Annotated in this window: 93 protein-coding genes and 1 tRNA gene (2 of these 94 cut by a window edge); 61 read left to right on the forward strand and 33 right to left on the reverse strand. The window is 62.8% G+C overall.

The genetic code is table 11. The features are described from left to right. From EB812_RS00245 to EB812_RS00275, 7 genes are all read right to left on the reverse strand, one after another. A protein-coding gene (locus EB812_RS00245; protein ID WP_130957691.1) for a chemotaxis protein CheA crosses the window boundary here: on the reverse strand, window positions 1-2,929 show its 5' portion. The gene continues 32 nt to the left of window position 1, outside the view; the window shows 2,929 of its 2,961 coding nt (coding positions 1-2,929); it begins with the start codon at window positions 2,927-2,929; its stop codon lies off the left edge, out of view. A gap of 63 nt (window positions 2,930-2,992) precedes the next feature. Next, the gene (locus EB812_RS00250) at window positions 2,993-3,361 is read right to left on the reverse strand and encodes a response regulator (protein ID WP_118229077.1); all 369 of its coding nucleotides are present in this window, start codon (window positions 3,359-3,361) and stop codon (window positions 2,993-2,995) included. Window positions 3,362-3,812: 451 nt separating this feature from the next. Further along, the gene (locus EB812_RS00255; protein WP_118229035.1) at window positions 3,813-4,532 is read right to left on the reverse strand and encodes a chemotaxis protein CheW; all 720 of its coding nucleotides are present in this window, start codon (window positions 4,530-4,532) and stop codon (window positions 3,813-3,815) included. Continuing rightward, complete coding sequence (locus EB812_RS00260; protein WP_118229034.1) at window positions 4,526-5,302, reverse strand: ParA family protein; 777 nt, start codon at window positions 5,300-5,302, stop codon at window positions 4,526-4,528. The genes EB812_RS00255 and EB812_RS00260 overlap by 7 nt, the downstream gene beginning before the upstream one ends. A 9-nt stretch (window positions 5,303-5,311) precedes the next feature. Beyond that, window positions 5,312-6,190 carry a CheR family methyltransferase gene (locus tag EB812_RS00265; RefSeq protein WP_242621151.1) on the reverse strand — a complete coding sequence of 293 codons (879 nt, stop codon included), beginning with the start codon at window positions 6,188-6,190 and terminating at the stop codon, window positions 5,312-5,314. A 683-nt stretch (window positions 6,191-6,873) separates the two neighbouring features. Then, window positions 6,874-8,814: a HEAT repeat domain-containing protein gene (locus tag EB812_RS00270; protein WP_118229032.1), complete on the reverse strand. Its 1,941-nt coding sequence runs from the start codon at window positions 8,812-8,814 to the stop codon at window positions 6,874-6,876. A 24-nt stretch (window positions 8,815-8,838) separates the two neighbouring features. Then, window positions 8,839-9,903, reverse strand: coding sequence for a protein-glutamate methylesterase/protein-glutamine glutaminase (locus tag EB812_RS00275; protein WP_118229031.1), 1,065 nt, complete (start codon window positions 9,901-9,903; stop codon window positions 8,839-8,841). Between the two features lie 130 nt (window positions 9,904-10,033). On the opposite strand from EB812_RS00275, the gene EB812_RS00280 reads away from it, so the two are divergent. After that, a tRNA-Pro gene (locus tag EB812_RS00280) sits at window positions 10,034-10,111 on the forward strand. A 278-nt stretch (window positions 10,112-10,389) separates the two neighbouring features. After that, window positions 10,390-11,136 carry a DUF4851 domain-containing protein gene (locus EB812_RS00285; RefSeq protein WP_130957692.1) on the forward strand — a complete coding sequence of 249 codons (747 nt, stop codon included), beginning with the start codon at window positions 10,390-10,392 and terminating at the stop codon, window positions 11,134-11,136. 584 nt (window positions 11,137-11,720) lie between these two features. Here the strand turns inward: EB812_RS00285 and EB812_RS00290 are convergent. The 4 genes from EB812_RS00290 to EB812_RS00305 are packed head-to-tail and all read right to left on the reverse strand — an operon-like array spanning window position 11,721 to window position 15,969. Beyond that, window positions 11,721-14,144, reverse strand: a complete 2,424-nt coding sequence (locus EB812_RS00290; protein ID WP_130957693.1) for a Lon protease family protein — start codon at window positions 14,142-14,144, stop codon at window positions 11,721-11,723. 14 nt (window positions 14,145-14,158) lie between these two features. Continuing rightward, the gene (hemC, locus tag EB812_RS00295) at window positions 14,159-15,088 is read right to left on the reverse strand and encodes a hydroxymethylbilane synthase (RefSeq protein WP_130957694.1); all 930 of its coding nucleotides are present in this window, start codon (window positions 15,086-15,088) and stop codon (window positions 14,159-14,161) included. A 9-nt stretch (window positions 15,089-15,097) separates the two neighbouring features. Next, window positions 15,098-15,334, reverse strand: coding sequence for an FmdB family zinc ribbon protein (locus tag EB812_RS00300; RefSeq protein ID WP_118229027.1), 237 nt, complete (start codon window positions 15,332-15,334; stop codon window positions 15,098-15,100). A gap of 2 nt (window positions 15,335-15,336) precedes the next feature. Beyond that, a complete protein-coding gene (locus tag EB812_RS00305; protein WP_118229026.1) occupies window positions 15,337-15,969 on the reverse strand; it encodes a D-sedoheptulose 7-phosphate isomerase in 633 nt (210 codons plus the stop codon). Window positions 15,970-16,086: 117 nt separating this feature from the next. Between EB812_RS00305 and EB812_RS00310 the strand changes: the two genes are divergently transcribed. The 3 genes from EB812_RS00310 to gatB all read left to right on the forward strand — a co-directional run bounded on the left by EB812_RS00310 (window position 16,087) and on the right by gatB (window position 20,214). After that, window positions 16,087-16,959, forward strand: a complete 873-nt coding sequence (locus EB812_RS00310; protein WP_118229025.1) for an NAD(+)/NADH kinase — start codon at window positions 16,087-16,089, stop codon at window positions 16,957-16,959. Beyond that, window positions 16,956-18,698, forward strand: coding sequence for an ARMT1-like domain-containing protein (locus EB812_RS00315; RefSeq protein WP_130957695.1), 1,743 nt, complete (start codon window positions 16,956-16,958; stop codon window positions 18,696-18,698). Before EB812_RS00310 ends, EB812_RS00315 begins: the two co-directional genes overlap by 4 nt. A gap of 79 nt (window positions 18,699-18,777) precedes the next feature. Next, window positions 18,778-20,214 (forward strand): Asp-tRNA(Asn)/Glu-tRNA(Gln) amidotransferase subunit GatB, encoded by a 1,437-nt coding sequence (gene gatB / locus EB812_RS00320; protein ID WP_118229023.1) that lies wholly within the window; start codon window positions 18,778-18,780, stop codon window positions 20,212-20,214. A 364-nt stretch (window positions 20,215-20,578) separates the two neighbouring features. Here the strand turns inward: gatB and EB812_RS00325 are convergent, their stop codons facing one another. Beyond that, window positions 20,579-21,529 (reverse strand): hypothetical protein, encoded by a 951-nt coding sequence (locus EB812_RS00325; RefSeq protein WP_130957696.1) that lies wholly within the window; start codon window positions 21,527-21,529, stop codon window positions 20,579-20,581. A 214-nt stretch (window positions 21,530-21,743) separates the two neighbouring features. On the opposite strand from EB812_RS00325, the gene EB812_RS00330 reads away from it, so the two are divergent. From EB812_RS00330 to ybeY, 3 genes are read left to right on the forward strand one after another with little or no spacing between them, the layout of a single operon-like run. After that, entirely contained in the window at window positions 21,744-22,772 is a 1,029-nt protein-coding gene (locus EB812_RS00330) for a PhoH family protein (protein WP_130957697.1), read from the forward strand. After that, window positions 22,738-25,239: an HD family phosphohydrolase gene (locus tag EB812_RS00335; RefSeq protein ID WP_242621140.1), complete on the forward strand. Its 2,502-nt coding sequence runs from the start codon at window positions 22,738-22,740 to the stop codon at window positions 25,237-25,239. Before EB812_RS00330 ends, EB812_RS00335 begins: the two co-directional genes overlap by 35 nt. Next, the gene (ybeY, locus tag EB812_RS00340) at window positions 25,236-25,715 is read left to right on the forward strand and encodes an rRNA maturation RNase YbeY (protein WP_118229020.1); all 480 of its coding nucleotides are present in this window, start codon (window positions 25,236-25,238) and stop codon (window positions 25,713-25,715) included. The genes EB812_RS00335 and ybeY overlap by 4 nt, the downstream gene beginning before the upstream one ends. Window positions 25,716-25,865: 150 nt before the next feature. Here ybeY and EB812_RS00345 read toward each other — a convergent pair whose 3' ends face one another. Then, window positions 25,866-26,978, reverse strand: a complete 1,113-nt coding sequence (locus tag EB812_RS00345; protein WP_242621141.1) for a tRNA nucleotidyltransferase/poly(A) polymerase-related protein — start codon at window positions 26,976-26,978, stop codon at window positions 25,866-25,868. Between EB812_RS00345 and EB812_RS11880 the strand changes: the two genes are divergently transcribed. The 3 genes from EB812_RS11880 to EB812_RS00360 all read left to right on the forward strand — a co-directional run bounded on the left by EB812_RS11880 (window position 26,977) and on the right by EB812_RS00360 (window position 35,393). Continuing rightward, the gene (locus tag EB812_RS11880; protein WP_118229019.1) at window positions 26,977-27,795 is read left to right on the forward strand and encodes a biotin--[acetyl-CoA-carboxylase] ligase; all 819 of its coding nucleotides are present in this window, start codon (window positions 26,977-26,979) and stop codon (window positions 27,793-27,795) included. The genes EB812_RS00345 and EB812_RS11880 overlap by 2 nt on opposite strands. 183 nt (window positions 27,796-27,978) lie before the next feature. Next, the gene (locus tag EB812_RS00355; protein ID WP_118229018.1) at window positions 27,979-31,680 is read left to right on the forward strand and encodes a pyruvate carboxylase; all 3,702 of its coding nucleotides are present in this window, start codon (window positions 27,979-27,981) and stop codon (window positions 31,678-31,680) included. Window positions 31,681-31,817: 137 nt separating this feature from the next. Beyond that, window positions 31,818-35,393 carry a PEP/pyruvate-binding domain-containing protein gene (locus tag EB812_RS00360; protein WP_118229017.1) on the forward strand — a complete coding sequence of 1,192 codons (3,576 nt, stop codon included), beginning with the start codon at window positions 31,818-31,820 and terminating at the stop codon, window positions 35,391-35,393. Between the two features lie 159 nt (window positions 35,394-35,552). Here EB812_RS00360 and EB812_RS00365 read toward each other — a convergent pair whose 3' ends face one another. Together EB812_RS00365 and pyk are read right to left on the reverse strand one after the other, a co-directional pair. Then, window positions 35,553-36,611 (reverse strand): HD-GYP domain-containing protein, encoded by a 1,059-nt coding sequence (locus EB812_RS00365; RefSeq protein ID WP_118229016.1) that lies wholly within the window; start codon window positions 36,609-36,611, stop codon window positions 35,553-35,555. A gap of 3 nt (window positions 36,612-36,614) precedes the next feature. Further along, a complete protein-coding gene (pyk, locus tag EB812_RS00370; protein WP_118229015.1) occupies window positions 36,615-38,033 on the reverse strand; it encodes a pyruvate kinase in 1,419 nt (472 codons plus the stop codon). Between the two features lie 327 nt (window positions 38,034-38,360). Between pyk and EB812_RS00375 the strand changes: the two genes are divergently transcribed. The 15 genes from EB812_RS00375 to ftsZ all read left to right on the forward strand — a co-directional run bounded on the left by EB812_RS00375 (window position 38,361) and on the right by ftsZ (window position 56,192). Beyond that, window positions 38,361-38,807: a division/cell wall cluster transcriptional repressor MraZ gene (locus EB812_RS00375; protein WP_118229014.1), complete on the forward strand. Its 447-nt coding sequence runs from the start codon at window positions 38,361-38,363 to the stop codon at window positions 38,805-38,807. A gap of 68 nt (window positions 38,808-38,875) precedes the next feature. Further along, the gene (rsmH, locus tag EB812_RS00380; RefSeq protein WP_130957698.1) at window positions 38,876-39,856 is read left to right on the forward strand and encodes a 16S rRNA (cytosine(1402)-N(4))-methyltransferase RsmH; all 981 of its coding nucleotides are present in this window, start codon (window positions 38,876-38,878) and stop codon (window positions 39,854-39,856) included. A gap of 74 nt (window positions 39,857-39,930) precedes the next feature. Continuing rightward, window positions 39,931-40,155, forward strand: a complete 225-nt coding sequence (locus EB812_RS00385) for a hypothetical protein (RefSeq protein ID WP_165450857.1) — start codon at window positions 39,931-39,933, stop codon at window positions 40,153-40,155. Window positions 40,156-40,225: 70 nt separating this feature from the next. Next, window positions 40,226-42,349 (forward strand): penicillin-binding transpeptidase domain-containing protein, encoded by a 2,124-nt coding sequence (locus EB812_RS00390; RefSeq protein ID WP_130957699.1) that lies wholly within the window; start codon window positions 40,226-40,228, stop codon window positions 42,347-42,349. 287 nt (window positions 42,350-42,636) lie between these two features. Next, a complete protein-coding gene (locus tag EB812_RS00395) occupies window positions 42,637-44,082 on the forward strand; it encodes a UDP-N-acetylmuramoyl-L-alanyl-D-glutamate--2,6-diaminopimelate ligase (RefSeq protein WP_118229010.1) in 1,446 nt (481 codons plus the stop codon). Further along, window positions 44,073-45,518 carry a UDP-N-acetylmuramoyl-tripeptide--D-alanyl-D-alanine ligase gene (locus EB812_RS00400; protein ID WP_242621142.1) on the forward strand — a complete coding sequence of 482 codons (1,446 nt, stop codon included), beginning with the start codon at window positions 44,073-44,075 and terminating at the stop codon, window positions 45,516-45,518. Before EB812_RS00395 ends, EB812_RS00400 begins: the two co-directional genes overlap by 10 nt. 93 nt (window positions 45,519-45,611) lie before the next feature. After that, window positions 45,612-46,688, forward strand: a complete 1,077-nt coding sequence (gene mraY / locus EB812_RS00405) for a phospho-N-acetylmuramoyl-pentapeptide-transferase (RefSeq protein ID WP_118229009.1) — start codon at window positions 45,612-45,614, stop codon at window positions 46,686-46,688. Between the two features lie 11 nt (window positions 46,689-46,699). Beyond that, a complete protein-coding gene (gene murD, locus EB812_RS00410; RefSeq protein ID WP_118229008.1) occupies window positions 46,700-48,004 on the forward strand; it encodes a UDP-N-acetylmuramoyl-L-alanine--D-glutamate ligase in 1,305 nt (434 codons plus the stop codon). Next, window positions 48,001-49,182, forward strand: a complete 1,182-nt coding sequence (ftsW, locus tag EB812_RS00415) for a putative lipid II flippase FtsW (RefSeq protein WP_118229007.1) — start codon at window positions 48,001-48,003, stop codon at window positions 49,180-49,182. Before murD ends, ftsW begins: the two co-directional genes overlap by 4 nt. After that, window positions 49,164-50,240 (forward strand): undecaprenyldiphospho-muramoylpentapeptide beta-N-acetylglucosaminyltransferase, encoded by a 1,077-nt coding sequence (gene murG, locus EB812_RS00420; protein WP_118229006.1) that lies wholly within the window; start codon window positions 49,164-49,166, stop codon window positions 50,238-50,240. The genes ftsW and murG overlap by 19 nt, the downstream gene beginning before the upstream one ends. An 80-nt stretch (window positions 50,241-50,320) precedes the next feature. Then, entirely contained in the window at window positions 50,321-51,694 is a 1,374-nt protein-coding gene (gene murC / locus EB812_RS00425; RefSeq protein ID WP_130957700.1) for a UDP-N-acetylmuramate--L-alanine ligase, read from the forward strand. Continuing rightward, window positions 51,687-52,577, forward strand: coding sequence for a UDP-N-acetylmuramate dehydrogenase (murB, locus tag EB812_RS00430; RefSeq protein WP_118229004.1), 891 nt, complete (start codon window positions 51,687-51,689; stop codon window positions 52,575-52,577). Before murC ends, murB begins: the two co-directional genes overlap by 8 nt. Further along, window positions 52,562-53,446 (forward strand): cell division protein FtsQ/DivIB, encoded by an 885-nt coding sequence (locus tag EB812_RS00435; RefSeq protein WP_118229003.1) that lies wholly within the window; start codon window positions 52,562-52,564, stop codon window positions 53,444-53,446. The genes murB and EB812_RS00435 overlap by 16 nt, the downstream gene beginning before the upstream one ends. A gap of 131 nt (window positions 53,447-53,577) precedes the next feature. After that, window positions 53,578-54,813 carry a cell division protein FtsA gene (gene ftsA / locus EB812_RS00440; protein ID WP_118229002.1) on the forward strand — a complete coding sequence of 412 codons (1,236 nt, stop codon included), beginning with the start codon at window positions 53,578-53,580 and terminating at the stop codon, window positions 54,811-54,813. Between the two features lie 50 nt (window positions 54,814-54,863). Then, entirely contained in the window at window positions 54,864-56,192 is a 1,329-nt protein-coding gene (ftsZ, locus tag EB812_RS00445; RefSeq protein ID WP_118229001.1) for a cell division protein FtsZ, read from the forward strand. Between the two features lie 609 nt (window positions 56,193-56,801). Here the strand turns inward: ftsZ and hypE are convergent. The 10 genes from hypE to nadC form a co-directional block, all read right to left on the reverse strand. Beyond that, window positions 56,802-57,806, reverse strand: a complete 1,005-nt coding sequence (hypE, locus tag EB812_RS00450; RefSeq protein WP_118229000.1) for a hydrogenase expression/formation protein HypE — start codon at window positions 57,804-57,806, stop codon at window positions 56,802-56,804. Beyond that, the gene (gene hypD, locus EB812_RS00455) at window positions 57,806-58,897 is read right to left on the reverse strand and encodes a hydrogenase formation protein HypD (RefSeq protein ID WP_118229074.1); all 1,092 of its coding nucleotides are present in this window, start codon (window positions 58,895-58,897) and stop codon (window positions 57,806-57,808) included. Before hypD ends, hypE begins: the two co-directional genes overlap by 1 nt. Window positions 58,898-59,166: 269 nt before the next feature. Next, entirely contained in the window at window positions 59,167-60,222 is a 1,056-nt protein-coding gene (gene argC / locus EB812_RS00460; RefSeq protein ID WP_118228999.1) for an N-acetyl-gamma-glutamyl-phosphate reductase, read from the reverse strand. 111 nt (window positions 60,223-60,333) lie between these two features. Continuing rightward, entirely contained in the window at window positions 60,334-60,633 is a 300-nt protein-coding gene (locus EB812_RS00465) for a DUF1844 domain-containing protein (protein ID WP_118228998.1), read from the reverse strand. A gap of 308 nt (window positions 60,634-60,941) precedes the next feature. Next, window positions 60,942-62,126 carry a pyridoxal-phosphate-dependent aminotransferase family protein gene (locus tag EB812_RS00470; protein WP_118228997.1) on the reverse strand — a complete coding sequence of 395 codons (1,185 nt, stop codon included), beginning with the start codon at window positions 62,124-62,126 and terminating at the stop codon, window positions 60,942-60,944. Window positions 62,127-62,142: 16 nt separating this feature from the next. Next, window positions 62,143-63,324 (reverse strand): class I SAM-dependent rRNA methyltransferase, encoded by a 1,182-nt coding sequence (locus EB812_RS00475; RefSeq protein WP_130957701.1) that lies wholly within the window; start codon window positions 63,322-63,324, stop codon window positions 62,143-62,145. A 1-nt stretch (window position 63,325) separates the two neighbouring features. Beyond that, window positions 63,326-64,858, reverse strand: coding sequence for a hypothetical protein (locus tag EB812_RS00480; protein WP_118228995.1), 1,533 nt, complete (start codon window positions 64,856-64,858; stop codon window positions 63,326-63,328). A 24-nt stretch (window positions 64,859-64,882) separates the two neighbouring features. Beyond that, on the reverse strand, window positions 64,883-66,484 hold the full coding sequence (gene nadB / locus EB812_RS00485) for an L-aspartate oxidase (protein ID WP_118228994.1): 1,602 nt from the start codon (window positions 66,482-66,484) through the stop codon (window positions 64,883-64,885). A 7-nt stretch (window positions 66,485-66,491) separates the two neighbouring features. Then, the gene (nadA, locus tag EB812_RS00490; protein WP_130957702.1) at window positions 66,492-67,538 is read right to left on the reverse strand and encodes a quinolinate synthase NadA; all 1,047 of its coding nucleotides are present in this window, start codon (window positions 67,536-67,538) and stop codon (window positions 66,492-66,494) included. Window positions 67,539-67,566: 28 nt separating this feature from the next. Continuing rightward, the gene (gene nadC / locus EB812_RS00495; protein ID WP_118228992.1) at window positions 67,567-68,439 is read right to left on the reverse strand and encodes a carboxylating nicotinate-nucleotide diphosphorylase; all 873 of its coding nucleotides are present in this window, start codon (window positions 68,437-68,439) and stop codon (window positions 67,567-67,569) included. A 234-nt stretch (window positions 68,440-68,673) separates the two neighbouring features. Here nadC and mgtE point away from each other — a divergent pair, with 234 nt between their 5' ends. The 9 genes from mgtE (at window position 68,674) to EB812_RS00540 (ending at window position 77,586) form a co-directional block, all read left to right on the forward strand. After that, complete coding sequence (mgtE, locus tag EB812_RS00500) at window positions 68,674-70,266, forward strand: magnesium transporter (protein ID WP_242621143.1); 1,593 nt, start codon at window positions 68,674-68,676, stop codon at window positions 70,264-70,266. 58 nt (window positions 70,267-70,324) lie between these two features. Next, entirely contained in the window at window positions 70,325-71,008 is a 684-nt protein-coding gene (locus EB812_RS00505) for a LuxR C-terminal-related transcriptional regulator (RefSeq protein ID WP_118228991.1), read from the forward strand. 207 nt (window positions 71,009-71,215) lie between these two features. Continuing rightward, complete coding sequence (locus tag EB812_RS00510) at window positions 71,216-72,325, forward strand: sulfite exporter TauE/SafE family protein (RefSeq protein ID WP_236031469.1); 1,110 nt, start codon at window positions 71,216-71,218, stop codon at window positions 72,323-72,325. A gap of 26 nt (window positions 72,326-72,351) precedes the next feature. After that, window positions 72,352-72,783, forward strand: coding sequence for a DUF1634 domain-containing protein (locus EB812_RS00515; protein ID WP_118228990.1), 432 nt, complete (start codon window positions 72,352-72,354; stop codon window positions 72,781-72,783). Window positions 72,784-72,926: 143 nt separating this feature from the next. Continuing rightward, window positions 72,927-74,684: a sensor histidine kinase gene (locus tag EB812_RS00520; RefSeq protein WP_118228989.1), complete on the forward strand. Its 1,758-nt coding sequence runs from the start codon at window positions 72,927-72,929 to the stop codon at window positions 74,682-74,684. Window position 74,685: 1 nt separating this feature from the next. Then, the gene (locus EB812_RS00525) at window positions 74,686-75,087 is read left to right on the forward strand and encodes a response regulator transcription factor (protein WP_118228988.1); all 402 of its coding nucleotides are present in this window, start codon (window positions 74,686-74,688) and stop codon (window positions 75,085-75,087) included. Then, window positions 75,084-75,749: a histidine kinase gene (locus EB812_RS00530; RefSeq protein ID WP_118228987.1), complete on the forward strand. Its 666-nt coding sequence runs from the start codon at window positions 75,084-75,086 to the stop codon at window positions 75,747-75,749. Before EB812_RS00525 ends, EB812_RS00530 begins: the two co-directional genes overlap by 4 nt. Window positions 75,750-75,787: 38 nt before the next feature. Next, window positions 75,788-76,261: a response regulator gene (locus EB812_RS00535; RefSeq protein ID WP_118228986.1), complete on the forward strand. Its 474-nt coding sequence runs from the start codon at window positions 75,788-75,790 to the stop codon at window positions 76,259-76,261. 170 nt (window positions 76,262-76,431) lie between these two features. Further along, window positions 76,432-77,586, forward strand: coding sequence for a hybrid sensor histidine kinase/response regulator (locus EB812_RS00540; RefSeq protein ID WP_118228985.1), 1,155 nt, complete (start codon window positions 76,432-76,434; stop codon window positions 77,584-77,586). A gap of 324 nt (window positions 77,587-77,910) precedes the next feature. Here the strand turns inward: EB812_RS00540 and EB812_RS00545 are convergent, their stop codons facing one another. The 3 genes from EB812_RS00545 to EB812_RS00555 form a co-directional block, all read right to left on the reverse strand. Next, window positions 77,911-78,306, reverse strand: coding sequence for a PaaI family thioesterase (locus EB812_RS00545; protein ID WP_118228984.1), 396 nt, complete (start codon window positions 78,304-78,306; stop codon window positions 77,911-77,913). A gap of 133 nt (window positions 78,307-78,439) precedes the next feature. Then, complete coding sequence (locus EB812_RS00550; RefSeq protein WP_118228983.1) at window positions 78,440-79,354, reverse strand: Tim44 domain-containing protein; 915 nt, start codon at window positions 79,352-79,354, stop codon at window positions 78,440-78,442. A 329-nt stretch (window positions 79,355-79,683) separates the two neighbouring features. Further along, window positions 79,684-82,272: an ABC transporter permease gene (locus EB812_RS00555; RefSeq protein WP_207287297.1), complete on the reverse strand. Its 2,589-nt coding sequence runs from the start codon at window positions 82,270-82,272 to the stop codon at window positions 79,684-79,686. 419 nt (window positions 82,273-82,691) lie between these two features. Between EB812_RS00555 and EB812_RS00560 the strand changes: the two genes are divergently transcribed. From EB812_RS00560 to EB812_RS00580, 5 genes are all read left to right on the forward strand, one after another. Then, window positions 82,692-83,600: a glutamate/aspartate ABC transporter substrate-binding protein gene (locus EB812_RS00560; RefSeq protein WP_130957703.1), complete on the forward strand. Its 909-nt coding sequence runs from the start codon at window positions 82,692-82,694 to the stop codon at window positions 83,598-83,600. 119 nt (window positions 83,601-83,719) lie between these two features. Further along, window positions 83,720-84,469 carry an amino acid ABC transporter permease gene (locus EB812_RS00565; protein ID WP_118228981.1) on the forward strand — a complete coding sequence of 250 codons (750 nt, stop codon included), beginning with the start codon at window positions 83,720-83,722 and terminating at the stop codon, window positions 84,467-84,469. Then, window positions 84,462-85,139: a glutamate/aspartate ABC transporter permease GltK gene (gltK, locus tag EB812_RS00570; RefSeq protein ID WP_118228980.1), complete on the forward strand. Its 678-nt coding sequence runs from the start codon at window positions 84,462-84,464 to the stop codon at window positions 85,137-85,139. The genes EB812_RS00565 and gltK overlap by 8 nt, the downstream gene beginning before the upstream one ends. Further along, window positions 85,136-85,888, forward strand: coding sequence for an amino acid ABC transporter ATP-binding protein (locus EB812_RS00575; RefSeq protein ID WP_270229082.1), 753 nt, complete (start codon window positions 85,136-85,138; stop codon window positions 85,886-85,888). Before gltK ends, EB812_RS00575 begins: the two co-directional genes overlap by 4 nt. A gap of 21 nt (window positions 85,889-85,909) precedes the next feature. Further along, entirely contained in the window at window positions 85,910-86,881 is a 972-nt protein-coding gene (locus tag EB812_RS00580) for a 2-hydroxyacid dehydrogenase (protein ID WP_118228979.1), read from the forward strand. Window positions 86,882-86,921: 40 nt separating this feature from the next. Here EB812_RS00580 and EB812_RS00585 read toward each other — a convergent pair whose 3' ends face one another. Next, window positions 86,922-87,602 (reverse strand): 4'-phosphopantetheinyl transferase superfamily protein, encoded by a 681-nt coding sequence (locus EB812_RS00585; protein ID WP_118228978.1) that lies wholly within the window; start codon window positions 87,600-87,602, stop codon window positions 86,922-86,924. Window positions 87,603-87,911: 309 nt separating this feature from the next. Continuing rightward, window positions 87,912-89,120 carry an iron-containing alcohol dehydrogenase gene (locus EB812_RS00590; RefSeq protein ID WP_118228977.1) on the reverse strand — a complete coding sequence of 403 codons (1,209 nt, stop codon included), beginning with the start codon at window positions 89,118-89,120 and terminating at the stop codon, window positions 87,912-87,914. Between the two features lie 364 nt (window positions 89,121-89,484). Between EB812_RS00590 and EB812_RS00595 the strand changes: the two genes are divergently transcribed. The 6 genes from EB812_RS00595 (at window position 89,485) to EB812_RS00620 (ending at window position 94,796) form a co-directional block, all read left to right on the forward strand. Then, a complete protein-coding gene (locus tag EB812_RS00595; protein WP_118228976.1) occupies window positions 89,485-90,282 on the forward strand; it encodes an HpcH/HpaI aldolase family protein in 798 nt (265 codons plus the stop codon). Further along, window positions 90,279-91,193, forward strand: coding sequence for an NAD-dependent epimerase/dehydratase family protein (locus tag EB812_RS00600; RefSeq protein ID WP_130957704.1), 915 nt, complete (start codon window positions 90,279-90,281; stop codon window positions 91,191-91,193). The genes EB812_RS00595 and EB812_RS00600 overlap by 4 nt, the downstream gene beginning before the upstream one ends. A gap of 318 nt (window positions 91,194-91,511) precedes the next feature. Further along, window positions 91,512-92,282 (forward strand): 3-deoxy-manno-octulosonate cytidylyltransferase, encoded by a 771-nt coding sequence (locus tag EB812_RS00605; RefSeq protein ID WP_130957705.1) that lies wholly within the window; start codon window positions 91,512-91,514, stop codon window positions 92,280-92,282. 192 nt (window positions 92,283-92,474) lie between these two features. Then, window positions 92,475-93,065 carry an acyltransferase gene (locus EB812_RS00610; RefSeq protein WP_236031472.1) on the forward strand — a complete coding sequence of 197 codons (591 nt, stop codon included), beginning with the start codon at window positions 92,475-92,477 and terminating at the stop codon, window positions 93,063-93,065. Between the two features lie 10 nt (window positions 93,066-93,075). Continuing rightward, window positions 93,076-93,711, forward strand: a complete 636-nt coding sequence (locus tag EB812_RS00615; protein ID WP_118228972.1) for an HAD family hydrolase — start codon at window positions 93,076-93,078, stop codon at window positions 93,709-93,711. Continuing rightward, a complete protein-coding gene (locus EB812_RS00620; RefSeq protein WP_118228971.1) occupies window positions 93,708-94,796 on the forward strand; it encodes a hypothetical protein in 1,089 nt (362 codons plus the stop codon). The genes EB812_RS00615 and EB812_RS00620 overlap by 4 nt, the downstream gene beginning before the upstream one ends. 39 nt (window positions 94,797-94,835) lie before the next feature. On the opposite strand, the gene EB812_RS00625 is transcribed toward EB812_RS00620, so the two are convergent. Further along, entirely contained in the window at window positions 94,836-99,230 is a 4,395-nt protein-coding gene (locus EB812_RS00625; RefSeq protein ID WP_118228970.1) for an acyl-CoA dehydratase activase, read from the reverse strand. A 307-nt stretch (window positions 99,231-99,537) separates the two neighbouring features. Then, window positions 99,538-100,863 carry a M23 family metallopeptidase gene (locus EB812_RS00630; protein WP_118228969.1) on the reverse strand — a complete coding sequence of 442 codons (1,326 nt, stop codon included), beginning with the start codon at window positions 100,861-100,863 and terminating at the stop codon, window positions 99,538-99,540. A 212-nt stretch (window positions 100,864-101,075) separates the two neighbouring features. On the opposite strand from EB812_RS00630, the gene EB812_RS00635 reads away from it, so the two are divergent. The 13 genes from EB812_RS00635 to EB812_RS00695 all read left to right on the forward strand — a co-directional run bounded on the left by EB812_RS00635 (window position 101,076) and on the right by EB812_RS00695 (window position 113,010). Then, a complete protein-coding gene (locus EB812_RS00635; protein ID WP_118228968.1) occupies window positions 101,076-101,687 on the forward strand; it encodes a protein-L-isoaspartate(D-aspartate) O-methyltransferase in 612 nt (203 codons plus the stop codon). A gap of 33 nt (window positions 101,688-101,720) precedes the next feature. Beyond that, the gene (locus EB812_RS00640; RefSeq protein WP_118228967.1) at window positions 101,721-102,608 is read left to right on the forward strand and encodes an Mrp/NBP35 family ATP-binding protein; all 888 of its coding nucleotides are present in this window, start codon (window positions 101,721-101,723) and stop codon (window positions 102,606-102,608) included. A gap of 180 nt (window positions 102,609-102,788) precedes the next feature. Continuing rightward, window positions 102,789-103,352: a CDP-diacylglycerol--glycerol-3-phosphate 3-phosphatidyltransferase gene (gene pgsA / locus EB812_RS00645; protein ID WP_118228966.1), complete on the forward strand. Its 564-nt coding sequence runs from the start codon at window positions 102,789-102,791 to the stop codon at window positions 103,350-103,352. Next, complete coding sequence (locus tag EB812_RS00650) at window positions 103,349-103,603, forward strand: hypothetical protein (protein ID WP_118228965.1); 255 nt, start codon at window positions 103,349-103,351, stop codon at window positions 103,601-103,603. The genes pgsA and EB812_RS00650 overlap by 4 nt, the downstream gene beginning before the upstream one ends. Beyond that, window positions 103,600-103,911: an FtsB family cell division protein gene (locus EB812_RS00655; RefSeq protein ID WP_118228964.1), complete on the forward strand. Its 312-nt coding sequence runs from the start codon at window positions 103,600-103,602 to the stop codon at window positions 103,909-103,911. Before EB812_RS00650 ends, EB812_RS00655 begins: the two co-directional genes overlap by 4 nt. Beyond that, entirely contained in the window at window positions 103,908-104,975 is a 1,068-nt protein-coding gene (locus EB812_RS00660) for a tetratricopeptide repeat protein (protein WP_130957706.1), read from the forward strand. Before EB812_RS00655 ends, EB812_RS00660 begins: the two co-directional genes overlap by 4 nt. Before the next feature lie 149 nt (window positions 104,976-105,124). After that, window positions 105,125-106,666, forward strand: a complete 1,542-nt coding sequence (locus tag EB812_RS00665; protein ID WP_118228962.1) for a hypothetical protein — start codon at window positions 105,125-105,127, stop codon at window positions 106,664-106,666. A 178-nt stretch (window positions 106,667-106,844) separates the two neighbouring features. Next, a complete protein-coding gene (gene fbp, locus EB812_RS00670; RefSeq protein ID WP_118228961.1) occupies window positions 106,845-107,852 on the forward strand; it encodes a class 1 fructose-bisphosphatase in 1,008 nt (335 codons plus the stop codon). Between the two features lie 277 nt (window positions 107,853-108,129). Continuing rightward, window positions 108,130-109,206, forward strand: a complete 1,077-nt coding sequence (tsaD, locus tag EB812_RS00675; RefSeq protein ID WP_130957707.1) for a tRNA (adenosine(37)-N6)-threonylcarbamoyltransferase complex transferase subunit TsaD — start codon at window positions 108,130-108,132, stop codon at window positions 109,204-109,206. A gap of 222 nt (window positions 109,207-109,428) precedes the next feature. Further along, the gene (gene trxA, locus EB812_RS00680) at window positions 109,429-109,752 is read left to right on the forward strand and encodes a thioredoxin (protein WP_118228959.1); all 324 of its coding nucleotides are present in this window, start codon (window positions 109,429-109,431) and stop codon (window positions 109,750-109,752) included. Continuing rightward, the gene (gene trxB, locus EB812_RS00685; protein WP_118228958.1) at window positions 109,749-110,675 is read left to right on the forward strand and encodes a thioredoxin-disulfide reductase; all 927 of its coding nucleotides are present in this window, start codon (window positions 109,749-109,751) and stop codon (window positions 110,673-110,675) included. Before trxA ends, trxB begins: the two co-directional genes overlap by 4 nt. After that, window positions 110,668-111,399, forward strand: coding sequence for an outer membrane protein assembly factor BamD (locus tag EB812_RS00690; protein WP_118228957.1), 732 nt, complete (start codon window positions 110,668-110,670; stop codon window positions 111,397-111,399). Before trxB ends, EB812_RS00690 begins: the two co-directional genes overlap by 8 nt. Window positions 111,400-111,543: 144 nt before the next feature. Beyond that, on the forward strand, window positions 111,544-113,010 hold the full coding sequence (locus tag EB812_RS00695) for a cation-efflux pump (RefSeq protein ID WP_118228956.1): 1,467 nt from the start codon (window positions 111,544-111,546) through the stop codon (window positions 113,008-113,010). 526 nt (window positions 113,011-113,536) lie between these two features. Here the strand turns inward: EB812_RS00695 and yihA are convergent. Next, a complete protein-coding gene (yihA, locus tag EB812_RS00700; protein ID WP_118228955.1) occupies window positions 113,537-114,169 on the reverse strand; it encodes a ribosome biogenesis GTP-binding protein YihA/YsxC in 633 nt (210 codons plus the stop codon). Window positions 114,170-114,406: 237 nt separating this feature from the next. Between yihA and efp the strand changes: the two genes are divergently transcribed. Then, a complete protein-coding gene (efp, locus tag EB812_RS00705) occupies window positions 114,407-114,964 on the forward strand; it encodes an elongation factor P (RefSeq protein ID WP_118228954.1) in 558 nt (185 codons plus the stop codon). A 65-nt stretch (window positions 114,965-115,029) separates the two neighbouring features. Then, window positions 115,030-115,343 carry the 5' end (the start) of a DNA translocase FtsK gene (locus EB812_RS00710; protein WP_242621152.1) on the forward strand. Its footprint extends 2,155 nt past the window's final position, so the window shows 314 of its 2,469 coding nt (coding positions 1-314); its start codon is at window positions 115,030-115,032; its stop codon lies beyond the right edge, outside the window.

Genomic DNA, 115,343 nt, shown 5'->3' on the forward strand with positions numbered 1-115,343 from the left:
CCGTCTCGGCGCCGCCCGGAGCTATGGACGCGGCTTTGGAGGTGGCCATGAGGTAGACCTCGTGCGGGTCCAGGATAAGGATGACGGAACCGTCGCCCATGATGGTGGCGCCGGAGATGCCCTTGAGATCGCCCAGGTAGGCGCCCAGGGGTTTGATGACGATTTCCTGACGTTCCAGAAGACGGTCCACCACCAGGCCCAGGCGGCGATCATTATCATGGATGACCACCACAGCAAGGACTTCGGGCAAGGGGTCTGTGCGTGGCAGGCCTAACATTTCGGCCAGTTCCACCACGCCCAGGACTTCACCGCGCAAGGTGACGGCCTTGCGCCCTTTGACGTCGGTCAGGCGCACGGCTTCAATCTTGGTGGTTTCTGAAACGGCGTCCAGGGGGATGGCGTACATCTGGCCGGACACGTTGACCATGAGCGCGTCGATAATGGCCAGGGTCAGGGGCAGGCTGAGGGTAAAGCGGGTGCCTTTGCCCACTTCGGAGTGGGTGCTCACACTGCCTTTGAGGTTTTTGATATTGGTGCGCACTACGTCCATGCCCACGCCGCGTCCGGAAATATCGGTGATTTTTTCGGCCGAGGAAAAACCAGGGGCAAAAATAAGCTCAATGGCTTCGCGGTCGTCCAGCTGGGCRGCCTCTTCAGCGGACATGAGGCCCTTGTGTACGGCCACTTCGCGCATCTTGGCCGGGTCAATGCCCTTGCCGTCGTCTTCAATTTCAATGGCCACGGAGTTGCCTTTGTGGAAGGCCCGCAAGGTCACTTTGCCGTGGGGCGGCTTGCCGGCGGCCACGCGTTCTTCTTCAGGCTCAATGCCATGGTCCACGGAATTGCGGATGAGGTGGACCAAGGGATCGCCGATGACTTCCACCACGCTTTTATCCAGTTCCGTTTCCTCGCCCTCCATAACCAGGTCCACTTCTTTGCCGCTTTTGCGGGAAAGGTCGCGCACCAGGCGCGGAAAGCGCGAAAAGACCGAAGAGACGGGCACCATGCGCACCTTCATGATGGTATCCTGCAAATCGTCGGAAATGCGCGCCATGGCATAGGTGGTTTCGGAAAGGCTCTGCGCCACCTGAGAAATGTCCACGTCGTGCCCGCTGTCTTCCAGAGAGCGGGCAATGAGCGTGTAGCGGTTGCGGTTGATAATGAGCTCACCGATGAGGTTCATCAGGTGGTCCAGGCGTTCGTGATCCACGCGGATGGTGGAAGAACTTTTGTGTTCCGGCACGCCGGGCGCGCCGGCCTTACCTGCAGGCGCGCCCGGCTTGGCGGCTGCGGGTTTGGGCGCAGGGGACGCCGCCGGCCTGGGCGCAACGGGTTTGGGGGCGGAAGGCGTGGGGTCGGCTGCCTGCGGAGCGGTCGCAGCCGCAGCGGGCTTGGCCGCAGCAGGGCTCACGGGGGGAGTCTCGGGTTCTTCCGGCGCATCCACATGCACGGCCTTGCCTTCGGCCAGGGCTTTATCCACCATATCATTAATGATGGCCACCTCTTGCGAAAGCAGGTCTACCATAAGGCCAAAATCGATGCCGCTGGTGCGGCCCTGGTCCACGATGCCGGCGGTGCGCTCGGCATAGACTTTGATGTCCGTGAGGCCCATGAAGCCGCAGGCGTTTTTGACGGCTACCAGGCAACGGTAGATGGCGTCGATGGAATCCTTGTGCGTGCCGTCTTTTTTCAGGGTTTCCAATGCGGCGTGGATGATTTCCATCTGCTGGCGCACGGTGACGCGAAAGGCCTCAGCGTCGTCACCCTCGGAGCCTACCGGGATGATGGTGGGCGACACCACTTCCACTGGGTGGTCGGCTTCCTGTGCTGCCGGTTCCGGCTCCTCAGCAGGGGGGGCCTCCGGGTCTGCCTGCCCGTTGCCCTGGGCTGTCAGCAGCTCATCGGGCAGGGCAACGGGCCCCCCGGCCAGGGCCGCCTGCAGCTGGCGCACCACGGGTTCGGTTTCAAAGGGGGTCACCTGCCCACTGCTCACGTCGATTTTCTGGACCAGGGCTTCCATCATGTCCACCACCAGCAGGAGCAGATCGATGAGCTCATGGCTGGGGGTGATTTTGCCTTGCCGCACGTTGTTGAGCAGCGTTTCGGCCTCGTGGGTCAGGGCATTGAGCTCGTTGTAGCCGATGATGCCGCTGTTGCCCTTCATATTGTGGAAGAAGCGGAAGAGGTCGTTGACCAGATCTGTTTTGCCGGTGGGGTTTTCTTCCAGTTCCAGAAGACCGTTATTCAGATTTTCAATAATTTCTGAAGATTCATCGATAAAATCTTTGAGGTGCCCCTCGCCAAAGGCTGTAAGCGCGTAAACGGGTTTGGCCGGCAGGGTGGCGACCCACTCCTTACCGCTCAGACCCTGGTTCCGGAGCTGTTCCCCGTGGTCGGCTGCGGCGCTTGTGGATGCAGCCTCTGCTGTGGGGGACGGCTCTGCGGGCGCCGCGGGAGCGGGGTCCGGCTGTGGCTCCTGGACAGCCTGCACAGACGGTTCCGGCGCCTGCGCGACGGGGGCGGTTTCGGGCGCGTCACCGGCCATTATGGCGTCGATCTGGGCCATGATGGGTTCAATGGCCACGTCGCCCTCGGCGTTGGAGGCCTCCAGATTGTCGATCATCTGGCGCAGGGCGTCGGTGGCGGCCAGAATGACATCCATGATTGCCGGAGTGACCACCATGCTGCCTTTGCGCAGAGCATCCAGAATATTTTCGGACTTGTGAGCCATCTGGTTGATGCGGTTGAGCCCGAGAAAGCCCGATGCGCCCTTGAGGGAGTGCATGGGCCTAAAAATTTCATTGAGCAACGCCAGATTGTCCGGGGATTTTTCAAGCTCCAGAAGATTGGGCTCGATGGTCTCCAGATGTTCTTTGGCTTCCGCAATAAAGTCGGCAAAAAGTTCCGGATCGAAAAAGTCCTGGCTCATACCCACACCCTTGTCTGCAACGCCACGGCGGCCGGGATGGTCACCTGTTGGTTTCCTTATCGGCTAACCCAACAGCATCTTTATGTTGCGGACCATTTTTTCGGGCTGGGCCGGTTTGACCATATACAGATTGGCGCCAAGGCTCATGCCGGTCTGGATATCTTTTTCCTGCCCCTCGGTGGAAAGGACAATGATGGGAATATCTTTGTAGGCGTCCTGGGCGCGGATCGTCTTAATAAAGGTAAAGCCGTCCATGCGCGGCATATTGACGTCTGAAACAATCAGGTCAACAGGGTCCAGGCCGTAGAGCTTTTCAATGGCATCCAGGCCGTCCTCGGCAGTGCTGACCCTGAAGCCCTCGCCTTTAAGCACAAAGGCCACCAGGTTGCGGATGGTTTTGGAGTCGTCAACGACCATGATGTGTTTTTTCATAATGTTGTTTCCCGTCATCGGTTGTTTGCCGGCGGTCGTCCGCAAGAGCCGTGGGAGCAACCTCCGCCGCCGCGCCCTTCTCAGGGGAGTTGCCGCCGCGCTTGCCGCTGCAATGTTCCGGCGGCCGTGCGGGCAAAGCCCGCAACAGGGGCCCAAGCGCAACGTGTCTGCGCTGTGGCGTCACGGCGGACATTCCGTAAACGCTGAGGACATCTCTGCGTAAGGGCAATCTGTTCCAGAGCGGTTGAATGTTGATGATGCGGATGCACAAAACCGGTATACTGCCCCACCCGACGCGTGCCGCGCCAGGAAGCTGCGCGCCTTTGTGGCGGGCACCTGCCCACGCAGTCGCCGAGCAAATTCAACGTGAAATTGCTCTAGAAAAAAACTAAAGAATGATAAAAGGTTTCCCTCCCGCTGGCAAGCCCGCAGGGCCGGACAGGCCGGAGCATCAGCCTTCCAGAACCTTTTTTACAATGCTTTCCGGGTCCACAATGCCGTGGAGGCGTTCGTCAATCTCCGCCATGCCGCATAAAAATTCCGCGCCGGCCCCCAAAAGGGCTTCGGCATTCCAGGTAACCTGTGCTTGCCGCAGGCTGTACATGCTGTGCACCTTGTCCACAATAAGCCCCAGCTGCATATCGTCCGCGCCGCAGACAATAATGCAGCTTTGCGGCGTGTAGCTGCCCTGGGCATTCAGGGTGAGCAGCGTATCCAGATGCAGCAGCGGCGTGACCCGCCCCCGCAGGTTGACCACACCGGCCACAAAGGCCGGTGCCAGGGGCAGCCGGGTCAGGGGCAAGTGCCGCAGTACCTCCACAATAATTGGTACGGGCAGCAGAAAAATTTGTTCCCGCACATAAAAGGAAACCATTTGCAGCTGTTCCGCAGCGGCCAGGCGCGTACGCAGAGAGGCTTTGGTCAAGGCTTCCGGCGTGCCCGGAGCTGCTGTGCCCGTCGGCTGTTTTGCCCGCGCTGTCGCAGTGGACCTGCCGCCCAGACCGGGCAGGGCGGTTTGTGGAGCCTGCACGGGCATGGCTTCCAGAAGTTCGCCCCCCAGATATTTTTGTACAAAGGCCCGTTCTGCAGCATTCAGGGGCGCTTCGGCGTCCTCCGGGGGCATATCCAGAGTCTGGGCGGCAAAATATTCTTCAGGCGTGGTGGTTACCATAGGGCGAGCACTTCTTCCGCCAGGGATTCGTAGGCGCGTGCCCCGCGGGAATGGGCGTCAACGCCGTAAATGGTGCAGCCGCGGGCGCTGGCCTCGCGAAAATGCGTGTCCACCCCGATGATGGTGGAAAACAGCGCTCCATCCATTTTGTTCCGCATAAGCTCCAGCACCTTGGTGCAGGCCTTGGCCCGCTTGTCGTACATGGTGGGCACGGCCCGGTAACGGATGGGTCTGCCCAGGGCCCGGCGCAGGGTGTGCAGGGTATCGAAAAGCAGCTTCAAACCGTGCAGGGCCAGAAAATCCGTCTGGATGGGAATGATAAGCAAATCCGCAGCCACCAGGGCGTTAACCAGCAGAATGCCCACATGCGGCGGACAATCCAGCACAATAAAATCGTAGTTCCGGCGTTGCTCGGCCAGGCTGCGGGCCAGGACGCCGCCTTTGCCCCGCCTTTCCCTGAAATCCACCTCCAGCTCTGAAAGCCGTATGTTGCCCGGCGCCACGTCCATGCCTTCCAGCGCGTCCACATGGGTCACCTGCGGCCAGAGGACCGGCCAGTCTTCTTCCCTGGCCAGAAAAATGTCGTGCAGGCTCAGCCCCATGTCCTCCGGGTAGATGCGCGCATTGAGAGTAGCGCAGGCGTGCGGGTCCAAGTCCAGCAACAGGACTTTTTTGCCCTGTCGCGCCAGGGCTCCGCCCAAGTTCAGGGAKGTGGTGGTTTTGCCGACGCCTCCTTTCTGATTGGCCACGGCCAGGATTTTTGCGTTCATGGTGCGGCGTCAGCTCAGTTTCCGGTAAACGATGGTCCCCTTGTAGTGCTCTAGATGAAAGGCGCGGCTGATGTTGTGCAGCGATTCGGAATGCCCGATGAGCAGCGCGCCGTTGAGTTCCAGATTGTCGTAAAAGGCGTTGATGACCTTACGTTTCATTTCGTCGTCAAAATAAATAATGACGTTGCGACAAAAGACGATTTGGGATTTCTCCACCCGGCGCAGCTGTTCTTTGTCGTTCAGGTTGATCTGACCAAAGGCGACCATGCGCTGCAGCTCTGGTTTGATGCGGTAGAGCGCGCCTTCCTTGGAAAAATACGCCCCGGTTATTTCTTTGGGGGTGGTACGCAGAGCGTATTCGTTATAGACCCCGCGCCGGGCCGCAGCCAGCACCGCGGAGGAGAGGTCATTGGCCGTGATTTTGATGTCCCAGGCTGCAACCTCGCCCTTGAGCACCTCGTGCAGGATGATGGCCAGGGTGTACGGCTCTTCGCCCGTGGAGCAGCCGGCGGACCAGATGCGCAGACGCTTGTGCCCTGTTTTGCGCTGACGGTCGAGGATTTCGGGCAGCACGTTTTTCTGAAAGACTTCCAACTGCGGCGGATTGCGGAAGAAGCTGGTTTCGTTGGTGGTGACCACCTCAAAAAGTTTGTTTAGTTCTGTGCGCCGATTGGCGTCAAAGCGCAGATAATTGTAATATTCTCCGTAACTTTTGAGGTTGAGATCCTTGATGCGGTTGGAAAGCCGGTTTTCTACCAGGTATTTGCGGTTTTCAGCAATAAAAATGCCGCACTGCAGGTAGATAAAATCGCGCAGTTGCAGAAATTCTTCATCCGAAATCTGCAAATCTTTGCGAAAGGGGGAGGTGGCGCGGGGCGTCCCGGGCAGTGTGCTGCCGGCTGGGCGAAAGGCAGAGCTGGGCGAAGTGGGGCTGTTCAGGGGCGAACCGGCGGGCGCAAAACCCGTGGCGGGGCGCGTTGCGCCGCCCAGAGGCGATGTGGGAGGACGAACGTCCGTGTCTGCCTTGGGAAAGCCGGTAAAGCGCTGTCCCGTACCGCCGGAAAAAGGGCTTTGCGCCGCTGCGGGCGTGCGCGGCGATGTTTGACCCAAAGGGCTGCGGGGCAATGTTTGGCCCTGGGGCGTGTGGCCGCCAGGCGACTGCCACGGCCGCTGTTGGCCCATGGCGCTTGGGGCCGCGGTCTGGCCGGCGGCGGGAAGGGGGCTGCGGCCCTGATCCGTGCCTGGCGTCGGACGGGGGGCAGGCTGCCAGGATGGTGCCCCCCCCCCGGCGGGCGTTGCAGGCGCGCCGAAGCGGTTGCTTGGGGGCATCTGGGGCGACGCAGGCGCGCCAAAACGGCTGCCGGTCGTGGACTGGGGCGCTGTGGGCGCGCCGAAGCGGCTTGTCGGGGCCGTCTGCGTCTGCGGCGTTGGAGCCGGAGCTGCTGGAACAACGGACGCCGGAAAGCGCGGTGCGGGGCTGGGGGCCGGTGTTCCCGGCGTTTCCGCACGGGGGGCGGCGTCGACTTCACCCGGCAGTTTTTTGGGAGGGAATGTGGGAGGTTGGGACATACCTACTCCTGCTGTTGGGCCTGTATGGCCGCCACCGCTTCCGCCGCAGCGTGCTGAATTTCCGGATCTTCGTGGTCCATCATACCCAGAAGGACGCTGAAGGCCACATTGCCGCCGATGGCGCCCAGCGCTTCAATAATCTTGAAGGCCACCATGGGGCTGGCGTCCTCCAGCATCTGGGCCAGGGTGGGCACAGCTTCCGCCGCTTTGTGCAGCCCCAGGGCTTCGATGGCCCGGATGCGTACCCATTCGTTGGCGTCCTTCAGGGCGTCCACAATATGGGGCATGACGTCCGGGGAACCGATCTGGCCCAGCAGATCCACTACGGCCAGCCGCACGTCCTTGTCTTCATCGTGCAGCCTGGGCAGCAGCTGCGGCACAAAGGTCGCGGCTTCCGTTCCCAGATTTTGGAAGGACTCCACAGCCACCTGCCGGACCCTGGGGGAGGGATCCTCCAGAGCGGCCAAAATCTGGGGCAGATTTTCCCGCACGCTGTAGCGGCCCAGAGCGTAGACGGCCATCATGCGCTGCATGGGGTCGTCGTTGCCCGCACGTTCTTTAAAGCGTTGGTTGAGGGTGGCGCTGTGCAGATTGATGCAGGCTTCCAGGGCCATTTCCTGTACATCCACATAGCGATGGTCCAGCTGATTGAAGACCACGTCCTCCACTTCCGGGCAGGCGTGCTGATTGCCGAAAAAGACCAGGGCACTTTTGAGCACTTCGGCGTCGTCGGATTCTTCCATGGCGGACATGAAAAACGGCGTGTCCGTGCAGTCGCCGGTCTGGGCGATTTCCGTCATGGCGGCGCGTTTGAGTTCCTGGCTGCCGCGCCAGAAGACCTGTTTGAGCTCTTCTACCGGCTCATGGTCATGGATGAGGCGGCAGGCGTCCATGGCCACCAGAATGCGGTTTTCGTCTTTACAGCGCAGGGCGTCGCGCAGGGCGTCGTTGTAGCCAATGGCGGCCAGCGCCGCAATGGCGGCTTCATAAAGTTCCGGCTGGCGTTCTTTGTCCAGGCTAACGGCCAGGCTGAGGACCGGGGCCGTGTTTTCCGCTTTGCCGATGCTGCGCAGGCCCTGCAGAGCGGCCATGAGGACATCTTCGTCGTTGTCGCTCAGGGCCTCGGCAAGGTAGGCGCGCAGGCGTTCCTGCGCCTTGTTTGCCAGCAGGGAAAGGGCCTTGCCGCTCAGAATCTGCACTATGGCTTTGACGATTTTGTGCCGAAGGGGCACGCTGACGTTTTCCAGCGAGCCGAACAGCAGGGGAATGGACTTGACGTCGCCCATATCGCCCAAGGCGTCCACAATGGCCGAACTGACCAGGGGCGAAGCCTGGGGCAGCAGTTTGACGAGCCCGCTGGCGGCGGAGTGGTCGCGGATTTTGGCCAGAGCCTCCACCACGGCAAACTGTACCCATTCCTCGTCGTGCATGGCCTGCACCAGCACGCCCACGGCTTCGGGAAAAGCCAGATTGCCTAGACTCACGGCCGCCTGATAGCGCACATTGACTTCCGGATCTTTGAGCAGGGCGCGCCCCAGCAGCAGCGAGGCCTGGTGGGTGCGGCAGTAGCCCAGAATGTCGGTGATGAAGATGCGCAGGTCCGGGTCTTCATCCATAAGGTACGGCTGCATGCTTTCAATGCTGTCCACGCCGATTTCGCGCAGTATGTCCATAGCCACATTGCGCACCGGGGCCTCGTCGCTGCGCAGCAGGGGGAGCAGAGCGCCCACCACCTGTGGCCCCCGGATTTTGCGCAGGGCGTATTCCGCGGCCTCCTGCACGCCCACACTGGGGCTTTTGATCAGCTCGCAGAGCTGGGGCACGGCCTCTTCCAAGCCCAGATCTCCGGCTTTGAAAGCCGCGTCCCGAATGGTTTCGCTGTCTGCGGAGCTGAGGGCCTCCACGATTTCCTGGGCCTGGGGGTGAGGGTTTTCCATGTTCATACTTCTGTCCTGTGGCGGTGCGGGTCAGCCTTTAACGGTTGTAATGATGGCCTTGGCAATGTCGTCCGCATCCAGGATAAGGTTGGCCAGTTTGGCGTCCACCACGGCCTTGGGCATGCCGTAGACCACACAGGAGGCCTCATTCTGGGCGATGAGGCAGCCGCCTTTTTCTCGCAGCACCCGTGCGCCTTCGCAACCGTCCGAGCCCATGCCCGTAAGCATGACGCCCAGGGTGCGGCGGCCCATGGTCCGGCCTGCCGTTTCCATAAGCAGGTTGACCGTGGGCTTGTACAGGGCGTCGCGCGGTTCCTCGGTTACGGAAACCTCCGGCAAGGGGCCGCGCATGCGGATGCCGATATGTTTGCCGCCGGGGCAGACATAGGCGTGCCCTATTTTAAACTTGTCGCCGTCCACTGCTTCGCTCACGTCAATCTGGCAGACGTTGTCCAGCCTTTTGGCAAAGGGGCCCGTAAAGGTAGCCGGCATGTGCTGGGCCACCAGAATGCAGGCGGGCAGATCCGCCGGCAAGGAGGAAAGAATTTTTTGCACCACCGGCGGCCCTCCTGTGGAAACGCCGATGACCACCAGATCGCGCGGGCCCAGGCAGGGGGTCTGCACATAATCCGCAGGCTGCGAAGGCTGCCAGCGGGGCTGCGGCGCCGGGATGTGGTTGATGCGCCGGTATTTGAGCCGGATAATGGCTTTTCTGCGGGCCAGGGCGCGCACTTTGCGCCGCAGCTCTGCGCCAAAAACTTCGCGCTCGTTGCTCATGATCTTGGGGATGAAGTCCAGAGCTCCGTATTCCAGGGCCTTCAGGGTGCTTTCGGCGCCGCTTTCCGTAAGGGAGCTGATCATCAGCACCGGCATGGGGTTGGTCTTCATCAGCCTCTGCAAGGTTTCCAGCCCACCCAGCCGGGGCATTTCCACATCCAGGGTCATGACGTCGGCTTCCACTTCATCGACAATTTGCAGCGCCGCCTGCCCATCGGGGGCGGTGGCCACCACCTTGATGTCCTGCTCCTGTTCCAGCAGAGAGGTGATGGCCCGGCGCATAAAGGTTGAATCATCCACCACAATAACGCGGATCATGTCGTTGTGCTCGCTTGGCAAGAAATTTCGTCCTTGATGGTGGTGTGCATACTACTAAAGCCTGTTCCATTTTACAAACGAAAAAATAGCTTGCAAAAAAGGACTGACTTGCTTATGTTCCCTTTCTCGACGGGATGTGGCTCAGCTTGGCTAGAGCGCAGCGTTCGGGACGCTGAGGCCGCGCGTTCAAATCGCGCCATCCCGACCAAAAAAAGCAAGACGCCGCAGGCACAGAACCTGCGGCGTCTTTTGCATCAGGCCAGCAAGCGCTTCGGAGCGCTACACGGGTGGCTCTACACCAAAGACGGGGGCAAGCCGGCTCGGGTTTACACCAAAGACAGGGGCAAGCGTTTTCTGCAGGCCGTTATCCTTTTTTTTGAGACAGACCCGTGATGACGCCCACAGGCCTTGGCGCCGTCCGTTGCCAGTGGGGGCGGCTTGCCGTATGCTGGGACAGGGCGGCCAGAAGGTCCGCCAGGAGGACATATGAAAAAGTTTTTGCTGTGCTGGGCGGTCCTGTGCGGCGCACTGGCGCTGGGCTGTGTCCAGGCGGAGCGGCGCGGTGTGCTGGACGGCGCATATATTTCCACCGCGCGCCCTGCCATCAGCGTGCGGGCGGCGCAGTTGCCCTTGCTGGGCAATGGGCGCTGGCACATCCAGCTTGCCGATACAGACATGGTGGGCGGTCTGCCCGTGCGGGTCTGGCTGGCCGTGTATGGCGCGGGCGCGCCGCAAGGCCCGCTGGCCATTGTGGCCCATGCCGAAGTGCCGCAGGGCTGGTTCTGGGACGGCGCGAGTCGGCGGCCTTTCAGCGTAGACCCCGGCGTAGAGCTTTTGGGCGACGTGGGCTTCCAGGTCAGTACCGCCATTGTGCGCGGCCCGCGTGACCCCTTTGCGGCTTTTGCCGGTGCGGATGCCGACAAGAGCGGTCAGCCCACGGCCTGGCTGGTGCGTCAGTTTGCGGCGCGGGCCAATTTTGACCGCGACAAGATCGTGCTGGAATACCGCGAGCCCCTTCCGGCGGAACTGGCTGATCAGCCCACACTGGAAATTCCCGGCACGGATCTGCTGCGGGCCTTTGAGCAACGCGCCCGTGAGGCCTTTGTGGTGGGCCCCGCTCCGGCGGACGGGCAGGGCGCGCAGGCGGGCACGCTGCCGCAGGTGCGCTGGCAGTATGTGGATCAGAATTTTCTGGGCACGGTTTCGCGTCAGGAGCTTTTGCAGCCGCGCTGAGGATACGGGCTGTTTGGTCACAGAAGCCCCGGTGGTCCGCAGAGGATTACCGGGGCTTCTGGTTTGAAAAATGCGGCGTAAATGCTCCGGCAACGGCGCAGGGCGACAAAGCCGCAAACGCAGCCCGGCAGCAGCCACGTCAGGCGGATATAACTGCAGAAAGTTGCCCCTTGCCTCCCTGCCTGAAGAACCTGACTGTTCGGATCAGAAATAAAAATTGCGCAGAGTGCGGGGGAAAAGGGCTAAAAAACTTCCTCCTCCGCTGAGAATAGGTATTCTCAAAGGTTACGGCAGCCCGTTCCGGCGCTGTCTTCAGCCGCAGCTAGAGCAATTAGCGAATGAAATGAGCTAATTGCTCTGCAAGGATTTTTTTGAAAATCCTTGCCACGAAATGCGAGAAGGCAGGCTTTTGCCTGCCGTAAGCGAGCATTTCAAGTGTTAAATGCTCTAGCCGGCGTCTTGGCCCGTAACTTCCTTCGTCGTAACGGGCCAAGCTCCTGCGTCACAGCGGCTGAAGTTACGCTTGCGTCTCCGTGGCGGGCGGTTGCGTACGTAACCGCGAGGCTTTTCAAAATTGCAATGCCCTAACTCCGGCGCGGCCGACGGAAGGCGTTCTGGGCGTAGTCGCCCAGTTGCTCCAGACGGCGGTCTACCTTGTCGTAAAGGCTGTTGCGGGTAAAGCCGCCGTTTTTGAGGCGACGGCCCACGGACAGACCTGTAAGCAGGGTGAGGGCCTCCTCTATGCTGCGCACGGTATAGATGGCAAAACGGCTCTGGTCTACGGCTGCCAACACGTCTGGGGCCAGCATGAGGTGGTCGGCATTATCGTGGGGGATGATCACGCCCTGCGTGCCGGTGAGGCCATGCCGGGCGCAGACTTTGTAAAAGCCCTCGATCTTGCTGGTGACGCCGCCCACGGCCAGGATTTGTCCGGTGTGGTTCACCGCGCCGGTAAAGGCCAGGTCCAGGCGCACGGGCACTTCGGCCAGCGCCGAGAGCAGGGCGGCCAGCTCTGCGCCGGAGGCGCTGTCGCCTTCAATGCCCGCATAGCTCTGGTCAAAGTAGAGCGAGGCCGAAAGCACCAGCGGCTTTTTGCGGGCGAATTGGTCCGTGAGATAGCTTTTGAGAATCATCATGGCCTTGGTGTGGATGGGGCCGCCCAATTCGGCCTCGCGTTCCAGGTCCATAATGCCCTCATGCCCCACGCCTACAGAGCAGGAAATGCGGTGCGGCAGGCCGAACTCAAAATCGCCGTGCCAAGTGACGGAAAGCCCGTTGACCTGCCCCACGGCGCTGCCCGAAGTGCGCACCTTGATCATCTCGCGGTCGTAGTCCTCCATGAAGGCTTCTTCCACCAGATTGGCCCTGTAGGTGCGGGCGGCGTAGGCTTCTTCCAGCACGGCCGCGTCCACCATGGGTGCGCCGCGCAGGCGGGCCAGCGCTGCAGCTTCAATCATGATTTCGCGCAAGAGCGGAAAGCGCAGGGAAAGCCGACGCTGATCCTCACAGAGGTGCGAACCCAGGTCGATAAGCCAAGCCAGGGCCGTGCGGTCAAAGGGCGGCAGGTCATCCTCTGTGATCATGACGGCCACATGGATGAGGTAGGCGCGGACATTGGCGGCCGTGCGCTCCGTGACTTCGGCCATGTGGGCCTTGATGCGGAAGAGCTTGGGGAAGCGCTCGTCGTTGAGCAGCAGGGTTTCGTAAAGTTCGTCGTCGCCGATGAGCAGCACCTTGAGGGTCAGGGGCACGGGGTCCGGCACAATGCCCTTGGTGCGGATGGCCGTATCCGGATTTTCGCCCGCATCTTCAATGCGGGCGGCATTGGCGCGCAGGGCGCGCAGCAGTCCTTCCCAGGCCGTGGGGTGCTGCAGCAGATCCTCCACATGCAGGACCAGAAAACCGCCGTTGGCCCGGTGCAGGCTGCCCGCCCGGATGAGAGTGAAATCTGTGACCAGCGCGCCCATTTCCGACTCGCGTTCCACGCAACCCAGCAGGTTCACGGCAGTGGGGTGGTCCTCCACCACCACAGGCGCACCCGTAAGGGCGCTGTTGTCCACCAACAGGTTGGCCGCATAGCGGTAAAGCACGTCGTCGGCCTGGCTGTGGTCGCCTGGGCCGGCCGCGGCCTCGCGCTGCAGAAATGCTTCGGGGTTTTTGAGCATGTCCGCGCGCAGGGCGTCGAAATAGGCCTCCAGGCCGGGAACCTGGGCGCAGATCTTGAGAAAACGCTGGCGCAGGGGATTCAGCAAAGCATCCAGCACCTGGCCCAAGGCCTCGCGCTCCAGGTCACGTTCGCCGTCCTGCAGGGTTTCCTCGGCCCGGCTCAGCTGCCGCATAAAACCGGACATAGCCTGGACCAGAGTGTCGCCCCGGCTTTTGAGCTTGAGCCGAACCGTGCTGTCCAGGCGGTCAAACTCCTCTTCGCTCAGACGCTTGCCTTCCACCAGGGGGTAGAGGGTCAGGCCGCCGCTGTCGTCCATGTCCAGGTTAAAGCCCTTGTCCACGGCCACAGAATTCATCTTGCGCAACAGCCCCAGGCGGGCGTTCTGGAAGGTGTCCACCAGCCGGGCGCGGCGTTTGACGTATGCGCCGGCTTCAAAACGGCGGGGCAGTTCCTGTTCGATCTGCTCCACCAGGTTTTTAAGGCTTTGCTTGAACTTTATACCCTGTCCGGCAGGGAGGGGCAGCAGGGTGGGGCGGTCCGGATCGGCAAAATTGTGCACATAGACCAGATCCGGCGGGATGGGCGCTTTGCGGGCCTGCGGCCGCAGATAGGTGAGCAGCATATGGCTGCGCCCCAGGTCCGGATCGCCGGAAACATAAACGTTGTAGCCCTGGGCCTTGATCTGCAGGGCCAGGTCCAGGGCCTGCATGGCGCGGGGCTGAAAAGGATTGCGCCGCCCGTTGCGCGGCTGCGGAATCTGGCGGCTGTCTTCCCAGGGCACGCGGGCGGGATCAAAGGTGGCGTGCAGCCGGGAGGTGGGGAGGGGAGTAATGGTGGGCATGCGGTTCTTGCTGATTATTGCTGATAAAGTTGATCCAGAATGGCGCGGCCGCCTCTGGATAAAAGCGTTGCTGCCAGGTCCAGGCCCAGTTGGCGCGCCAGCGACGTGTGCCCGCTGACGCTTTCACGCAGGAGCGTACTGCCGTCCACCTGCGCCACCAGGCCTGTGAGGCTCACGGCCTCGTCCGAAAGCAGCCGGGCGTGCCCGGCAATGGGCACCTGGCAGCCGCCGTTGAGACCGGCCAGAAAGCCACGTTCGGCTTCCACGCAGACGCGGGTGGCGGTGTCTTCCAGCTGCGCCAGCAAAGGGAAAAGGTCTGTAGCGTCCTCGCGGCATTCAATGCCCAGCGCGCCCTGACCCACGGCAGGCAGAAAGCGTTCCGGGTCCAGAATCTGGACGTGGGGCGCGTCCAGGCCCAAGCGGCGCAAACCGGCCGTGGCCAGCATGATGGCGTCGTAACGGCCCTCGCGCAGCTTGCGCAGACGCGTGTCCACATTGCCGCGCAGGCTCTCAATGCGCAGGTCGGGCCGCAGGGCCAGCAGTTGGGCCTGACGGCGCAGGCTGCTGGTGCCTACGCAGGCCCTCTGCGGCAGGGCGGCCAAATCGGCATACCGGCAGGAGAGCAGACAATCGGCTGGTTCTTCCCGACGGGGAATGCAGCCCAGGATGAGCCCCGGGGGCAGCTCCATGGGCACGTCCTTAATGCTGTGTACGGCCAGATGCGCCCGACCGTCCAGCAAGGCCTCTTCAATTTCCTTTACAAACAGGCCCTTGCCGCCAACCTTGGCCAAGGGCACGTCCTGGATGACGTCGCCCTTGGTTTTAATGACTTCAAGTTTTACTTCAAGGTCTGGCTGCAGGGCCCGGAGCCGTGCGCTCACGTGCTTGGCCTGCCAGAGGGCCAGCTGGCTGCCGCGGGTGGCGATGACGATGGATGCGCGCATGCCGCCCGCCTAGTGCCCGCAGCTTGCGCAGTTGCCGCCGGAGCACCCGGCGCAGCCGCCTCCGCTGCCGGAGGGCGGGGCGTAATCGCCGCCGTCGGCAGCGCCGCCCGCGCGGTGGGCGCAGCAGGACATGAGCTTGTGCGTGGCGTGCGAACCGCAGTGGGGGCAGGCGGGCGGATTGTCGTCAAAGACCAGTTCTTCAAAATCGTGTCCGCACTTGGTGCAGCTGTACTCATAAATGGGCATGATCAGACCTCGGTTGTGCTGGCCGTTCCCAGCAAGGGTTGCAGAGCGGCCACATTCTCAAACAGATAATAGTCCGTCAACTGGCAAAGTAAATGGCCGGCGGCGATGTGCGTTTCCTGAATAAGCGGGGTGCCCGCGTGGGGCACATCCAGCAGAATGTCGCACAGGGGCGCCATGGCCCCGCCGCCGTTGCCCGTAAAGCCCAGGGTGTGCAACCCTGCCTTGCGGGCCGCCTCCAGCGCTGCCAGCACGTTGGGGCTGTTGCCGGAGGTGGAAATGCCCACCAGCACGTCGCCCCTGCGGCCGAAGGCTTCCACCTGACGGGCGAAAACCCGGCTGAAGTCCAGGTCGTTGCCAATGGCGGTGAGGGCGGAGGTGTCTGTGGTCAGGGCCAGACCGGGCAGGGCTGGGCGGTCCATAAGAAAGCGGTTGACCAGCTCCGCAGCCAGGTGCTGCGCGTCCGCCGCGCTGCCGCCGTTGCCGCAGAACAGCACCTTGCCGCCGCCGGCCAGGCAGGCCGCCGTGCGCAGGGCGGCCTGGCGCAGGTCTTCTGCCCGCAAACGAAAAAATTCTTCACGCAGGCGCGCGCCGGCGGCCGCGTGCGCGGCGATGGTTTCCAGAGCGGTGTCGTGCATGGCCTTTCCTCTAGCAACAGGATGACGAAGTCACCATTCATATGTCAAAGCCCCGCCGCTGACAAGCACAGCGGGAACGGGCTTGCGGTTGGAGCGGCTATAACGTAGATTGCCTGCATGAAAAAACCACCGAGTCGCAACATCCTTCTGGTCTGTAAGGCCCGCCACGCGCAGGCTTTGGCATTGGGCGAAGAAATCGGCGCCTGGTTGCGTCAGCAGGGGCACAGGGCCTCGGTTATCACGGCCGAGAAGGATTCCCCCGCCTATGCGCAAGAGGATCTGAGCTTTGTGACTGTGCTCGGCGGCGACGGCACCATGCTGGGTGTGGCGCGCAGGCTGGTGGGGCGCAAGGTGCCGGTGCTCGGCATCAATTTTGGACGGGTGGGCTTTTTGACCGACGCCCAGCCGGAGCAGTGGCAGGACAAGCTGGTGGAGTGTCTGCACGGAGACGAGCCCGTGCGCGCCTGTATGGCCCTGACCTGGTCCGTGACCCGCCAGGGGAAAGACCTGGCCCACGGCCACGGCGTCAACGATGTGGTGTTGAGCCGCGGCTCCCTGGCCCGGCTGGTGAGCATGGAAATTGCCGTCAACGGCGTGCACATGGGGGCCCTGCGCAGCGACGGCGTAATCATCTGTACGCCCATCGGCAGCTCCGGCTACAGCGTATCCGCGGGGGGGCCTTTGCTTTATCCCTCCATGGACGCTCTGGGTCTTGTGCCTATCTGCCCTTTTTTGAATACCATTGCCCCGATGGTGTTTGATGGGAATACGTCTGTGACCATAGAAATACTGCAGGGTTCCACCGACTGTTATCTCACGGCGGACGGCCAGGAAGGCATGCTGCTGGAGCGCGGCGACGTGGTGCGGGTGGCGGGGCTGCCCGCTGCTGTGCAGTTTATGGGTGAAGGCACCTGCTTTTTTGAGCGGTTGCGTTCCCGCGGATTTGTGCTGCAGGGCGCGCCCGGCGGACTGAGCGGGGGCAGGGCATGAGCAACGGCTTCGCGGCGCCGGAGTCCGTGAGCCGCATCCGTCTTGGCCAGAATGATCGCTTTGACGCATGGCTTTACAGCATGCTCATTGACAACAACCTGGCCTTCCACATGAATCCCGACATCATCGCCAGCCCGGAACAGCTGGCCTTTATGGTGCATCTGGGGCAGGATCAGGTTTATCTGCCTTGTTCAGACGCCACCTTTGCCTTGCTCTGCGCCTCGCAAACACTGCCGGACCTGCGCCGACAGTATAACCGTTCCTGGCGCATCATCATGCGGCTGGTGCGTTCCTTTGGGCTGGACCGGCCCCGGCGGCAGCGGTTGCTGCAGTTTTGTCGCTACCGTTTCACGCAGTATGTGGCCCAGGGCACGCTTATTCCTTCGCGGCTGGTCAAACGTATGACCAATCTGGTGCTGGCGCAGGAGGGCGGACTGGACGACCCTTGGCGGGAGTGGCGGCGCGCCTCTGTCGGGCAGCAGCTGCAGCTGGCTGAGAGCCCGGCCGTCAGCAGTGCGCTGGGGGCCGTGCCTGAAGATTTTACCCCCGGCAACATGGACGAGGCTCGCGTCGCACTGGACTACGCCGAGCTGGTGCGCCTGCTTTGCCTTTCCGCCCATTCGCGGCGCTGGCTGGAGAGCGCCCCCACCGAAGAGGAAACGCGCGCGGCCTTTGCACAAGCCAGGGCCGTTGCCGACAGCCTGCGGGGGTATTTTGCCGCTGCGGCCCGCCGACAGAACACTGTGCTTTTTTTGTGCGACGCGGAGGGCGGTCTGGCCCTGGACCTGCTTATGGTCCGCAGCCTCATGCGCATGGGGCATCGGGTTATTTTTGCCGTCAAGGAAGGCTTCTATTTTTTTGCGCCCACAGTGGAAGACATGGTCAGCGACCCGGCCGTCCAGCCGCTGCTGCAGGGCGGCATCGTGCTGCACGACAACAACCTGGGCAAAAATGAGCTGCTGCGCCACTTGCGCGAACACCGCCTGGTGGTCATCAGCGACGGCACCCGCGAGCGGCTGAACCTTTACCGCGTCTCCGTCACTTTTTCCCGCGCCTGGAAGGAGGCGGACTGCGTGCTGGGCAAAGGCTGGCGCTGTGCGGACGTGTTGCTGGGCACGAGCCACAGTTTTACGCGCGACGTGCTCTGCTATTGGGTGGACGAGGCGGGCTTTCACCTCAGGCTGCGGCCCCACGCCCCAGGCGTGCGCAAATGCGGCGAGGCCGACATCACCAGCCATGCGGAAGGCATTATCGCCACCATGCGCGCGGCCAAGGCGCAGGGCCGCACGGTTATGTTTTACAGCTGCATTATCGGCAGTATCCCCGGCGAAACGGCCACGGCCATTGCCTTGGTGCGGGCCTTTGTGGACAGTCTGCGCGAAAAAATGGATAATATTCTAATCATCAATCCTGCGGAGCACTTTGTGGACGGCATGGACGGCGACGACCTCATGTATATGTGGGAGCAGGTGCAGCGCAGTGGTTTTATCGACGTCTGGCGTTTTCAGACTGTTGAAGACATTGAAGAGAGCTTCGCCCTGCTGGGGCGCAAGGTGCCGCCGCGCTGGTCCGGCAAGGACGCCACCTTCTCCACGGGCTGCACCAAGGAAATGCGCATCGCCATGGAGGTGCAGGCCAGGAATCGTGAGATGCAGATCATTGGCCCCGCGCCCCACCTGTTCTTCCGCCGGGGCGAATATGGGGTGGGCAAATATTTTGACGCCAGCATCACCCGCTGAGGCTGCCGCGCAGGCCGCCGCGCGGGCGGACAAGGACGCAACCACGGGGCGTGGCCCCGCTTGAGGAGTAAGGGTATTTATGGCCGCGTATGAAGTCGTCATCGGCCTGGAAGTGCACGTGCAACTGGCCACGGCCTCCAAGCTGTTCTGTTCCTGCCCCACCACCTTTGGGCAGCCCGCCAACACCAACGTCTGCGAAGTCTGCGCCGGCATGCCTGGGGCCCTGCCCGTGCCCAACCGCCAGGCAGTGCACTACGCTGCCCTGGTGGGCCTGGCCACCAACTGCACGGTGCACCGGCGTTCCGTTTTCGCCCGGAAAAATTATTTTTATCCGGATTTGCCCGCCGGCTATCAGATTTCGCAGTTTGAGCTGCCCATTTGCGAGCAGGGTTATCTGGATATTGAGGCCGACGGCCGGGTGAGCCGCATCGGCATCACCCGCATCCACATGGAGAACGACGCGGGCAAGAACATCCACGCCCAGGGCGAAAACCTGAGCTATGTGGACTTGAACCGCGCAGGCACGCCCCTGGTGGAAATCGTTTCGGAGCCGGACATGCGTTCCGCGGCCCAGGCTGTGGCCTATCTCAAGACGCTCTACAGTATTGTCACTTATCTGGGCGTGTGCGACGGCAATATGGAAGAGGGCAGCTTTCGTTGCGACGCCAACGTTTCGCTGCGGCCCGTGGGGCAGACGGCCTTTGGCACGCGCACGGAGCTCAAGAACCTCAACTCTTTCCGCAACGTGCAACGGGCCATTGAGTACGAGATCGCCCGCCAGCAGGACGTGCTGGACGAAGGCGGCAGCGTAGTGCAGGAAACGCGCCTCTACGACGCGGCCAAAAACAGCACGGCCTCCATGCGCAGCAAGGAGGAAGCCCACGACTACCGTTATTTTCCGGACCCGGACATTTTGCCCGTGGAAATTGCGGCAGAAGACCTGGAAGCCTGGCGCGCCTCCCTGCCGGAGCTGCCCCAGGCCCGCGCCCGGCGTTTTGCGGCCATGACCGGCCTGGCTGAGGCGGAAGTGGAGGTGCTGGTGCAGGGGCGCGGTCTGGCGGACTTTTTCGAGGCCGCAGCACAGAAGGCCGAGCCCCGCAAAGTGGCCAACTTTATTCTCGGCCCGTTGCTGCGGGAATGCCACGCCAATGACCGCAACCCCGCAGATGCCGCAGACTGGGCCATGAAACCGGAGGCCCTGGCCCAACTGGTCACGCTGGTGGACAAGGGCGTCATCAGCGCCAAGATCGCCAACGACATCTTCGGTGATTTGTTCCGTAGCGGGGCCATGCCTGAAGCCTATGTGCGGGAAAAGGGCCTGGGCCAGATTTCGGATACGGGCGCGCTGGAAGCCGCCGTGGACACGGTGCTGGCCGAGAATCCCGACGAGGTGGCCGCCTTCAGGGGCGGCAAGACCAAGCTCATGAGTTTTTTTGTGGGGCAGGTTATGCGCGCTACCAGGGGCAAGGCCAATCCCGCCCTGGTCAATCAGCTTCTGCATCAGAAGCTGCAATAGGGCATTCTCCGTTGCAATGCCCTGGCGGTTCGTAAGCAGACGCCCGTCGTGGAGACGCAAGCGCAGCTTCAGCCGTTGCGGCGCAGGCGCTTGGCCCGTTACGACAAAGGAAGTTACAGATGAAGACAGCAGCGCTATGTATTTGTGCGGTTAAGCGCCGGAACGAGCGTGCCATTACCTCTGAGAATACCTATTTGCAAAGATAATCTGCTCCAGAACAACCAGGCTACTTCAGGGTTCGCATTCCCTGTTCACGCCTGCCGTCCGCCAGGTGCAGAGAGAAGCGCTTTTTGCAGGGATGGGGTTATGGATGAAGGGGAACTTTTGCTCGCAAAAGTTCCCCTTCATCCATAAAAATATCCAGTTATACACTTAGATTGAGACCAGCGAGAAGGGAGAGGCCGTCCGTATCGCTGTAGTTGCCGAAGTAGGAGCTGGCGCTGTCGGATGAAGACCACCAGGCGGCCATGGATTCCACCTGAATGCGCTTGCGCAGCTCCGAAGGGGAGACCTGCAGGGCCTTGCGGGCGTCGTCCAGACCGGAGAGAGCATCGATCTGCCGGTATTTTTTGACCAGATCCGGATTGTTGTCAAAGAAGCGCTGGATTTCTTCGGTGTCGTCGCCTGCGCCGGCAATGGTGACGGTGCCGTCGTCGTTGACCTGTATGGTGAAAGTGGCGTCGGCGTCCACGCCCAGGTCGGTCATGCCGGAGTACAGGGTGGACCCCAGTGCGCTTGTATGCAGCACAGATTGCGCCGTGGCCAGGCTGGCGGCGTCCGTGGCGTCGCCCACAGACGCGGCAGTGAGCGCGCCTTTGCTGTCCACGGTCATACTTACGGCGGCGTCGGCATCCACACCAGCCGCAGTCAGGGCGGCACGCAGGCTTGTGCCCAGGTCGGGGTTGGCCGTAAGCCAGGACTGGACGTTTTTCTGGTCTGCGGCGTTGCTGCTGCTGGCGGTCAGACTGCCGTCCGCCGCCAGGGTGAAGGTGACGCCTTCTGGGTCGCTCACCCCCAGGTCCGCGAGGCCTTCCTGCACGCTGGCGTTAAATTCGCTGGTGAGCTGGTCGCGGTACTTGAGGATCTGGTTGAAGGTCACCCGGCTGTCGTCAGACAGGCCCATGGCGTCCATGGCATACTGGGTCAGCTCCACCATGCTGGAAACCTGGCTGGTGATGGAGTAGCTGCCGAGCAGGCTACTCAGGCTGCTGCCGGTGGAGCTCTGCGAACTGGTGCTGCCCGAACTGGTAAGCTGCTGGTTTTGCCACTGGTACAGAGCGCTGGTGTAGCTGCTGCTGATGCTGGATATGCTCATGGGGCCTCCTGCAAAAAGACGCCGGCGGCGGTTTTTGCCGCTGCACGGCTGTGCTGGTCGCGTACCGGAGGTGAAGCATTTTTTGTGCCAGGATTTTTTTGCCGGGCAGGCGCGGCCCTGCCGGACGCGGCGGCCGCAGGGCCTGCCGTGCCGGGGCTGCGGCGTGGGGTTCGTCCTGATGGACAGGGGAACTGAAATAGGCTAGAGGACCGGCATGGTAGTACGTTTGACCACGCCAGAAACCGCCGGCGCGAAATCCGGCGGGGCGGAATCGGTCGCTTTTGACGACCCTGTAGTGGCCAACCAGCTTTTTGGACCGCGCAACGCGCATCTGGAACTGCTGGCCGCGGCCAGTGGCGCGCGCATCACCAGCCGGGGGGCCAGCCTGATTGTGGATGCCCCTGACCCGCAGGTGCGCGAAACCCTCTGCAACGTCTTTGTGCAGCTGTATGATCTGCTGCGCGGCGGCGTGCCGCTGAGCCAGCAGGATATGGCCCGCGCCTACGAGATGCTGCGCGGCGACCCCGGCCTGAATCTGGGACAGATTTTTCGGGATGCGGTGTTTGTGAATACCCCGCGCAAAACCGTGACCGCGCGCAATGTGGCCCAACGCACCTATCTGGACCTTTTGCGGCGCTACGAGCTGGTTTTCGCCGTGGGGCCGGCGGGCACGGGCAAGACCTATCTGGCCGTAGCCATGGCACTTTCCATGTTGCAGCAGCACAGGGTCAAACGCATTGTGCTCACCCGCCCGGCAGTGGAGGCCGGGGAACGCCTGGGCTTTCTGCCCGGCGATCTGGCGGAGAAAGTCAACCCCTATCTGCGCCCTCTGTACGATGCGCTGCACGACATGATGCCCCAGCCCAAGGTAGCCTCCATGATGGAAGTGGGTTCCATAGAAGTGGCTCCGCTGGCCTTTATGCGGGGGCGCACCCTCAACGACGCCTTCATCATTCTGGATGAGGCCCAGAACACCACACAGGAACAGATGAAGATGTTTCTGACGCGCATGGGTTTTGGCTCACGCATGGTGGTGACGGGCGACACCACGCAGATCGACCTGCCCGTGCAACCCGGCGGTCAGCGTCCGCGCTCCGGACTCATCCACGCCCTGGATATTCTCACCCAGGTGCCCGGCCTGGCCGTGCACCGCTTCACCAAGGCCGACGTGGTGCGTCATCCTCTGGTGGGAGCCATTGTAACCGCCTATGATCACGCCGAAAAAGTCGACACGCCCCGCTAGCATTCTGGCGCTTTTTCGCCTGTTGCGCGCCCGGCACCGTTGCGGCTGGGGGCTGGCCGCTCTGTGGGGCACGCTTTTGCTGCTTTCACTGCTGGCCGGGGCTAATTTTGAAGTGGTGCCCAGGGTTTATGTGGCCGGGCAGGTGGCGGACTCAGACGTCATTGCCGATCGCGACCTGCTGGTGGAGGACGCCCAGGCTACCAAGGCCCGGCGCAAGCAGGTGCTGTTGCTGCAGCCACCGGTCTATGACCTGAGCCTGGAGCCCTATACCGCCTTTCAGAACCGCATTGTGGAGATTTTGCGCACGCTCAACGCGGGCAGCGACTTCAAGGCGGCCCACAGCGGCCCCCTACCGCGTCTGGTGGAAGACCTGACCCCGGCCGTGGCCGATGAAATCCTGCCGGAACTGGCCCAGCCGGAAGTACAGACCTATCTGCTCAAAGTGCTTTTGCCCAGCATCCGTGATCATATGGCCGAAGGTCTGGTGAGCGATATACGGCAGGCCAGGGTGGGGCGCTCCGGGGTCATTGTGCGTAACCTGGACGCCAATACGGAACTGCTGCGTCCGGACGTGACCAATCTGCCGGACGTGCAGTCCTTTCTGGCCGAGATTTCCTCCCACATCCGGCGGGAGCCCAGTCTGAATCCGCAGTCGCGTCGGGCTATCAACATTCTGCTTTCGGCCACCATGCCCGCTTCTTTGACCCTCAACCGCGAGGCCACGCAAAAGCGCGGCAGCGCCGTGATTTCCACAGTGGAGCCCGTCCTTTATCAGATTCAAAAGGGCGAGCTGCTTCTGCGGCGGGGCGAACGGGTCAGCCGAGAACAGCAGATCAAACTGCAGACGCTGTACAAATCCGCCGCAGACCCCATGCACTGGAACATTACCGCCGGGGCTTTCGCCTTTTCTCTGCTGCTTTCCATAGGGTTTTTCGTGGCCCCCAGCGGCAAGCCGGGCACGCCGCTGCGCTGCAAGGACATGCTGCTCATTTCACTCATTTTGCTGCTGTGCTGCGGCGGGGCCAAGTTTGTGTATGTGCTGGGCTCACGCCTGGACAGCGTGACTGTGCTCAATGCCCTGAACCTGGGCTATCCCGTGGCCGGGGCCGTGGGTCTGGTGGCCATGGTCTTTGCGGCCCGGCGCTACTGCACCATGGGGCTGCTGCTGTCCTTTTTTACCATGCTCATGTTTCAGGAGGATTTTTCTTATTTTCTGTACCAGTTTCTGGGCGGCATGCTGGCCACCTGGCTGGTGACCTCCGCCCAGAGCCGTCAGGACGTGGTCTGGAGTCTTGTGCCCCTGACCATTGGCCAAATCTGCATCTGGCTGGGTGCAGCCTTTCTTTCTCAGACGACCCTGCCCGAAGTGCCCATGCAACTGCTGGCCGTGTGCCTGAACAGCCTTATTTCCCTCATTCTGCTCTTTGCCGTGAGCCCCGTGCTGGAGCTGAGCTTCGGCTACAGCACGCGCTTCCGCCTTATGGAGCTCATGAGCCTGGAACAGCCGCTCATGCAGGAGTTGATGGTCACCGTGCCCGGCACCTACCACCACTCTCTGGTGGTGGCCAACATGGTGGAGGCCGGGGCCAAAGCCATAGGGGCCAACAGCCTGCTGTGCAAGGTGGCGGCCCTTTACCATGACGTGGGCAAACTTTCCTATCCGGAATATTTTATTGAGAACCAGTTCGGCGGCCCCAACAAGCACGACAAACTGGCCCCTTCCATGAGCGCGCTTATTCTGCTCTCGCACGTCAAGAAGGGCATTGAGCTGGCCGAGCGCTATAAACTGGGGCAGGAGATTACGGATATTATTGGGCAGCACCACGGCACCCGCCTGATCCGTTATTTTTACCAGAAAGCCGTCAATCTGGGCGAAAAGCCGCGCGAATCGGACTACAATTATCCCGGCCCGCGTCCGCAAACCAAAGAAGCCGCCATCCTCATGCTGGCCGACTCGGTGGAAGCCAGCAGCCGCACACTCACCGACCCCACGCCCGCGCGCATCAAAAGCCATATCGATACCATTATCAAGGGCATTTTTTCTGAAGGACAGCTGGATGAATCGGAACTGACTTTCAAAGATCTGCACTACCTGAGCGAAAATTTCCAACGCATTCTCACCGGGCTGTTCCACCAGCGCATTGCTTATCCTGAAGCCCGGATAGGCGGCGCGTCTAAAACGGATGGCAAAGCGGCTGAAGGCAAAGGGTCTGAGGCCCGCGCCGCAGACGGCAGGCCTGCGGAAAATCGCGCCCAGCCCCGCCCGGCCCCTGCCCGCCCCACGCCCAAGGCGGAGGGCCGTCCGACCGCGTCGCCCACGGCAGCTGCGGCAGCTTCTCCGGCAACGACGGCAGCACCTGCGGCGACGTTGTCTGCGGGGCTTTCCGCAGCCTCTGCGGCCCCGGCGGCCCAGACCGCTGCCCAGACTTCTGCCCAGACCTCCAATGCAGGCCTTTCCAAGCCATGAACGCGGCGCGCAATGCCGGGGGGCCGGCCGTGCGGGTGGTGCCGGGCACGCCCGCCCTGGCCTGGCTGCTGCCCTTGGATCAACGCGTTCTGACCCGCGTGCTGACGGCCATGCTGCGGGCTGCGCAAGGAGACCGCCGCGCAGTGCTCCCTCCGTGCGGCGTTGACCTGCACATTCTGGACGACGCGGGCATCAGCGCGGCCAACCGGCGCTTTCTCGGCTGCGTGGGGCCTACCAATGTGCTGTCCTTTCCCGGCGACGCCAGCTTGCCGGGCGCGTTGCTGCTTTCTCTGGACACCTTGCGGCGAGAATGTCTGCTCTACGGCCAGGAGCCCGCAGTGCACTGCCTGCGTCTGCTGGCCCACGGCATGGGGCATTTGTGCGGTTTGGACCATGGCCCGGCCATGGACGGCCTCTGCGCCGGTTTTGTTGCGGCGGCCGACGCGGCTTTGCAGGGACAGACAAGGTCTTTTTGAAGCGCGCCAACGGCGGGGCCGTTTGCGCAGCATATCCTATCCGTTGGGGTACGCCTTGGGCGGTCCGGCTGAAAAAAGTTTTTTGAAGGGTGGGGGCGTGGGGGGAAGGGAACTTTTGTTCACAAAAGTTCCCTTCCCCCCACAAAAACTTTACTCCTCTCCATCGCGCAGAGCGGCCAAGGCCTGGCAGTGGAGTTCGCGCAGACGGCGGGCGCTGTCCGCGCCGCGGTTGCGCCAGTGCGGGGGCAGGGTCACGGGCAGCAGGGCCTGGAGTTGGGCCTGGGCAGTGCGGCGGATGTCTGCGCCGCTGTCGGCGTCGGCTAGTTTCCAGAAGGGTTCTTCGAGCCCCGCGCGGTGCACGCGCCAGAGCAGGTCGCGGCGGGTGCCGGTGCGCAGGGAGTGAAATATGCCGGCCTTCATGTGTTCGGCGGCGGCGAGGGCGCCGGCCTTGGCGTAGACGCCGGGCAGGCGCAGGCGTTGGGCCAGTTGCAGCGCCAAGGGCACGCCGCGCTGTTCGTGGCCGTAGTGGTGGGGGAGCAGGGTGGGGTCAGTGTTGATTTTGCCCAGGTCGTGGCAGATGGCCATCCACACGGCCAAAGGATCGCCGGCCAGCTGGTCGGCCAGGCGCAGGCTGTGGCCAAAGACGCTGTTGGCGTGCCAGCGCGCAGGGCCTGCCGGGACGGCGCGGGCGGTCTGAAGCTCCGCAAACCAGGGGGTGAGGGCATTGCCCTGGGCCAGGACGCGGAAAAAACGCCCTGGAACCGGAGCGGCCAGGGCCTTGCGCAGCTCGCGGGCCACGCGCTCTGCCGGGAGGGCGGCCAGGGCAGCGGGGGCCAGAGCGCGCATCTGGGCGAAGGCTGCGGCGTCGATGCGCCAGTCGGGCCAGAGAGCGGCAAAACGGGCCAGGCGGAAAACGCGGGTAGGGTCGTCGGCAAAGGACGTGGCCGCGGCCGGGCGTAGGAGTCGGTCTTGCAAGTCTTGCACGGTCTGGGGGTGCAGGTGGATTATGCCGTCGCTGCCCAGGGCCAGGGCGTTGATGGTCAGGTCGCGGCGGCGCAGATCCGCTTCCGGGCTGCCGCCGTGCAGAGGCATGCATTCCCAGCCACGCCAGAGGCAGACGTGCACGCTGTGCCCCACCATATAGGCGTCAGGATGCGCGGCCAGAAATTCCTGTGCGCTGCCGTCAAAGGCAAAATCCAGTTCAATGGGGGTGCGGCCCAGCAGCATGTCACGCACGGCGCCGCCCACGAGGTAGAGTTGCATGGACAAAGCGTACCAGAGTTCGCAGTGTGATGGAAGCCGCGGCGCGGCAGCGCTGCGGGAAGGCTGCCCCAGGGTCTGGCGTTTCGGGCAGGTGGAATCTTGCCTGGACACGGCGCGCAGGCTGGCGGAACGGGGGTGGCTCTCTCCGTGGGAAAGTGTGCAGGCCGTAGTGCAGACGGCAGGGCGGGGGCAGTTGCGTCGGCAGTGGCGTTCGCCGGCAGGCAATCTGTACGCGGTGCTGCGCTTGCCGTGCGCATCGCCTTTTGTCGGCAGCGCTGCAGGGCCGGCCATGGGGGTGCTGCTGGTCAGGGCGCTGCGGGGCATGGGCTGGCCCGTGGAACTCAAATGGCCCAATGATCTGGTGCTGGCCGATGCGGCGGGAAATCCGCGCAAGCTGGCGGGCGTGTTGCTGGAGGAGCGGGGCGGCGTGCTGCTGGCCGGGGTGGGGCTTGACGTGGTTTGGGCTCCGGATGCGGCCGAGCTGCGGGCAGGGGCGGCTCTGGAGGCCATTTGCCTTGCGGAGGCCGGCGTGGGGGGCAAAGGCGCAACCAAACATATTCCCACAGCAGAGGCTCTCTGGCAACAACTTGTAATATGCCTGTATTCGGCATATAACAACGACCACTCTTTTTTAGAGAGGTGGCGGGAAGGGCTGGACGAGGTGCTGCTTTGGCGGGGCCTCACGGTGGAGCTGCACGACGACGGCCAGGTGACGCGGGGACGTCTGGAGGGCTTGGGCGCCTCAGGCGGCGTGCTTCTGGATACGGGGGCGCGCGTGGAAGAGTTTTTTTGCGGCAGTCTCCGGCGCGGGGGCTGAAGCGGGGGCTTTTTCGTCTGTGCCCGCAGTTGTTTTTGCGGCTGCGGCGCGGGGCGGCACACGGGCAGGGTGCCCGGGCAAAACGTTGTCCGGGCCGCCCACGAAAACGGCGCGGGGCGTTGTGCCGCCGCGCCGAAGCAGACGCCAGGGCGGTGCTTTGGCGGGAAAGGGCTGAGAAAAGGCATGGCCAACAAGACATTTGCGGAAGTGCAGGAATTTTTGAAAGGCAAGGTTATTCTTGTCGCCAACCGCGGTATCCCGGCCCGGCGCATCTGCCGTTCCATCCGGGAGCGGTTTGATGCCGTGGCGGCCATGACCGCTACCGATGTGGACAAGACCGCCCCCGCGGCGGCCACGGCGCAGGAGCTGGTCTTGCTGGGCCCTGAGCCCCGGGCCTACCTGGATATTGACCGCATTATCGACAAGGCCAAACAGCGCGGCGTGGTAGGCATCCACCCCGGCTGGGGTTTTGCCTCTGAAGACACGCGCTTTCCGCAGCGCTGCAAAGAGGCCGGCATTACCTTTATCGGCGCTACCGCCGAGGCCATGAACCTGCTGGGCAACAAGGTGCAGGCCAGGCAGGTGGCCCGCAAGCTGGGCATTCCCGTGGTGCCCGGCTCTGACGGCGCTGTGGATGTGGAAACGGCCCGCAAGATTATTGCCGAAATCGGCTTGCCCATCATGCTCAAGGCCGAAGGCGGCGGCGGCGGCCGAGGCATTTTTGCCATTCATAAGGAAGCGGAGCTGGAAGACGCCTTTTTCAAGGCTTCCACCATGGCCCAGGCTTCCTTTGGCAACCCACGGCTGTTTGTGGAAAAATTTCTGGCCGACGTGCGGCACATTGAGATTCAGGTCATTGCCGACATGTACGGCAACGTATTCGCCTTTGACGAACGCGACTGTACCGTGCAGCGCAACCACCAGAAGCTCATTGAAATCACCCCTTCGCCCTGGTCGGGCATTACCCGCAACCTGCGGGAAAAGCTCAAGGACTACGCTCGTCGGCTGATCAAGGCCGTGGGGTATCACTCCCTGGCTACGGTGGAGTTCCTGGTTATGCCTGACGGCACGCCCTACCTCATTGAGGTGAACACCCGCCTGCAGGTGGAGCACGGCATTACCGAGTGTCGCTACGGCATTGACCTGGTGGAAGAGCAGATTGCCGTGGCCTTCGGCGCAGAGCTGCGTTACCGCGAAGAAAATCTGCGGCCCTCCTACTGTTCCATGCAGGTACGCATTAACTGTGAAAACCCGCAGGACAACTTCGCCCCCAATTCCGGGCTCATTTCGCGCTATGTTTCGCCCGGCGGCCCCGGCGTGCGGCTGGATTCCAACATCAGCGCGGGCTACGAATTTCCGGCCAACTATGATTCGGCGGGCGCGCTGCTCATCGCCTACGCTCACGACTGGGAAAAGACCCTGGGCATCATGGACCGCGCCCTGGGGGAATATGTCATCGGCGGCATCAAGACCACCATTCCCTTCTTCCGGCAGGTCATCAAGCATGCCCTGTTCCGTAAGGGCGGCATCAATACCAACTTCATCGCCGACCATCCGGAGCTCATGGTCTACACGGATCTGGCTCCGGAGGGCGAACGGCTTTCGCGTCTGGTGGCCGAAATCTCGGCCAAGGGCTACAACCCCTATGTGCAGCTGGGGCAGTACCGCTCGGCAGATACCCCGGTGCTTGGCCCCTTTGAGCCGGTGCTGCCGCCCATCAGCAGCGCCGTGCGGCGGCAGGCCTCGCCCTATCCTCAAGGGGACCGCACGGCCACCTTGGACTATATCCGCCATTCGGGCAACGTGCATTTTACCGACACCACGCCGCGCGACTTCACCCAGTCCAATTCCGGCAACCGTTTTCGGTTGGCCGAGGACAGGCTTATTGGTCCGTACCTGGACAATGCGGGCTATTTTTCCATTGAAAACGGCGGCGGCGCGCATTTTCACGTGGCCATGATGGCCAACATGACCTACCCTTTCACCGAAGCAAAGGAGTGGAACAGCTTTGCCCCCAAGACGCTCAAGCAACTGCTGGTGCGCTCCACCAACGTGCTGGGCTACACGCCGCAGCCGCGCAACCTTATGCGCGTCACGGGCGAGATGATCTGCGACCACTACCAGGTGGTGCGCTGTTTCGATTTCCTTAACCATGTGGAAAATATGCGGCCCATTGCTGAAGTGGTCATGGACCGCAAAGAGGCCATTTTTGAGCCGGCGCTTTCCATGTCCTGGGCCAAAGGCTTTGACGTCAAGCACTATCTGGGCGTCACTGAAGCCATCCTGGGCATGGTGGCCAATATCATGGGCAAGGACAAAAAGGCCGCCGCGCGTCAGATCATCCTGGGCCTCAAAGACATGGGCGGCGTCTGCCCACCGCGCTTTATGACGGAACTGGTGAGCGCCCTGCGCAAGGCCTGGCCGGAGCTTGTGCTGCACTACCACCGGCACTATACGGACGGGCTGTTTGTGCCGTCCTGCGGTGCGGCCGCCAAGGCCGGAGCGCACATCATCGATGTGGGGCTGGGCTCGGCGGTGCGGTCCTACGGTCAGGGCGACGTGCTTGCCACCGTGGCCTATATGGAAGACGAACTGGGCCTGACCTGCCAGCTGGACAAAAACGCCATCCGCGACGCCAACTTTGTCTGCAAGCAGATCATGCCCTATTATGACCGCTACTGTGCGCCGTACTTCCAGGGCATAGACTATGACGTCACCCGGCACGGCATGCCCGGCGGGGCCACCTCTTCTTCGCAGGAAGGGGCCATGAAGCAGGGCTACATCCATTTGTTGCCCTACATGCTCAAGTTTCTGGAGGGCACGCGGCAGATCGTGCGCTATCACGACGTGACGCCGGGCTCGCAGATCACCTGGAACACGGCCTTCCTGGCCGTGACTGGGGCCTGGAAGCGCGGCGGCGAAGATGAGGTGCGCTATCTGCTGGAGGTGCTGGGCCAGGTGACCCGCGTGCCCGAAGCGGAGCTGAGCGCAGAGATGCGCAAGGCGCGGCTCGCCATCTATAGGGACTGCAACGACGCTTTCCGCAATCTGCTGCTGGGCAAGTTCGGGCGGTTGCCTCTGGGCTTCCCGGCCGACTGGGTCTATCAAAGCGCCTTCGGATCGGACTGGAAGAACGCCCTGGCCAACCGTACCGAGGCTTCGCCTCTGGATTCCCTGGCCGACGTGAACCTGGCGGCGGAGGAGAAGGCCTGTACGGATATCCTCAAACGCAAGCCCAACGCCGAAGAATTTGTGCTTTACCTTAACCATCCGGCGGACGCGCTCAAGACCATCCAGTTCCGGGCCAAATTCGGCGACCCCAACAATCTGCCCTTGCACGTCTGGTTTGAAGGGCTCAAGGTGGGGCAGGATCTCTACTTCAACGACAGCAGCGGCAAACCGCACCACTTGCTTTTGTTGAGCATTTCCGAACCGGACAACGCCGGCCTGTCCATCTGCCGTTATGTGCTGGATTCGGAATTCATGAGCTGTGAGGTGCAGGTGCGCCAGCCCACGGGCGGCGGCGTCAAGAGTACGCTCATGGCCGACCCGGCCAACAAGTTCCATGTGGCCGCGCCGAGCAACGGCGACCTTTGGGTCATGTATGTGCACCCCGGCGACCTGGTCAAGGCCGGGGAGGAACTGTTTAACGTCTCCATTATGAAGCAGGAGAAAGCCGTGTTGGCCCCCGTGGACGGCATCGTCAAACGGGTACTCAAAACGGCGGACTTCAAGGAAAATAAGCAAATGGTTTCTGTGCGGGAGGGCGAACTTATTGTGGAGCTGGGGCCGGTGCCGCGCATTTGCCCCAACGAGGCCTGCGGCCAGCCCATCCCTATGGACAATATCGCCTTTTGCCCGTATTGCGGTTCCCGCATAGGGTAGCGTGCGGCCGGCCCGCCTGGGTGTGGGCCGGCACGCCGCTGTGGACTGCCCCACGGCGTGCGCGCCTGGTGGACAGTTCGGTACTGTCACGATATAATTTCACCGGTTGATCGCTGATTCCCAACCCGGAGGAAGTCATGGCCAAAAGTCCCGCCGCCAAACCCGCCCAACCCAAACCCAAGACCGCCGCGTCCGAGTCCATCCAGAAAAAACTGGTGCTCACCGGAGCGGACATCGTACAACTTGGGCCGGAAGCGGAACTGCTTGTTGGTGGTAAAAACTATAATACGGCGCTCATAAGCCAGATTGAAGGCATCCAGGCCCCCCACTTTCGTGCCGTTTCGTCCCTGGCTTTCCACCGTGTGCTGGAGGAAACCAAGGTCAACGGCCGGGTGGTGCGCAGTGTTGTGGACCGCGAATACGGCCGCATCGACTGGAATGACCCGGAAATTAACCAGGATCCGGATTTCCTGCAGAAATTTGTCCGTCAGCTGGGCAAACAAATCCACCTGGCGGCCCAGGCTGAAGGCGAGCAGTCGCACACCAAGCTGCGCACCTTCATTAATAATGTGGTGGAGGGCTTTGCCACTTCGCCCGAAGGCATTGACCAGCTGCGCAAACGTTCGGTTATGGTACAGGCCGCCATTTTGTCCGTTACCCTGCCGACCGAGGTGGACGAGGCCGTGCGCAGCGCGTATCGCGCCATCTGCAAGGAAAATGAGGACGACATGACCCCCGTGGCCGTGCGCTCCTCAGCGGCGGGCGAAGACTCCCGCAAAAAGGCCTTCGCCGGCCTGCAGGACACGTATCTGAATATGGTGGGTGAGGACAAAGTGGTGGAAGCCTACCACTGGGACTGCTCCTCGGCCTATAATCTGCGCTCCATGACCTACAGGCGCGAGGCCATCCTTGACGCTCTGGCCAAAGCCGAAGAAACGGGCGACGAATCCATCGCCACCACGGCCAAGGAAGAATGGGCCATTGAGCACACTTCTCTTTCCGTCTGCATGATGCAGATGATCAACCCCGTCATTTCCGGCACGGCCTTTTCCGCCGACACGGCCACGGGCTGCCGCGGCACGGACCGCAAGGATCTGGTCAGCATAGACGCCAGTTACGGCCTGGGCGAAGCTGTGGTGGGCGGTAAGGTCACGCCTGACAAGCTCTACGTCTTTCAGCGTGACGACGGCGGCGAAGTGGTCATCCGTCAGATGGGCTGCAAGGACATGCGCATCGTTTACGACGAGCGCGGCGGCACCAGAGAAGAGAAAGTCTCTGAGCTGGAAGCCTTGCGCTGGGCCCTCTCGCTGAGCCAGGCCGAACGCGTGGCTGAAGGCGTGCGCGCCGTGAGCAAGGCTTACGGCGGCATTATCATGGATACGGAATTCTGTATTGACGCCAAAGACCGGCTCTGGTTCGTGCAGGCCCGACCCGAAACCCGCTGGAATGAAGATCTGGAGCTGCACCCCAGCACCATCTTCATGCGGCGGCGTGAGGTGGACGCCAAAGCCGCCGCCGAAGCCGAAGTGCTGGTGGAAGGCAACGGCGCTTCACGCGGGGCGGGGCAGGGCACGGTGCGCTTTTTGCGCTCCGCTCTGGAGCTGAACAAAATTGCCAAGGGCGATGTGCTGGCTGCCGAACGCACTGATCCGGACATGGTGCCGGGCATGCGGGTGGCATCAGCCATCATGGCCGACGTGGGCGGCGACACCAGCCACGCGGCCATTACCTCGCGTGAGCTGGGCATCGCCGCCGTCATCGGCATCCAACGCCTGGATGTGCTGCGCGCTCTGGACGGGGTAGAAGTGACCGTGGACGGCACGCGCGGCCGGGTCTTTCGCGGGCTGCTGCCCCTGCATCAGGTGGGCGGCGAAATGGACGTGGCCAAATTACCCCCCACCAAAACCAAGGTGGGGTTGGTGCTGGCCGATGTGGGGCAGGCTCTGTTCCTCTCGCGCCTGCGTAACTTCCCGCAGTTTGAAGTGGGCCTGCTGCGCGCGGAATTCATGCTGGGCAACATTGGCGTGCACCCGCAGGCCCTGGAAGCCTTTGACAAGGGCGAGCTGGAAGGCGTGGTGCGGACCAAGCTCAAGGAGCTGGAAAACCGCCTTTCCAAGGTGCTGCGCGAACAAATGGCCACGGGCCTTATTGTCTTTAACTTTAACCTGCGCGAGTACGTGGGCGAAGTGACCGGCCTGGCCGCCGAAGTGGACGCTCTGGCCGACGCCGACAAGAGCCTCAGCGCCGAAGAAGTGCTGTTGCAGCACCGCAAGATGCGTGAGCTGGACCACAAAATCGACCAGCACATGGAGCTGGCCTCCCGCCGCATCGAAGTGCTCAAGACCTCGCCGGATCTGGCCGATCATGTGCGCATCATCATGGGCTATGACGATGAGCTGGCCCTGCTCAACCCTGCGGACCCCGAAGCGGCTAAACGCATGGCCGAAATCGAGGCCGCCGTGGAAGCTCATGTGCACCGCATTGAAGACCTGCCCGCCGTGACTCGCCTGCGCGACAATATCCGTCACCTGCGCGAAGAAGTGGGCCTGCGCACCGGCCTCAAAAAAGAAATGGACGATGTGCGCAATCTGCCGGAAAAAATCCGCGCTCTCATCAAGTCGCGCGGCTTCCGCACGGGCAAGGAGCACTATGTGCAGACCCTGGCCCAGAATCTGGCGCTTTTTGCTATGGCCTTCTATGGCAAGCCCATTACCTACCGTACTACAGACTTCAAGAGCAACGAATACCGCAATCTGCTGGGCGGCAACCTCTTCGAGCATGTGGAAGACAACCCCATGCTGGGCTATCGCGGCGTTTCGCGCAATATTCACGATTGGGAAATAGAAGCCTTCAAACTGGCGCGCGGCGTCTACGGCGGCAACAACCTGCGCCTCATGCTGCCTTTTGTGCGTACCCTGGAAGAAGCCCGCTCCATGCGCAGCTATCTGGAACAGGTGCACAAGCTCAAGAGTGGGCAAGATGGCCTTAAAATCATCCTCATGTCCGAGCTGCCTTCCAATGCCATCCTGGCCAAGCAGTTTATTTCGGAGTTCGACGGTTTCTCCATCGGCTCCAACGACATGACCCAGATGGTTCTGGCCACGGACCGCGACAACGCCCGTCTGTCCCACATCTATGATGAAGAAGACCCCGCTGTGGTCTGGGCTATTCTGGTCAGCATCTTTACTGGACTGAAATATGGCAAAAAGGTGGGCTTCTGCGGGCAGGGCGTTTCCAACAGCCTTATTCTGCGTGGCCTGGTAGCCATTGCGGGCATCACGTCCGCCTCTGTGGTGCCGGATACCTACTATCAGACCGTGTTTGATATTGCCGCGGTGGAAGGCGAAAACATTCCCACCTCCCAGTTGGGCGCATGGCTCGGCCAGCAGCACCATAAGCGTCTGGCTGACCTTATGGAGCGCAACGGCTACGGACACATCCTCAAGAAATACAAGGAACCTCAGGATATTCAGGAATGGTATGAGGGCGAGCTGCAGCGCCGCCACGAGCAGTTCCGCGAACACCTGGATACGCCCAAAGAAGACTTCTACCGTGCGGATCTCCAGAGCTTCCGTTCCACCTTCCACAAGCCGGTGATATATGCCACGTGGAATTGGGACGAAACCGTGCTGGACGCCTTGCACCATTCGGGTTTTGCCGATTTTGACGAGCAGGCCAAGGCGATGGAAATCTCTCGGCAATTGAACGGCTGATAGGTGGCTGTAACTACAGAAGACAGGCTCTGGAGAGAGGGTCCTTTTTAAGGGCCCTCTCTCCGGCAGCTTTCCGCAAAGCAGCGTGGTACGATAAAAGCCAGGCGGCATCGGGCGCTACCCCGATGCCGCCTGGCTTTTATCTGAAAAAACGTTGGTTCAGACCGTAGCAGTTTCCGGGGCGTCCACTGCGGCGTCCATATCCGTCATGGGGCCGATGCCGCCGGTGGAAAAGGCCGTGAGCAGCAGATTGGTCATTTCCTGGTCATAGTGCTGGCTATCGGCGGCCAGCTCCTTGGCGGCGGCCAGCATTTCCTTGCCCTGGCCATAGGGACGGTCGCAGATCATGGCCGCAAAGGAATCCGCAATGGCCGTGATGCGCCCCACCCGGCTGATCTGCGCGCCCTTGAGGTGCTGCGGGTAGCCGGAGCCGTCCAGGCGTTCGTGGTGCTCAAAACAGGCCCGCACCAGCTCCTCAAAAGCTACGTCCATCTTTTGCATGAGCTTGATGCCCACCAGGGGGTGAGGCAGGATTTTTTCCCGCTCTTCCGCCTTGAGGGGACCGGTCTTGTTGAGCAGAAAGGCCGGTACCTTGAGCATGCCCACATCGTGCAACAGCAGGGCCAGGGCCATGCGGTCCAGGTCGCGGCGGCGGATTTCGCCCATGATCTGCAGCCAGAGCCAAAGCCCCACGATCATGGTGTTGATGGCGTGGCGCGGGGGCGAGTAGACGCGGAACAGTCGACGCATGAAGGTATTGCAGCGGTGGCGGTCGTTCCACAGGTATTCCGTCACCACCATGACGTCGCGGTACAAAGGTTCAAAAACCAGCTTGACCGGCTGTTCCGCAAAGTGCCCGTAGCGCAGGAGCAGGGCGCGGATGCAGATATCCGCTATTTCCCCTTCCTTGAGGTTCTGATCCTGCAGCACCAGGTCCAGCTGCTTGACAATATGGCGCGAGTAGATGGGGTGGTCGGACCGGGCCACAAACAGGTTGCCTTCGGCGCAAAGGGCGGCCACCTCGTCCACCTGCTCGTTGCTGAGCCGCACGCCCTTTTTGCAATAGGGGGCCAGCACGCCGATATCCTCGCGAAAGCTGAAAAGGTCTACAGGCGGTCGGTATTTGGGAAAGCTGGAAAGGATTTCGCCGCTGATCTGATAGTATTCTTCATTGATGTTCTGCGGTATGGCGCGGCTTTCCCTGACGTTTTGGCCCATAGGTCATTTCCAGTATATTTTCACAAGGTTGGTGCCGCGCGGCGTAGCGGAGGAGCCCTTGACCTGCCCGGCGGTGATGACGGCGCAATCGTTGGGGGCAAAGGTGGGGCTGTTGTGGATGAAATTTTCCGCCCGGATCAGGTGGCTGGGTTCTTCTTCGGGGTTTTTCACAAACACGGGTTCCACGCCCCAGACAAAGTTAAGGGCCTTGACTGTGACTGGGTCCGGGGTCAGGGCGTAGATCGGCTGTGAAGGCCGTCGGGCCGAAACCTGCCGGGCCGAACTGCCGGAGAGACTGTGCGAAACCAGGGCTTTGGCCCCGGCCTTGTCGGCCAGGAGGCAGGCGGAATAGGCCAGAAATTCCGGTATGCCCTTGTCCGCATCCGGTTCCTCCAGCTTGCGGTTGAGCAGCAGAAGGCATTCGGCTTCGTCGGTGATGCGGCGCATGTAACGTACTGTTTCTACTGGGAAATTGCCCATGGCCGTTTCTTCCGAAAGCATGACGCAGTCCGCGCCGTCCAACACGGCATTGGCCACGTCCGTGGTTTCCGCACGGGTGGGGGCGGGGCTGTTGACCATAGAAAGCAGCATCTGCGTGGCCACAATGACCGGCTTGGAAGCCTTGTTGCAAGCGCTGATAATGCGCTTTTGCAGGGCGGGCAGGTGGGGCAGGGGGCACTCTACCCCCAGGTCGCCGCGGGCCACCATGACCACATCCGTTTCGCGCAGAATGGCGTCCAGATTGTCCACGGCACTCTGCCGCTCCAGCTTGACCACCACAGGCACGCACTTGCCGGCGGCGGCAATAAGCTCCTTGGCCTCCCGCACGTCGTCGGCGGTCTGCACGTAGGAAACGGCCACGGCGTCCACGCCCAGTTTGAGGCCATCGGCCAAGTCTTTTTTGTCTTTTTCCGTCAGGGCGCGCACCTTGGTGGCCTTGCCGGGCAGGGCCAGCCCTTTGCGGGAGGTCACAAGCCCTGCGTTTTCCGCTTCCAGTTCCACCAGGCCGTCGGCGCGCCGTTCCCGCACCGCAAACTGCAGGCCGCCGTCGGCCAGCACCATGCGGTCGCCGGGTTCCAGACTTTCCAGAATGACGTCGTGGTCAAAAGGCAGATAGGGGGTTTCGGCTACCCGTTTGTCCGTGGGGCCCAGCAGCAGGCGCATGCCCTTGCTCACGCTGATGGTTTTTTCGGGCAGAAGGCCCAGGCGGATTTTGGGGCCGGAAAGATCCTGCATAATGGTGATGGGCCGCGCCAGCGTGCGCTCCACCGCACGGATGCGGTCAATAATGGCCACGAAGTCCGCCGCGCCGCCGTGGGAAAAATTGAGGCGGAACACGCTGACTCCGGCTTCGGCCAGAGCCAGAAGTTTTTCACTGCTGTTGGAGGCGGGGCCAATGGTGGCGACGATCTTGGTTTTCATGGTTTGTTCCCGAACATGCCTTGCTGAAGCCGCTTGGGCGGGCCATGCCATTGCCCCATAACATCTGTGCTGGCGGAGTCCCCAAGCCTTGGGCGTGGCGTGTTCTTTATGGTTAAACGCCACGGGACGGCATGCTGCATTCTGCCGGCTCTGTTCTGCATAAAACGTCCCGTTTACTGAACTGTTGCCGCTTTTACCGCCATTGTCAAGGTATTTAGCCTGCCGGGGCAAGCCGTCGGTATGGTGGCAAAGCCCGCTTGACACCCTCGGAGCCTTGGGGCATAAGTGGAAAAAAGTGGTAAAAAGTAGTAAAAAAGTGGTAAGACGGTGCACAAACTCTTCAAAAAAAGCCTTTCCCGCAGCCTGGACCCCAAGGGCCGGCTTATGCTCCCGCCGGAGTACAGGGAAGGACTTTGCGCCGAAGGCGGCAACGGCACCTTCTGGCTCACCGCTTTTTACGGTCGTCTGGTGGCCTACCTTCCGGAGGACTGGGAAGCCGTTACCACGCAGTTGAGCAGCATCGCCCTGCCGTCGCCCCGGCTGGCCCATTTCAAAACCAAGGTCATGGGCCTTGCGCAGGAACTGACGCCCGATGCCCAGGGCCGGGTGCGCATCCCCCAGGCGCTCATGCATGAAGTGGGGCTTGAGAAAGACGTCATGCTGGTGGGGATGCTCAGCAAGTTTGAAATCTGGGATCTGGCCCGCTTCAACGCCCTGAGTATTGAGGACGTTTCGGCCGAACTGGCCGCCAGCGGCCTGAACATCAGCCTGTAAACGCGGGCGGGGAGGGGGCCACGCTTCCCGCAGGCCCTGCAACCTCGCGTCGCTCACAGGATACGGTCATGCAAGAGTCTTTGTCGTCAGAGCAAAATCCGGCCCGGCACGTGCCGGTGCTGCCGACCCAGGTGCTGGAGGCTTTGGCCCCGCGCCCCGGCGGGCGGTATCTGGATGGCACTCTGGGCCTGGGCGGCCACGCTGCCGCCGTGCTTGCGGCGGCCCCTGCCGTGGAGCTCTGCGGTCTGGACCGTGACGCGGAAGCCCTGGAACTGGCCCGGCAGCGGCTGGCGCCCTTCGGCGACAGGGCGCATTTTTTTCACTGCCAGTATAGTGAATTTGCACAGGCTTTGGACCAACTGGGTTGGGACAGGATAGACGGCGCGCTGCTGGACATCGGCGTTTCGTCCCTGCAGCTGGATGAGCCCGAGCGGGGCTTCAGCTTCCACGGCGACGGGCCGCTGGACATGCGCATGGACCCGCAGCCGGGCTTGCCTTCGGCCTGGCACTGGGTCAACCGCGAAAGTTTCGCCCGCCTCAAGGAATGCATCGCCACCCTGGGTGAAGAACCCCAGGCCGGGCGTATTGCCCGCGTCATTGTGGAGGCCCGTCAGAAAGCCAGCATCGACACTACAGCCGAACTGGCTGCCCTGGTGGAAAAAGCCTATCCCGCCGCCTGGCGGGCCAGGGCCCGGCGGCACCCGGCCACCCGCACCTTTCAGGCCTTGCGTATGGCTGTCAACGACGAGTTGGGCGAACTGCGCCGCTTTCTGGATGGCATCCTTTCCCGGCTTTCTCTGGGCGGCAGGCTGGCTGTCATCACCTTCCATTCCCTGGAAGACCGTATGGTCAAACAGGCCATGCGCCACTGGGCCGAGGGCTGCCGGTGCCCCCGGCATGTGCCCGTCTGTGTTTGTCGACATGTGCCCGAAGTGCGTCTGTTGCATAAAAAGCCTCTCCAGGCCGATGCGGAGGAGCTGGCCCGTAACCCGCGCGCCAGCAGCGCCAAGCTGCGAGCTGTGGAAAAAATCGCCGAGGCCGTGTCGTGAAGCGGGCCGCAGCGGCGCGGCAAACCGGCGGCAGGGGTTGGCTGCTGGTTCTGGTGCTGGGGCTTTTATCCTGCATGATTATGGGACTGGTGCTGGTGTGGAGCAACATCGAGCGCATGGATACCACCTATTTCATCAACATCGCGCAGAATACCCAGCGTGAGCGCGAGGCCCTGCGGGCCAAGCTGGAAGTGGAGCGCGAACGCCTGCTTTCGCCCTATGAACTGCGTCGCCGGGCCGAAGAGTTCGGCATGCACGAACCCAAGCCGGGGCAGATCCGGCGGCTGGAGCTGCGCTGAGTCCCGGCCTTGTCCGGGCTAAAAGGTCTATTTTTCAGGACGCCCGCCGGGCGTCGGAGCAGGAACCGACATGTTCAAACTCAGATCCCGCAAAAACAACAGGTCAGAAGCCGACCAGCGCAAAAAGACCACTTCCCGGCCCAACCGTCACGTTACGTCCGAACGCGAACGCGCGTCCTGGGCGCGCAACGTGGACTGGGGCCGGGCCCGCATTCGCCTGGTGGTGGGCGTCTTCTGTCTGTTGTGGGTGGGGCTGTGGAGCCGGGCCTGGTACCTGCAGATGATTGAGGGGCCGCGCCTGGCGGAACGCGCCCGTCGGCAGCATATGGCTTCCGAACTGGTCACAGGCCGGCGGGGTATGATTTATGACCGCAACGGGCAGGTGCTGGCGCGCAGTGTAGAGGCCCGTTCAGTCTATGCCCGACCGCAGGACATTGAAGACTTTCAGGCCATGGCCATCAAACTGGGGCCCATCCTGGGGCAGGATCCGCAAAAGCTCTATGCGGAGCTGTCGCAGACCAAGCGCCGCTTTGTCTGGCTGCGCCGCAAGGTGGACGACTACACCGCCGAGGCCGTACGCAAGGCCAATATTCCCGGCATAGGCCTGAGCAAGGAATACGACCGTATCTATCCCTTCAAGCATATGGCCGGGCAGCTGCTGGGCTTTGTCGGCCTGGACGACAAGGGTCTGGAAGGTCTTGAACGCACGCTGGACGACCGCCTGGGCTGCGTGCCCACCAGGCAGATCGTGCAGCGCGACGCCATGGGCCGACGGTTTTATCTGCACGAAGAAGGGCAGAGTGAGCCCGTGGGGCAGGACGTGACCCTGACCATTGACGTGCAGATGCAGTTTATTGTGGAGGAAGCCGTGGCCCGCGCTGTGCGCGACTTTGACGCCCGCTGGGGCGGCGCGCTGGTGGTGGACGTGCCCTCAGGCGAGATTATGGCCTGGGCCCAGTACCCCTTTTTTAACCCCAACACCTATAAGGAAGCGAGTCCGCTCATCTACCGCAACCGCCTGGCGGCGGATGCTCTGGAACCGGGCTCAACCTTCAAACCCTTTGTCATGGCCGCGGCCCTGCAGGAGCACAAGGTCACCCCCAATACGCTCATTGACTGCGAAGGCGGCAAATGGGTGAATAAAAACTTCACCATCCGGGACACCTCTCGTCAGGGCATCCTGCCGGCCACCAAGGTGCTGCGCTATTCCTCCAATATTGGTATGGCAAAGATCGGCCTTTCCTTGGGTGCGCCAACTTTTTACAAGTATCTGCATGCATTGGGGTTTGGTCAGCACACGGGCGTGCCCGTGGCCGACAGCAGGGGCATTCTACGTCAGCCGCGAGACTGGAGTGAAGTGGACGTGCTGGCCACATCCTTTGGGCAGAGCATTTCCGTCACCGGGCTGCAGATGGCGCAGGCCTATCTGACTCTGCTCAACAACGGCGTATTCAAGCCCCTGCGTCTTACCCGCGACGACGGCGGGGTGGTGGAGGCGCACACGCGCGTCTATGCCGAAACCGCCGTGCGTCAGGTCATGCACATGATGCGCGATGTGGTGGAAGAAAAGGACGGTACGGGCAAGCGCGCCCGCGTGGACGGCCTGCTGGTGGCCGGAAAAACCGGCACGGCTCAGAAGGCCGACCACCGCTCCGGCACGTATGGCAGCAAGCGGCTGGCCTCCTTTGTGGGGTTTTTCCCGGCGGACAAGCCGCGCTACCTTATTCTGGTCATGGTGGACGAGCCCAGCCGCAACCAGTACGGCGGCGTAGTGGCTGCGCCGGTATTTAAGGAAATTGCTTCCCGCACCGTAACCTATACGGGCATGCTGGCCTCCACGTCGGCCGACGAAGCTGCCGATAAACCTAAGGCCGCCGCGGCTCAGGGCCGGGGCCGCAGCCTCAAACTTGCGGGCCTGGAGACGCCCTTCAGCCCTGCCGCGCGCAATGCCGTGCCTGCTCGGCCCGAAACGGGCATGCGTCTGCCTGGTCATCTGGCCAAGGCCGGCAGCCGCGTGCCGGACGTCATGGGCAAAACCGTGCGCAACGCCGTAGAGCTGTTTGCCCGCGCGGGCGTGGTGCCCGAACTCAAAGGCAGCGGCAGCCGTGTGGTCAAGCAGAGCCCCCTGCCGGGTACGGCCTGGCCCGAAGATGACCGTGGGGCGGAATATATCCTCTGGCTTTCAGAGCGGTAGATTTTGGAGTGTTGCGCGTTTTCCTGACGGCGCGGCAGCGCGCGGTTGTGGGTTGCCAGAGGCCGCGTCCGTCAGGTTTTTTCAGGGCAATTCCGTTTTGCAGCTGCCCTGACGGATCTGCGCAAGCGAGGTCTGCCACGGAGGCGGGCCACGCAGTTAAGCGCCGGAGTGGCTGCGTAAAATTTTGAGAATGCGCATTCTCAAAAGTATAGTGCTGTTGGAGCGGGCCGCCTCCACCGCAGTTGCGGGCGCGGGATCGGCTGCGGTTACAAAGGAGAAAAACGGGTATGGAACGGGATTTTGCGGCCTTGCTGGAACAGTGCCGACGCGGCGGCGTGGAAGTGCGCGCGGATTCGCGTCAGGTCGGGCCCGGAGACGTCTTCGTGGCCGTGCCCGGCGCGAGCGAGGACGGCGCGCGTTTTATTTCCGCAGCCGTGGCGGCGGGCGCGGCTACTGTGGTCTGCCGGCCCGATGCGGCCGCTGCCGTATCCGGGGGCTGCGCTGTGGTGGCCCATCCTGACCCGCGCGAGGCCCTTTGGCGGTTGGCTCAGGCCCGCTGGCACACCGATGCGCTGGCGCTGAAGATCCTGGGCGTCACCGGCACCAATGGCAAGACCACCTGCGCCTATCTGCTGGAACGGCTGTTCAGCGAAGCCGGGCACAAAGTGGGCGTTATGGGCACCGTTAACTACCGCTGGCCCGGCCACACGGAACCAGCCCCGCTGACTACGCCCGACCCCCTGCATGTGCACGCCATGCTGGCGCAGATGGCCGCTGCCGGGGCGGACGTGGCTGTGATGGAGGCCTCCTCCCACGCCATAGAGCAGCAGCGCGTGGACGGCGTGCCTTTTGCCGGGGCCATTTTTACCAACCTGACCCAGGATCATCTGGACTACCACAGGGACATGGAGAGCTACTTTAAGGCCAAGGCCCGGCTTTTCCTTGAATTACCCCGTGCGGACAAGGCTGTGGCCGTCAATGCTGACGACCCCTGGGGACGGCGGTTGCTGGAGCTATGTCCCGACGCGCTTTCTTTTGGCCTGCAGAAGGGCGGGCCGCAGCGGCGGCATCTGTGGGGAGAGCTGCTCTCCGCCGGCACTGACGGCTGTCATCTGCGCATGCGCCTGGGCAAGCACGCCTGGGAGCTGCATTCGCCGCTGGTGGGGGCTTTCAACGCCTCCAACCTGTTGGCCGTACAGGCCCTGGCCCTGGATATGGGGCTGGAACCGGAGACCTTTACGGCCTTGGAACATTTTACGGGCGTCTGCGGTCGGCTGGAGCGCGTGCCCAATCCCCAAGGGCTGCACGTCTTTGTGGACTATGCCCACACGCCGGATGCGCTGGTCAACGTGCTCAAGGCTCTGCGCGAGGCGGGCTTTGCGCGCATTGTCACTGTGTTCGGCTGCGGCGGCAACCGCGACCGCACCAAGCGGCCGCTTATGGGCGAGGCCGTGGCCCGCTGGTCCGACGTGGCTGTGCTGACGTCGGACAATCCGCGCTTTGAGGAGCCGGAAGCCATTCTTGCCGACGTGCTGCCCGGTCTGAAAACCGCCCGGCAAGTGCTGGTGGAGGTGGACCGGCGCACGGCCACGGCCAGGGCGCTGGACCTGCTGGGCAAGGACGACGCCTTGCTTATTGCAGGTAAAGGGCATGAGGATTATCAGATCGTCAAGGGAATAAAGCACCACTACAGTGACCAGGAAGTGGTGCGGGAGTTGCTGCATTGCGCCTGAGTTACGCGGAAATAGCAGTCCATCTGGGCTTGCCCGGCAGCAGGGACGACCGTCTGCTGACCACTGCAGTGACGGACAGCCGCGAGGCCTGCCCCGGCGCACTCTTTGTCTGCGTGCCCGGCAGCCGCGTGGATGGCCACGATTTTGCCGCAGCGGCCGTGGAGCGGGGCGCAGGCGCGGTGCTGGCGCAGCGGCCTTTGCCGCCTGTGGGCGCGCCTGTGCTGCTGGTGCCGGATACGGTGACGGCCCTGGGGCGCATTGCCGCGCTGTGGCGTTCCAAAACCCGGGCCAGGGTAGTGGGCATCACGGGCACGGCGGGCAAAACCACGCTCAAGGAAGTGCTGGCGCAGGTGTTGGCCGTGCGCGGTCAGACGGCCCGCAACGCCCTGAACCACAACAACCAGATCGGCATGCCCCGCGCCATGCTGGCCACGGACGGGCAGGAAGATTTTTGGGTGCTGGAGGCGGGCATCAGCCACGCCGGCGACATGGATGCTCTGGGCTCGGTGCTGCGTCCTGATCTGGGGCTGGTTCTCAACGCGGGCGCGGGCCATACGGAGGGCCTGGGCGCAAAGGGCGTGGCCTGGCACAAGGCGCGCCTGCTGCATTATCTGGCTTCCGGAGGCTTGGGCCTTATTTGCGCCGACTATCCCGATCTGGTGCGCGAAGCCGGCGCATACGACGCGGACGTGCGTCTGTTCAGCGCCACAGGACGACGCGCGGACTTCGCGGCCGCCTATCTGGGCCCGGCGCCTCTTTCAGGCGCAGCGGTTGCGGACGGCGCGGAGAATCCGCCGCCAATCGTGGAACAGGGGCTTTTTCGGGTGCGGCTTGAAGGGGTAACGTTCACGCTGGCCGCGCCCTTTCGCGGGGCCTACGGCGCGGAAAACGTGGCTGCCGTGGCCGCAGCAGCGCACGTGCTGGGGCTGAGCATGGAGGAAATCGCCCAGGGCTTGGGGCGGGCCGTGTTGCCCGCACAACGCCTGGCCCGCCAGCGCCTGGCAGGCTGGCTGCTGCTGGACGATACCTACAACGCCAACCCCTTGTCTATGCAGCGCATGCTGGAAGCGGCCGCCGGACAGGCTGTGGGTGCGCCCCTGGTGGCGGTGTTGGGCGAAATGCTGGAACTGGGCGCACAGGCCGCGCCCTGCCATGAAGTCCTGGGGCGGCAACTGGCTGCTCTGGGCCCGGCGGCCGTGTTCTGGAAGGGAGGACAGGCAGAGGCCGTGCACGCGGGCCTGCAGCGGGGCGGTTATGGTGGCCCTTGGCTGCCCGTGGCGGACGCGGCGGATTTTGCGACAACCTGGGAAAAAACGGCGGGCCGGCTGCCCGGCGGCGTCGTATTGTTCAAGGGTTCGCGCGGCAACCGGCTGGAGCTGTTGCTGGCGGCCTTGCGGGAGCGGCTTGGGCGGTCGGAGGCCGCGCGGCCGGAATAGTGAGCGTAGCGGCCTCGGCAAACGTTTGCTCCTGAGAACGGGCGTTTCTCAGTTCTGGCAACGCTCTGGGGCAAACCAACGGAACGGACAGGCATGTTTTATAATTTTTTGGTGCCCTTTTCTGCGGACTACACCTTCCTCAACGTGTTCCGCTACATCAGTTTCCGTTCCATGGCCGCGCTCATCACGGCCCTGGTCTTCTCCATTCTGGTGGGGCCGCGCTTTATTGCCTGGCTCCGGCGGGTCAAGTGCGGGCAGTATATCCTTGAGGATGTGGCGGCCCACGCTTCCAAAGCGGGCACGCCCACTATGGGCGGCCTGCTCATGCTGGCGAGTCTTGCGCTCAGCCTGCTGTTCTGGGCCGATCTCTCCAACGCCTACGTCTGGCAGGCCTTCCTGGTCTTTGTGGGCTTTGGGGCCGTGGGCTTCTGGGATGATATGACCAAGCTCCGCCACCACGAAAACCGGGGCATTTCCGGCAAGGCCAAGATGGCCGGGCAACTGGTGGTGGCCTGCGCAGCCATGCTGTTGCTCTATGCCAATCCGGACTACAGCAGCAAGCTCACGGTACCGTTTTTCAAGGAAGTGACCGTGGACCTGGGCTGGATGTACCTGCCCTTCGGCATTTTTGTCATGGTGGCCGCATCCAACGCCGTGAATCTTACGGACGGGCTGGACGGACTGGCCATCGGACCTTCCATCGTAGCCTGCCTGGTTTTCTCCATTTTCATTTACATCACGGGCAACGCGCGCTTTTCCAGTTATCTGCTGGTGCCCTACATGCCGGGCGTGGGTGAGGTGACCGTGTTCTGCGCCGCACTGGTGGGCGCGGGGCTGGGTTTTTTATGGTTCAACGCCTATCCCGCCCAGGTTTTTATGGGCGACGTGGGCTCGCTTTCCATGGGTGGGGTGCTGGGCTATCTGGCCCTGCTCTGCAAGCAGGAACTGGTGCTGGCGGTGGTGGGCGGTTTGTTTGTGGCCGAGACTCTTTCGGTCATCCTGCAGGTGAGTTACTTTCGCTGGACAGGCGGCAAGCGCATCTTTCGCATGGCGCCGCTGCACCACCATTTTGAACTCAAGGGCGTGCCGGAATCAAAAATCATCATCCGCTTCTGGATTACGTCCATCCTGTTGGGGCTCATGGCTCTTTCAGTCCTGAAACTGCGCTGAGGAGACGGCTTATGGCGTTGGAAAAAGCACGGGGCAGACGCATCAATGCCGGAGAACTGGCAGTGGTGGTGGGCGCGGGCCGGTCCGGCCTGGCGGCGGCGCGGCTGTTGCGACGCGAAGGCGCGCGCGTGCGGCTTCTGGACAGCAACCCCAAGGCCTTCGCGGGCCGGGAAGCCCTGGCCGAAGATCTGCGCGCCCTGGGCGTGGAGCTGCTCTTGGGCGAGCACAAGCCGGAGATGTTCGCTCAGGCGGCTTTTGTGGTGCCCAGCCCCGGCATGCCCGCCGTGCGCCTACAGGGACTGGTGGATACGGAGACTTCTGAAATTCTGGCCGAAATGGAACTGGCCTGGCGCTGCCTGAGCGACGAGCCCGTACTGGCCGTTACCGGCACCAGCGGCAAAACCACCACGGCTTCCCTGGCGGCGGCCATGCTGCACGAGCAAGGCTATGCGGTCTTTCTGGGCGGCAATATCGGCACGCCCCTTTCGGAATATGTGCTGGCCGGAACCAGGGCCGACGTGCTGGTGCTGGAGGTATCCAGCTTTCAGCTTCAGACCTGCACGACGTTCTGCCCCCGGGCGGGCATCCTGCTCAACATTACGCCCAATCATCTGGACTACCATAAGGATATGGAAGAATACATTACGGCCAAGTTCCGCCTGTTCCGCTGTCAGGACGAGGGCGATCTGGCCGTGCTGGGGGCGGACCTGCGCCCCCTGGCCGAACGTTATGCGCTCAAGGCCCGCACGGTTTTTGTGGACGCCACGGAGCGCTTTCCCCACAGTCGGCTCATGGGGCGGCACAACCGCATCAACGAGGAGGCGGCCTGGCAGGCCTGCCGACTGTTCGGCGTGCGCGAAGAGAGCGCGGCCCGCGCCGTGGCCCGCTTTGCGCCGCTGCCGCACCGCCTGGAGCGGGTGCGCGAACTGCGTGGCGTGCTGTATGTCAATGATTCCAAATGCACCACGGTATCGGCCCTGCAAGTGGCGCTGGAGGCTTTTGACCGGCCTGTGCGCCTGCTTTGCGGCGGCAAGTTCAAAGGCGGCGATTTGGCGGCCCTCTCCGCGCTGGTGCGGGAAAAAGTCAAAGAAGTTGTGCTGTTCGGCGCAAGTCGTGAGCATTTTGAAAAGGCCTGGCAAGGGGTCGTGCCCCTGAGCTGGCACCCGACCCTGGAGCCGGCCGTGCGCTTTGCGAGCGCCGACGCGCAGCCGGGCGAGGTGGTGCTGCTGGCCCCGGCCACATCCAGTTATGATCTTTACCGCAACTATGAAGAGCGCGGCGACGATTTTAAACGTCTGGTGGGGTTGTTGGCATGAAAAACGTCTTTACGGCCAAAACCGTAAAAAAATCGGGTGAGAGCCCTCTGGCACGCGCCATGAATGGGGCGACGAACGCAGCGCCCTTTGACTGGTGGCTGTTCGCTCTCATGCTGGTTATTCTGGCCATTGGTCTGGTCATGGTACTTTCGGCCAGCGGCATTGTGGCCGAACAGGTCAACGGCGACAAATACTATTTTTTCAAGCGTCAGATCTTCTTTGCCCTGGCGGGCGGGGCGGCCCTCTGGGGCGCGGCCCTTATGCCGCGGCAGTGGCTTTACCATCTGCAGTATCCCGCACTTTTTGTGGCGTTATTGCTCCTGCTGGTGACGCTCTCGCCGCTGACCCCGGCCATCAACGGCGCCAAGCGCTGGATTCCGCTGGGGCCTGTTTCCGTGCAGCCCATGGAATTCGTCAAAATTGCTTTGGCCCTGTATCTGGCCTACTTCATGAGCTCCAAGCAGGATCTGATCAAGACCTTCAGCCGGGGCGTCATCCCGCCCTTTGCGGTCACAGGCCTGTTCTGTTTTCTGCTGCTGCTCCAGCCGGACTTCGGCAGCGCCGTGGTGTTGGCCTGCCTGCTTTTCTTTATGTGTGTGGCGGGTGGCACCCGCTTTATCTACCTGTTCTTTTCCGTAGCCCTGGCCTGCGCGGGCGCCATGGCCCTGGCCATTTCCTCCCCCTATCGGCTGCGGCGGCTGCTGGCCTTTCTCGATCCTTTTCAGGACGCCCACAATACGGGCTACCAGTTGGTGCAGTCCTTGCTGGCCATCGGTTCCGGCAGCTTCTTCGGCGTGGGGGTGGGGGCCAGCAAGCAGAAGATGTTCTATCTGCCGGAGGCCCACAACGACTTTATCATGGCCGTGCTGGCTGAAGAACTGGGCTTTGTGGGCGTGAGCGTAGTCATGATTCTGTTCGCCCTCTTGTTCTGGCGCTGCTACAAAATCATCATGGGCCAGCAGAATCTGCGCGACCGCTTCACCGCTTTCGGCATTACCACCATTCTGGTCATGGGCGCGGTGCTCAATCTGGCCGTGGTCATGGGCGTGGCCCCGCCCAAGGGCGTGCCCATGCCGCTCATGAGCTACGGCGGCAGTAACCTGGTGGCCACCATGCTTTGTGTGGGGCTGCTCATGAACTTTTCAAGGACGGCGGAACCGTGGACAGCATCCTCCTGACCACCGGCGGCACCGGCGGGCACATCTTTCCGGCTCTGGCCGTGGCGGAAGAACTGCGGCGGCGCAACCCGGACGTGCGGCTGCTCTTTGTGGGTTCGCAGTACGGCCCGGAAGAGCGTCTGGCCCGTCTGGCGGACGTGCCTTTTGCGGGTCTGCCCGTGCGCGGATTCCTGGGGCGCGGGCTGCGGGCCGTGGGCGCGGCCGGTCGCATGACGCTGGCCGTGGGCAAAGCGCTCAAGCTGGTGCGGCGGTTTGACCCCCAGGCCGTGGCAGGTTTTGGCGGCTACGCGGCCTTTGCGCCCATGCTGGCCGCGCGGCTGCTGGGCGTGCCCGGTCTGCTGCACGAACAGAACGCCGTAGCCGGCATGAGCAACCGCCTGCTGGCCCGCCTGGCGCGCAAGGTCTGCCTTTCCCTGCCCAATACGGAAGGTTTTGACCCGAAAAAATGCGTGCTCACCGGCAACCCCGTGCGGGCCGCTGTGAGCGCCGTGGGCGGACTTTCTCGCGAGCGGCGCACGCGTCGCCTGCTGGTTATGGGCGGTTCGCAGGGCGCGCACGCCCTCAACGCCTTTATGGTGGAGCACCTGGCCGCCTTTCGCGGTGGGGGGGTGGAAATCCGCCATCAGACCGGCGAGGCCGACGCGGGCTGGGTGCGCGCGGCTTATGTGGCTGCGGGCTACGCGCCGGAAAGCGTGGCGGCTTTTATTGACGACATGGCCGCAGCCTATGCCTGGGCCGATGTGGCGCTGTGCCGGGCCGGAGCCAGCACCGTGGCTGAACTCTGCGCCGCTGGTCTGCCTGCAGTGCTGGTGCCCTTTCCCCACGCCATCCACGACCACCAGACCCGCAACGCCACGGTGCTGGCCCGCTGCGGCGCGGCGGAACTGGTGCCCGAAAGCCGTATGGTGGTGCAGCACATGGACGAAACCTTGCTGCGCCTGCTGAGCATGCCCGGCGAACGCGCCCCCATGGCCGCTGCGGCTCTTGCCGCAGCCCGCCCGGACGCCGCCGCACGGGTGGCTGATATCTTGGAAACCATCGTTAAAACCCGCGCCTGAGCGCCGTGCAATATGCCGAACCCCGATGAGGCAGCTTTAACCGCCCAATGTATCTAGACTTTTTTTAAAGGATTTTTTACATGAACAACAAAATCAAACGCATCCACATGGTGGGCATCGGCGGCGCGGGCATGAGCGGCATTGCGGAAGTGCTGCTTAACCAGGGGTACGCGGTCACGGGGTCGGATATGGCCGATTCTGCCGTGGTGCGCCATCTGCGGGATCTGGGCGCGCACATCGCTCTGGGCCACGCGGCGGAAAATATCGGCGATGTGCAGGTGCTGGTTAAATCCACGGCCATCAGTGAGGACAACCCGGAACTGGTGGAGGCCCGTCGGCGCAATATCGCCATTATCCCCCGTGCGGAAATGCTGGCCGAGCTCATGCGCCTGCGGCAGGGCGTGGCCATTGCCGGCACCCACGGCAAAACCACCACCACCTCGCTCACGGCCTCCATTTTCGATACCGCCGGGCTGGATCCCACGGTGATCATCGGCGGTCGGCTCAATGTTTACGGCACCAACGCCCACCTGGGCCACGGCGACTACCTTATTGCCGAGGCGGACGAATCCGACGGCTCTTTTTTGTGCCTGTTGCCCATTATCAATGTGGTCACCAATGTGGATGAAGACCATCTGGACCACTATAAAACCCGCGAGCACCTCAACGCGGCCTTTGTGCAGTTCATGAACCAGGTGCCGTTTTACGGCCTTAATGTTGTCTGCGGCGACGATCCCGGCGTGCGGGCCCTGCTGCCCCAGGTCAAGCGCCCGGTGCTGACCTACGGTTTTGCCGAAGAAAACGCCCTGCGCGCCGTGCCCCTGGAAAGCGGACGCACCAATCATTTTGAGGTCTGGCGCGACAACCGCAACCTGGGCGAAATCAATCTGCCCCAGCCAGGGCGGCACAACATGCTCAACGCCTTGGGCGCCATCGGCGCGGCTATGGCTGCCGACATCAGCTTTACGGACTGCACGCGCGGCCTGAACGGCTTTGGCGGCGTGGGGCGGCGTTTTGAATTCAAAGGCGAGCGGGGTGGCGTTACCGTGGTGGACGACTACGGCCACCACCCGGCGGAAATTGCGGCTACCCTGGCTACGGCCCGGCAGGTTTTTCCTGGTCGACGTCTGGTGGCGGCGTTTCAGCCTCACCGTTTTACGCGCACCCAAGCCCATTTTGGCGAATTCTGTAAAGTTTTCGATGCCGTGGATTTGCTGCTGTTGACAGAAATTTATCCCGCTTCGGAAAAACCCATCCCCGGCGTTTCGGGCCAGAGTCTGGCTCAAGGCATCCGGCAGGTTTCCACTACGCCGGTGGAGTATTTTCAGACCCTGGACGCCATGACTGTGGCTTTGCCCACGCTGCTCAGGCCCGGTGACGTCCTGCTCACGCTGGGCGCGGGCAGCATTACCCGCCTGGGCCCGGCCTGGCTGGAGGCGCAAGACCATGCGTGAAACCCCTGCCCCCTGGCTTGCCCCGCGCACTACCTTGCGCGTGGGCGGCACGGCCCTGGCCGAAATAGTGCTGGAGCGTCTTGAGGACGTGCCCCTGCTGGGCGAGCGTCTGCGCGCTCTGGGCGGCACGCCGTTGGTGCTGGGGGCGGGCAGCAACATCTTGGCCCAGGACGGCGAACTGCCCCTGGTACTGGTGCGGCCGCAACTCACGCACGGGCCGGAAATTGTGGGTGAGGCCGGGGGTAAGGTGCTGGTGCGGGCCGGGGCGGGCGTGCCCTTGCCGCGCCTCTTGCGTTTCTGCGCCGTCCACGGCCTAAGTGGCCTGGAGGGCCTTGTGGGCATACCGGGCAGCGTGGGCGGGGCCATTGCCATGAACGCCGGGGCGCATGGCGTGGAGACGTGCGAAAAAATAATAAAAATACAAGCTGTTATCAATGGAACAGTGCGTACAGTCAACGTACAGGGACTACAGTATGGCTATCGGCATCTGTGCATTGCAGGCAGTAACGATGATTTTATTGTCTTGGAAGGCACATTTGGCTTGACCAGAGCGGCCAGGGATGGCATCAGTAATTGCATGCGTCACAACTTTCTTAAGAAAAAGTCTAAACAACCTGTGACGGCCTGGAGTGCGGGCTGTGTGTTCAAAAATCCCGCGCCGGATATGTCCGCTGGCAAACTTTTGGAACAGGCGGGCTTTAAAGGAAAAAAACTGGGCGGCATGGCCTTTTCCAGCCTGCATGCCAACTTTCTGATCAATGAGGGCGAAGGCAGCGCCACGGCGGCCCTTTCCCTGCTGCGGGAAGCGCGGGAGGCCGTGCTGCGGCGTTGCGGCATCCTGCTGGAGCCCGAGGTCAGGATAACGCCATGCCTCTTGCCCTGAAGAAAAGTGGTCGCAAGGCCCGCAACGCCTATACCCGTGCGGCTGTTTCGGGCAAAAAAGGGCGCAGGGCGCAGCGTTCTGTCATGCCGGCCCCCTTGCGCGCTTTGGGCGCGCGTTTGCGGGGGCTGCGGGGGCTGAAGAGCCTGGCGGCCCTCACCGCCCTGTTGTTGGGGCTGGGCCTGGTGCTGGCCGGCGTATGTCTTGCTTCCCTGTGGCTGTACAACGCGGCGATTACCAGTGATTTTTTCACCACCCGCCATGTGGACGTGACCGGCAATGTACGGCTTTCCCGGCAGATGGTGTTGCAGTATGGCGGCATACGCGAAGGGGGCAACAGCCTTTCCGTAAGCATTTCCAAAGTGGAACGTAACCTGCGGCAGACCCCCTGGGTGGCGGAAGTATCGGTTAAACGTCTTTTGCCGGACAGGTTTGTCATAAAAATTAAAGAGCGTTTGCCCTCATTCTGGGTGCACAAGAACGGTGTACTTTACTACGCCAACGAGCGCGGTGAAATCATCGCCCCGGTGGAGAGTGAAAACTTCCTTTCCTTGCCCACCCTGCGGGTGGAGCCGGGAGCTGAGGACGATATCCCGTATCTGGAGCGGATTTTGCGGGATATGCGCAAGGGCGCGCTGCCCGTGGAGGCCGGGGCCATTGCCACGGTGACCCTGAGTCCCGGCAGGGGAGTGGAACTCTACCTGGAGGACCGGGAACTGCGCCTCTCTCTGGCTACGGACGACTGGGACGGCAACTTGGCCCGTCTGGGCATGGCTCTGGGCGATCTGGCCCGTCGGCGGGACCTGCGCAACGTGCGCGAAGTGCGCGCCGTCAACGGGAGCGTATGGGTACTGCTCAACCAGCCGGCCTGATGCGGTTTGCCGCCGCAGGGGCAGGACAGGCGATACAACAGAGGACGTACATACGTCGGCGCAGTGCGGGCCAGTTCCGCAAACCTCCGGCGCAATCCATATAGCATAGCAAGGTGTTTCAGGAGTATGGCATGAACAAGTCCGAGCTCATCGTTGGCCTCGATATCGGCACGACCAAGATCTGCGCGGTGGTCGGGGAACTTACTGAGTCGGGTCTCGTCGACGTGGTGGGCATCGGCACCAGTGTTTCCACTGGGTTGCGCAAGGGCGTAGTGGTCAATATTGAGCAGACCGTTCAGTCCATCCGCAAGGCGGTGGAGGACGCGGAGCTTATGGCCGGCTGCGAAATTCATTCGGTCTATGTGGGCATTGCCGGCAGCCACATCATGGGCATCAACAGCCATGGGGTCATTGCCGTGAAAGGCGGCGAGGTGGCGCAACGCGATGTGGAACGCGCCCTGGACGCGGCCCGCGCCGTGGCCATCCCTGCCGACCGTGAAGTTATCCACATTCTGCCGCAGGAGTACATTGTGGACAACCAGCGCGGCATTGCCGACCCCTTGGGCATGGCCGGCGTGCGCCTGGAAGTGAAAGTGCACATTGTCACCGGGGCCGTGTCTTCCGCACAGAATATTGTACGCTCCTGCCACCGCAGTCAGCTGGAAGTTTCAGACATCGCCTTGGAATCTCTGGCCTCGGCGCAGGCCGTGCTCACCGAAGAGGAGCGCGAAATAGGCGTGGCCCTGGTGGATTTGGGGGGCGGCACCACAGACATCGCCGTCTTCGCCAACGACGCCATAAAGCACACGGCCGTGCTGGCCTTGGGCGGGCAGAACCTCTCCAACGACATCGCCTTTGGCCTGCGTACGCCTGTGGCCTCGGCTGAAAAAATCAAGCTCAAATACGGCTGCGCCCTGGCAGACCTGGTGCGCCACGACGAGTTTATTGAAGTCCCCAGCGTGGGCGGGCGCGATCCGCGCCGCCTGTCGCGTCAGGTGCTCGCCGAAATCTGCGAACCGCGCATGGAGGAAATCCTCTATCTGGTGGACCAGACTCTGGTCCGCTCCGGCTATAAGGATATGATCGGCGCGGGCGTGGTGCTCACCGGCGGCACGGCGCTTATGGAGGGCTGCCAGGAACTGGGTGAGCAGATCTTCAATCTGCCCACGCGTATCGGCTACCCACGCAATGTGGGCGGCCTGAAGGACGTGGTTAACAGCCCCAAATTTTCTACAGCCGTAGGGCTGTTGCGCTACGGTGCGGAAAAAGAGCTTTCCGGTCAGAAAAAATTTACCACACGGAGCGAGAGCGGCGTTTTCGACGGCGTGCTCGTACGCATGAAAAAGTGGTTTGCGGACATTTCCTAACAAACAAACCTCAAGCGGGCATTTGAGGTCTGAAATCCAGGAGAGGACATATGGCTCAATCAATCGTTGACGATATTGACACCACGCTGGCCAGCAACGCAAAAATCAAGGTCATCGGCGTGGGCGGCGGCGGCGGCAATGCTGTGCAGAACATGATCGCTTCTGGCTTGCGCGGCGTGCAGTTCGTCTGCGCTAATACGGACCTGCAGGCCCTGGCCAAAAACGGCGCTTCGGTCAAGGTGCAGCTGGGCGAAAAACTTACTAAGGGCCTGGGGGCTGGGGCCAACCCCGAAATAGGCCGCGAGGCCGCAGTGGAAAGCGTCAACGCCGTTCGTGAAGCCATCGGGGACGCGGACATGGTTTTTGTTACCGCCGGCATGGGGGGCGGCACCGGCACGGGCGCGGCCCCGGTGGTGGCCCAGGCCGCCAAGGAACTGGGCGCGCTCACCGTGGGCGTGGTCACCAAGCCCTTCAGCTTTGAAGGCGCCAAACGCAAGCGCGCGGCCGAGGCCGGCCTGGAGGAGTTCAAGCAGCATGTGGACTGCCTGATCACCATCCCCAACGACCGCCTGCTGGCCTTTGCCCCCAAAAAGGCCCCCTTCTCCGAGATGCTGCAGAAGGCCAATGACGTGCTCTATTACGCCGTTAAGGGCATTTCGGACGTCATTGTGGGCGATGGCCTCATTAACCTGGATTTTGCCGACGTGCGCACCACCATGGCCGAATCCGGACTGGCCCTCATGGGCACGGGCATTGCCTCCGGCGAAAACCGCGCTCGCGAAGCCGCCCAGCGCGCCATTATGAGCCCCTTGCTGGAGGACGTTTCGCTGGAAAGCGCCAAAGCCGTGCTCTACAACATCACTGCGCCCACAGATATCACCGCTGATGAAATCGCCGAAATCGGCGAGATTATCGGTGAAGCCACGCCCGAAGAAGCCAATATCATTTTTGGTGTGGTCTTTGACGACAACATCGGCGACGAAATCCGCCTGACGGTCATCGCCACGGGCATCGAATCGGTGCAGGCCGTGGAAAGCGTGCAGCCCCAGGCTGCCGCGACGGTGACCAACTTCCGCAAGCCTGGTCGGGACGCCGTGGTGGCCGATTCGCGTCGCATGGGCTCTCGCGGCGCAGCGCGGAACCAGCGCGGCGGTGAGCTGGACGAACCCCTGCTGGGCGACGAGCCTGCCCGCGCCTCACGACGGGCTCAGGCCGGCCTTTGGACCAACGAAAAAGATATAGAAGGGCCGTCCTATATGCGCAAGCGTCAAGCCTTGGGGCAGTCGCTGCACAGCGCGCACAACCCTGGGCAGCAAGACTTTACCTATGATGAAGACGACTTTGAGATTCCCACCTTTATCCGGACACAGGCGGACTAGAGCAGATTACCTTTGAGAATATGTATTCTCAAAGGTGAAAACACGCTCGTTCCGGCGCTTAACCGCGCAAATAAATTGCGCTTGCGCCTCCACGGCGGGCGGTTGCTTACGCAACCACCAGGGCATTTCAAAAGTTAAATGCCCTAAGTCTGCTCATGAATAAGGCCCGGCGGCCGCGCTGGCGGCCGCCGAGACAAAAGCCCGCGAGCCTTGGGGTGGGGTTGCGGTGGGCAGGGCCGTCTGGATTGGCGGGTTTGCGCACGGGAATGTCAGAAAAAGTCTTTTTGTTCGCTGCGTTGCACCGCTTTTGACGGTGGCTCCTTGGCCTTCAGGGATGCGGTGGGCGTTCGGCTGTGGACGCACCTTTAGCCGCAATTCTGCAGCGGTGCCAATATATACAAATTTTACCACTTTTCAGGGCTCGCCTCTTCGGCCCTGAAATGCCCGCCGGGAGGCCCATTGGGGGCCTCCCAGTGCGGGGCGTTACGCTCCGCTTTTCAGGGCAAGCGTTCCCCCTGCGGATCGCTATGTTCCTTTCTTTGAGATAGCCCATAAAACCTGCAGGCTGGCCGCCCAAGGTGACAGGTGCGGTTCGCAGGGTAAGGGGATTCAGCAGATGCGGGGCAGTTGCGCGCCTTCCAGCATGCCCAACAGGCGGCGGCCCCCGATGCGGGTGGTCAGGGTCACCTGGGCTTTGCCTGCAGTCACCGTACCTACGCGAGCGGCCTCCAGCCCATAGGGCGAGCGGCGCATGGCCGCCAGGGCGGTCTCGGCGCGGTCTTCCGGCAAAATGCAGATACATTTGCCTTCATTGGCCAGATAGAGCGGGTCAAGCCCCAGGAAGGAGCAGCCGCCGCGCACGCTTTCGTGAACAGGGATGCTGGCTTCATCCAGCTCGATGCCCACCTGGGATTGTTCGGCGATTTCGTTGAGCGTAGTGGCCAGGCCGCCGCGCGTAGGGTCGCGCAGCACATGCACCTGACCCGCCGCAGCAATGATGTCGGCGATCATATGATTGAGGGGGGCAGAATCTGACGCCACGTCGCTGAGAAAGGAGAGCCCTTCACGGCTGCCCATGACGGTCAGGCCGTGGTCGCCCAGCGCGCCGCTCACCAGTACGGCGTCGCCGGGACGGGCATTGTGCCCCGAAGGCGGCGGGGCGGCAAAGACCGTGCCCACTCCTGTAGTATTAATAAATATTTTGTCGCACGCGCCGCGCGGCACCACCTTGGTGTCTCCGGTGACGATGGACACGCCCGCAGCCCTGGCCGCCGTGCCCATGTCCGCTGCTACGCGCTCCAGCACGTCCAGAGGCAGGCCTTCCTCCAGAATGAAGCCGCAGCTCAGGTAGCGGGGTCGCGCGCCCAGCATGGACACGTCGTTAACCGTGCCGTGCACGGCCAGACTGCCGATGCTGCCGCCGGGGAAGAAGAGCGGCGTCACGGTATAGGTATCGGTGCTCATGGCCAGCGGGCCGTCCAGATCCTCCAGCAGGGCGGCGTCGTCCAGCCGTTCCAGCAGGGGGTTGGCGAAATGCCGCAGAAAACACTGCGCCACCAGGCGCTGCGAGGCGCGTCCGCCGCTGCCCGCATCCAGAAGAAGACAGGTCTCCATTATCGCTCCGAATATTTGTAGTAGGCGGCGCAACTGCCCTCGGTGGAAACCATGCAGGGGCCTACCGGGGTGGCGGGTGTACACTTTTTGCCGAAGAGGGGGCAGTCCGGCGGGGCCATGCGGCCGCGCAGTACGTCGCCGCAACGGCAGCCCGGCAGGGGGGGCACCTCCGGCAGGGTCACGTCCAGGCGGGCCATGGCGTCCAGGTCGGCAAAGTCCGGCCGCAGTTTAAGCCCGCTCTGCGGGATGCGCCCGATGCCCCGCCACAGGGCGTCCGTCGGCTCAAAAACCTGTTCCATCAAGGCGCGGGCCCGGGGATTGCCCGCGTCGTCCACCGCGCGGGGGTAAGCGTTGACCACCGCCGCTGTGCCGTCCCGCCGTTGTTCAGCCATAAGGCAGAGGGCCAGCAGGATGTCCGCCGGCTGAAACCCGCCCACCACGCCGGGCACATGGTAGTCCCGCGCCAGAAAGGCGTAGGGCTCCAGCCCCAGGATGGTGGAAACGTGCCCCGGCAGCAAAAAGGCCTCAATGCCGCACTGACTGTCGTCCAGCAGGGTGCGCAGGGCGGGAGGCACCAGCTTGTGCAGGGAAAGCACGCAGAAGTTCCGTATCTTGCGCTGACGCGCCGTAAGCAGAGTGGCCGCCACGGTGGGGGCTGTGGTTTCAAAGCCGATGCCCAGAAAGACCACCGTGCTCTCCGGATTGGCCGCGGCCACGTTGAGGGCGTCCAGCGGGGAGTAGACGATTTCTACCCGCGCGCCCTGGGCCTGGGCGTGCTTGAGACTTTTGCCGCCGGGGCCGGGCACGCGCAGCAGATCTCCGAAAGTGGTCAGGATGACTCCGTCACGCCCGGCCAGGTCCAGAAAGGCGGCCACTTCCGCGTCGTGGGTAACGCAGACGGGACAGCCCGGTCCGGAAAGGTGCGTGACCGATGCGGGCAGCAGCGAACGCAGGCCGCTTTGGAAAATGGCCACCGTATGTGTGCCGCAAACCTCCATAAAGCGTAGCGTGCGGCCGTCCAGCGCCCGCGTCAGGCGTTGCAGCAGGGCGTGGCAGAGCTGCGGATCCTGAAAGGCGTTTTCCAGTTCCATGGCATTCCCTTTGTTCAGCATTCAAAAACTGTTGACCACTGCCGCCACCTTCGGCCAAAGCGCACTGAGCCCATATGGTTCTTTTTAAGATTGCAATGCCCTGGCGGTTGCGTAAACAGCCTCCCGCCGTGGAGGCCGCAAGCGCTATGTATTTGCGCGCTTAAGTGCCGGAACGAGCGTGCCGTAACCTGTGAGCGTGCCTATTCTCACAGGTAAGCTGCTCTCGTGCGCGGCGGCCCTGGCCTTTTGCCGCTGCAAATGTGCCGCGCTTACGGCAGTGGGGCCAGATTATTGAGCCCTGCCTCCACCGGCAGGCCGCACATGAGATTGGCGTTGGCCAGGGCCTGGCCGGAAGCGCCGCGGCAGAGGTTGTCAATGGCCGAAAGAATGATCAGCCGTCCGGTGCGCGGGTCCACCACCAGGCCCAGGTCGCAGAACATGCTGCCGCGCACATAGCGCGTTTCCGGCAGCGCCCCCTTGGGCAGGATGCGGACCCAGGGACTATGGCTCCAGGTTTCGGTATAGACTGCGCGCACGGCGTCCAGATCCATACGCGGGTCTTTGAGCCGGGTATAGATGGTAGCGAGGATGCCCCTGTTGGTGGGCAGCAGGTGGGTATTGAAGGAAAGGCGTACGTCCTGTCCGGCCAGAAGGGAGATTTCCTGCTCGATTTCCGGCGTATGCCGGTGGGTGGGCAGGCCGTAGGCACGGAAGTTGTCCGAAACTTCGGAAAACAGCGTGGGCACAGCGGCCTTGCGGCCCGCGCCCGTGGCTCCGGATTTGGCGTCCACCACCAGGTCGTCGCAGTGGACGAGGTTGTTTTTGACCGCAGCATAGAGCCCCAGAATTGTGGCCGTGGGGTAGCAGCCGGGATTGGCCACCAGGCTGGTGCGGGCAATGTCCGCGCCGTAGAGTTCAGGCAGGCCGTAGACGGCCTTGTGCAGCAGGTCGGTACAGACGTGTTCGCGCTTGTACCAGGCTGCATAGGTGGCCGGGTCGCGCAGGCGGAAGTCGGCGGAAAGATCCACCACCTTTACGCCGGCGCGCAACAGGGGCTCAGCCATATCCATGGCTGTGCCGGCGGGCACGGCCAGGAAGACCACCTCGCAGAGCTCCGCCGCTTTTTGTGGGTCAAAGGTGCTGATGACCACATCCGCGCCGGGCAGATGTTCCAGAAATGGGTAGTAGGATCCCAGACGACGGCCTGCCTCGGCCCGGGAACAGGCCATGCCCAGGCGCATGGACGGATGCCCCGCCAGCAGGCGCGCCAGCTCCATGCCCGCATACCCGGTAATGCCCACCAAACCCACGGAAATCACTTTCATGTCATATCCCTTTGGAACGTCGGTTGCGAACGTCGGCGCGCCCTGCGGCGGCGTAACCGTGGCGAGGGCGCTTTTTCAGTACAAAAAATCCCCGTCGCGGGGGCAGGGCCGTCAGCGACCACTGCAGTCCGGGCCGCAACGGATAACGAACTTCATGCGCAGTTCATAGAGCAGGCTTTCCAGCAGCTTGCTTTCCTGCTCGTCCAGACATTTTTCGGTCTTGCGTCGCAGCATTTCCAGCACGTCGATACTGTGCCGGGCCAGGGGCAGGTCTGTTTCCGTCTGTCCGGTTTCAGGATTGGGCACCTCGCCGAGCTGCACCAGCGCCGATGAAGCCAGAGAAATGACAAAGGTGGAGAAGGTCACTTCAGGCATGGGACCGGCAGAGCAGCCACAGTTTTTTTCAGTCATGACGGACTCCTGGCGCGCTGGCCGCGCGCTGTTGCCCCTGCCCTCCGCCGGGATCGGATCTGGCCGGACGGGCGACGGGTCTGAGAAAAAAGACGCTACTGCCGCGCCTCAAAGCCTTGCGGAAGCGTCATAGAGCAGACTACTTTTGAGAATAGGTATTCTCAACGGTTATGGCCCGCGCGTTCCGGCGTTTATCCGCGCAAAGACATCGCGCTTGCGTTTCCACGGCGGGCGTCTGCTCACGCAACCGCCAGGGCATTTCAAAGGTGTAATGCCCCAGCGGGTTTCCCCCAAGCTGCCGCCGGGGGTCAGCGGCATACGGGCGGCAGGGGCACGCCCGGTCCGTCCTTGAGGGCCGCGCGGTAGGCTGCCAGGGACTGTTCCAGATAGTCGCGCGCGCCGCTGAAGCCGCCTGTTTCCGCCAGGCTGCGGTTGAGGGCATAGAGCCCCGCCGCCACATCGGCCCAGTCCACCCAGCCCATGTGGCCGATGCGCACCATACGGCCCTTGTATTGGTCCTGCCCGCCGGCCATGCAGATGCCGAATTCCTCCTGCGCGCGGCGCAGCACAGCTCCGCCGTCCACGCCCGGAGGCAGCAGTACGCTGGTGACACCCCAGGAGAAATGGCTTTTGGCAAAAAGCTCCAGCCCCATGACGCTGACGCCCGTGCGGGCCATCATGGTCAGGGCCCACTGTTTGGCGTAGAGGGCCTCCAGGCCGTTTTCCAGCAGCAGGGCCAGGCTTTCCTCCAGGGCCACCAGCAGGTTGATGGCAGGGGTGAACAGGGTTTGCCCCTGCTCCACCTTTGCTTTCTCTTTGGGCAGGTTGAAATAGAAACAGCCGGTGACGGTGGCGGCGGCCTTTTCCCAGCCGCGCGGAGAAAGAGCCAGCAGGGCCAGGCCAGGGGGCAGCAGCAGTCCTTTCTGTGAGCCCGTCACCAGGCAGTCGATGCCCCATTGATCCATGGGACAGGGGGCCAGGCCCACGGCCGAGATGCCGTCCACCAGCAGCAGGGCGGGGCTCTTACGGGTGACGGCGGCGATTTCGCGCACGGGATGGAGCACGCCCGTGGAGGTTTCGGAGTGCTGTACCAGCACGCCGACAATAGCCGGGTCTGCGGCCAAAGCGTCGGCCACGTCCTGCGGTTCCACAGCCTTGCCCCAGGGCACGCTGACCGTGACCACCTCCAGCCCGCGCGAGACGGCGATTTCACGCCAGCGCTGGCCGAACTTGCCTCCTTCCACCACCAGCACCTTTTCGCCGGGGGCAAACAGGTTGTACACGGCGGCGGTCATGGCGCCCGTGCCGGAAGAGGTCAGGGGCAGCACTGTCCCCGCAGTGCCGAAAAGGGTCCGCAAGCCTTCCTGCACACGTCCCATAATGGCCATAAATTCGCTTTTGCGGTGGTGGATCATGTCCTTGGCCAGGGCAAGACGAACCCTTTCGGGCAGAGGCGTGGGGCCGGGGGTGAGCAGGCGAACTTTGTTCAACATGACGCTTCCTTGTTGTTTATGGGCCCACCTGGGCGATATAGCATTTAAGGTACGCCGTTTCCGGCATGGCGGCCTGAACGGGGTGGTCCGGTCCCTGACCTCCCGCAAACAGCAGCCGGGTATGCAGTTTGCTCTTGGCGGCGGCCTGCGTCAAGCAGTCGCGCAGTTCTTGCGCCTCCAGATGGTGCGAACAGGAGGAGCTGGCCAGCACGCCGCCGGGTTTGAGCAGGGATACGGCCAAAACTGCGGCCTGGCGGTAGGCGGCCAGCCCCTGCGCTCTGTCCTTGCGGCGTTTGATGAAGGCGGGCGGATCCAGACTGATGCAGCCAAAGCGGCGGCCCGTTTCACGCAGTTCACGCAAGACTTGGAAGGCGTCGCCGCAGAGGGCCTGGGCCGCGCAGTGCGGCGCGTTGGCGGCGGCATTGGTCAGGGCGTAGTCCAGAGCAGGGCGGGCCGCGTCCACAAAGGTCACCGAAGCCGCGCCCGCGGCGGCGGCCGTTACGCCAAAGCCGCCCACATAGCTAAAAATATCCAATACGTCCGCGCCCTTGGCATAGCGCGCCAGCTCCCGTCGGTTGCGTCGCTGGTCATAGAACCAGCCGGTTTTCTGCCCCGTGACGCAAGGGGCCAAGAAGCGGCAACCGTTTTCCGGCACTTCCAGCGCCTCCGGCGCCTGGCCCCAGGCGGCGACGGCGCGGTCAAGCCCCTCCAGGGCGCGGGCGGGTAGGTCATTATCCCAAAGAATGGAGGTCGGGGCGAGCAGATCGTGCAAGCAGGCTTCCAGGGCTTCCTTACGGCGCTCCATGCCGGCGGTGGTAAGCTGTACGGTGAGGTGCCCGTCAAAACGGTCCAGAACCAGGCCGGGCAAAAAATCGCCTTCACCGTGGCAGAGGCGGTACCAGGGTGCGGCGTAGAGCCGCTCGCGCAGGGCCAAAGCCGCTGTCAGGCGGGAACGCAGCAAGGCCGCATCCAGCTCGGTTTCCGGGCGACGGCTGTAAAGACGCGCGCAGATGAGCGAGGCGGGATTGACGTACACGCTGCCCAGGGGTGCGCCCCGCGCGTCGCAGAGGGTGGCCGCCTCGCCGGGTTCAAAACTGGGAAGGGGGCTTTTGCTCCCGTCCACCTCGTTGCCGAAGACCCAGAGGTGCCCGGCCCGCAGACGGCGGTCTTCATGTTTTTTCAGCCAGAGCTTGCGCATGTCATAAACCTGAGGGGCCGGCGGCGGGCTGGCCGGAAGGGGGCAGTCCGCGCAGCTGTTCTTCAATGGTGAGACGTCCGGCCGTGGCCGTGACGTCAAAAAAGGCTCCGGGATTTTCGCTGGCCAGAAGCAGGTCGTCAGCACCCAGGGGGCGTTCCGTGCGGGTGCGCACTTCCAGAGTGCCCGGCCTGGTGAAAAATGTTCGCAGGGCCTTGCCGATGTTTCGATTTTGGGGGGTGGTCGTCAGAGATGGCGAGGCCAGGGCCGCGTTGAGTGTGGCCAAGGCTTCGTCCGATTCCGGAGCCAGCGCGCGCACCAAGAGGCTGGTCAGGCCCGCGTCCGTGAAGGTCAGGCTGAGCCCGCTGTAACGCTGCAGCAGGAGACTTGCTCCCTGGCCCGCGTCGTGGATGGTCAAGGCGCAGTTGAGGTCGCCCAGGCCCGTGGCCCGCACGGAAGCCTTTTCCCAGCTTTGGTGGAGTCCTGTTTTGCGGCTTTCGAAGCTCAGGTCCGCCACTGTGGCGGGCAGGTTCAGACCGGTGAGTAATTCCAGCGTGCCCTCAGGGAGGTCCAGGCCTTCCACCTGGCTCAGGCTGTGACGCGGTGCGGTGGAAAGCCAGCGGAAGCGCACCTGACGCACGCGGATGTTTTTGTTGCCCAGGCTCAGATCCAGGTCCGCGGCCCGCAGGCCGCCCAACAAGGGCGGATTGGCGGCCAGCATGGAGTCCGTAAGAGGGATGAGGGCCGCCAGGGCTCTGTCCATGCCGGCCCCGGTCTTGTCCGCCACGTCCATCAGCCGACGGAGCGTATCCTCATGCGGCAGATGGATGTCCCGCTGCTCCAGGCGGCCCAGACGCAGCGCCTCCCTGCCGTTGACGGCCAGGCGCAGGTCGCTCAGGTCAAATGCGCCCATACTTCCGCCCTGCCAGCGTCGCAGCTCCGCTGTATCGATGGTCATGCGAGTCAGGCCTGCGCTGCCGGGAATTTCTACCGTTATGAAACGGGCGCGGAGGTTGTCCGCCCCCATGCGGTAGAGGATATCGGCCGCATCCATGATTTGGGCAGGGGCCAGAGCTTCGGCCGCCAGGGCCGCGTCAGCCCGGAGCACATCAATGGTTTCGTGCTGCAGCACGCCGCGGGCCTGCGGGGTGCGCAGAACCACGTTGCGCAGGTCCACATTCTGGGCCACGGGCACAAGGCCTTCTTTGGGCAAGGCCAGGGGCCGCAGGGGCGTAAAGGCCAGCAATATGCGTACGGGCAGGCGCACATGGGCCTCGGCCACGGTGTAGGCCAGCGGGCCTTCCGGGCTGTGCCCGCGAAAGGTGAGGCCCCGGATGGTCAAATCGCGGGAAAAAGGGGCCAGAGTCACCTGGTCCGCCGAGGTCTCATAGGGTTGCCCCCCGGACGAAAGGCTGATGTGCTGCAGACTTTGCAGCACCTCCCGCTCCACATGGGGGCGCAGCACAAAGTTGATCCCCAGCAGCAGGGTAAGAGTCAGCGCGCCGGCGAGAGCCAGCGGCAAAAGGAATTTTTTCATGCTCCTGTCGTCCTTGTCCGCGCGTCAGTCCACCCTGTGGTGGCAGCCCAGACTTGTACGGTTGCGCATGGCGGCCTGGGTGATGGCGTAGGCCGTCTGCGAACCGTGGAAGAGGTCCACCAAACGTCGTGAAATATGGGTGCGTTTGTAAAAATCGTGGATATGGCGCACCTGATCGCGCATGTCTTCAAAGGCGCGGCGCAATCGGGCTTCAGTGCGCGAAATGCCCACATAGTTCCACATGGTGTTGCGGATGTTGGTCCAGTCCTGGGCCACCAGGGCCGGGTCGTCGTTGCGCTCGTTGCCTTCGTGCTGCCAGTCAGGGATGGCCCTGGCCAAAGCTGTGGGCAGGCCGCGCTCGGACGTGCAGCGCCGGGCCAGATCCTTGCCGCAGCTCATGCCCCAGACCAAGGCCTCCAGAAGGGACGTGCTGGCCAGACGGTTGGCCCCGTGTAAGCCCGTGCAGGCGCATTCGCCGACGGCGTACAGCCCGCGCATGGAGGTGCGGCCGTTGATGTCCGTAAGCACGCCGCCGCAGAAGTAGTGGGCGGCGGGCACCACGGGGATGGGCTCTTTGCGGATGTCGATGCCGGCCTGGCGGCAGGTTTCAAATACCGTGGGAAAGCGCGTGGGCAGATCCTGCTTCACGCAGCTCACGTCCAGGAACAAGCAGGGCGCGCCGCTGTGGAGCATTTCTTCCATCATGGCCTGGGCCACTACGTCGCGAGGGGCCAGGTCCCCCCTGGGGTCGTAATTGCGCATAAAGGCGTGGCCTTTCTGATCCAGCAGGCGGGCTCCCTCGCCGCGCATGGCCTCGGTGATGAGGGAGCGGCGGTTGGTGCGTTCTTCATAGAGCGCCGTGGGGTGGAACTGCATAAATTCCAGATTGGCCAGGGCCACACCGGCGCGGAAGGCCATGGAAACGCTCGTGCCCACGCAGCCCGGTGTGTTGGTGGAATGCAGAAAAACCTGCCCCACGCCGCCGGTAGCCAGCACGGTCCAGTCGGCCAGGATGGTTTCCGGTTCGCCGCTTTCTTCGTTGAGCACATAGGCGCCCAGGCAACGGTTGCCCACCTCGTAGCGGTACTGCGAGGTTCTGGCCTGGTGGTGACTGGTCAGGAGGTCGATGGCCGCACGACGGTGCAGTCTGGTGATGCGCGGATGTTTGCGCACCTGGGCGGTGAGGCCGTCCATGATGGCCTTGCCGGAGTAATCGGCCCGGTGCAGGATGCGCGGGGCGGCGTGCCCCCCCTCCCGCGTAAGGTTGAAGCTGCCGTCGGGGTTGCGGTCAAATTCCACGCCCGCGCGCTCCATCAGCATGCGTTCCACGCAGCGCGGGCCCTGGCGGCAGAGGTAACGCACGGCCTTGCGATAGTTGTAGTCGTGCCCGGCCACCAGAATGTCTTTTTCCAGAGCGCGGGCGTCGTCGGGAATGGCCGTTGAGGGGGCGGCACGGTAGATGATGCCGCCCTGAGCCAGTTCGGAATTGCCGTCGGCCAAGTCTTCGCCTGCATTGATCAGCAGAACGTCATGACCGGCGTCGGCCAGGGTAAGGGCCGCCGTGCAGCCGGCAACGCCGGAGCCGATGATCAGCACGGGCACATGCCGCCGGGTGGGAGTGCTCATAGCTTCCTCACAGTCCGCAGGCCTGGAGCATGCGGGTTAGGGAGAGGCGGGCGGGGGGACAAAGGGCCTTCTCCACAACCAGCGGGGTGGCGGCGCCGTCCGCAATGCGCCTCAATATATCATAAAGTTTTTTTTCCGTCACCTTGGCCATGTTGCCACAGATGGCGTGTCCCAGGGGGATTATGTCGCACTGCCCGGCGTGGCGGGCCGCCAGGCGGCGCACCAGATTGTTTTCCGTGGCAATAACCAGCGTGCTGCCGGGGTTTTCGCTGGCCACGCGGGCGGCCTCCTTGATGAGGTAGGATGTGGATCCGGCCCCGTCGCAGAGGGCCACCACCTCTTCACGGCATTCGGGGTGGGCAATGACCCGGCAGCCGGGGTGGGCGGCGCGCATATCCAGGATGTCCTGCGGCTCGAAGCGGGCGTGGATGGCGCAACAGCCCGGCCAGAGCAGCAGCTTTCTGTCCAGAGCCTGCGTATCGGGAGCGACCAGCCCTTTGGAGCCGATGCGCAGCACGTGCCGGTCCGCTGGCGCAATGCCCAGGCCCGTGGCCGTATTGTCGCCCAGATGCCTGTCCGGCAAAAAAAGTACGCTGTCGCCCTGGTCCAGCGCCCAGCGCAGCATGGTGGCGGCATTGGCTGAAGTGCACACGGCCCCGCCGTACTCGCCCACCACGGCCTTGAGGGCCAGGTCAGTATTGACGTAGGCCAGGGGCACCACCTTGCGGCCCTGGGCGGTGAGCTCTTCCAGCACCTTGCGGGCTAGGGGGGCCGGCGTCATGCGGGACATGAGGCAGTCCGCGTCCAGACTGGGCAGGTAGACGTGTTGGCCGGGCTTGGCCAGCAGGGCGGCCGATTCGCCCATGAAATAGACGCCGCAAAAGACAATGTGTTCGGCCGTCACCGAGGGCACCCGGCGGGCCAGTTCCAGAGAATCGCCGGTGATGTCGCAGTGACGCACCACAGCGTCATTCTGGTAGTGGTGCCCCATAATACAGAGGCTTGCGCCCAGACGCTCCTTGAGGCGCGTGATGGCGGCGTGCAAATCTTCCATAATACTGTCCTTGAAAAAAACGGCCCGGTCAGGCCGGAAGCAGGGTCATGCTGAAGTCGGCGGCCACGGCGGAGTGGGTAAGTCTGCCCACGGAAATGAAATCGGGCCGACGCGGTTGGGTCAGGGCAATGGCGCGGATGTTTTCCAGGCGCACGCCGCCGCTCACTTCGGCTTCCACTTCAGGTGGAACCAGCGCCAGCGCCTGGGCAAGGGCCGCGCCCTCCATGTTGTCCATCATGACGCGTTCCACCCCGGCGGCCAGGGCCTCGCGCACGTGGCCCGGGGTGCGGCATTCCACCTCTATGGGCGGGCAGGGCGCGTACCGCGCGCGCAGGGCGGCCACGGCAGCGGCAATGGAACCCGCCGCGTCAATGTGGTTATCTTTGAGCATGAGCATTTGCGCCAGGTTGATGCGGTGGTTGCAGCCGCCGCCCGCTTGGACGGCGTATTTCTCCGGCCAGCGCAGGCCGGGGGTGGTTTTGCGCGTGTCCAGCAGGCGTACGCCCGTGCCTTCCAGTTCCCGTACGTAGCGGGCCGTGAGGTTGGCAATGCCCGAAAGGTGGGTGATGAAATTGAGGATGACCCGCTCGGCCTTGAGCAGGGGTTCGGCCGGAGCCGTGATGCGGGCCACTTCTGTCATGGCGGGCACGGCGCCGGCCTCCGGGGCCAGCGCTTGCCAGTGGAAGGGCGCGTCGAGAGCGCGCAGCACTTCGCCGATAACGGGCAGGCCCACCACCAGGGTGGCTTCCTTGGCCCGGATGACCGCGTGCAGTTGCGCATCGGGCGCAAACAGGGCCCGGGCGGTAAGCTCCGGGCCGTCCTCTTCCAGGGCCAGGGCAATGGCCTTTTGTAGCAGCGGCCGGCCTTCAGGGGTAAAGAAGGCGGCCCATGACGTGAACATTGCGCTTGTCCCCTCCGCTTCCGCGTGCTAAGTGAAAAGGCGCCCGTCAACGGGCCGGAACCCCTGGACGGCGCGCCGGTTGGCATAGGGTTGCAGCAGGCCTTTGCAGGCTTGCCGGGTTTCTGACACCTACTTAGAATGCCCCGTGGCGCGCGTCAAGCTGTGTGCCTATGGGCGCAAGCGTCCGCGACGGCGTTGTTTTTTGATTCGTAACGTACCAGGGTACTGACGTGTATGGCTGACCTCCGCACCGAAAAATCTACTGTTTTTTCTCCGGAAGACCGTGTTGCCCCATCTGCCCAGGGCGACGCGGGGGCGCAATCCTCTCCCGCGCCGGAGAGGACGGTCGTCGACATTCCGGCTTCTTCGCCAGCCTCTTTTCCCCAGCCGTGCGCAACCACTGTCCCTTCTTCCGATATCGCCTCAGCCCTTTCGCCCGCGCCCGCACCTGAAGCGCCGCCCATCGTCCCGGTTGTGCAGGACAATGCCGAGGCCGGCGACGCTGAAGTGGCCGACCTGGAGCGCGAAAACACCCGTGTGGACGCCGCCGCCTATACTGACGCGGAATTTGTCCACCCGGCGGACATGGCCGACCATCTGGAGAATCTGAGCCTGGAAAAGCAGGTCAGCACCCTGCGGCGCATGCCTAAGGAGGAGGCCGCCGAGGCTCTGGCCGAGCTGGACGAAAATATGGCCGTGGACGTGCTGGAAAATCTGGACGATGACGTGGCCGCCCAGATTATCGCCGAAATGTCCCCGGACGACGCCGCCGACGTGCTGGACGAACTGGACGCCGACCGGCGCGACGCCCTGCTGGGCCGGCTGACCCGCGAGAGCTCCGAAGAGCTGCGCAGCCTGCTCAACTTTGACCCGGACTCGGCCGGCGGCGTCATGAATACCGAGCTTATCCTGCTGGAAAAAAATTTTACGGCGGACGAGGCCATTGCCCATATTCGCAGCGAAATGGCCGACAAGGAAAGTCCGTACTACGCCTATGTGGTGGACGCCCAGCATGTGCTGGTGGGCGTGCTTTCTCTGCGCGACCTCATGCTGGCGCGCCCCGGCACAGTGGTGGGCGATGCCGTGGCCGGGCAGAGCGTGGTGAGCGTCACCTACGATACGGACAAGCGCGAAGTGGCCAGCCTGCTTTCGCACTACAATTATATGGCCATGCCCGTGGTGGACAACGAAGGGCATATTATGGGCGTGGTGACCTACGACGATATCATGGACATCATGCACGAGGAAGCCAGCGCAGACATGCTGGGCATGGTGGGCGCGGACCCGGAAGAAAGCGTGGACACCCCCTGGAAGGAGAGTGTGCGCAAGCGTCTGCCCTGGCTGTTTGTGAATATGATCAATTCCGCTCTTTCCGCTTCCGTGGTCTATATGTTTGAAGGTTCCATCGCCCAGATGGCCGTGCTGGCCGTGCTCATGCCCATGGTGGCCAACCAGGCGGGCAATACGGGCCAACAGGCCCTGGCCGTCATGATCCGCCAGCTGGCCACAGACCGCTTTGACCAGAAGAAAGCCTGGATGGCCGTACTGCGCGAAGGCAAGATCGGCATCGTCACCGGCATGGTCATGGCCGTCACGGCCTTCTGCGCGGCGTGGTGGTTTACCGGGCAGGCCAAGGTGGGGGGCGTCATGGGCGGCGCGCTGCTCTGCGATATGTTGCTGGGCGCGGTGGCGGGCGGCTCCATTCCGCTGCTCTTCCGCGCCCTGGGGCGCGACCCGGCGCAGGCGTCCAGCATTTTTCTGACCACCATTACCGATGGCGCGGGTTTTTTTATCTTTCTGGGGCTGGCCACGCTGTTCATCCTTTAACCCAGGCCGCCGCCGTCGTGTGGTCCGGCGGGACCGTTGCCGGGGAGCGCAGCCGCATATGCCGGAAACACCGGGCGAAGTCTGCCGCATCCTGCTGGTGGACGACCATAAACTGCTTATGGAGGGCGTGCGCAGCCTGCTAGCCCCTTACGGGCATCTGCGGGTGGTGGGCATGGCCTGCAGCGGCGGCGAGGCCGTGGCCTTGGCCGCCGCGCTCTCGCCGCATCTGGTGGTGCTGGACCTGGGCCTGCCGGGCATGAATGGGGTGGAGACGGGCAGGGCCGTACTGGAAGTGCAGCCCCGCGTCCGCATTGTGGTCTATACCGGCCTTGAGGACCAGCGTTGGCTGCCGGAACTGGTGGACCTGGGCATCATGGGCCATGTGCGCAAGTCCGAACCGCCGGGCGTACTGCTGCGAGCCATTGAAAGCGTGCGGCGGGGTGAAATTTTTGTGACCTTTCCCGACCCCGGCGGGCGCATGGCCGCCCTGCTGCGTGAGCGCCGCGCCGCCGACAGCGCCGTGGGCGACGCCGCCGCCGATCTGCGCGCCCTTTCCCCGCGCGAAAAGCAGATTTTTCGCCTGCTGGCGGACGGCAAAAGCGTCAAGGCCATTGCTGGCGAGCTGTTCATCAGCCCCAAAACAGTGGAAACCCATAAGTACAATCTGCTCACCAAGCTCAAGGCCGCTTCCGTGGGCGATCTGGTCAAAATCGCCATCCGCCACGGTCTGGTCAAAGTTTAGCTGCAGCCAGGGGGCAGCCCCATTATGGGCGGCGTTCCTGACGCCGCCGTGGCGCCATGCGCCCATCTGGCGGCGCCCCCCTATTGGGGAAAACCCTTAGGCAAAAATTCACAAATCAGGAAACTCCCGATGGCCCAGGCCCTTGCCGGAGGCTAGTCTGGCTTTGTCAGAAACAACGCATCGGCATCTGGCCGCAAGGGGGATACAATGGCGTGTGATTTGAGTGCGGCCCCTGTTCTGGGGGCAAGGTTTGGGGCACGGCGGCTGTGGCCGCTTATGGTGGCTTTGCTGCTGCTTCTGGCGGGGCCCGTGGGAGCATGGGCGCAAAGTGCCGCCACGCCCGCAGTCCAGGTAGCGGCGCAAAACGATCCGGCCGCGACGGCCGCACCGGACGCCGCAGGCACGACCCTGCAGGTCGCGCCGGAGGGGGCCACGCCTCCGGCCACCCAGACGCCCGATCTGGCGCCAGTGGACAACCACCCCTGGTGGTTCTGGCCCACGGCACTGCTGTTTTTCTGCTTTATCCTCGGCATTATCGCGGTGATGGCCGGCGTGGGCGGCGGCGTTCTGTTTGTGCCTCTGGTCAGCGGCTTCTTTCCCTTCCATCTGGACTTCGTGCGCGGCGCGGGTCTGCTGGTGGCCCTGGCGGGCGCGCTGGCCGCCGGTCCCGGTCTGTTGCGGCGTAACTTCGCCAACCTGCGTCTGGCCCTGCCCGTGGCGCTCATTGCCTCAGCCTGCGCCATTGTGGGCGCCATGCTGGGTCTGGCTCTGCCCACCAATGTAGTACAGACCTGCCTTGGCGCGACCATTCTGGGCATTGCCGTACTGCTGCTCATGTCCAAAAACTCCGTGCGTCCCGTGGTGACCAAACAGGATGCCGTGGGCCTGGCCTTGGGCATGAACGGCGTGTTTCTGGAACCCAGCACCGGCGAAGTGGTGGAGTGGAAAACCCACCGCACCCTGGTGGGTTTGCTGCTCTTTATTGCCATCGGCATCATGGCCGGCATGTTCGGTCTGGGAGCCGGCTGGGCCAACGTGCCAGTGCTCAACCTGCTCATGGGCGTTCCCCTCAAGGTGGGCGTGGGCACTTCCAAGTTCCTGCTCTCCATCACCGATACTTCCGCCGCCTGGGTCTATCTGAACCAGGGCTGCGTCATCCCGCTCATGGCTGTGCCTTCCATCGTGGGGCTTATGCTGGGATCCGTGGTGGGTGTGCGTCTTCTGGCCGTGGCCAAGCCCAAGTTCATCCGGTATATGGTCATTATCGTGCTCTTCTTCTCCGGGGCCAAGGCCCTGCTCAAGGGACTGGGCTGGTAAGTCCGGATATATAAGGGAGTATACAAATGCAGACCAAAGACTTGCGGAACGAAATCAAGGCTTCGCCAGCGCAACTGCGCTATGCGGACACGCTGTTTTACGGCGCGCTGCTGGGCTTTATCATTATGCTTATCACCTACGCGCTGTACGTCTTCGGCGTGCTGACGCCCCAGATTCCCCTGGACGAACTGCCCCGGTTGTGGACCCACAGCGCGGCCGAATACCGCGCGGCCGGGAACATCCCTCAGGGCTGGGGGTGGCTTGCCTTGGTGGCCAAGGGCGATATATGCAACTTCGTAGGCATAGCCTTTCTGGCGGCGCTGACCATCTTCTGCTTCATTCAGTTGGCCTGGACCCTGGCCAAGCACAAGGAGTGGCTTATGATGAGCATTGCCATCGCCGAAGTGCTGGTGCTCAGTCTGGCGGCCTCCGGCATCCTGGTGGCCGGCGGACACTAGCCGCAGCCTTGGGGCTGTGGCCTTGCGGCGGCCGCTCTGGCGGCCGTCCCCACAGCCCGGCCCGGCGCGCGCCGTCCCGAGACCCGCTGTGACGCAAAAACGGTTGTGACACCCCAGCTTGCGGCGCAGACCAGGAGGAGCCCATGTTCGCCATTCTCAAACAGTCTTTCGGTCATCTGCTGGAAGTGCCGGAAGATATTTCGCCGGGGCGTTACCGTTCTCTGCGGCGGCTTATGACGCTGCTTATGGTGGCCGTTTCCGTTACGCCGCTCTTGCTGCTTTCGGCCATCAGCCATCTGCAGTATACGCGCACCCTGGGGCGGGAGATGGAAAGCCCGGTTTATGCCCTGGCCCGCAAATCCCAGGCGGCTCTGGAGCTGTATTTGGGCGAACGGGTCTCCACCGTGGGCTTCCTGGCGCACGCCTATACCTTTGAGGATCTGGCGGACGAACGCACCCTCAACCGGGTTTTTCTGTCCCTCAAGAGCGAGTTTCAGGGCTTTGTGGATATGGGACTGGTGGACGCCGAAGGCCGTCAGGTGGGGTATGTGGGGCCGTATAAGCTCAAGGGCGCGGACTACGCTGGCAAACCCTGGTTGCGGGAGGCCGAAATCAAGGGTCGCTATCTGAGCAACGCCTTCCTGGGCTACCGGGGCTACCCGCACCTGGTGGTGGCCGTGCATCGGCTGCAGGAAAGCGGCCAGTCCTGGACCCTGCGTGTGGCTACGGATACGTTGCGTGTGCAGCAGATCGTTTCCACCGTGGGGCCGGAGCAGGACACAGACGTTTTTCTGGTGGACCGCGAAGGCGTGCTGCAGACCGATTCCAATCTCTACGGCAAGGCTCTGGAAACCCTGCCCCTGTCTCTGCCGCCGGCCTCGCACGAAACTGTGGTGCGCCGCATAACTGACGCCTCTGGCCGCAACCTCATGGTGGCCTCCTGCACCCTGGCGGGCACGGAGTTCATGCTCCTGGCCGTCAAGCCCGTGGCCGACGCTTTTCGTCCCTGGTCGGCCCTGCGCACCGAACTTTTGCTGGTGCTCTGCGGCGGCGTGGCCCTTATCGTGCTGGTTTCGCACTTTCTCATGAAGCACCTGATCAACCGGCTGCAGGCCAGCGACGAGCGACGGGTGGCCGTGTTTGCCCAGATGGAGCACAACCAGAAACTTTCTTCCATCGGCCGACTGGCTGCGGGCGTGGCCCACGAGGTCAACAACCCCCTGGCCGTTATTTATGAAAAAGCGGGCCTGGCCCAGGATTTGCTGGATATGGGCAAAGTGGTCAGCGACCCTGCGGACAAGGAGCGTTTTTCCGCTTTGCTGACCAGTATCGAGAGCACGGTGGAGCGCGCCCGCGGCATTACCCACCGCCTGCTGGGCTTTGCCCGACGCATGGAGGCCAACCGCCAGAGCCTGCATGTGGAGGAAGTAATTACCGAAACCATGAGTTTTCTGGAGCGCGAGGCCAAAAACCGGGGGGTGCGCCTGGAGGCGGACTTGCCGCAGGATTTGCCAGAAATTGTTTCGGACAGGGGCGAGCTGCAACAGATCTTTCTGAACATCCTGGGCAACGCCCTGGACGCCGTGGCGGCAGTGGAGCGCGCGGGCGGTCCGGACAATGGACGCTTTATCAAAGTCGTCTGCACCGCGCTTGGTCCGCAGGGGTTGGAAGTGGCCGTGAGCGACAACGGCAAAGGCATGTCGCCCGACGTGCTCCGGCATATCTTTGAGCCCTTCTATTCCACTAAAAAAGACAAGGGTACGGGCCTCGGCATGTTCATCACCTACGGCATTGTACGTCGCCTGGGCGGCGACATCCATGTGGAGAGTGAAGAGGGCAAGGGCAGCACCGTGCGGGTAACCCTGCCCCTGACCCCTCCCGAAGGCGCGGGGGAGGTGTAGCATGGCCTTGCGCATACTGTTGGCTGACGACGAAAAAGACTTTGTGGATACCCTGGCGGAACGCCTGCGCCTGCGCGGCTATGACGTCCGCGTGGTTTATGACGGACTGAGCGCCCTGCAAGAGGCGGACAAAGATACCCCCGACGTGGCCGTGCTGGACCTGCTCATGCCCGGCCTTTCCGGGGACGAGGCCTTGCATCGCCTCAAAGCCGCCCATCCCGGCCTGCCCGTCATTGTGCTCACCGGGCACGAGGCCGTGGACGACAATGGCGTCTGCCCCCTGGCCCAGGCTTCGGCCTGCCTGACTAAACCCCTGGCCTTCAGGGACTTTCTGGCGGCTGTGCAGGCTGCCGCCCGTGAAGGCGCGGCCGGCGCCGACGACAGCGGGGGAGGGCGTCCATGAACGAGAGTCAGTGCATGGCCAGACTGCTGGCCTCGGCTGTCCACGACATGCGCAATGTGCTGGCCGTTATCCGTGAATCAGCGGGGCTGGCGCAGGACCTGGCCGCCTTGGCGGCCCGCGAGGGGGGGGCGGCCCGGCACGAGCGGCTTGCCACAGCCCTGAGCGAAGTGCAGCGGGCGGTGGTTCAGGGCGCAGCTTTGGCCGAGGGCATGGACCACATGGCCCAGGCCGGCGGCGCGGAAAGCGCGGACAGCGCCGGCCCCTGCGATCTGGCGCGGGTCTGCCGCACCTTCTGCCTGTTGGCGGCGCGGCACGCGCGAGCCGCGCAGATCAAACTGGAGTACCGCGAAACGGAAGAGCCCGTGTGGGCTCCGGTGCCTGCCCTGGCCGTGTTGCGCGCGCTGTTGGAAGTTTTTGACCTCTGCGCCTCCGTGGGCGGGCAGGTGACCCTGCGTTTTGCGGCGGGGCAGCGGCAGAAAGAAGAGGGCATTATTGTGGAAGTGACGGAGGGCCCCAATCGGGAGATGGCTTTTTCAGTCATGACCGGCAGCCCTCTGCTGGACGGCCTCAGGCCCGGCTGGCGGGCGGCGCTCATGCCCTGGCGGGACGCGGGGCAGCGGTTTTTTCTTTCCATTTCGGCCTGCGCTGGCGAGGGCGCATAACCGGCCCGTGCTGGCGGGCCTGCAAGGAGCATGGTTCCATGACCAAAGAAGACATCAAAATTTTGCTTGTGGACGACGAAAAGCAGTTTGTGGACACCCTGGCCGAACGCTTGTCCATGCGCGGCTTTGAGGCGCGCGTGGCTTACGACGGGCCGCAGGCCCTCAAGGCCGTGGAGCAACCCACGGACGTCATCGTTCTGGACCTGCGCATGCCCGGCATGGACGGCTTTGAAGTGCTGCGCAATGTAAAGAAAAGCAATCCGCAGGTGCAGGTCATCATCCTCACCGGCCACGGCGGGGATGCGGAAGAGCAGACGGCCTACCGCATGGGCGCGTACAACTTCCTTAAAAAGCCCATGGACATCGACGAGCTGCTGAGCAGCATCCGCATGGCCTATCGCGACAAGGTGGAAAACGCCATGGTGGCCGTTTCTCTGGCCGAAGGCGGCGATTTTGACGCCGCCCGCGACGTGTTGAACGAAAAGGACGTCCTGGACGAACACAATAAATGACGCGGCGCAACGGCATACGGATGTGGAACACGGTCTGGTGTTGCAAGCCGCCTCCGGTGGTCTGGGGGGCTTGAGCCCCCCAGGATTCGCCTTGGCCTTCCTGCCCGGCGCTGTGGGCAGAGAGGGCCGGGACACAGGGCGGGCAGCACTGACTGCGGAGGGCTTGACCCATGCGGGTGCTTATTGTGGACGACGAGGCCGCCTTTGCCCGCCCCCTGGCGGAGCGCCTCAGCCTGCGCGGCGTGGAAACGGCCACGGCGGCGGATGCCCCGGAGGCGTTGGCCTCTTTGGAACGGCAGGATTGCGATCTGATCTTTCTGGATGTGGGCCTGCCGGGCATGGACGGCGTGGCGCTGCTTAAAGTTTTACGTGAAAAATATCCGCGCACGGATGTGGTCATGCTCTCCGGCGCAGCAGACATGGGTAAAGCCGTACAGGCCATGCGGCGTGGGGCGCTGAACTGGCTTTCCAAGCCTGTACGTCTGGACGATGTGCTGGCCGAATGCCGCAAGGCCGACGAGCGCGCCCGCGCCAGGGAGGAGGCCGCCCGGCTGGCCGAGGCCGCCCGTTGGCGCAGTCTGGGCCGGGTGGCTGAAGGCGTGGCCCACGAGGTCAACAACCCTCTGAACATCATTGTGCAGGCCGCTGGCCTGGTGCGGGACTGTCTGGACGCGCCCGAAGCCGCGGCCCTGCCCGAAGTGGACGAGGCGCGTGAGGCCGTGGCCCTCATCCGCACGCAGAGTCTGCGCGTACGTGAAATTACCAGAAAGCTGCTCATGGTGGGGCACGGCCTGGACCCGCGCACCGGCCCCCTGGACGTGGCTGCTGCCATAGACGCGGTACTGGAGCTCTTGCACGCCCGTGTGGAGCAGAGCGGCGTGGTCTGCCGCATTGCCCTGCCGGACGGCCCGGCCCGGCCGTTGGGATCCCTGCCGGAACTGCGTCAGATTCTGCTGCATCTGGTGGAAAATGCGCTGGACGCCATGCCGCAAGGCGGGACGTTGCACATACGGGGATCCGTGCGTCGGGAGGCGGCGCAGGATCGGGGCTGGTACGACCTCTGGGTGGAGGACAACGGCCCCGGCATTGCGGCCGAAGTTTTGCCTCATATCTTTGAACCCTTCTTCAGCACGCGGACGCTGCAAAGCCGCCCGCAGACGCCGGACCAGACCTCTGGACAGGGGCAGTCCCTAGGCCGGTATGCAGGCCTGGGCCTGGCCGTAGCCCGTTCGCTGGCTCAGGCCCGCAATGGCGCGCTGACGGCCGTCAACCGCCCCGAAGGGGGGGCCAGTTTTTGCCTCAGTCTGCCTCTGGCGGACGCATAGGGCATTGCATGTTGCAATGCCCTGGGGTTGCCAAACAGACGCCCGGCGTGGAGGCGCAAGCGTTCCTCACCCGGCAAAACGGGACGAAAGGGCGCAGCTGCGCAGCCCGCATAACGGCGAGCTGACGCGCTACCGTCCCGTTTGGACAAAAAACAACTTTTTGCGCTCGTGATGACAGCGGCGGATTTTTGCGTGCAGCGGACTCAAGTCCGTAATCCGCAAAAATCCGCCGTTTTCTTTGCGCAGGGGAGGCTAGGTGCATTTATATGAAAAATAACGTTTTCTACAAATCCCCATTCCTCTGCGAAAACACTGTTCGCTCCGCTATGCGGGCAGGGCAATGTCAGTCTGGTAGCCGGAAGCCATGCAGCGGGCAATGAGAGATCCATCACTGTCATAGACCATGACGTCATAGCTCTGGATGTGCGCGCCGCGGCGTACGGCAATGGCTTCGGCGCGCAGGGGGCCGGTTTTGCCGGGGCGCAGAAATTCGATGGCCGTGGAAAGGCTCACCACGCCGGTCAGCTTGCCGGCATTGGCCGCTGCACCGAAGGCCACGTCGGCCAGGGAAAAGATGGCCCCGCCGTGGGCAAAGCCCATGCCGTTGCGGTGGTCAGGGGTAAGGGGCATGGTGACCACGGCGTGTTCCGGCGTGGCGCTTTCAATGTGCATCTGGAGCAGACGCATGAGTTTGTCGTGTTTTGCCACATAGTTTTCCATACACAGTTCTCCAGCCGAAAGGCGCGGGCCGCAAAGTAACTGCAGCCCGCGCACGGCAGTGCTTTTTGTTTGCTTTTGGGCTTTGTCGGCGAAACAGGGGGGGTCACAGGCCCCTCCCGAAGAACGTCAGGGCTTAGCCTTCCACCTGCTGAATGCCGTCCAGCTTCCACATGCCGCCCGCCACGGGCCGCACAAAGTGCCATACCTCACGCACGGAGGTGGGCGCTTGCTGGGCGGGGTCTTCCCGCAGCAGCACATCAAAAAAGACCTGGGCATACTGGTCCGGCCCGTCGTTCTCAACGCCCAGCAGGTGGGCGTTGACCAAGAGCAACTCCGTGCTGCCGGAGGTAGGGTCCGCCTCCATCTGGCGGCGTACTTCCTCCTGCACAGCCTGGGTGGCAAATTGAGCGATGTCGGCCATATCTCGTTTGTCCCAGGCCTGCTGCAGGCGGTTATAGGCCATCTTGGCCCCACGCAGAAATTCTTCCACATCAAAGCCCTGAGGAACGGAAACGGGCGGCGCGTCTTCCGTTGTTCCGCCCGTGGCCGCAGCCGTGCTGCGCAAGGCGCCCCAACCGTCGGCGCCCTCACGCCGGAAGGGTTCGTCCGCAGCGGCTGGCCCCTGACCGGCCCCGACCGGAGACGGCGCTCTGCGGAAGCGGGCAAAGAGCTTCAGACCAAAATAGATGAGCAGGCCGAAAATGAGGATGTCCATAAAACCACCGCCGGCAAAACCGTGGCCCGAAAGCAGGGAACCGATAAGCGTGCCGGCCAGCAGCCCGCCCATGAGGCCGCCCATGCCGCCGAAAAGGCCGGGCCGGGCAGCGCCGGCAGCGGGCTGTTGCTGCTGTGGCCGGTTCTGGTTAACGGCCGGGCCCGGTCTGCTTGGGGCGGTTTGAGGACGGGCGGGTGCGGGTGTGCTCATAAACGGCTTGCCGCCAAACGAACGTCCGCCGCCCAGCCGGGCGGCTTCCGTGGTTTCGGTCACAGTAAGCAGGAGGGCACAGCAGCAGACCAGCAGTGCGGCCAGAAGCACGCTACGTTTCATGACATCTCCGGGAAAAGGGGTGAAGGCCGCTTGTGGGCGGCGGCAGAATAGTTGCGCCATGTGGCAGTATACATATACGCATCTTCCAGCAGAAAGCAAGAGCGGCCGCCGGGCCCAGGGGCTGCGGCGGCCGCTTACGCAAACAAAGAAAAACCGGGAGTATTACACAACGCCGAGGCAGCTAGAATAATTTCATTTTGAAGTTGCTCTGGCGACTGCGTGAACAGAAGTCAGTCATGCAGGTGCAAACGCAGTGTATATGCACAGTTACGCGCCACGGTGTGCGTAGTAAAAAGTTTTAGAATACATATTCCAAAAGTTGCAATGCATTAGGGGGCTTTGGGCAGCGGCAGTAGCTTGTCCAGGGGCGATGGTGCAGCGGCTGGGGCGGCCTTGTCCTTGTGTCCGGTCTTGGAGTCAACCTGAGCCGCAGAGGCCTCCGGCTGGCCTCCCTCGGTTTTGGCCGCATCCGTTGTATCCTTTTGTGCGGCTTTGGCTGTGGCGGCCTCTGGTTTGACAGCCGTCTTTTTGGCCGCATCCCCCTTGGCGGCAGCGTCTGGTTGCTGTGCAACGCTTTGCGCCCAGGGCAGGCGCGTGCCCAACCAGGGGGGCAGATTGTCTCGCCAGACCCAGCTGGCGGCCAGGGCCGCGCCCAGCAGAAGCAGGATGAGCGCTACGGCTGTCAAGGCCCGTGATCTGCCTTGGCCCAGGCGGGCAGGCAGGCCGTAAGGATCGTCCAGTGAGCGTTGCGCGCCGGGGGGCATGCTGCCTTCACGCGTGAGGCAGGCGCCCAGGCTCAGGTTAATGGGCGCACCTGTGTTGACGGCCCAGCCGGAGGCGTCCAGCAGAGGACCAAGGCTGCGCCGCCGCAGCTTGAACCAGGCCAGCAAGGTGGAGGGGCCGGAAATGCAGACAAACAGCCCGGCCAGGGCCAGCGGCCACCACCAACCCAGGGAGAACAGGGACTTGGCAATGTAGGCGAAGGAGGCGCTGACCATACTGATGCCTACGCTGAGGGCGGCGAAGATGCCCGCGCTCTTGGCTATGTCAAACGGCGGTTTGGCCGCAGCCGCAGCCGGTGGCGGCGTGGGGGCCACGGCTCCTGAAGCCAGGGAACCGGCGGTTTTGGTCGTGGCTGTGGCCACGGCTTTGTCCTTGGCGGCCACCAGTTTTTGCATTTGCTCGCCCACAAGATTGGCAAAGCGTACGTAGGGGGCCCACACGGCTTCCTTGAGGCTGATGGGATTGTGCACCACGCGCAGCAGGGCGCAGTCCCAGATCTGCCCGGCATTGTCCACAAACACGCCGTGGCGGCCTTTGACCAGGGCGGCGGTGCCCCCCGCGGTCAGGGCGGCGGCGATCTGTGCGGTTTGCGTCGCGCCCTGGGCGGTCTGGCGGGTGCACTGGCAGTAGAGCAGACAAAGGTGGCTTTGCGCGGCGAGGGCCATATGGCCTTCTACATCGGCTACGGGCACGCACAGGGAGCAGGAGCGGCTGTCCATGTACAACGTGCCGGCCAGAAAAATGGCGCGCTGGCCCGGCTCATAAAAATCGGCAAAGGAAAGAAAGTTCATGAGCAGGGTATAGAGGTGGGCGTGCAGAAGCAGCAGCTTTTCCAGAGCGCGCAGGGAATCCAGACGCGGTGCGGCTTTTTCGCGCTCCAGGCAGGCCAGAAAGCCCTGCCATACGTTGTTGGCAAGCAGAGCGTCCAAATCCGCATCCGTCACGGCGTCCAGGGCCTCCTGCGGCGCACGGGGTAAAAAAGCCCGTCCCAGCGGGTCGCCGGCAGGGGCAGCAGCCAGGGCGGGCAGGTCGGGCCGGGCAAAAGTTGCGGGCGCGGCCTCTTCGGGGGCGGCCGGTTGTGTTGGGCGCTGGGCCAGCAGGGCGGCGTAGGGCGCGAAGCGTTCCTTGAGGGCGCGCCAGGTTGCGGCGTCCAGAGACCATGCTTCGCCTTCTTTCTGCGGCAGCAGGGGCGCAAAAAGCCGGCCAAAAGCGCGCAAATCTTCCTCCCAGGCGGGATTCACGCCACGCGCGGCGTCCAGCAGGGAACGGCCCGGCACAATGCGGGCCAGGGGGCGGCGCCGCAGGGTCTCTAACGAGAGCAGGGCCTCTTCGCCGTCTGCGGCAGCTTCGCCTTCCTCATTGAGGGAGGGCAGGGCGGCGGGCGCAAAGTCTGCCATCCGGCAACGGGTAAAATAATCGTCGATCTTGGGGGAGATTTTTTGGAGCAGCGTCCAAGCCTCTTCTGTGGCTGCGCCCAGGGGCAGCTCGGCCCCACGCACCTGGGCACGCCAGTCCCGGGCCTGCTGCAGGCGGGCGCGGATCTCTTGGGCCAGAGGCAAATCAAGGCCGGGCAGGCCGGAATCGTCACGTTTGGCTCCCGCCATGGCCATGCCCAGGCTAATGAAGCGGGCTACATCCGCCTGAGCAGACGGCACGGAGCAGGGCGGCAGCACGCCGTCACCGTTGTAGGGATATTCGGCGGCGGCGGCCAGAGCGGCGGCAATCTGCTCCCGCGCAACTGTCGCAGCGCCTTCCGCGTTGGCCGTGGCAAGCACCAGGCGGGCGGCGGCCAGCACTTCCGCGCCTTCAGGCGTGTCTTCGCGCAGGTTGTCCAGGGGCAGGTCCGGGGCGCGCTCCCGCAGACGGGAAGGGCGTTTAACCCGCTGGCAGACCCAGGCCACAGCGGCCAGCAGGTCGGCGGCGCGGATGCGTCCGTCCCCGTCTTCGTCCAGCAGGCGCAGGGTGGCGGTGTCAAATTCCAGCCCTTCGGTGGGGCAGCTCAAAGCCATCCAGAGCTTGGGGTCAAGGCGGTCAAGGTGACGCCATTCGTCGTCGGCAAGCAGCAGGGCCTGATCCAGACCGGCCATGCGCCGGAAAGAAAAGGCGGGAACCGGAGGATGGGCGGAGGTTTCCATGGCGTATCCAGGTTGAGGTTGTGCGGCGGCCGTAAAAAAATCGCCAACGCAGTTGCTAGTGGTAGTGACTAGCAGAAAATGCCAGCGAGGTCGAGCGCGGGCGGCGAGCGCGCAAGGGAGGGGCGTGTGCGCTCTGAAAAAAAGATGCCGTGCGGATTGAGAAAAAAATCTCTAAGTATGCAGATTGGCAACATATTGACAAGGTCGCTCCAATTCAGGACACTGACAGGGCAGAAGAGAGGGTTTTTGCCGCCTTTGGACAACCGCCGCAGCGGCGACGGCGGTTATTGTACTTTTTCTTCCAACATGTCATATTGTGCCGTATACTGCGCGCAGAGCCCCTGCCGGGCGCATCGGCGGCGGCTGTGCCCACGGCAAGGGGCCCCCTTGTCGGCAACGTCATCTTTGAGGAGGCATTCATGAATTGGAAAAAATTTGCCCTGGCTGCTCTGGCGGCACTGCTGCTTGTGCCCGCGCAGAGCGGTGGGACCCAGGCCGAGGAATTGACCGGAACGCTAAAAAAAATCAAAGATACCGGCATTATAACAGTTGGGCATCGGGAATCTTCTGTGCCTTTTTCGTATTATGACCTGCAGCAGAACGTGGTGGGCTACGCTCAGGATTACTCCGACAAGGTCGTGGCCGCCGTCAAAAAAAAGCTGAATATGCCCAACCTCAAGGTGCGCTACGTGCCCATCACCTCGCAGAACCGCATCCCGCTGCTGCAGAACGGCACCTTCGACTTTGAATGCGGCTCCACCACCAACAACCGCGAGCGCCAGCAGCAGGTGGATTTTTCCAACACATTCTTCATTGTGGGCACGCGCCTTCTGGTGGACAAAAATTCCGGCATCAAAGATTTTGACGATCTCAAGGGCAAGAACGTGGCCGTCACTGCCGGCACCACTTCTGAAAAGCTGCTCAACAAGATGAATGACGAAAAAAAGCTGGGTATCCACATCATCAGCGTCAAAGACCACGGTGATGCCTTCCGTACGGTGGAATCGGGCCGCGCCGTGGCCTTCTTCATCGACGACGCCCTGCTGGCCGGCGAGCGCGCCAAGGCCAAAAACCCCGCCCAATGGGCCATCGTTGGCAYGCCCCAAAGCTATGAAGCCTACGGCTGCATGGTGCGCAAGGGGGATGCCCCCTTCAAGAAACTGGTGGACGACGTCATTGCCGAAATGCAGCTTTCCGGCGTGGCGGAAAAGTCTTATCAGCGTTGGTTCATGCAGCCCATCCCGCCCAAGGGGATGAACATGAACTTTGAAATGTCCAAAGAAATGAGGACGCTGTTTAAAGCGCCCAACGACAAGGCGTTGGATTAACCGTGCGGCGCGCGGGCCGGTTTGCGCCGACCCGCGCGTTTGCCTTGCATTTTCCACGCGCTGCGTGGCGCCGTCAGTGCAACGTAGTGTGACACAGTCTTTCAACCGGGATCCGACCCATGCAGGCAAATTGGAATTGGGGCATTTTTTTTGAACAGGCGCCGTTCGGCAACGTGACCTACTTCAGCTGGCTGGTGGACGGATTTCTGACCACAGCGGCCCTGTTTGTCTGTGCGTGGATTGTGGCTTTTGTGGCCGGATCGCTGTTCGGCATCCTCCGTACCCTGCCAAGTCGCCTTTTTCGCACCATTGGGGCCGCCTATGTGGCCATTTTTCGTAACATCCCTCTTATCGTCCAGTTTTTTATCTGGTACCTAAGCGCGCCGGACCTGCTGCCGCACGATGTAAGCGTATGGTTCAAAGCCGAACTTAATCCGAATATTCAATTTTTTATTTTATCCACCTGCGCCTTGGGCTTTTTTACCGGCGCGCGCGTCTGTGAGCAGGTGCGCTCCGGCATCCAGGCTCTTTCCAGCGGGCAGCGTTCCGCCGCCCTGGCCTTGGGCCTGACCCTGCCGCAGACCTATCTGTATGTGCTTTTGCCCAATGCCTACCGGATCATTATCCCGCCGCTCACTTCAGAGATGCTCAATATGGTCAAAAACACCGCCGTGGCCTCCACCATCGGCTTGGTGGAGCTGACCTCCCAGGCTAACCGGCTGTTGGAATTTTCCGGCTATGCCTACGAGTCCTTCATCGCCGTGACCCTGGCCTATGTCTTGCTGAATTTTGTGGTCATGCGGGCCATGAAACTTCTGGAGAACAAAATGCGGCTGCCCTCCGTGAGCATGGGAGGCAAAAATGCTTGATTTTGGTTGGAGTATGATTGCCCAGAGCCTGCCCCTGCTGGCCCAGGGCGCTCTGGTTACCCTCAAGATCACGGTCACGGCTGTGATCATGGGCATGGTGCTGGGCACGCTGCTGGCTGTAGCGCGCATCTCGGTTTTTGCGCCCCTGCGCTGGTTTGCAACGCTTTACGTCAATTGCTTCCGCTCCATTCCTCTGGTGATGGTGCTGTTGTGGTTTTACCTCATTGTGCCGCAGGTGCTGAGCAACGTGCTCAACCTTTCGCCCCAGACGGACATCCGCCTGGTTTCGGCCGTGGTGGCCTTCAGCGCCTTTGAGGCGGCCTATTACGCGGAAATCATCCGGGCGGGCATGCGCAGCGTCTCCGCCGGGCAGGGGGCGGCCGCCCTGGCCCTGGGTATGACCAGGCCCCAGGCGCTTGTTTATGTGATCCTGCCCCAGGCCTTCCGCGTCATGACGCCCTTGCTGCTCACCCAGGGTATGATTCTGTTTCAGGATACATCCCTGGTTTACATCATCGGTCTGGCGGACTTTTTCCGCACGGCCACCAACATCGGCAAAACGACGGGCTTTGAAATCAACATGGTGCTGCTGGCGGGCGCGGGCTATTTTGTGGTCTGTTTCTGCGTTTCCCTGGCCGTGACCACGGTAAAAAAGAGAATAAAAGTATGAGCAACCCTCCTACCGAACCTGTGATCATCATCAACGACGTTTCCAAATGGTACGGCGACTTCAACGTGCTGCGCCACTGCACCACCCGCATCAATAAAGGGGAGGTGGTGGTGGTCTGTGGACCTTCCGGATCGGGCAAATCCACGCTGATCAAGACGGTCAACGGCCTTGAGCCGGTGCAGGAAGGGCAGATATTCGTCAACGGCACCGAAGTGACCAGCAAAAAAACCAATTTGGCCGAACTGCGCAGCCATGTGGGCATGGTCTTTCAGCATTTTGAGCTTTTTCCTCACCTGAACATCCTGCACAACCTTATTCTGGCGCAGGAAAAAGTGCTTAAACGCAAGCGCCAGGAAGCCATGGAAAAAGCCGTAGCCCTGCTCACTCGGGTGGGGCTGGAAGCGCAGATGAAAAAATATCCCTCCCAGCTTTCCGGCGGACAGCAGCAACGCGTGGCCATTGCCCGCGCCCTGTGCATGGACCCGGTGGCCATGCTCTTTGACGAACCCACCTCGGCCCTGGACCCGGAAATGATCAACGAAGTGCTGGACGTTATGGTGGAGCTGGCCTACGAAGGCATGACCATGATGGTGGTGACCCACGAAATGGGCTTTGCCCGCAAAGTGGCCCACCGAGTCCTTTTTATGGAAGACGGCCAAATTCTGGAAGATACGCCCAAGGAACGCTTTTTTGAAGCGCCGCAGACCCAGCGGGCCAAAGACTTTTTGGCCAGCATTATTTCACATTGAGCCACAGCCGACACAGCACCCATGTCTCAGCCGAATATCTATGTAATCCGTGCCATTGTTCCGGAATCTGTGGCTTTATTGCGCACCCGCTGCACGGTGGAGATGGGCCCCCTGGGCGGACTCGACCACGCGGCCCTTTGCGGAGCCGTACGCGGTCGGGACGGCATTATTGCCCCGGTGCTGCCGCTGGACGCGGCAGTGCTGGAAGCTCTGGCCCCTACCTGTAAAATCATTGCCTGCTACGGTGTGGGGTTTGACCATGTGGACGTGGCCGCAGCCACCCGCCTGGGCATCTGGGTGACGCACAACCCCGGCCTGGTCACCGAAGATACGGCCGACCTGGCCATGGCCCTCATGCTAGGGGTGGCCCGACGCCTGCGCGAGTGCGACGCTTTTGTGCGCAGCGGCGAACAACCCTGGGGCCTGCTGCTCAAAATCGGGCAGCGGGTCAGCGGCAAAACCCTGGGCCTGGTGGGCGGCGGGCGCATCGCCCAGGCCGTGGCCCAACGAGCCGCCGGTTTCGGTATGCGGCTTATCTATACGGCGCACCGGCCCCGGCGGGATTTTGAAGCCCGGACCGGGGCGCGCTTTATGGAAAAAAACGCCCTGCTGGCCACGGCAGACTTCGTAAGTCTGCACGTTCCGCTAACCACCGAAACCCGGCACTACATCGGCCGACGTGAGCTGGAAATCATGCCCCGTCACGCCATCCTCATCAATACGGCGCGGGGGCCGGTGGTGGACGAAGACGCCCTGGCAGCAGCCCTCCAAAAGGGCGATATTGCCGGAGCCGGTCTGGACGTGTTTGAGCGTGAGCCGCAGATCCATCCCGGTCTGCGTGACTTGCCCAACGTGCTGCTGACCCCGCATAAAGGCGCTACCACCATGGACGGCTTTATCAGCATGGGCAACAGCTGTGCAGAAAAAATTTTCGCCGCCCTGGACGGTCGCGTGCCCCCGGACTGCCTTAATCCCGAAGCCCGGCAAGGCTGACGCAGTATCTGCCGGAACGCGCCTGCAACAACGTTTTGGTTCAGACGGACGCCGCCGCAAAACCACGCAAAGGCGAGGGGAGGGTGTCCGCCAGCAGGTCGACGGGGGTCAGCCCTGTCAGCGTCAGGGAGGCAAAAGGACGGCGGGCAGCCACAGCCAGCACATGGCCCGGCAGCTCCCGCCAGGTCAGCAGCCAGGGCCGGTTCCGCCAGTGGTACACGCCGTTCTGCAAGGGCAGCAGTGAGATTTCTTCAGGATTGCGCCACAAGCCCAGACCCACGGCCTTGAGCAGGCTTTCCTTCCCTGTCCAGAGGCGCAGCCAGAAATCCTCCGGCTGTGGCTGCTGCTCCAGGGCCCGGCGTTCCGCCGGGTGCAGGCCGCGCAAGGGCAGGGGCTGGTCAGGGGGCAGACGCGGCTCCACATCCACGCCCAGCGGCGGCGTTCCCACAGCCAGTACCGCATACTGTCCCGCGTGGCTCAGGCTGAAGCCAAGGCCGCCGGGCCGCCGTAATCGCGGCTTGCCCCAAGGGTTCAGAGTCAGATCCTGGTCGTGGCGCACACCCAGTACACGGCGCAGCAGCAACCCTGCCGCAAGGCAGCGCAACTGCTCCGCAGGAGCGACATACCGCTCCATACGCTGACGACGCGCCAGCGTAAGCCGCGATGCGGCTGCGGCGGCAAAAGGGGCCAAGTCTGGCCAGAATACCCAAAACAGTTCCATGACGGCTCCAGCACTATCCTGACAAGGCGTTTGCTTCAAGCCTGTCAGAGCGTGGACAAAAAACTTTAACAGCTTTTTGTTATTGTAAAATCCAAAAAATTTTCTTCCCTAACCCAGCGGCAAACCTGGCCTTGGAGAAATTTGCGCTTGGATTTTGCACGGGAAGGTGCTAGGGAAATGCTTTCTCGCGTCACGCCCAGGGAGGGCGCGGAGCGGGAAAAAGGGGCCCCGCCGTCGGGCGACGGCGGGGCTTGGGTTAAGGGGCCGGACTGCGGCAGAACAGTCCGGCCCAGGAGGAGGATGGCGTACTCAGGCCATAGGACGCAAGGATTGCCGGTAGATTCTGGTCACCAGTTCGTGCGAACTGGCCACCGGCGCTACGGAAAGCAACGGCCCCAAAGCCGGGGTGTGCTCCACCTGAGTACAAAATTTCTCCACATCCAGCTCCTGAACCCCCAGGTTCAGGAGCTTTTGCGTCAGGCCTACGGAAAAAAGCCACTGCTCCACGGCACGGGCCGCCTTGGGGGCTTCTTCGGGCAGGCCGTGCAGACCGGGGGCCAGCGGCGCCAGAATATCGGCCGCCACCGGCGCACAGGCGGGGTAGCATTCCCGCACTACCGCAGGCAGCAGCACGGCCAGACGCAGACCGTGGGGGGCCTTGCAAACGCTGCGCAAGGGCTGCTCCAACGCGTGGGCCATATGCAACAGTCCGTTGTCAAAGGCCAGCCCGGCCTGAATGGCAGCCAGGCACAGACCATAGCGGGCCTCCAGGTCGTCGGGCTGCTCCAGGGCCATGGGCAGCCAGCGGTGAACCAAGCGCACGGTTTCTCTGGCCAGCATAACCACAAAAGCATTGCTCACAGTGGTTGTGGCGGCTTCCACCACGCGGCTCAGGGCATCCACGGAAACATGACGGGTTTGTTCGGGCGAGAGCCCGGTCATAAGCGCAGGGTCGTCCACCGCATAACGCGGGTACATGCAGTCGTGGGCAATGACCGCGGTGCGGTTGTCCCGCACCAGGGTGGCTACGGCAAAGCGGTTGACCTCGCTGCCTACCCCATGGGTCAGGGGCACGGCCACCAGAGGCAGGGCCGTGCGGGGGCGGAATCTACAGCAAAACAGATCTTCGGCCGTCACTGTAGGGTTGGCCAGCAGCACGGCCGCGCATTTGCCGCAGTCTATGGAACTGCCGCCGCCGATGGCCAGCACGGCGCCCGCGCCCACCACGCGCCCCAAAGCGGCGGCTTCGTCCATACAGTCCGTGGAAGGGTCGGGCGTGACGCGGTTGTACAAGGCCAGCGTCAAACCCTGACGACGGGCCGCGTGTTCGGCCTCGTCCCAGGCCCCGCTGTCCCGATAGGCGTGCCCGCCGCAAACGCAGAGCACGGAGCGCACACCGTCTTCCTTCAGACGCGCAAACACGTCTTCCAGACGCGTCAAAGCCCCCACGCCCAGATAGACCGTGGTCCGCAAGCGAATTTCGCGCACGGCGGTATGCGTACAGGAGGCGTTGTCCATATGTACCTTCGGGCCGCGCCGGAGCAAAGCTGCGGTTTGGGCCGGTTCGCCAGTTTGCTGTGCAGGGCCGCAAGGTCCGCAGAGGGCAGAGGGCTAAAAAAACGCCGCCTTGCGGAGGCATCGACTTGCGACAACTGCCGCAAGCTGCTCCAGAATAGGCCGGAAGTTTTTTTAGGTCAAGGAGCTGCGCAATTTTTCACATATTTTTTTTCATAAAAAATCTGCGTGTTCATGAAACCATTATAAAAAGTTGGGGTTTTTGTGCGGATTTTTTGGGGCCTGGGCGCGTTGCGTCTGACCCGGCGGCGGCGTATACTCCCTGCGTTTGTTGTCCTTTAACCCTGCGGCGGCAAGCCGCTTTGTTATGACTGTACACGAAATTCGCGCGCTGCTGGCGGCGGACAAAGCCACCGTGGGCACATGGCTGCAACTGCCTTCGCCCGATGTGGCCGAGCTCATGGCCCGGGCGGGCTACGACTGGGTGGCCGTGGACATGGAACACGGCTCTTTTGGCCGCACGGGCCTCCCCGACGTCTTTCGGGCCATTGAATGCGGTGGGGCCGCGCCCTTCGCCCGTTTGGGCGAGGCCAGCAAAACGCAGATCAAATCTGCCCTGGAAGCCGGCGCGCAGGGCCTTATCTTTCCCATGATCGAAAGCCGCGCCCAGCTCGACCGGGCCATCGACCTTTCCGTCTACCCCGGCCAGGACAGCTGGCGGCCGGCCGGGGAAACAGCCCCGGAATACCGTGGCGTGGGCTTTTGCCGGGCCAATGCCTTTGGCAAGAATTTTGACGACTACCGCGCACACCGCGCCCCGGAACTTTTCCTGGTGGCGCAGATTGAGCACATCCGCGCCGTAGAGCAGCTGGAGGCCATTGTTTCCCATCCGCGGCTGGACGCCATTATGGTAGGGCCCTACGACCTTTCCGGCTCCATGGGGCTTACCGGACGTTTTGACCACCCCGACTTCAAGGCAGTCATGGACCGCATCGCCGCCGTCTGCGCGCGCTGCGGGGCGCGTATGGGCCTGCATATTGTGCAGCCCGACCCCACAGAACTGGCCCGACAAATGGCGGCGGGCAGCCGCTTTATTGCCTACGGCATTGATTCCGTCTTTTTGTGGGCAGCGGCAGAGCGCCCCCGACAGGAGAACAGACAGTGAAGATCACCGTTTTCGGCGGATCGGGCTTTCTTGGCTCACACATCTGCGACAAACTTTCCGGGGCAGGGCATGCAGTAACTATTGTGGACCTGCACCCTTCCCCCTGGCTGCGGCAGGATCAGACCATGATCACGGGCAACATTCTGGATGAAGATGTGGTCCATCAGGCCGTGCAGGGCGCGGACATGGTCTTCAATTACGCCGGCATAGCCGACATTGGCGAGGCCAACAGCCGCCCGGTGGACACGGCCCGCATCAATGTGGTGGGCAACGTCATGGTGCTGGAGGCCTGCCGTCAGGCCAAAGTCAGACGCTACGTTTTTGCCAGTTCCCTGTACGTCTACGGCAAATCCGGCGGCTTTTATCGTTGCAGCAAGCAGGCCTGCGAGCTGTATATAGAAAATTATCAGGCCATGCACGGCCTGCCCTACACCATTCTGCGCTACGGCTCGCTCTACGGCCCGCGTTCGGACCGCCGCAACGCTATCCACCGTTTTGTCTATGAAGCCCTTTCTGCGGGCAGCATCACCTATTACGGCGCGTCCACGGCTCTGCGCGAATACGTGCATGTGGACGACGCCAGCACCGCCACCCTGGCCGTGCTGGCCCCGGAATTTGAGAATCAGAATATCATTATTTCCGGCAACCAGCCTATGCGGGTAGGAGACCTCTTCAAAATGATCGGCGAAATGTTGGGCAAGGATCTGGACATCAAGTACCAGAACGACCCCAACAGTGGCCACTATCAGATTACCCCTTACGCCTTCATGCCCAAGGTGGGGCGCAAGCTGGTGCCGCCCCTGACCGTGGACCTGGGGCAKGGCATTTTGCGCGTTATGGAAGAGGAGCACCGGCAGATGCATCCGGAATTGGCGTCCGAAGGGGGGTATCTGCTCCCCACCGACGACTGAAATGCCGCGTCTTTTTGCTTGTGGCTGCGTCAGCGCGCGTCTGTGCTCCGGTCGAGTACCGAAGACGTACACTCCCGTCGCCCCGTCCCCGCGCTTTCTTGCCACAAACAAAAATCCGCGGCATTTCGGGGGCGTCGCCTGTATGGCCTCTGGTCGCGGCCCGACAGGGCGYACAACAGAACCCACGGCGGCCTGCGTCAGCGCGCGTCTGTGCTCCGGKCGAGTACCRAAGACGTACACTCCCGTCGCCCCGTCCCCGCGCTTTATCCTTTTGCTTGCTGAAAACCGTGTAAAATCAGCCCCTCAAGGAGCCATTCCATGAATATTATCGCTATCATTCCAGCGCGGATGGGGTCCAGTCGGTATCCCGGCAAACCGCTTGCGCTCATCCACAACGTGCCTATGGTGGGCCATGTGGCCTTTCGCACGGCCATGAGCAAAACCCTTGCCGCCACCTATGTGGCCACCTGCGACGCCATCATTGAAAACTACTGCAAAGACGCGGGCCTTGCTTGCGTCATGACCGGCGACCATCATGTGCGCTGCTCCACGCGTACTGCCGAGGCTCTGCTCAAAATTGAGGCTGCTACGGGCAAAAAGGCCGACATCGTGGTCATGGTCCAGGGCGACGAGCCCATGGTCCGGCCCGAGATGATCGACGCCGCCGTGGCCMCCATGCTGGCCGACCCCTCCATCAACGTGGTCAACCTCATGGCTGAGATGGACACGCTGGAAGAATTTGAAGACCCCAACGAAGTCAAGGTGGTGGTGGACCGCAACAACGACGCTCTTTATTTTTCGCGCGAGCCCATCCCTTCGCGCAAAAAGGGCGCGGACAAGGTGCCCATGCGCAAGCAGGTCTGCATCATCCCCTTCCGCCGCGACTATCTGCTCCGTTTTAATGAACTGCAGGAAAGCCCGCTGGAAATCTACGAATCCGTGGACATGCTGCGCATCCTTGAATACGGCGAAAAAGTGCGTATGGTGCCTACCGATTGCCGCACTTGGAGCGTGGATACGCCGGAAGACCTGGCCCGTGTGGCCCGGCTGATGGAAGGCGACGACCTCATGCACGAGTACAGCAAATAAATGGCTGCGTCCTTGCCGCCGCGCGACTTTGGCCAGACTGCCCCAGGCCAGTCTGATCCTGGCCAATCTGATCCTGGCGAGAGCGCCCCCGGCCTGTCTGGACCGGCTCCGTCCGATTGCTCTGCGTCCATGTCCCCGGCGGCGGCTGGGCACACTGGCCCGCCCGGCGCAAAGCAACGTCTGGCCGCGGCCATGGAAGAGCTGTGGATAGCCCTGTTTGCCTGGGTGCCCACGCCCGTGGGGCTGGCCTTGCGGCTGCTGGCCTGGCGCTGGCTGTTCGCCCGCTGCGGTTCCGTGCGTTTCGGCACCGGGCTTACCTTGGCGGGCTGCCGGCAGATGCGGCTGGGCGACAACGTGCGGCTGGGCCGAGGCTGCTTTGTTACTGCCACGGATGGCACGCTGGTGCTGGACCACGATGTGGCCCTGTCGCCCTGCGTGCATGTGGGGGCGGACGCGGGACGCATCGAAATCGGGGCGCACACGGCCGTAGGGCCCGGTACGGTCATCCGTGCGGCCAACCACCGCATTGCCAGGCAGGACGTGCCCATCATGCGTCAAGGCCATGTGCCGGGGCAGATCATTATTGAAGAAGACGTCTGGATCGGGGCCAACTGCGTCATCACTCCGGACGTGCGCATCGGGCGCGGCGCCGTGGTGGGCGCGGGCGCGGTGGTCACCCGCAACGTGGCCCCCTTTACCATTGTGGGCGGGGTGCCCGCCAAGGTCATCGGCATGCGCGGTACAGCCGCCCCCCAAGGCGGCGTGGCGCATCCGCAACATTGAGGATGAATATATGGCTTTGCAATGCCTTGTGTTCGACTGCGACGGCGTGCTGCTGGACAGCGTGCCCATCAAGACGCGGGCCTATGCCCGCATTGCCGAACCCTTTGGCCCTGAGGCCAGGGACCGCATGGTGCTGTACCATACCCGGCACGGGGGCGTAAGCCGCTATAAAAAGTTCGCCTGGTTTTACCAGGAAGTGCTGGGCCGGGAGATCACGCCTGAGGAATCCGACGCGCTGGCCCGCCAGTTTGTGGACTATTCTCTGGAAGAGGTACGGCGCTGTCCGTTTATCCCTGGTGCGGAAGAAACCTTGCGGCGCTGGCGTGGCGTGCTGCCCATGTACGTTTGTTCCGGTGCGCCGGATGAGGAAGTCAAGGCCGTGCTGCGCGAACGTGGCTTAAAGGATTACTTTATTGGCATCCACGGTTCGCCGCCGGCCAAGGCCGAAGTTCTCAGGCACATTGTCGCGCCTCTGCCCCTGGCTCCGGAAGACGCGCTCATGGTGGGCGACGCCCCCACGGACCGGGACGCCGCCGCACAGGTGGGCACGCTGTTTTATGGCGTGGGGCCGGAGCTGCAAGGCGGGGAACATCCTTGGGGGCCTGACCTCACGGGGCTCAATGAATGGATTGCGGCCCGGGTATGACGCGCAGAACCGCCGTATTTTTTCTCCGCAGCCGCAAGCCTGCGGCCCGTGCTCTGGCCCGACGGCTGCCCCGGCTGCTGGCCCCTGTGCTGGTGTATCCCCTGCTGGCCTTGGTGGCGCTGTCGCTCACGGCTTGCGACAATGACAGCAAAGAGACGCCGACGACGTCAACAACGACTTCGGCGGCCCTCCAGCATGCCGCCAAGGGCCAAAATCAAACCGCCGACCAGCCGCAACCAGCTGACAGTGACCAAGCCCTTCCCTTGCCCACGGAGGTGGAGCGGGCAAAGGCCGACGCCGTGGTGGCCTTTTATAACGACGCGCTCAATGCGTTGGCTTCCGGCCGCTACGGGCAGGCCGATCTGCTCATGGTGCAGACCCGTTACTATCTGCAGGAATGGCAGTTGCTGCCTCGCCCTGAGGCTTCGGGCGACGAAGACCGCGCGCTGGCCCGGCAGCTGACGCCGCCCGCCGGGCTGCTGCCGGAAGCGGACGCGACGCTGCTGGTCCGCCAGGCGGAAATCATGGCCAAAACCGCGGCCAGCATCAGGGCGGATTATCGTGCGTTGGAGCGCTACGTTAAGGACGTGGACATTCAGGACGACGGGGTCAAGGGTCGGGCCTTGGCGGCAAGCATGGAAAAAGCGCACGCGGAGTTTGCGGCGGCGCGGGAAAGTTATGTGCGCACGGTGGAGGCCCATGCCGTGACGGCCGAGGGCCTGCTTTTGCGCGGACACCCGTTGCGGCGGCAGATTCTGGCTGCGGAGCGGGTGTTTGCCGGCTGCGGCGCGGTTGCCCGGCTGCTCACGCCGCCCGTGCCGGACCATGCGGCCTTGCGCGCACAGCTGCATGATCTGCGGGCGGCTTTGGCCACGGCTGGCCGCCCGCCCTTTCTTGCTGCACCGGAGGTGGAGCGCCTGTTCCGCGCCTTTCTGAAAACGGCCGCAGGGTATGAAACCCTGTTGGCGCAAGGGGTGGAGGCACAGTTCTTCAGCGCGCCCCTGCGCCAGCGCATGAACGACGCCGTGCGCAACAGCCGCGCCGCCTACAATGCCTTTGTGCGCGCCGCCAACACGGAGCAATAAAAGAAAAGTTCCCTTCCCCCCATATTTTCCCCCATACATCTACCCCGGCAGCAAGCCGGCCAGCTGTGGGAGCAGGGAGATGGCAGCCGAAAGGGTGCGGCGGGCGACCGCGCGGCGTTCCGCCACGGGCCGTGTGCGGGCCACGGGGCTTGCGGCGGGCTGCGGCGCTTCCTGTGTCTCTCGGCGTTCCTTGGCCAAGGCCATGAACAGGCGGATGCGGTTGAGCTGGTTGGCCTCGCTGCTGCCGGGGTCGTAGTCAATAGCCATGATGTTGGCTTCTTCGTGCAGGCGGCGCACGGTCTTGAAGGAGCCGCGCCCCACCACATGGTTGGGCAGGCAGCCAAAGGGCTGCAGGCAGAGCACGTTGTTGACGCCGTGGTGCATGAATTCCAGCATTTCTGCGGGCAGCAGCCAGCCTTCGCCAGCGGCGTTGCCCAGGGAGAGGGCCTGTTCGCCCAGCTGGGCCAGGCCGTCAATATGTGCCACGGGCATAATTTTGTCTGCCAGCGGGGAGCTCGCCAGCAGGGCACGCGGGCCCCGGCGCAGTTTTTCCACCCGGCGGATGGCCAGAGCGCTGCCCAGGGCCGCCAGGGTAGCGCCGCCCTGGGCCCGCCAGTCATAGATGGAATCCATCAGACAGTAGAGCATGAAGTTGGTCAGGTCCGGCAGGAGCGGTTCGCCGCCTTCCTGACGAATCTGGGACACGATATGTTTATTGGCGTCCTCGTGGTAGGTAAGGAGGATTTCGCCCACCACGGCCACGCGCGGACGTGGGGCCACATCCAGAGGGATTTGTTCAAAATCGCGCAGCAGGCGGGGCATCTGCTTCTGAAAGGCGTCCACATCGCCTTTGCGAACGCTGGGGGCCAGGGTGCGCAGCCAGGCCTGGGTGCGGTCTTCGGTGTCGCCCTTATGGCGTTCGTGGGTGCCTGTGAACAGCGAGAGGCGCTGGAGCATATCGCCGCCCAGCATGCCGAGAACCATGCGCCCCAGCAGGGCGCGGGAGGGTCTGAATCCGGGCTGGTTGTTTGCGCCGGAGGAGCTGAGCCGCAGAACGGGTACCTGTGGAAAGCCGCACTCCCGCAGCGCCTTGCGCAGCATGCCGGGGTAGTTGCTGGCCCGGCATGGGCCGCAGGTCTGGGAAAAGAGCAGGGCCGTACGCGCGGGGTCGCAATGCCCGTCGCAAAGGGCTTCCAGCAGCTGGCCGATGGCCACAATAGCCGGGTAGCAGGCGTCGTTGTTCACATAGGCCTGGCCCAGGTCCACGGCCCTGGCACTGACCTCAGGCAGCAATCGCACCTGGTGGCCTTCGCCCTCCAGGGCTTCCACCAGCAGGGGAAAGTGCAGGGGGGCCATTTGGGGCACCAGGATGGTGTGGCTGGCGGCGTGGTGTCGGGTGAACGCGGTCGGAGCGGCCAGAAGTGCGGCTCGTTCCGCCGTTGCGGCTTCGGAACGGGAACGGGTCACGGCCAAGAGCGAACGGATGCGGATGCGGGCCGAGGCCAGGGCGTTGCCCTCGTCCATCTTGATCAGGGTATAGAGTTTGCCGCTGGCACGCAGCAGCTCACGCACCTGATCCGTGGTGATGGCGTCCAGGCCGCAGCCGAAAGAGGTAATCTGCACCAGCTCCACCCGCGCGCCGGCGTGGTTCGCTTGCCCCACCCAGGCGGCCGCGCGGTACAGTCGGGCAGGGTAGGTCCACTGGTTGCGCACGCGCAGGCCCTGCAGCAGAGGGCTGTCCATGCCGCCATGGGGGATGGCGTCTTCGCTGATGACCGCCGCCCCCAGACCGGCAATGAACTCCGGCAGGCCGTGGTGCACCTGTGGATCCACATGGTAGGGCCGGCCGGCCAGCACCACCAGGGAGCCGTGGTTGCGCCGCACGTCGTCATAGATGCGGTTGGCTTCTGTGCGCAGTTCGTGCCAGTAGCGGCGTTGTTCTTGCGAGGCCAGGCGTACGGCGGCCCGCACCTGGGCGCGGGGCAGGCCAAATTCTCGGCAGAGGTTGCGCACCAGGGAGGCCGTGTGGGTCAGGTTGACAAAAGGGGCGTGCAGCACGGCTCCGGCTTGGGCCAGTTCCGGCAGATTTTCGCGCACCACCTGCGGGTAACCGCAGGCCACAGGGCAGGAGAAGGTGTCGCAGAGTTCGGGAAATTCCTGCGCTTCGCGCGGGATGCAGGGGAAGAAGATGTGCTTTATGCCCCGGTCCAGCAGGGCCAGGACATGCCCATGGGCCAGTTTTGCCGGGTAGCAGACGCTCTGTGAAGGCACGGAGGTCAGACCCGCCGCGAACAAGGCGCGGTTGGTGGGCGGGGAGACTTCTACCCGGTAGCCCAGGTTGGTAAAGAGGGTAAACCAGAAGGGGTAGTGCGTGTACATGTTGAGCACGCGCGGAATGCCCAGCCGTCCGCGGGGCGCGGCGTCCTCCGGCAGCGGTTCATAGCGGAAGAGGCGTTGGTTTTTCCAGGCAAACAGGTTGGGGGCGGGCGGCGCGGCCCCCCGGCGGGATTCGCTGAAGCGGTCGCAGCGGTTGCCCGCAATATGACGGGTGCCGTGGGAAAAACGCGTTTCGGTCAGCAGGCAGTGGTTGCCGCAGTCTCGGCAGCGGAAGCTGCGGGTACGCATGACCAGGCTCCGGATGAGCGCGCCGGAGAGCGGCGAGCGGGCCCTGGCGTCGGCCAAGGTCTCCTGGGCGGACAAGGCCGCGCCAAAGGCCCCCATGAGCCCGGAAAGGGCTGGTCGGTACACGGGGTGGCCCAAGGTGCGCTCCATGGCGCAGAGCAGGGCGTCATTGAGAAAGGCCCCGCCCTGCACCACCACATGCTCGCCCAGTTCAGCCACACTTTTGATGCGCAGCACCTTGTCCAGGGCGTTGCGCACTACGGAATAACACAGCCCGGCCGCAATGTCCGAAACCTGCATGCCTTCTTTTTGTGCCTGGGTCACCTTGGAGTTCATGAAGACTGTGCAGCGCGAGCCAAGGTCTGCCGGGTGGGCGGCAAAGAGGGCCAGCCGGACAAATTCCTCCATGTCCAGGCCCAATCCGCGTGCGAAACTTTCCAAAAAAGCCCCACAGCCGGCGGAGCAGGCCTCGTTGAGGTTCACATCGCTGATGACGCCGTTTTCCACCTTCAGGCACTTCATGTCCTGGCCGCCGATGTCGATGACGTAGCTCACCTGGGGCGCCAGACGCAACGCCGCCTTGAAGTGCGCCAGAGTTTCCACCAGCACGCAGTCCACTCCCAGGGCGGATTCCGCCAGATGGGCCCCGTAGCCTGTCGCTCCGGCCCCGGCCAGCCATGCGCCTTCCGGAATTTTGTCCAGCATGTCGGCCAGGGCGGGCAGCAGGGTTTGCAGCGGGTTGCCGCCGTTGGAGGCGTAGCGCCAGTCCAGCGGGGTCTGCCCCGCGTCCATAAGCACGGCCTTGACGGTGGTGGAACCCAGGTCCAGCCCCAGATACAGGGGGCCTCTGGCGGCGGTGAGCAGCCCCTTTTGCGGCTGGGCCGGGGCCGGCTGGCGTTCCCTGAAGGTCGCATAGGCCTGCTCGTCGGCAAAAAGCTGGGGCAGGGCGCGAGCCGTGATCGGCAGGGGTTCGTCCACCAGGGCGGCGGCCCGCTCGGCCAGGCGGGACAAATCTACCGCCGTGTCGTTGCCGCGCACGCACAGGGCCGCCCCTATGGCGGCGGCGCATTGGGCGTGGGGCAGGGCCACTACGGCTTCCGGCTTCAGGTTGAGGGAGGCGATGAAGAGCTTTTTGAGCTCCGGCAGAAAATGCAAGGGGCCGCCCAAAAAGGCCACCTTGCCTGCAATGGGCCGGCCGCAGGCCAGACCGCCGATAGTCTGCTCCACCACAGCTTGCAAAATGGAGGCCGCAATGTCCTCGCGGGGCACGCCGCCATTGAGCAGGGGCACAATGTCCGTCTTGGCGAACACGCCGCAGCGCGAAGCAATGGGGTAGAGGGTTGTGTGACGCGCGGCCAAGGCGTTGAGCCCTCCGGCGTCGGTATTGAGCAGACGGGCCATCTGGTCGATGAAGGCCCCTGTGCCGCCGGCACAGGATTCGTTCATGCGCAGTTCCACATCCTGCCCGAGGTAGAGCAGCTTGGCGTCCTCGCCGCCCAGCTCCACGGCCACTGTGGTGTCTGGTGCGGCGTGGCCCACGGCGCGGGCCGTGGCCAGCAGTTCCTGCATGAAGGGAAGGTCGAGCCGCGCGCCCAAATCAAGCGCGCCAGATCCGGTGATGGCGGCGACAACGCGCGTGCCGGGACGGCGGGTCGCCAGATCCGTCAGCAGACCGGCGAGGGTGGAGCGCACCGCAGTGCCGTGTCTGTTGTAACGAGTTTCCAGAACATGGCCGTCGGCGTCCAGCAAGGCCAGTTTTACTGTAGTGGAGCCGATATCCAGGCCCAGCAGAGCCGCAGAATTCGGTAACACGGGCAAGTCCTCATAGTGCCGAAGGGGTGTGGGCGAAGGCGGGCTTGCAAAGCAAAAAATGTGCGTAAGGCACAAGAAAGGCGCCGCCAGAGCCGCGGGCGAGCGCGCCGCCTTCCGATACGTTTTCAGGCTAGCGGATTGCCCAGAAATTACAAGGGGCCTGGTGAGTTTTTTTTCACTTACAATTTTTTGTCGTCGGTGGGCAGAAGGAAAACGCTTTTGTCAACGCTTCAGACAAGACGACAACGCGGCTCCCGTACTGCTGCGGGGGCCGCGTTGTCATGGTCTTTTACTGCAATAAGTTGCCCTATGGGGCATTGGAGGCGTCCAGACGGCCAGTGATGTTGTCGCGGATCCACTTGGGGTCCAGCCACTCCAAAGGAGTGACTTCCACACCGCCCACCAGAATACCGAAGTGCAGATGGTCGCCGAAGGCCAGGCCCGTGCTGCCCGTGTGGGCAATGGTTTGTCCTTTCTGTACCACATCGCCCACCTTGACCTGGATGTCGCTGAGGTGAGAGTAGAGCGACATGAGCCCCAAGCCGTGATCGATGACCACCAGGTTGCCGTAGATGCCCAGCTCGCCCGTAAAGACTACGCGCCCGCTGTTGGCCGCCGGCACCTCGGCGTTGCGGACAGAAGCCAGGTCAAAGCCCAGGTGGTAGGATTCGCCCACCAGCTTGCCCTGGTAATTGTAAAATCGGTGGTCGGCAAAGCCCGCCCGGGCAGCGGAACGCGGCAGCCTGGCAAAAGCGCCGCTCCAGAGCATGGCGGCGGCGGTGTTTTTGCCGATTTCGCGCAGGGTCTGGGCATTGGCCGCACGCACATTGTTATTGATATAGAGGTAGCAGTCCAGGGGGTTGGCAACCTGCGGGGCCAGGTGTTGCAGTTTGTTCTGCACGCTCATGAGGAAGTTGTCGCTGAGCTCCAGGCTGTCACTTTTGAAGGTGCGTTCGTAAGCCATGACTGTAAGACGGCTTTTGGTCACGTTGCCGGCCAGGTCTGTGGCGGTGATTTCTACGCTGTTTTTGTATTCGCGGGCGGGCATGGTGTAGGGATAGGGGAAAAAGCAGATGTAACTGCCGTCTTTTTGCTGGTAGCCGGGCACAAAATAGCCCGCCACCAGCACGCCGCTGTCGCTCACGTCTTCATCAACAGTATAGCGCACTACGGCGGCGCCGCCCCGTCGCACGTTGGGGGGCAGCGTTTTGACAGAAATGCGCGGCGGCTGGGTATCCAGGCGCATGGCCATCTGTACGGTGCGGGTGTTGCCCTGGCCGAAACCGGCCAACGAGCCGTCAGTGGCGCGGATTTCCAGATCAAAAGCGCCTTCGTGCAGGTTGGCGCCGGCAAGGGGCACCTCCACCGTGCGTTCCGGCAGATATTTTTCAAAATGCTTGCTGAAGATGGTGTTCAGCGTATTGTTTTTACGCACGCCCACCGTGACGGCGCGGATGCCCGAAGCATCCTTCATGGCGATCTTGATCACGCTGGCGGGCGACACCCGGCCTGTCTGCGGCTGCACAACAACCTGCGGCCCGTCCAGATCTTTAAAAAAAACATATCCGCCGGCCGCCAGAACGGCCAGTACGATAAACCCCAGTATTGTCGAAAGCATGTTTCGTTTGCGCATATCTACTCCTGCTCTTGCTACCCCGGTAAGCCTTGCACAAAGCGAAGCTGTTTTCAAGGAAAAGTCTGGAAGTTTTCATAACACGCCCGTACCGCATTGACTTGCGGGACAAAATCTGGTTTCACTTCCGCCATATGAATGACGGTAGTTTTACAGGCGGTGAAAGGCGGGCTCCTCAAACCAGGGTGGACCCTCGACGCCTGCGTCAGCGCATGGTGCGTGAACAGCTGGAGGCTCGCGGCATTACGGATTGCGGCGTGCTTGCAGCCATGGGCAGCGTGCCGCGTCATCTTTTTGTGCAGGAGGCCCTGCGGGCCCAGGCCTATGAGGATACGCCCCTGCCCATAGGCTACGGCCAAACCATTTCGCAGCCCTATATTGTTGCGCTCATGAGCCAGCTGCTGGAGGCGCGCCGGGGCATGCGCGTGCTGGAAATAGGCACGGGTTCGGGCTATCAGGCGGCGGTGCTGGCCAGCATGGGCTGCGTGGTTTTTACAGTGGAGCGCCTGCGTGAGCTTTATCAAAGCACTGCGCCGCTCTTGCGGCAACTGGGGCTTCGCAGTATTCATATGCAAAGGCGCGACGGCACGCTGGGCGTGCCCGAAGCCGCGCCTTTTGACCGCATCATTGTTACAGCGGGCGGGCCCGAAGTGCCTCCGCCGCTGGTGGACCAGCTCGACGAGGGGGGCATTTTGCTCATCCCTGTGGGCTCCCGGCCCCGCACCCAACGCCTGCTGCGCCTGCGCAAAACGCAGGGCCGCGTAAGCCGTGAAGACCTGGGGCCGGTCATTTTTGTGGATCTGGTGGGCGACCACGGCTGGTAAGCCTGCGCCGCCGCCGCAATAAGAGGAGACGTCATGGCTTCGTGTGCATCCTGTTCCCAGGCGGGCGGCTGTTCCAGCGCCACGACCAAGGGAGGAGACGGCAACTGCGGCAACCCCATGGCCCAGCAGGACAAGGCCATCGCCGCACGGCTCGGCCACATCCGCCACAAGATTTTTGTTATGAGCGGCAAGGGCGGCGTGGGCAAAAGCTCCGTTACTGTCAATACGGCCGCAGCCCTGGCGCACAAGGGCTACAAGGTGGGCATTCTGGATGTGGACATCCACGGCCCCAGCGTGCCCAACCTGCTGGGCCTCACCAGCACCGTGGAGATGGACGAAACCACCCACGCACTGCTGCCCGCAGCCTATGACGAAAATCTTGCCGTCATTTCCATGGATACTCTGCTGCAGGACAAAGACCAGGCCGTTCTGTGGCGCGGACCCAAAAAAACCGCCGCTATCCGACAGTTTATCTCTGACGTGCAGTGGGGCGAACTGGACTTTCTGCTGATTGATTCGCCCCCAGGCACCGGCGACGAGCACATGACCGTGCTGCAGTCCATTCCGGATGCGCTCTGCGTGGTGGTTACCACCCCGCAGGAGATTTCGCTGGCCGACGTGCGCAAGGCCATCAATTTTTTGCAGTATGCCAACGCCACGGTGCTGGGCGTGGTGGAAAACATGAGCGGCCTTATCTGCCCCCACTGCCATCAGGAAATTGACCTGTTCAAAAAGGGCGGCGGGGAGGAACTGGCCAAGCGCTACGGGCTCCGTTTTCTGGGGGCCATTCCTCTGGACCCGGCCTCGGTGGTCTCTGCGGACAGGGGTGTGCCCGTGGTTTCTCTGGAAGGCGAATGCGCCGCCAAAACCGCCTTTGCTCACCTGGCCGACGCCATTGCCGCTGCGGCCGACGCCAAGTAGCGCCCGGCGATCTGCGCAGTTGCCGTTGTGAGCCCCCGGCAGTGGGCAGACGCATTGTCGCAGCATTCCTTGCACGCCCCCGACGGACGTCCAGCCCGCGGGGGCATTTTTTTCTTCTTTTCTCGCGCCCCGTTTTGTGCTACCCAGTAAAAAATCTGTTTGGACCGAATTCGAGGAATGATGCTTAACCTCGCAAACAAAATCACGCTGTTACGAATCCTCATGGCCCCTCTGGTGGTCATCTTGCTTTATTTTGAAGGCCCGGTCACCTGCATACTGGCGGCCTTGGCTTTTATTTTTGCCTCGATCACCGACTGGGCCGACGGCTATATTGCCCGGCGCTCCAATACGGTCACCAGTATGGGCAAGTTTCTGGATCCGCTGGCAGACAAGGTGCTTATCTGTTCCATACTGATCATGTTTGTGAAGCTGGCTTGGGCGCCGGCCTGGGTGGTCATCGTTATTGTCTGCCGCGAGCTGGTGGTCACCGGCCTTCGGGCCATTGCCATTGACGAAGGCATAGTGCTGGCGGCGGACTATCTGGGCAAGGTCAAGACCGTGCTGCAGATTCTGGCCGTGGTCCCGTTGACGCTGCACTATCCGCTCTGGGGCTATGATCTGCACATGGTGGGGCTTGTCCTGCTGTACGCGGCCATGTTGCTGGCTGTGGGCTCTGGCTTCAATTACTGTTACAATTTTTACCGCCGGGCCTGTGCCGGGCAGGCCGATGAAACACGTCTATGAGCACCCTGCAGCTGCGTCTTAAAAATTGCCTGCAAACTATCCTGGAGCTGGAGCCGGATATGCGCTCGGGCCGCTGGGGGCGCTGCTTCGACGCAGAGCTGCGCACCTTGCGTCAATATCTGCGGCAGGTAGACCAGATGGACCTGGCCGAGGATGACGTGCGCCGCCTGGAAACCGCCACCACAACCCTGCTGGCGGAGTTGCGCCGCACCCGCCGCTGCCCGCCCAGAAACGGAAGGATACTGCAATGACCTTCTGGCGCACTGTTATTCTTGTGGTCCTGGCGCTTATCAATCTGGTGCTTTTCGGCCGTATGGTCTGGGGCCCCACAGGGCTTCTGGAATACCGCGAACTGAAGCGCCAGTATGCGGATATGGAAAGGCGCATCGCTGATCTGGATGCCGGAAACATGGCCATCAGCCGTGAAATACGCCTGTTGCAGGCGGACAACCAGTATGTGGAAAAGGTCATCCGCCAACGCCTGCACTACGTGCGTGACAATGAAGTGCTCTACCTTTTTGACGGCGCGGACAGGCCGGAGCAGGAGCCCAAGCCATGACGGAAAAAATCGATTGGTATAAAGAAGTCTTGGAACTGGAGCCCAACTCCAAGGTCTTTTATCCTTTGTCCCGCCTGCTGGCCGAAGCCGGGCGCACGGACGAGGCCGTGGACACCCTGGAGCAGGGACTTGCCCGGCATGAAGAATTTCTTGAAGCGCGCCTTTTTTTGGTGGAGCTTCTGCATCAGCTCGGGCAGGACACGGCCTGCACGGCGCAACTGGACCGTCTGGGCCAGGTGTTTTCCGCCCATGCGGGCTTTTGGCGGGCTTTCGCGGCCTGCGCAGCTACCCGTGAGGCCGCCCCGGATACGGCGGCCGCTCTGCAGTTTCTGGCGCTCTATTTTGCGCACGGCCCCGTGCCGCTGCACCTGGTGGTGGAGCGCGGGGTGGCCAGCTACTGGGCCGAGGCGGACCAGCCTTCCACCGCCAGGCCCACGGCTCCGGCCGTTTCTTCTACGGCGAAGGCCGCTGCCGGGCCTTCCCCCACCGCATCCCGGATGTCGGAGTGCGTGCCCAGTCCGACCGTCACCCCCACAGCAGCGGCCGTAGCCGAGGACATCAGCGCGCCGGTGCCGTTGGAAGATGACAGCTTTGCCCGTTTTGACCCGGATGCGGCCATGGCGGACGAAAGCGAACTGCCGGGCCTCGATACCCTTGAGGCCGCCGCGCTTCCTTCTGCCGCATCTGCGCCCGAGGCCGCGGCAACGGATTCCGACGCCGCAGCCCCCCGGCCCCCGGTCGCTCCCGGGCCCACCGTGGAGCAGACTGCCGGCGGTGAAGAGGCTTTTTCGCTGCGCACCCGTTCCATGGCCGAAGTGCTGGCCGAACAGGGCGACATCAAGGGCGCGCTGGACATTTATCACGAATTGGCCGCTGCGGCTGTGGACCCGGAGGAAATCGCCGACCTGCGCCAGCGCATATCCACGCTCAGCGCGCGCCTGGGCGGCGGCCCCACAGCGTCCGCGCCGGCAGCTGATCCGGCTCCGAGCGCCGGCGGTAAAGAGAAACTTATCACCATGCTTGAGGCCCTGGCCGGGCGGGTGGAAGCCCGGGCGCACGGCTGAAAGGCTGTTGCCGCGAGGGCCGACCCTTTTGCGTGGCGGTCTGACGTGTTGCACTACGCACACAACCAGCGCGAGGTGACCATCGCGCCTCGGGTCCGCGTCTTTGCGTTGGCCCGTGCGTCATCTGTTCTTACCTGGGAGTAAACACGGTGTTGAAATCCTACGCGCGGTATTTTTCGCTGCTGCTGGTGGCGGTTCTGTACCTCACCGGGTGCAGCTCATACCAGCCTACCAAGAATATCTGGAAAAGCACCAAGGGCTTTTGGAATACCTATGTGAGCCCGCCGGCTTCGGTGGATTATAGTGAAAAAGGCACGCTTTCGCCTCAGGCTCTGGCCCTGACCCACAGCATGATGGGGCTGGACCTGGAGCTTTCCAAGTTGGAGCGGGTCATGATGAATGCCGACAAGCCCCCCACGCGGGAATGGGTGAACAACCTTTTTGCTTCTTTCCCCTGGCTGGACGGCTTTGCCGGCGTCAAATACGACGGCACCATCCTGGGACAGGAACCGGCCACGCCGCTGAAGCAGGTGGATTTCATCCCTCTTCTGTATGAAGACAAGAAGCAGAGCACCAGAGCCCTGCGGGCTGATGTGCAGAACACCCCGCTGGGACCGGAAGTGCTGCTGGCGGCCCCCCTGTACGACGGTACGGATTTCCTGGGCGTGGTGGCAGCCTATTTCGACATGCGCACCCTCCTGCAATACTCGCAAAGCCCGGAAGACATGGTCATCCTCTCGCCGCAGGCGCTGCTCTGGCCCGGCAAATACGATTTTGCCGCCACCCCCCTGGCCAGCGTCAACTGGGATGAAGTGGTCACCAAAAGCTCTTCCGGCACCTGCACCAACGCCACGGGCGTCTTCTATTACATGGTCCGCTACCTGGGGAACGTGCCTTTGGTGTTTGCCGTGCCCCAGTCAGGCAATTTCCCCAAGGGTTCCGGTGATGTGGGGCAGGGCTTGGCCTTCTTCCCCAAGGAGCGGGAGAAACTGCCGCCCCCGCCCATGCCGGAACGTAAAAATAAAACGGACCTGAGCCAGAGCTTGGCTTTGCCCAGCGCCGCCCAGCCCGCTCCGGACGGTGAACCGGCCGCCCAGCCCGAAGGCGCGTCCAGGGGCCAGTCCGCCAATACCAATGATATTCAGCCCGGCAGCCACGACAGCGTGCTGCTCAAAAAACAGCGCCAGGCAGAAAAAGCCAAGGTGCGCGAACGGCAGCTGGAAGGCGAAAATACGCCTGTGGAACGGGTGGAGCGGCCCAGAGTGCGGCCCGCGCCCAAGCCCCAACCCAAGCTGCCGCCAGCCAAGGGCCTGAACCTGGATGAAGACCTGGAGATGCCCACACTGCCCGGCGGACGCCCCAGCCCCTTTGGCCCGCATGACGACGCACCGCAGCCCGGCGAGGCCAGCCCGGCGGCCACAAGCGCAACGCCTGCAGGTCAGGACGCCGCCCCGGCCGCAGCATCCGCAAAAGCGGCGCCGCAAGGCGGCACGACCACGCCACCGGCTGACAGTGCGGCCCCCGCAAGCCCGGCGACCGCAACGCAGAAAGCGGCTTCGGCAACTTCTGCCGCACCGCAGGCTCCGGCCAAGCAGGCGGAAACCGCCCCCGAAAACGATGCTTCCGCCGGCCAGGAGTCGCCGGCTATCTTGCCGGGTGGACGTCCCAGCCCCTTTGGTCCTAAGAACTGATCCCGTGGCCCCGTCCCACGAGCACCGATTGGTGGGGCGGGGCCGGTTGGGAAATCCATTTCGCCTTTGTTGCGGAAAGGCAAATTCCTGACGCAGGTTGGGCGCGGCCCACTGCAAATTTTTTCTCCGATCATTCTCTGCCCGTGTCTTCCACGGCTGTGAGAAAAAGGAGTCCTTTATGGCCGATATTACGGTTACCGAGCATCTGCTGCTGCACCAGAAGCGCAGCCCGCAGGCCACGGGCCAGTTTACGGGCCTGCTTTACGACCTGATCCTTTCCGGCAAGAGCATTTCTCGCCGCATTAATAAGGCCGGGCTGCTGGATATTCTGGGCGGCACGGGCGAAGTGAACGTGCAGGGCGAAAACGTGCAAAAAATGGACGCCATCGCCAACCGCATTATGCTCTACCGCATGGAGCGCTGCGGCGCGCTCTGCGCCATGAGTTCCGAGGAAGAAGCGGAGCTGGTCCGCGTGAGCCCGGAGTTTCCGCGCGGGGACTATATTTTGATATTCGATCCCCTGGATGGTTCGTCCAATATCGACGTCAACATCAATGTGGGCACCATTTTTTCCATCCTGCGCAGGCCCGAAGGGCACACTGGTGAAGTGACGCTTGAAGAAGTGCTGCAGCCCGGTTGTCAGCAGGTGGGGGCGGGCTATATTCTGTACGGTCCCTCTACCATGCTGGTGCTCAGCACGGGGCAGGGCGTGCACGGCTTTACCCTGGACCCCGGCGTGGGCGAATTTCTGCTTTCTCATCCCAATATGCGCATTCCCGAACAGGGTCGCATTTATTCTGTCAACGAAGGCAACTGGAAGAACTGGGATGAACCCACTCGCGAGGTGCTGCAGTGGTTCCACAACTGCGAAACCCCGGACGGCACCTCCTATTCCGCGCGTTATGTGGGCGCACTGGTGGCGGATTTTCACCGCACGCTGATCTATGGCGGCATCTACCTCTATCCTTCTGACCACAAAAAACCGCAAGGCAAGCTGCGCCTCATGTGTGAGGCAAATCCGCTGGCTTTTCTGGCGGAACAGGCCGGAGGCAAGGCCAGTGACGGCAAGGGGCGCATTCTGGAAAAACAGCCCGACCGGCTGCACGCGCGCACGCCGCTCTTCATCGGTTCCGCCAACGACGTCACCGCCGTGGAGCGCATCTACGCCCGGTACGCCCAGGGGTAGCAAAGGCCTTTCCCAAGGCAGACAAGCGCCCCGCCCAGGGGCGCTTGGTCACGCCAATAAACTGGCCTGTGCGGTGCAGGCTCTGCCGTGTTCTGTGTGCGCCAGCCGTGGAATTGCAAAAAAAAAGCATAGTAAAGGGGGCGTGAAGGGACGGGAACTTTTGGCCAGCCTCGCCCGTTACGGCAAAGGATGGTATGGGCAACGGCAGCAGCGCCCTAAAAGTTCTTTCCCTGAGAAAAACGCGCCCTTCATTTTGTCTGTCGCCTGTGGAGGCTGCATGTTGTGTCTTGGCATAGAGAGCTCGTGTGACGAAACCGCTCTAGCCTTGGTGGAGGACGGCCGACTGTTGGACGCAGTGCTGGCCAGCCAAGCGGACGTGCACGCCCTGTTCGGGGGCGTGGTGCCGGAACTGGCCTCGCGGGAGCACTGCCGGTACATGGGGCCTTTGCTGGATGTGTTGCTGCGCCGCAGCGGACGGCAGGCCGCAGACCTGGATCTGGTGGCCGTGGCGCGGGGGCCGGGGCTTCTGGGCAGCCTGTTGGTGGGGGTGGCCTTTGCCAAGGGGTTGGCGCTGGGCTTGGGTTCGCGTTTTTTGGGCGTCAACCATCTGCATGCCCACCTGCTGGCAGCGGGACTGGAAGAGGCAATAGCCTTCCCTGCTCTGGGGCTTCTGGTTTCTGGCGGGCATACCCATTTATACCGCATGGAGGCCCCGTGGCGGCTGCGTCTGCTGGGGCGCACGTTGGACGACGCCGCCGGCGAAGCCTTTGACAAGGTAGGCAAAGTCTTGGGCCTGTCCTATCCCGGCGGGCGGCTGCTGGACGCCCTGGCCCGCGAGGGCAGGGCTGATCCGCGGCTTTTTCCCCGGCCGTATCTGGACAACGACAACCTTGATTTCAGTTTCAGCGGGCTGAAGACGGCCGTGGCCGTCCACGCGGCAGCGCATCTGGCAGGCATGGTCTGGCCGCGTCCGTTAACGCGCACGGAGGACGCGCCACAGGCGCTCAAGGACTGCTGCGCTTCCTTCAATCTTGCGGTGGTGGACACGCTCTGCGCCAAGGCCGAGCGCGCCCTGGACCGTCAGCCCGATCTGCGCACCCTGGTGCTGGCCGGCGGTGTGGCGGCCAACAGTCTGCTGCGGGAGCGGGTGTGCGCGCTGATGCAGCGGCGAGGGGGCAGGGCGCTTGTGCCGGGGCCGCAGCTCTGCACGGACAACGCCGCCATGATTGCCCATGCGGGCTGGCTGTTGGGCCGGGAAGGCTTTTATCACGACCTGCGCATGGAGGCCATTCCTCGGGGCAAGGCCCTGCCCGACGATATGTTGCAGACGGCGTGGGGCGCGTGTCCGCAGTAGGGCGGGGCAGCCGGCAGGGGAGGGGCGTCCCGCCTATAGACGAGTCGAACACTCCGAAATGGTTGTCGTCCTGTTGTGCGGTTCTGTGAGATTGGCTTGACAGGTGGCACGTTGATATCTACTCTCACTCAGTACAAAAGCGCCCCCAAAGTTTCCGGGGCTCCGACCGGCGAACGGGCGCTTCTGGCGCCATGCGCCAAAAAACAACGTAAGGAGAATGTTATGGCTGAACAGGTCACTGACGCCACCTTTGAAAGCGTTGTTCTTAAATCCGACCTGCCCGTGCTGTTGGATTTTTGGGCTCCCTGGTGCGGCCCCTGCCGTGCGGTAGGGCCCATCATTGATGAACTCGCTGGGGAATACGCCGGCAAGGTGCGCATCGTTAAGATGAATGTGGACGAAAATCCCGCCACGCCCACCAAGTTCGGCATCCGGGCCATCCCCACGCTGGTCCTTTTCAAAAACGGCGAGACGCTGGAGCAGATCACCGGGGCCGTCACCAAGGCCGCCATGAAGGATCTGCTGGATACAAAGGCTCTGGCATGAAGTCTTACGACGCCGTTGTCATCGGCGGTGGTCCCGCCGGCATAACTGCGGCCATGTATCTGGCGCGGTCCGGCTGCTCCGTGCTCATGCCGGAGCAGCTGGCCCCCGGCGGTCAGATTCTGCAGACGGAAGCCATGGACAATTATCCCGGCTTTCCCAAGGGCATCAAGGGCTACGAGCTGGCGGACCTGTTTGCCGCACATCTCGAAGGCCTGGCCATTGACCGGCCCGCCGCTGCGGTGGAATCCGTCAGTGGATCGGCAGGGCAGTTTGTGGTGCGGGCGGGCGGTGTGGAATACGGGGCCAGAACCGTTGTCGTCTGCTCCGGCGCACACCACCGGAAGCTGGGCCTGGAAGGCGAGGACCGCTTGCGCGGGCGTGGGGTTTCCTACTGCGCGTTGTGCGACGGCAACTTCTTTCGCAACCAGACTGTAGCCGTGGTGGGCGGCGGCAATGCCGCGCTGGAAGAATCCCTGTATCTGTCCAAACTGGTGAGCAAGCTCTATCTCATCCACCGGCGCGACGAATTCCGGGCGCGTAAAATTTATCAGGACAAGCTGACCGAACAAAGCGACAAGATCACCCTCTTGCGCAGCAGTGTGGTCACCGCCCTGCACGGCGAAAAAGAGCTTACCGGCCTGACGGTTAAAAATCTCAAAAGCGGCGAAGAAACCCTGCTGCCCGTGAACGGCCTGTTTGTGTATGTGGGTTTTTCCCCGTCCACAGGCTTTTTGCCGGCAGATCTGGCCAAGGACGAGCAGGGCTTCATCATCACCGATACAGAAATGCGCACCAATATTCCTGGTATTTTCGCGGCGGGCGACATCCGTTCCAAACTTTGCCGTCAGGTGATCACCGCCGCCGGTGACGGTGCAACGGCCGCCCAGGCGGCGTTTGTTCTCATGGAACAACTCCATGCCTAAAAAACTGCTCCGCTCTTTTGTGTTGGCTGTCTGCATGTTCGCCGTTTCAGGTTGCGGCATCATAGACCTCATCTATCTGCCGCCGGCTGAAGACACCGCGCAGGAGATTTTTGAAGCCGCCAACGACGCCATGAGTGAAAAAAACTATGTGCGCGCCGTGGAACTGTACAACAAACTGCGCGATAACTACCCCTTTAGTCCCTATACTGTAGACGCTGAGCTTTCATTGGCAGACGCCTACTATCTGGACGAGGAGTATGCGCTCGCGTCAGAAACGTACAAGGATTTCGAATCGTTGCACCCCCGGCATGAGGCCATACCCTATGTGCTCTACCAGACGGGCATGTCCCTCATGAAGCAGTTCCATTCCATCGATCGGGCCACCACAGAGCTGGAAGCCGCCTACGAATACTTCAACCGACTGTGTCAGACCTTCCCCGACTCGCCGTACGTCAAGAGTGCGCAGGAGAACATGATTGCCTGCCGCAAGCTCATGGCCGAACACGAGCTGTATATTGCGGACGTGTTCTGGCACATGAAGAAATATGGTCCTGCCTGGCGTCGCTACGACTACATCGTCAACAGCTTCAAAGATGTTCCGGAAGTAGCCGAGCACGCCAAGGAAAAAAGTTTGGCCGCCTACCACAACTATCGTGAAGACCAGGCCAGACTCACGCGGGAAAAACGCCAGGGCTCCTGGAAAGAATGGTTCACCTGGCTGTAGCGTTTTAGCACCCCGGCACGCACGGTCGTGGCTTGTGGGGCGCGTCTGAAAATCCGACCACCTTTTCCCGGCTGGGTGTGCCCGCCGGGAAAAGGTGGTCGCGCAACCGGGCCTGCACACGGACCGGAACAGTACGAGAGCGGCATGGCAACCGCACCAGCCCCTGTACCCACATCAGAAAGCAACGAAAAACAAAAAGCCGCAGTGGTTTCCCTGCTGGCCGCGCTGGGGCTTACCCTGCTCAAACTGGCCGTGGGCCTGACCACCAACAGCCTGGGCATTCTTTCCGAGGCCTTGCACAGCGGCCTGGATCTCCTGGCCGCAGCCATGACCCTGCTGGCCGTGCGTATTGCCGCCAAACCCGCGGACCAGGGGCACCCCTACGGCCACGGCAAGGTGGAAAACCTCTCTGCTTTGGGTCAGACCTTGCTGCTTTTTCTGACCTGCGTCTGGGTGGTGCATGAAGGCGTGACGCGTCTGCTCGCCGGGGCCAGCCCTGTGACGCCCTCACTTTGGGGCGTGGGCGTCATGGCCGTTTCCATGGCCGTGGATATTAACCGCGTGCGCATCCTGCGCCGGGTGGCCCGCCGCTATAAAAGTCAGGCCCTGGAGGCCGACGCCCTGCATTTTTCCACGGATATTCTGTCCTCGGCCGTGGTGCTGGCCGGCGTTCTGGCCGTCTGGCTGGCGGCGGCGCTGCGCCTGCCAGAGCCCCTGCACCGGATGCTGGCGCAGGCCGACACCGTGGCCGCGCTTCTGGTGGCGGTCATTATTTTCCGCGCCAGCCTGCACATGGCCGCCACGGCGGTAAACACGCTCATGGATTCCGGTTCAGCCGAAGCGCAGCAGGGCGTGATCCGGGCCGTACAGGCCGTGCCGGGCATAGCTGAAGTGCGTCGCGCGCGGGTGCGCGTGAGCGGCCCGCAGAGTTTTGTGGACCTTACCGTGGGGGTTGCGCCCGGCCTGCGTGTGTCCGATGGGCACCGTCTGGCCCACGAGGCGGAAGTGGCCGTGGCTGGGGTGCTGCCCGGCGCGGACGTCACCGTACATGTGGAACCCGCCAAGGTGCGGGGTGCGGGCGATCCTTTTGCCCTGGTGCAGCGGCTGGCCTCAGAGCATGGCCTTGCCGTGCACAATGTGCACATTCTGCACGCAGATACGGGCGCACGCATTGAGCTGCATGTGGAGTTGCCGGGCGACACGCCCTATGCCCAGGCCTACGCCCGCGTGGGGAACTTTGAAGCGGGCCTAGGCAAAGCCTTGCCCGGCGTGGAAGTGCTGAGCCACCTGGAGCCGGAAAATCCCGTTGCCGCACAGGAAGCCGGGGCCGCCGTGTCCGTGCCTCTGGCGGACATGGCCTGGGAGGAAATCCGCAAGGCCACGGCACAGGAGCCGCTGGTCAGCAACCCACACCGCTTTGCCACCTACACCCTGCCAGAGCAGGGCGTCTGTCTTTCCTTTCACTGCGGCGTCAATGGCACTCTCAGCGTAGAAGAGGCCCATACGGTCTGCAACCGTCTGGAGCAGCGCATCCGTGCGGCGGTGCCCTTGGTGGGGCGCATCGTCATCCACATGGAGCCGGAAGCCCCTGCCGGAGGAGTCCGGGCCTGAAGCCGGGAAGTTTAGCATCTAGAGCAGTTTACGAATGAAATGAGTTAATTGCTCTGCAAGGATTTTCTTGAAAATCCTTGCCACGAAATGCGAGAAGGCAGGCTTTGCCTGCCGTAAGCGAGCATTTCAAGTGTTTAAATATTCTAGAGAAGATTGCCTTTGAGAATGTGTATTCTCAAAGGTTACGGCACGCTCGTTCCGGCGCTTACCCGAGCAAATACATAGCGCTGCTGTCTTTGCCCGTAACTTCCTTTGTTGTAATGGGCCAAGCTCCTGCGTCGCACAACGGCTGCAGCTACGCTTGCGCGCCACGGCGGGCAGGCGGCGGTCGTCTGCTTACGCAACCGCCAGAGCATGTTAACGTTGCAATGCCGCGATGGAGATTGTGCAAAGAAAAGCCGCGTCTCTGCGGTTTGGTCGCGACGCTGCGCAACTGACGTGGGCCGGCATCCCCGTGGCGGGCGTTTCCGGCGGAAAGCATTCCCTGGTGGGCCTGCTCCGTGCAGTGCGGATAGCGCTCACTGCGTTATTCCAGACAGGCTTGTCTGCTCTCTTTTTCCACAGCTGCAGAGCCGTCCGCCGGGGATATGCCTGCCGCCGCACCAAGGCAGCGCCACAGTTCGTCCAGCCCCAGGCCTGTGGAGGCGGCCGTCAGCAGCGGGCGGCGGGGCAGCAGGGCTTCCCATTCCTTTTGGCGGGCGGCGCGTTCGCGCTGGTTGCATTTGTCGGCCTTGGTCAATATGGGCAGCAGGGGCAGGCCGTGGGTGCGGGCAAAATCCACCAGGTTTTTGTCCAGCTGCTGCGGGGGCAGGCGGCAGTCCAGCAACAGGGCCAGAGCACGCAGGGCCTGGCAGCCCAGAAAGTATTTTTCCATGAGGCGGGCCCACTTTTCTCGTTCAGCATGGCTGGCGCGGGCATAGCCGTAGCCCGGCAGATCCACCAGGTAAAAGCCCGTCGGCTCCACGCGGTAAAAATTGATGGAACGTGTCTTGCCCGGCGTGGCGCTGACCTTGGCCAGCTTGCGACGACCGGCCAGGGCGTTGAGCAGGGAGGATTTGCCCACATTGGAGCGGCCGGCCAAAGCGATCTGCGCCTCGGGACGGTCCATGAGCTGATCGGGAGTGTAGACCGTGGCTTCCAGAGCAAGGGTAGGGCGCATACAAACCTCATGTGTTGCTTGAAGGCTGTGCCTTGACAAGCGCCTGATGTTGGATAAGAAGTATGGATTCACAGCGCTGCCCTACGGCAAGCGCTCTTTACGGTAGCCGCTCTCGCTCCCCTTGGCAAATGCCGGCTGACCCGGCTGCCCGGCGGCGCAGGGTCCGAATGGGCCCGGTCGCGCGCCGGGAGTGTGCGCGATGCACCATCCCGAATCCGCTTTTATGGAGGAAAACCCATGTATTCAACCACGGATTTCCGCAAGGGCCTGAAGATTGAAGTGGAGGGCACCCCTTACGAAATTGTGGAGTTTCAGCACTTCAAGCCCGGCAAGGGCGGCGCGATGGTGCGCACCAAGCTGCGCAACATCCTCACTGGCCGTATGCAGGACATCACCTTTCGTTCCGGTGAAAAGGTGGAGAAGCCCGATCTGGAAACCCGCGACATGCAGTTTCTTTATCGTGAAGACGATAATCTCATTTTCATGGATATGACCTCCTACGAACAGATGCAGATGCACATCAACGCCACGGACGGCAAGGAAGGTTTCCTTAAGGATGGGCAGGAATGTCGCGTGCTGTTCTACAAGGGCAATCCGCTGGATGTGGATATTCCCCTGAGCCTAGTGCTGGAAGTGGTGGAAACCGAACCCGGCGCCAAGGGCGATACGGTGAGCAACGTCACCAAGGCCGCCAAGCTGGAAACCGGCATCTCGGTTCAGGTGCCCATTTTCGTCAATGAGGGCGACCGCATCAAGGTGGACACCCGTACCAAGGAATACCTGGGTCGGGAATAGTCCTGTCCAGGGAGGGTAGCCCTACGGATTCCCACAAGTTCAGTCGCGAGCTTTTCGGCCTTTTTCTGCTGTTCTGGGCTTTACTGCTTCTGCTCAGCCTGGGCAGTTTTGACGCCAATGACCCCAGCCTCAACCATGTGGTCAGCGGCGCGGCAGTGGTGCACAACAAAGCGGGGCTGTTCGGCGCTTACGCTGCAGGTTTTCTTAACGACGTGTTTGGCGTGGTGGCCCTGCTTTGCCCGCTGGCTTTTGGGGCGCTGGGCGCTGCGTGCATTTCTCCCGCTTACAGTCTGCATTGGCTGCGCTGGTGCGGCTTTTTCCTTATGACGCTCTGCCTGCTGGTGCTGGCGGCGGCAGGGGATTTTTCCGTGGGCGACCT

The organism is Desulfovibrio legallii, assembly GCF_004309735.1.
In the GTDB taxonomy this organism is placed as follows: domain Bacteria; phylum Desulfobacterota; class Desulfovibrionia; order Desulfovibrionales; family Desulfovibrionaceae; genus Desulfovibrio; species Desulfovibrio legallii.

Excerpts from the sequence above, each read along its gene's own strand:
- EB812_RS00595 (WP_118228976.1), top strand. The coding sequence starts at position 89,485 with ATGACTGTACACGAAATTCGCGCGCTGCTGGCGGCGGACAAAGCCACC.
- ybeY (WP_118229020.1), top strand. The coding sequence starts at position 25,236 with ATGAACGCGGCGCGCAATGCCGGGGGGCCGGCCGTGCGGGTGGTGCCG.
- argC (WP_118228999.1), bottom strand. The coding sequence starts at position 60,222 with ATGAAAGTGATTTCCGTGGGTTTGGTGGGCATTACCGGGTATGCGGGC.
- ftsA (WP_118229002.1), top strand. The coding sequence starts at position 53,578 with ATGAACAAGTCCGAGCTCATCGTTGGCCTCGATATCGGCACGACCAAG.
- EB812_RS00540 (WP_118228985.1), top strand. The coding sequence starts at position 76,432 with ATGCGGGTGCTTATTGTGGACGACGAGGCCGCCTTTGCCCGCCCCCTG.
- EB812_RS00575 (WP_270229082.1), top strand. The coding sequence starts at position 85,136 with ATGAGCAACCCTCCTACCGAACCTGTGATCATCATCAACGACGTTTCC.
- EB812_RS00250 (WP_118229077.1), bottom strand. The coding sequence starts at position 3,361 with ATGAAAAAACACATCATGGTCGTTGACGACTCCAAAACCATCCGCAAC.
- EB812_RS00620 (WP_118228971.1), top strand. The coding sequence starts at position 93,708 with ATGACGCGCAGAACCGCCGTATTTTTTCTCCGCAGCCGCAAGCCTGCG.
- EB812_RS00590 (WP_118228977.1), bottom strand. The coding sequence starts at position 89,120 with ATGGACAACGCCTCCTGTACGCATACCGCCGTGCGCGAAATTCGCTTG.
- EB812_RS00365 (WP_118229016.1), bottom strand. The coding sequence starts at position 36,611 with ATGGGCCAAAACGTCAGGGAAAGCCGCGCCATACCGCAGAACATCAAT.
- fbp (WP_118228961.1), top strand. The coding sequence starts at position 106,845 with ATGGCCGATATTACGGTTACCGAGCATCTGCTGCTGCACCAGAAGCGC.
- EB812_RS00505 (WP_118228991.1), top strand. The coding sequence starts at position 70,325 with ATGCCGGAAACACCGGGCGAAGTCTGCCGCATCCTGCTGGTGGACGAC.
- EB812_RS00360 (WP_118229017.1), top strand. The coding sequence starts at position 31,818 with ATGGCCAAAAGTCCCGCCGCCAAACCCGCCCAACCCAAACCCAAGACC.
- EB812_RS00300 (WP_118229027.1), bottom strand. The coding sequence starts at position 15,334 with ATGCCCATTTATGAGTACAGCTGCACCAAGTGCGGACACGATTTTGAA.
- hypD (WP_118229074.1), bottom strand. The coding sequence starts at position 58,897 with ATGGAACTGGAAAACGCCTTTCAGGATCCGCAGCTCTGCCACGCCCTG.
- EB812_RS00515 (WP_118228990.1), top strand. The coding sequence starts at position 72,352 with ATGCAGACCAAAGACTTGCGGAACGAAATCAAGGCTTCGCCAGCGCAA.
- murD (WP_118229008.1), top strand. The coding sequence starts at position 46,700 with ATGGCGTTGGAAAAAGCACGGGGCAGACGCATCAATGCCGGAGAACTG.
- murB (WP_118229004.1), top strand. The coding sequence starts at position 51,687 with ATGCGTGAAACCCCTGCCCCCTGGCTTGCCCCGCGCACTACCTTGCGC.
- EB812_RS00390 (WP_130957699.1), top strand. The coding sequence starts at position 40,226 with ATGTTCAAACTCAGATCCCGCAAAAACAACAGGTCAGAAGCCGACCAG.
- trxA (WP_118228959.1), top strand. The coding sequence starts at position 109,429 with ATGGCTGAACAGGTCACTGACGCCACCTTTGAAAGCGTTGTTCTTAAA.
- EB812_RS00635 (WP_118228968.1), top strand. The coding sequence starts at position 101,076 with ATGGTGCGTGAACAGCTGGAGGCTCGCGGCATTACGGATTGCGGCGTG.
- EB812_RS00530 (WP_118228987.1), top strand. The coding sequence starts at position 75,084 with ATGAACGAGAGTCAGTGCATGGCCAGACTGCTGGCCTCGGCTGTCCAC.
- EB812_RS00330 (WP_130957697.1), top strand. The coding sequence starts at position 21,744 with ATGGTAGTACGTTTGACCACGCCAGAAACCGCCGGCGCGAAATCCGGC.
- mraY (WP_118229009.1), top strand. The coding sequence starts at position 45,612 with ATGTTTTATAATTTTTTGGTGCCCTTTTCTGCGGACTACACCTTCCTC.
- EB812_RS00525 (WP_118228988.1), top strand. The coding sequence starts at position 74,686 with ATGGCCTTGCGCATACTGTTGGCTGACGACGAAAAAGACTTTGTGGAT.
- EB812_RS00655 (WP_118228964.1), top strand. The coding sequence starts at position 103,600 with ATGACCTTCTGGCGCACTGTTATTCTTGTGGTCCTGGCGCTTATCAAT.
- EB812_RS00255 (WP_118229035.1), bottom strand. The coding sequence starts at position 4,532 with ATGGTAACCACCACGCCTGAAGAATATTTTGCCGCCCAGACTCTGGAT.
- EB812_RS00325 (WP_130957696.1), bottom strand. The coding sequence starts at position 21,529 with ATGAGCATATCCAGCATCAGCAGCAGCTACACCAGCGCTCTGTACCAG.
- nadB (WP_118228994.1), bottom strand. The coding sequence starts at position 66,484 with ATGAGCACTCCCACCCGGCGGCATGTGCCCGTGCTGATCATCGGCTCC.
- EB812_RS00535 (WP_118228986.1), top strand. The coding sequence starts at position 75,788 with ATGACCAAAGAAGACATCAAAATTTTGCTTGTGGACGACGAAAAGCAG.
- EB812_RS00630 (WP_118228969.1), bottom strand. The coding sequence starts at position 100,863 with ATGCGCAAACGAAACATGCTTTCGACAATACTGGGGTTTATCGTACTG.
- rsmH (WP_130957698.1), top strand. The coding sequence starts at position 38,876 with ATGCAAGAGTCTTTGTCGTCAGAGCAAAATCCGGCCCGGCACGTGCCG.
- EB812_RS11880 (WP_118229019.1), top strand. The coding sequence starts at position 26,977 with ATGGACAAAGCGTACCAGAGTTCGCAGTGTGATGGAAGCCGCGGCGCG.
- EB812_RS00395 (WP_118229010.1), top strand. The coding sequence starts at position 42,637 with ATGGAACGGGATTTTGCGGCCTTGCTGGAACAGTGCCGACGCGGCGGC.
- EB812_RS00660 (WP_130957706.1), top strand. The coding sequence starts at position 103,908 with ATGACGGAAAAAATCGATTGGTATAAAGAAGTCTTGGAACTGGAGCCC.
- efp (WP_118228954.1), top strand. The coding sequence starts at position 114,407 with ATGTATTCAACCACGGATTTCCGCAAGGGCCTGAAGATTGAAGTGGAG.
- mgtE (WP_242621143.1), top strand. The coding sequence starts at position 68,674 with ATGGCTGACCTCCGCACCGAAAAATCTACTGTTTTTTCTCCGGAAGAC.
- EB812_RS00335 (WP_242621140.1), top strand. The coding sequence starts at position 22,738 with ATGATCACGCCGAAAAAGTCGACACGCCCCGCTAGCATTCTGGCGCTT.
- tsaD (WP_130957707.1), top strand. The coding sequence starts at position 108,130 with ATGTTGTGTCTTGGCATAGAGAGCTCGTGTGACGAAACCGCTCTAGCC.
- EB812_RS00610 (WP_236031472.1), top strand. The coding sequence starts at position 92,475 with ATGGAAGAGCTGTGGATAGCCCTGTTTGCCTGGGTGCCCACGCCCGTG.
- EB812_RS00550 (WP_118228983.1), bottom strand. The coding sequence starts at position 79,354 with ATGAAACGTAGCGTGCTTCTGGCCGCACTGCTGGTCTGCTGCTGTGCC.
- pgsA (WP_118228966.1), top strand. The coding sequence starts at position 102,789 with ATGCTTAACCTCGCAAACAAAATCACGCTGTTACGAATCCTCATGGCC.
- EB812_RS00305 (WP_118229026.1), bottom strand. The coding sequence starts at position 15,969 with ATGCACGACACCGCTCTGGAAACCATCGCCGCGCACGCGGCCGCCGGC.
- yihA (WP_118228955.1), bottom strand. The coding sequence starts at position 114,169 with ATGCGCCCTACCCTTGCTCTGGAAGCCACGGTCTACACTCCCGATCAG.
- ftsZ (WP_118229001.1), top strand. The coding sequence starts at position 54,864 with ATGGCTCAATCAATCGTTGACGATATTGACACCACGCTGGCCAGCAAC.
- EB812_RS00475 (WP_130957701.1), bottom strand. The coding sequence starts at position 63,324 with ATGCGCAAGCTCTGGCTGAAAAAACATGAAGACCGCCGTCTGCGGGCC.
- pyk (WP_118229015.1), bottom strand. The coding sequence starts at position 38,033 with ATGAAAACCAAGATCGTCGCCACCATTGGCCCCGCCTCCAACAGCAGT.
- EB812_RS00315 (WP_130957695.1), top strand. The coding sequence starts at position 16,956 with ATGAGCAACGGCTTCGCGGCGCCGGAGTCCGTGAGCCGCATCCGTCTT.
- EB812_RS00520 (WP_118228989.1), top strand. The coding sequence starts at position 72,927 with ATGTTCGCCATTCTCAAACAGTCTTTCGGTCATCTGCTGGAAGTGCCG.
- EB812_RS00355 (WP_118229018.1), top strand. The coding sequence starts at position 27,979 with ATGGCCAACAAGACATTTGCGGAAGTGCAGGAATTTTTGAAAGGCAAG.
- EB812_RS00275 (WP_118229031.1), bottom strand. The coding sequence starts at position 9,903 with ATGATCCGCGTTATTGTGGTGGATGATTCAACCTTTATGCGCCGGGCC.
- hemC (WP_130957694.1), bottom strand. The coding sequence starts at position 15,088 with ATGCGCGCATCCATCGTCATCGCCACCCGCGGCAGCCAGCTGGCCCTC.
- EB812_RS00650 (WP_118228965.1), top strand. The coding sequence starts at position 103,349 with ATGAGCACCCTGCAGCTGCGTCTTAAAAATTGCCTGCAAACTATCCTG.
- EB812_RS00510 (WP_236031469.1), top strand. The coding sequence starts at position 71,216 with ATGGCGTGTGATTTGAGTGCGGCCCCTGTTCTGGGGGCAAGGTTTGGG.
- ftsW (WP_118229007.1), top strand. The coding sequence starts at position 48,001 with ATGAAAAACGTCTTTACGGCCAAAACCGTAAAAAAATCGGGTGAGAGC.
- murC (WP_130957700.1), top strand. The coding sequence starts at position 50,321 with ATGAACAACAAAATCAAACGCATCCACATGGTGGGCATCGGCGGCGCG.
- EB812_RS00270 (WP_118229032.1), bottom strand. The coding sequence starts at position 8,814 with ATGAACATGGAAAACCCTCACCCCCAGGCCCAGGAAATCGTGGAGGCC.
- nadA (WP_130957702.1), bottom strand. The coding sequence starts at position 67,538 with ATGGAAGATTTGCACGCCGCCATCACGCGCCTCAAGGAGCGTCTGGGC.
- EB812_RS00690 (WP_118228957.1), top strand. The coding sequence starts at position 110,668 with ATGCCTAAAAAACTGCTCCGCTCTTTTGTGTTGGCTGTCTGCATGTTC.
- EB812_RS00310 (WP_118229025.1), top strand. The coding sequence starts at position 16,087 with ATGAAAAAACCACCGAGTCGCAACATCCTTCTGGTCTGTAAGGCCCGC.
- EB812_RS00435 (WP_118229003.1), top strand. The coding sequence starts at position 52,562 with ATGCCTCTTGCCCTGAAGAAAAGTGGTCGCAAGGCCCGCAACGCCTAT.
- EB812_RS00470 (WP_118228997.1), bottom strand. The coding sequence starts at position 62,126 with ATGTTGAACAAAGTTCGCCTGCTCACCCCCGGCCCCACGCCTCTGCCC.
- EB812_RS00640 (WP_118228967.1), top strand. The coding sequence starts at position 101,721 with ATGGCTTCGTGTGCATCCTGTTCCCAGGCGGGCGGCTGTTCCAGCGCC.
- nadC (WP_118228992.1), bottom strand. The coding sequence starts at position 68,439 with ATGTTCACGTCATGGGCCGCCTTCTTTACCCCTGAAGGCCGGCCGCTG.
- EB812_RS00345 (WP_242621141.1), bottom strand. The coding sequence starts at position 26,978 with ATGCAACTCTACCTCGTGGGCGGCGCCGTGCGTGACATGCTGCTGGGC.
- EB812_RS00695 (WP_118228956.1), top strand. The coding sequence starts at position 111,544 with ATGGCAACCGCACCAGCCCCTGTACCCACATCAGAAAGCAACGAAAAA.
- EB812_RS00555 (WP_207287297.1), bottom strand. The coding sequence starts at position 82,272 with ATGGAAACCTCCGCCCATCCTCCGGTTCCCGCCTTTTCTTTCCGGCGC.
- EB812_RS00385 (WP_165450857.1), top strand. The coding sequence starts at position 39,931 with ATGATTATGGGACTGGTGCTGGTGTGGAGCAACATCGAGCGCATGGAT.
- gltK (WP_118228980.1), top strand. The coding sequence starts at position 84,462 with ATGCTTGATTTTGGTTGGAGTATGATTGCCCAGAGCCTGCCCCTGCTG.
- hypE (WP_118229000.1), bottom strand. The coding sequence starts at position 57,806 with ATGGAGACCTGTCTTCTTCTGGATGCGGGCAGCGGCGGACGCGCCTCG.
- EB812_RS00285 (WP_130957692.1), top strand. The coding sequence starts at position 10,390 with ATGAAAAAGTTTTTGCTGTGCTGGGCGGTCCTGTGCGGCGCACTGGCG.
- EB812_RS00465 (WP_118228998.1), bottom strand. The coding sequence starts at position 60,633 with ATGACTGAAAAAAACTGTGGCTGCTCTGCCGGTCCCATGCCTGAAGTG.
- trxB (WP_118228958.1), top strand. The coding sequence starts at position 109,749 with ATGAAGTCTTACGACGCCGTTGTCATCGGCGGTGGTCCCGCCGGCATA.
- gatB (WP_118229023.1), top strand. The coding sequence starts at position 18,778 with ATGGCCGCGTATGAAGTCGTCATCGGCCTGGAAGTGCACGTGCAACTG.
- EB812_RS00290 (WP_130957693.1), bottom strand. The coding sequence starts at position 14,144 with ATGCCCACCATTACTCCCCTCCCCACCTCCCGGCTGCACGCCACCTTT.
- EB812_RS00565 (WP_118228981.1), top strand. The coding sequence starts at position 83,720 with ATGCAGGCAAATTGGAATTGGGGCATTTTTTTTGAACAGGCGCCGTTC.
- EB812_RS00480 (WP_118228995.1), bottom strand. The coding sequence starts at position 64,858 with ATGAAAAAATTCCTTTTGCCGCTGGCTCTCGCCGGCGCGCTGACTCTT.
- EB812_RS00585 (WP_118228978.1), bottom strand. The coding sequence starts at position 87,602 with ATGGAACTGTTTTGGGTATTCTGGCCAGACTTGGCCCCTTTTGCCGCC.
- EB812_RS00545 (WP_118228984.1), bottom strand. The coding sequence starts at position 78,306 with ATGGAAAACTATGTGGCAAAACACGACAAACTCATGCGTCTGCTCCAG.
- EB812_RS00615 (WP_118228972.1), top strand. The coding sequence starts at position 93,076 with ATGGCTTTGCAATGCCTTGTGTTCGACTGCGACGGCGTGCTGCTGGAC.
- EB812_RS00580 (WP_118228979.1), top strand. The coding sequence starts at position 85,910 with ATGTCTCAGCCGAATATCTATGTAATCCGTGCCATTGTTCCGGAATCT.